The organism is Methylobacterium sp. J-090, from assembly GCF_022829345.1.
Taxonomy (GTDB): domain Bacteria; phylum Pseudomonadota; class Alphaproteobacteria; order Rhizobiales; family Beijerinckiaceae; genus Methylobacterium.
Map to the genome: position 1 here is coordinate 227,872 of NZ_JAKSXV010000098.1, position 113,642 is coordinate 341,513.

Here is a 113,642-nt window from a genome sequence, read left to right on the forward strand (position 1 = left end):
TCGTAGAAGCCGCGCTTGTTCTTGCGCCCGAGCCGGCCCTCGCCCTCCACCAGGGTCGTGAGGAGCGCCTTCTGCGCCGGATCGATGGCGCCGGTACCGAGCTGCGCCTCCGTCGCCTTGACGATCTTCAACGCGAGGTCGACCGCGACCTCGTCGGTGAGAGACAGCGGCCCAACCGGCATGCCGGCTTGACGCCCGGCATTCTCGATCATCGCCGCCGGGATGCCCTCGTTGAGCATGGTGTGACCTTCGAGCAGGTAGGCTCCGACACAGCGGTTGGCGAAGAACCCGCGCGCGTCGTTGACAACGATGGGGGTCTTCTTGATGGCACGGACGAAGTCGAGGGCGGTGGCGAGTGCCGTGTCGCCGGTCTGGTCGCCCTTGATGATCTCGACGAGCATCATCTTCTCCACGGGAGAGAAGAAGTGGATGCCGACGAAATTCTCCGGGCGGCTTGAGGTCTTGGCGAGGCCGGTGATGGGGAGCGTCGAGGTGTTGGAGGCGAAGATCGCGTCCGGGCGGATTGCGGCCTCGACCTTGCCGATGACCTCGGCCTTCACCGCCGGGTCCTCGAACACCGCTTCGATGACGAGATCGCAGTCGGAGAGGGCGGCGTAGTCCGCACTCGTGGCGATGCGGGCCAGGAGCGCGTCGCGGTCGGCGGTCTTGGCGCGGCCCTTGTTGATCTGGTCGGTGACGAGCTTGTGGGCGTAGGCCTTGCCCTTCTCGGCCGCTTCCACGGACTGGTCGACGAGCACCACGTCGAGGCCGGCATTGGCCGAGACGTAGGCGACGCCCGCGCCCATGAAGCCGGCGCCGACGACGCCGACGCGGCGCACGGAGGTCGGCGCCACGCCCTTCGGCCGGCGCGCGCCCTTGTTCAGCTCGCCCATGGACAGGAACAGGGTGCGGATCATCGCCGCCGCTTCCGTCGAGCGCAGTATCATGGCGAAGTACCGGCTCTCGACCCGGAGGGCGAGGTCCATGGGGAGCTGCAATCCCTCGTAGACCGCGCCCAGGATCGCCTTGGCGGCGGGGTAGTTGTCATGGGTCTCGCGGCGGTAGATGGCGTTGGCCGGCGGCCAGGTCATCATGCCGGCGGGCGAATAGACCTTGCCCGACGGGGCCTTGAACTTCGGCACGTCCCAGGGCGCCACGGCCGAGCCGCCGCCGAGGATCCAGGCCTTGGCCTTGGCGACGATCTCATCCTTCGGGGCCACCTCGTGCACGAGGCCCATGTTCTTCGCCATGAGGGGCCGGATCTGCTCGCCCTTGAACAGCATCTGAAGGGCGTCGCCCGTCTGCATCAGGCGGGGCACGCGCTGGGTGCCGCCGGCGCCCGGGAATAGGCCGACCTTGATCTCGGGCAGGCCGACGCGGGTCTTGGGGTCATCCGACAGCACCCGATGGTGACACGAGAGGGCGAGCTCGAAGGCACCGCCGAGGCAGATGCCGTTCACGGCCGCAGCGAAGGGCTTGCCGCAGGTCTCGAGCTTGCGGAACAGCAGCGTCAGCTTGCGCGATTCCTCAAAGAAGTGGCGCATGGCCTCCTCCTCGCCGCGCTCGGCCTTCAGCGCCTCGAAGGCGCGGCCGAGGCCCTGGAGCATGGTGAGGTCGGCGCCGCCGGAGAAATTGTCCTTACCCGAGGTGATGACGCAGCCCTTGACGGCGGGGTCGGCCACTACCGCGTCGATGACCGCGTGCAGTTCGTCCATCACCGCGTTGGTGAAGACGTTCATGGAGCGCCCCGGCATGTCCCAGGTCGCCAGCGCGATCCCATCGGCATCGGTCTCGAGGCGGAAATTGATGAGATCCATCGCTGATCCTCGGGTTGGCGGAGCGGGCCCATGATGGGGCGCCCTTAATGGGATGTAAGTTTTATCTGTGCAGCCTTGTCGGCGAGCGTACAGATTGAGCGCCTAGGGAAACACGATGCTCGGACAGATCGGCTGTCGAGGCTGCCGCGAGGGCGCCGAACTCGACTTCACTTTCACCATGGCGTTCCAGCCGATCCTCGACATCGTGACGGAGCGCGTCTGGGGTTACGAGGCCCTGGTCCGCGGCACGGGCGGCGAATCCGCCGGCTCCATCCTCGACCGCGTGACGCCCGAAACCGTGTACCGCTTCGATCAGGCCGCGCGGGTCAAGGCGATCGAGCTGGCCGGTCGCCTGTTCCCGACGGACGACCGGACCAAGCTGTCCATCAACTTCATGCCGAACGCGGTCTACGAGCCGGCGGCCTGCATCCGCTCGTCCCTTGAGGCGGCGCGCCGGGCCGGCTTCGCGCACGACCGCATCATGTTCGAGTTCACGGAGAACGAGAAGTTCCGCGACACGGCGCATGTCACGCGCATCGTCGCCGAGTACCGCAAGCAGGGCTTCCTCACGGCGCTCGACGATTTCGGCGCGGGCTTCGCCGGTCTGAGCCTGCTGGCGAACTTCCAGCCGGACCTCATCAAGATCGACATGGACCTGCTGCGCGGCATCGACGCCGACCACCGCCGGCAGACCATCGTCGGCGGCCTCATCGGGATCGCGCGAAACCTCGGCCTTGCGGTGATCGCCGAGGGAATCGAGACGGAAGCCGAGTTCGCGACCCTGCGCGGCCTCGGCGCGACGCTGTTCCAGGGCTACCACTTCGCTCGGCCACATCTCGAACATCTCCCGGCCGTGGCCGGCTTCCCGGCGCACGCCGCGTTCGCCCAGGCTCTGGTCGCCTGATCCACCCCTCCGGATCGGAAAGACCCGATCCGGGCGGCCGAAGCGGTGCAGGATCTCGAACACGGGCGAGGCCGGCACGGGGGCGGACGCGTCCTAGCGCGCCGGCATCGGCATCGGGGGGGCACCAGCCTTGCTGTCCCCGGCCTGGGCGATGGCGAGCATGTTGAGGAGCTTCGTCACCGAGGCCTGCGAGATCGCCGTGACGCTGGAGGCCGGGTCGGCATTGACCGCCTGGAACTTCTGGTAGGTCTTGTCGTCGTAGATGCCGCTGAGGTGCTTGAGCTCGTCGAGGGTGAACTTTTCCGCGTAGGCCTTCGACAGGCCGTCGATCATCACCTCGCGCTGCTTGTCGAACTCGGCCCGCACCTCCTTGCGCACGGCCTCGGCCTTGTCCTCGGGCATCGACGCGACGGTCTTCTCAAGGGCGCCGGTGAAGCCGGTCTCGAGGTTCTTGATCAGGGTCTTCTGCACGAGGTCCTTCGCGACGCCAACACGGTCGGAGGCGTCGTCCGCGCGGGCCGTGAGCGGCAGGCACAGGGCGGTAGTCAGGCACAGTGTGGCGAGCAGGCGCGTCATCGTGGCGTTTCTCCCGGTTCTTATGGGCTGAGCCCCATCGCGAAAACGCGACGGGCGCCGCCGTCTACCAGTGTTTCGAAGGGTTTGTCGCCCCGTGGCCCCGTCTCAAACCCGCTCGATGATCGTCGCCGTGCCCATGCCCGCGCCGATGCAGAGGGTGACGAGGGCGCGCTCCTTGCCGGTTCGCTCCAGCTCGTCGAGGACAGTCCCGAGGATCATCGCTCCGGTGGCGCCGAGCGGATGGCCCATGGCGATGGCGCCGCCGCAGACGTTGACCCGGGCCGGGTCGAGGTTGAACGCCTGCTGGAAGCGCAGGACCACGGCGGCGAAGGCCTCGTTGACCTCGAACAGGTCGATGTCCGACAGGCTGAGCCCCGAGCGCGCCAGCACCTTGCGGGTGACGTCGACGGGCCCCGTGAGCATCAGGGCCGGGTCGGAGCCGATATTGGCGAACGCCTGGATGCGCGCGCGCGGCTTCAGCCCGGCGGCGGTGCCGGCCTCCCGCGACCCGATGAGCACGGCGGCGGCACCGTCGACGATGCCCGACGAGTTGCCGGCATGGTGGACGTGATCCACGGTCTCGACATCCGGGTGGGCGTCGATGGCCACGGCATCGAAGCCGCCCATCTGGCCCATCTGGACGAAGGACGCCTTGAGCTGGCCGAGGGACTGCATGTCGGTCGCGGGCCGCATGTGCTCGTCGGTGGCCAGCAGCGTGATCCCGTTGATGTCGCGCACGGGCACCACGGCGTCGCTGAACCGCCCCTCGGCCCATGCGGCGGCGGAACGCTTCTGCGACTCGACGGCGTAGGCGTCGCAATCGGCGCGGGAGAACCCGTACTTCGTGGCGATGAGGTCGGCCGAAACCCCTTGCGGCATGAACCACGACTTGATGGCGATGGCCGGGTCCACGGGCCAGGCCCCGCCCGAGGCGCCGAGGCCGACGCGGCTCATGGATTCGACGCCGCCGCCGATGGTCATGTCGTGCTGGCCGGCCATGACCTGGGCGGCCGCGAAGTTCACCGCGTCGAGGCCGGAGGCGCAGAACCGGTTGATCTGCACACCGGGGACGTGGGTGCCGTAATCGGCCACCAGGGCGGCGGCCCGGGCGATGTCGCCGCCGGCCTCGCCGATGGGATCGACGCAGCCGAGGATCACGTCGTCGACCCGCCTGGTGTCGAGACCGTTGCGGTCCTTGAGGGCGCGAAGCGCCACCTCCGCCAGCCGCAGGGCCGTCACCTCGTGCAGCGACCCGTCGGGCTTGCCGCGACCGCGCGGGGTGCGGACATGATCGTAGATGTAGGCCTCGGGCATTTCTCTTCTCCGGATTCCCAGACCTTCGCGAAAGGCCGGGCGGCAGAACGACACGAACCCCGTGCGGGTCCGTCGATACGATCCCATGCCTGGCCGATCCGGCGCGGGCCGCCCTCGGGGGAGGGGAACTCCGCGCGCACTCGGCCCTTGGCGGCGTCCGGTCTAAAACGCCTCGGCGGCAAGCGCCATGGTCGTCTCCGAACCGGCCTTGATCCGCACCAAGCGCATCGCCGTCTCGGGCAGCAGACGCTCCATGTAGAACCGCCCGACGACGAGCTTGTCGGCCATGCGGTCGGACGCGGCCTCGGCCTTCTTCGCCAGCGCCGCCTTGGCGATACGCGCCCACATGTAGCCCATGGCGACGAGGCCGAGGAGATGCATATAGTCGGTGGCGCCGGCGCCCGCGTTATCGGGCTTCGAGAAGGCGTTCTGCATGAACCACATCGTGGCGCCCTGGAGATCGTTCAGTCCGGCCTGGAGCGGCCCGGTGAACGGCTTCATCGCGTCGTCTTCGCCATGGTCCTTAAGGAAGCTCTGGACCTCCGCGAGGAAGCCCATCATCGCGCGGCCGCCGTCCTTCGGCAGCTTGCGGCCGATGAGGTCCATGGCCTGGATGCCGTTGGCGCCCTCGTAGATCATGGCGATGCGGGCATCGCGCACGAACTGCGACATGCCCCATTCCTCGATGTAGCCGTGGCCACCGAAGAGCTGCTGGGCCTCCACCGCGTTGGCGAAGCCCCGGTCGGTGAGGACGCCCTTCACCACCGGGGTCATCAGGCCCATGTGGTCCTCGGCCCGCTGCCGTTCGGCCGCATCCTCGGAGCGGTGGCCGATATCGGCCTGAAGGGCGGTCCACAGCACCAGGGCGCGGCCGGCCTCGTTGAAGGCGCGGATGCCCATGAGGGTGCGGCGCACGTCCGGGTGGACGATGATCGGATCGGCCACCTTGTCGGGGGCCTTGGCGCCGGTGAGCGACCGGCCCTGGAGCCGGTCCTTGGCGTAGGCCAAGGCGTTCTGATAGGCGACCTCGGACTGGCCGAGGCCCTGGACGCCCACCGCGAGGCGTGCCTCGTTCATCATCACGAACATGGCGGCGAGGCCGCGATTCTCCTGTCCGACGAGCCAGCCCGTGGCGCCGTCGTAGTTCATGACGCAGGTAGAATTGCCGTGGATGCCCATCTTGTGCTCGAGGGAGCCGCAGGACACCCCATTACGAGCCCCCACCGACCCGTCCGCATTCACGAGGAACTTCGGCACCACAAAGAGCGAAATACCTTTGGTGCCCGCCGGAGCACCCTCGATGCGGGCGATGACGAGGTGGACGATGTTCTCGGAGAGGTCGTGCTCGCCCGCCGAGATGAAGATCTTGGTGCCGGTGAGGCTGTAGGAGCCGTCACCGTTGGGCACCGCCTTGGTCTTGAGCAGACCCAGATCCGTGCCGCAATGCGGCTCGGTGAGGTTCATGGTCCCGGTCCAGGCGCCCTTGACCATCTTCGGCAGGTAAGTGGTCTTCTGTTCGTCCGAGCCGTGGACGAGGAGCGCCGCCATCGCGCCCTGGGTCAGGCCCGGATACATGCCGAGCGCCAGGTTGGCGCCCGAGACGAACTCGGAGATCGCCGTGTTCAAGGTGTGGGGCAGGCCCTGGCCGCCGAATTCCTCCGGCACCGACAACCCCATCCAGCCGCCCCTCGCGTAGGTGTCGTAGCCGGCCTTGAAGCCCTTCGGCGTGGCGACGCTGCCGTCCGCTCCACGGGTGCAGCCCTCGCGATCGCCGACGGCGTTGAGGGGAGCCAGGACTTCCTCGGCGAGCTTGGCGCCCTCGGTCAGCACGGCCTCGACCACGTCGGGCGACGCATCGGCGAAGCCCCGGAGATTGCTGTAGCGTTGAAACCCGAGCACGTCGTTCAGCAGAAACAGAACGTCCTCGACCGGCGCCTTGTAGCTCGGCATTTCTCAGCGTCCTTCCCACGGCCGGGCGGCCCTCGCGCTCCTATCCGGATCACGGCACCGCTCCTTGGATGGTTCATATCTAAACTATCTCGGCCGAACCGAAAAGGGGGCGCCGGTGCGAAACCGGATGCCGCTGGTGCCAGAACCGAAAATCGGAATTTTTGTCCGGTTAACCTGCTCTTTACCAAGAAAGTTAAAGGTCGGGTCAGACGATCCGACATCGACCCGAGCCGTCGTCTGCTGGGGTTCGGCGCCGTGCATCGAGACCGGACCTCGCCCAATCAGGTTTGACGATGACCCGCTCCGCCCCCATCGACCTCGACGGCTTCGATCCGGACATCCTCGATGCCGCGCGCGACGTGGCCCGGCGGGCCGGCGTTCCCGTCGAGACCTGGATCGCCTCCATCGTCACCCCGGACGAAGTCACCGAACCGCCCCGAAAGACCCCGTCGAGCACGTCCCGCAAGGCCCCTGCGAACACGGCGCGCGAGACGTCGTCCGGGGCGAAGGCGCAGCCACAGCCGAAGATCCCTGATGCGGCGCCGGCGGTCGCGGCCGAGGAAGCCCGTCCGGCCCCAGAACCCGCGCGCGCGACGGCGCCGGCGACCGCGATGCCGGACCCGATGGCGCAGGCCCTCGCGCAGATGATGCAACGCCTCGATGCCATCGACGACAGAATCGCCGGGGAGCACACGGCCGCGCAGGCCGCGGCCGCCCGCACCCTCGCCGAACTCGAGCGGCGGATGGCCGAACTCGGCGAGCAGATCACAGCGCCCCGACCCATCGGGCGCCGGGGCCGTTCGGCCGCCGTCGAAGTCCGTGACGCCGTAAGCGAGATCCGTCAGCGCCAGCGCGAACTCGACGCGCATGCGGCGCCCGCCGCGACGGTCATCGGCGATCTGCGCAGCGAGACCAGCCGCCTGCGCGCCTCCCTCGACGGTCTGGCCACGGGCCGCGAGGTCGGTGCCCTGGAGCAGGCGATGCACGCCCTCGCCACGGGCGTCGAGGGCTCCCCGGCCCAGGCCGATCTCTCCGCCGTGACGGCCCCCCTCGACCGAATTCGTGCCGAGGTCGATCGCCTGTGCGGCGACACAGCGCGGGAGGTCCAGGTCCGGCTCGCCGCCGATCTGGAAAGCCTCGGCGCGCGGGTCGATGCCGTCCTGCGCAGCGGCCCCGAGGCCTTCGCCGATCGCGAGGCGCTCGACGGTCTGTTTCGCGAATTGCAGGACATCCGCGGAGCCATCGCCGGTTTGGCGGCGCCAGAGCGCATCGAAATCCTGACCTCCGGCGTCGCCGCGATCAGCGCCGAGATTGCGCGCCTCCAGACCGGGGCCGGCGCCCAGGCGAATCTGGCGTCCCTGCGTCCGCTGCTGGAGGACATCCGGGCGAGCCTGGATCGCCCCGCCCAGGCCGGCCTCGAAGCCCGGATCGACGCCATGGCGGCCAAGCTCGACGCCCTGCGCGACGGCTCCGCCGTGCCGGATGGTCCTGATTCGGCCGCCATCATCCATCGGATCGATGCCCTGTCCGAGAAGGTGGACCGCGTCCACATCAATCCCGTGGGCGACCTCATCGAGCGCCTGGAAGGCCTCGGTGCGACCCTGCGCCGGCCGATGGTGCCGGACGGCGATCTCGCCGCCATCCACGGCATGCTGCACGACCTGTCCGTCAAGGTCGATCGCATGGGCACGTCAGACACCGTGTCCGCCGAGGGGCTCGACGCCCTCGAGCATCAGGTCCTGGCGCTCGCCGCCCGCATCGACACCCGCGACGCCGACCCGGCCCTCGTCGGTCTCGAGCGCACCATGGGCGATCTCCTCGCCCAGGTCTCCGCCCTGCGGGAGGAAGCGCCCCTCGCCGAGCGGGCCGCCCGTCACGCCATGGCCGAGACCGTGGGCGGGGCTGACCTCGGCCGACTCCAGGCCGGCCTCGCCGACTTGCGCGATCAGCAGGCGGCTTCCGAGAAGCGCCTGCAATCGACCCTGACCGGGGTCCATACGGTCCTCGAGCGCATCGCCGGGCGGTTCGTCTCGACGGAGACCGTGACCGGGCCGCCCGAGATGCGGGCGGCGACGGAACGCGCCCTCGGCGCAGCCGGGATGCCGCTGGCCGACCCTTCGCTCAACCCCTCGCCCAAGCCCGCGATCAAGCCGGCGATCAAGGCGGCCGGCCGCCGCGCCGGACCGCAGGTCGAGCGGCCGCGCCCCGACGCCGCCCTCGGCGACCTTCCCTTGGAGCCCGGCGCCCGGCGCCCCGGCCGCGAGCCGCTTCGGGACGACGCGGATACCCACGCCTCCGCGGCTCTCGACGGCGACATCAAGACGAGCTTCATCGCCGCCGCCCGGCGCGCGGCCCAGGTGGCGCAGGCGGAAGCCACCGGCAACGCGTCGAGCCTGAACGGGCGTCATCCCGACACGGCGCCCGTCCGTGGCGAGGCCCCCGCATCGGGGCTGGCGGCCGGCCGGCTCGCCCGCCTGCGCGCCGAACTCGACCGCCGCCGCAAGCCCCTGCTGCTGGGGCTCGCCGCCATCATCCTGGCGCTCGGCGCCCTTCAGGCCATCGGCACGAGCCGTCCGGTCAACGAGACCGTCGCGGTGACCGCGCCGGAGACCTCCAGGGCAGACCAGCCGGCGACCGCCTCGTCCCCGCCCGATCCGGTCACGACCCAGTCCCTCGCCGAGTCGGCCGGCGCCCGGGACGAGGCCGCCAAACCCGCGGCTGGCAAGCTCGAGACCACCAAAACCGAGCCCTCAAAGGCCGAGACCACGAAGGTCGGCGCCGTCCGAGGGGTCCCGCAGGTCTCCGAGATGGCCGGCCTTTCGGGGGATCTCGCCGCCGTACCCGAGACGCTCGCCCCCTTACGTCAGGCAGCCCTGGAAGGAGATGGCGCGGCCATCTACGACCTCGCTGCCCGCTCCGCCGATGGACGCGGCGTGGCGCGGGACCTGTCCCTGTCGCGCAAGCTCTACGACAGGCTCGCGCAGGCCGGCTACGCGCCGGCCCAGTACAAGCTCGGCGGCATCCACGAGAAAGGCCTCGGCGTCCCCCGCGACCTAGGCCAGGCCAAGCTGTGGTACGGACGCGCGGCCGAGCAGGGCAACGCCCGCGCCATGCACAATCTCGCGGTGATCCACGCCGAGAATCCCATGGCGTCGGGCAAACCGGACTACGCCGCGGCCGGGCAGTGGTTTCGGCGTGCGGCCGAGTACGGCCTGCGCGACAGCCAGTACAATCTCGCGGTGCTCTACGCCCGCGGCCTCGGCGTGCAACAGGACCTCGTGCAATCCTACCTGTGGTTCTCGGCTGCGGGCGCACAGGGTGATGCCGATGCCGCCAAGAAGCGCGACGACGTCGCCGCCAAGCTCGAGCCGAAGGATCTCGCCACGGCGCGCGGCCTTGTCGCCGCATTCAGGGCCAAGGCTCCCGATCCGGCCCATAACGAGCCGCCGGCACCCCCTACCGCCCCTCGGACCATGAGCCTGCTGGGTGCGACGCCGCCGGTCCCGACCACGGCACCGCCCCGTCGAGGCTGAAACCGCGAAGTCGACTCTCGACCCGGGGCGGGCTTGCCGCGCTGCGGGTATGTGCCGCCTTTCCCCGGACGCGCCGAGGCGTTTGATAGGGAGCGATTCCTTCCTGACGGCGTGGGCCGGCAGGAACGTGAATCCAGGGACGAGCGGAGAGCCGATGGCGCGCGTGACGACGGTACCGCCGGCGGCCCTGATTCTCGGGATCGCCGGCCTGATCCCGTTCCTCGGCTTCGCCTTCCTGTCGGTCAGCGGCGGTGATGCGGGCCTGAGCACCATCGGGTTGAGCCCCCGCACCGTGCTCTCGACCTACGGCGCGGTGGTCGCCTCTTTCCTCGGCGGCATTCGCTGGGGAGCGGCCGCAGCGCGCGGCGGTGGCGGGGCCGACTACGCCATCGCCATCGTGCCCTCGCTCCTGGCCTGGGCGGCCCTCGCGGTCCCGGCCCCCTGGGACCTGCGGATGCTCGGCTGCCTCGTCCTGGCCTGGGGCTTCATCGACCAGGACCTGCCTCGCCGCGGCCTCGTGCCCGTGTGGCTCGGGCGGCTGCGGCTGGTGCTGTCGGCGGTGGCGGGCACCTCCCTCCTCGTCGCGGCCTGAAGGCAGGCAGGCCACCGACGAAGGCCGCTAATCCTTCGCCAGCATCGCCCGACCGATGGCGAAGACGCGCCCGTCCCCCAGGAGGTGCGCGGTGAAGCCCGCCGGAAACAGCGGCTCGAACACCGGGTGGCGCACGTTGAGCCCACCCGCATAGGCACCGAAGGCCGGCATGATGAGGCGGCGGCCATCGGTAACGAAGCAGCGGCGGCGCACGGCGCGGCCCCGCATGGCGACCTTGCCGCAGGGATGCAGGTGGCCGGAGACCTCGCCCTCGACGGCATCCGGGCTCGGTTCGTGCCGCAGGGTCAGGCCGCCCAGGGTCAGGGTCTCGGCATAGCGTCCGCCCACCCCTTCGGTGACGGCATGATCGTGGTTGCCCGCGATCCAGACCCAGTCGCGTCCTTCCTGAAGCGCCGCCACCATGGCCCGATCGCCGGGCTCCATCCGGTCGGGCCCGCGCGCATCGTGAAACGAATCACCGAGCGCGACCACGCGGGCCGGATCGAGGCGGGCCACCACCTCGTGCAGGCAGGCCAGGGTCTCGCGGGTATCGTAGGGCGGCAGGAACTGGCCCGAGCGCGCGGCAAAGGCCGAGCCTTTCTCCAGATGGAGATCGGATACGACGAGGGTGCGATGCGCGGCCAGCCACAGGCCGCCGCATAGGTCGAGGGTGAGGTGTTCACCGGCGAGCGTCAGTCCGGGCGCCCTGGTCGTCTTCTCAAGTCTCGCGCCGAGGGCCAAAACCGCATCCTCATTCTTGAAGGGGGGCGTTCCACCGCGCTCCGTCACCCAAGCGCCTCTTCGAGAAGCTGCGCCTCGGCCTCGGCCAGGATCTCGTCCGCGCCCTCGCCGTAGACCTTCTCCCGCCCGATCTCGAGCATCACGGAGACGGACAGGGGCGAGACGCGGTCGAGGGCCTTGTGGACGATGTGTCCCTGGATGCGCCTCAACATCACACCGAGGCGCCTCACGTCGAGGAGTCCGGTTGCCGCATCCTGGCGCGCGGCGCGCAGGAGCAGGTGGTCGGGCTGGTGCTTGCGCAGGACGTCGTAGACGAGGTCCGTCGACATGGTGACCTGGCGCCCGGTCTTCGCCTGCCCCGGATAGCGCCGCTCGATGAGCCCGGCGATGACGGCGCATTGCCGGAAGGTGCGCTTCATCATCGCCGATTCGTCGAGCCAGGCTTCGAGGTCGTCGCCGAGCATGTCCTCGGCGAACAGGCCCTCCAGGAAGTCGGGCTCCAGGGCGATGCGCGCGGAGAGATCGCGGGTCATCCAGATGGCGATGCCGTAATCGTTGGCGGCAAAGCCCAGCGGCCGCATGCGCGCGCGCTCCAGGCGGCGGGTGAGGAGCATGCCCAGAGTCTGGTGGGCGAGGCGGCCCTCGAACGGGAAGGCCGTGAGGTAGTACCGACCCGACCGTGGAAACGTCTCGACCAGCAGGCCCGTGGCGCCCGGCAGCACCGAGCGCGACCTTTGCTGTACGAGGTAGTCCGAAACCTGGCTCGGCAGGCGGTCCCACTCGAACGGATCGGCGATCAGCGCCCGCACCCGCGCGGCGAGGAAAGTCGAGATCGGAAACTTGGCGCCGGCATAGGAGGGTATCGCCGGATCGGTGCCGGGACCGGCACGGGTGGCCAGCGCCTCGTCCTCGGAGAGGCCCTCGAAGCGCAGGACCTCGCCGGCGAACAGGAAGGTGTCGCCGGGGGTGAGGGTATCGGCGAAATCCTCCTCGATCTCCCCGAGCACCCGCCCGCCCCGGGGCAGCACCGCGCCCGGCCGCGCCCGGTTCGCCCGGGCGAGGCGGACCTTCACCTTGGCCGACTCGACGATGGTGCCGACATTCATCCGGTATTGCTGCGCGGTGCGGGCATCGCGCACCCGCCACAACCCGTCGGGGCCGCGTAGGATCTTGGCGAAGCGCTCGTAGGCGCGAAGGGCGTAGCCGCCCGTGGCGACGTAATCCACCACCGCCTCGAAATCCTCCCAGCTCAGGGTGGCGTAGGGGGCGGCCGAGACGATCTCGTCGTAGAGCTCCCGCGGATCGAACGCGTCGGCACAGGCCATGCCGAGGATGTGCTGGGCCAGCACGTCGGGGGCGCCGAGGCGCGCGTCGGGCGTGTCCTGGGCGGCGGCCTCGACGGCATCGAGGGCGGCCTGGCATTCGAGGATCTCGAAGCGGTTGGCCGGCACGAGGTAGGCTTTCGAGGGCTCGTCCATGCGGTGGTTGGCGCGGCCGATGCGCTGCATGATCCGGCTCGCGCCCTTCGGCGCGCCGATGTTGACCACGAGGTCAACGTCACCCCAGTCGATGCCGAGGTCGAGGGTGGCCGTGCAGACGATGGCCCGCAATTGCCCCGCCGCCATGGCCGCCTCCACGCGTCGGCGCTGGGTGGCGTCCAGCGACCCGTGGTGCAGGGCGATGGGGTAGGAGGCCTCGTTGATCCGCCACAGTTCCTGAAAGGTGTATTCCGCCTGAAGCCGGGTGTTGACGAAGACCAGCACAGTGCGGTGGCGCCCGATGAGATCGTAGATCGCCGGCATCGCCTGCCAGGCGGTGTGGCCAGCGAGCGGCAGGGTGAGACCGGTGTCGAGCATGTGGAGGTCTGGCGCGGCGCCTCCCTGAACGACGACGAGGTCGGCCATGGGAGCCTCGAACCCTCCCCCCTCCGCGGGGGAGGGTGGTCGCGGAGCGACCGGGAGAGGGGTTGCGCCGGCCCCTCCGGAAAAGGCGGTGCTCCCCTCATGCGGGACTTCGTCCCGGCCCGACCCGCTTCGCGGGCCACCCTCTCCCGCAGAGGGGAGAGGGATCGGTGTTTCATCCTCCCTGGTTTGCGGCACGAGGTACCGGCGCAGATCGTCCGGCTCGCGCACCGTCGCCGACAGGCCGATGGCGGTGAGCCCGGGACTAAGGCGGTGCAGCCGCGCGAGTGCCAGGGACAGGAGGTCGCCGCGCTTCGACGTGACCAGGGCGTGAAGCTCGTCGAGCACGACGCAGGACAAGTTGGCGAAAAGTTCGGACGCCTCGCGGTGCGCGATGAGCAGGGCGAGCTGTTCGGGCGTGGTGAGCAGGATGTCGGGCGGGCGCTCGATCTGCCGGGTCCGCTTGTGGGAGGGCGTGTCGCCCGTGCGGGTCTCCACGCGGATCGGCAGCCCCATCTCGGCGATGGGCGCCTCGAGGTTGCGGGCAATGTCGACGGCCAGCGCCTTCAGGGGCGAGATGTAGAGGGTGTGCAACCCACGCGACTTCTGGGCGGGCGGGCGCTCCGCGAGGGCGGTCAGGCTCGGCAGGAAGCCCGCCAGCGTCTTGCCCGCGCCCGTGGGGGCCACCAGCAGGGCGGAGCGGCCCGCCCGGACGATGACGAGCAGGTCGAGCTGGTGCGGCCGGGGCGTCCAGCCGCGCGCGGAAAACCACGCCGCGAACCGTTCGGGCAGGGCGTGGTCCGGGGGAGGCGGGCTCAGGCGAGGGCCATCAGGAAGCGGTCGATGAGTTCCAGGGCCCGCTCCGACATGGCGCCGGGATAGCGCACGAAGACGTGGCAGCCGCCGGGATAGATCGCCGTGTGGCCGCCGTTGCCCGCCGCCGCCCAGCGCGACGACATGTAGAGGGTGTCGTCGAGGAGCGGATCGTGGGTGCCGACGGTGAACAGGGCGGGGGGCAACCCGGCAAGATCGGCGTAGAGTGGAGAAACGTCCGGGCGGCGGCGATCGATTCCATCGCGAACATAGTCGTTGGCGAAGGTGGTGAGATCCTTGGTGTTCACCACGAGGCGCTCGTCGCCCCAGTTGCGCACGCTCGGGGTCAAGCCGAGGTCGAAGAACCCGGCATTGAGGTTGGCGCCCCGGAACGCGCGCGGCAAGCTGTGCCGGTCGCGCAGGCGCAGGAGCGTCATCACGGCGAGATGGGCACCCGCCGATTCGCCCCCGATGGTGAGGGCGGTGACGCCGAGCTCCGCCCGGCCCGGTCCGGCGAGCCACAGGGCGGCGGCCTCGCAATCTTCGAGGGCGGCCGGATAGGGATGCTCGGGGGCGAGGCGGTACTCGACGGAGAGGCAGACGAAGCCGCAGGTGTCGGCAATGCGCTCCAGCCAGGGGTCCTGCTCGTCGGCCGCCCCCCACACCCAGCCGCCGCGATGGATGTGAAGATAGGCACCACGCGCCTTCGGCCATTTCTTCGCGTCGGGCCGGATCATCCTGAGCGCCAGGGGACCACCGGGGCCGTTGATGGTCACGGTCTCGGCGCGCGCGCTGCGCGGCATGGCGGGCGAGGCCTTGGTGCCCAGGCGGCGGCGCTCGCGCACCTCTGCGATGGGAATCGACCACGGATCGGACTGGGCCGCATGCGCCGCGATGATCTCGGCGTTGAGCCGCTTGGTGTCCGGATCGATCGTCGCCGGGTCGAACAGGGCGTGGTCGATCATGGGTCGCTTCGTTTCATGACAAAAACAGATCGTCCCAACTTGGACCGCGCGGCGCGCATTGCCACCTGCGCTGTCGGCAGCAACCCGCCTAACGCCCGAGCGCCGATCCGGTTTCGACGGGGTGTGCTGATTCGGTCACGCTTCCGCCAGCTTCGGCGGGTTCAGAGAGACCACAGGCCGCGCGCCGCAAGGACCCTTTTCCGATGAGCATCGACAACGACCCGCGCCGCTCGCAGCCATTCCCCGGCCAGCCCTATGCCGGCGCCTTCCCGCAAGCGGAGCGCCGCTCGACCCTGCGTCGTTTCCTCGGTGGGTCGCCGGCGGCGGTGTTCGCCAAGCTGCTCTTCCTGTCGATCCTCGTCGGCGCCGTGATGGCGATGCTCGGGGTCACGCCGGGGCTGCTGTTCTGGCACGCCTACGACGCCGTGCGCGCCCTGGTCGATCTCGGCCTCGACACGTTTCACGATTTCGGCCGCTGGATCCTCGCGGGCGCCGTGGTGGTGGTGCCCCTGTGGCTGCTGTCGCGCTTCTTCGTCGTCTCGAAGTAGGGCGCAACGAGAAAGGGCCGGTGTCTCCACCGGCCCTTCCGCAGCTCGATTTCGCTCGACGCGATCAGCGCACCACGATGACCTTCGCGCCGACCTTGGCGCGGGTGTAGAGATCGCTGACGTCCTCGTTGGTCATGCGGATGCAGCCCGAGGACACGGCGGTGCCTATGGTCTCCGGCTCGTTGGAGCCGTGGATGCGGTAGATCGAGTTGCCGAGGTACATGGCGCGGGCGCCCAGCGGGTTCTCGATGCCGCCCTTCATGAAGCGCGGCAGGTCGGGACGGCGACGCAGCATCTCCGAGGGCGGACGCCAATCGGGCCATTCGCGCTTCATCGTAATGGTCTGCACGCCGCCCCAGGTGAAGCCCGGACGACCGACGCCGACGCCGTAGCGCAGGGCCTGCCCGTCACCGAGCACGTAGTACAGCCGACGCTCGGCGGTGGAGACCACGATGGTGCCGGGCGCGTAGTTGCCGGCATAGGCCACCTGCTCGCGCTGGATCGCCGACATCTGCGGCACGGCCGAGGCCATGGGGTCCGCCGGCGAGAGCGAGGCATTGGAGGTCGGGACGGCGACGGCGGCCACCGGCTCGGCCTGGGGCCGCACCCGCAGCACCAGGGCATTGTCGAGGGGCTGGCGGGTGAGGGGATCGATCTCGTAGGCGGCAGCGGGCGAGGCCCACGCGCCAAGCGCGCAGGCGAGCCCGGTGAGGGCGGGGGCGAAACGGCGCATCGGGGCCTCTCGAGGGCAGTCGGAATCTACGGTGGGCAGCTCGACGCACGGTACCGCGCGAGGCATGCCCAAGACGTAAACGCTGGGGTTCCAAAGCCAAGCTCTATCCGCGGTGCAGCATCGGTTGCCGCGACGTCGTGACTCCGTGGCCACACTGTGGCGCCTTGGCCGTAAGACCGTCTGGTTCAGGCCGCAGGCTCAGGCGTCGTCGAGGCCGAGATCGATGATCGGCGCGCTGTGGGTGATCCAGCCGCAGGAGATGAGATCGACGCCGGACGCCGCCACGGCGCCCACGGTCTCGCGGGTGATTCGGCCCGAGGCCTCGCTGAGGGCGCGCCCATCGATCATCCGCACGGCCTCGCGCAGCTGATCCGGGTTCATGTTGTCGAGGAGCACGGCGTCGGCGCCGACGGACAGCGCTTCCTCCAGTTGAGCGAGGGTATCGACCTCGCACTCGATCTTGACGAGGTGGCCCGCATAGGCCCGCGCCCGGGTGATGGCCGGGACGATGCCGCCGGCCACCGCCACGTGGTTGTCCTTGATGAGCACGGCGTCGTCGAGACCGAAGCGGTGATTCGAGCCGCCGCCCGCCCGAACGGCGTGCTTCTCAAGGGCGCGCAGGCCCGGCGTGGTCTTGCGGGTGCAGACGATGCGGGCCTTGCCGTGGGGTCGCGCCGCTTCGACGAGGCCCGCTGTGGCGGTAGCGACGCCGGACATCCGGCACAGGAGGTTCAGGGCGACGCGCTCGGCGGTGATGATGGCGCGGGCCGGGCCCGAGAGGCGGATCACCACGTCGCCCGGCCCCACGCGGGCGCCGTCGCCCCGCACGACCGTCACCGCCACGGCGGGGTCGATGAGCCCGAAGGCGATCACGGCCGCGTCGATGCCGGAGATCACCCCGTCCTGGCGGGCGGCGATGACGGCACTCATGGTCAGGGAGGCCGGCACGATGGCGTCGGTGGTGATGTCGCCGGCCCGGCCGAGATCCTCCAGCAGGGCCGCCCGGACGATGGGCTCGATCATCAGGCGCGGCAGGGGGACGAGGTGGAGATCGTCGGTCATGGCAGCCCTCCCGGGCGGTTCTGGCGGCGGGACGGATCAGGCGAGGACGGGCGCGTTGGTCTCGGCAGCCGCCAAGGCTTGAGCCAGTGTCGTCTCCGTATGGCGGGGTGCCACCTGATCGAGGCAGTCACTGCGCCAATGGGCGCCCCGGCTCTCCCGGCGCGACAGGGCCGAGGTGGCGACCACGAGCCCGACGAGGGCCGCGTCGCAGCCGGCCCGGGCGGCGGGGGCGAGGCGACGGACCGCTCCGGCGAGGCCGTCGGCGTCCCGCACGACACCGACACGCGTCTCCATGATGGTGCGAATTGCGGAAAGATCCGTCGCCGGTTGCGTCGGCTCGGGTTCGCGCTGGGCGGGTCCCGGTACCGGCACGGCCGTGATGGCCTCGGCGATCCAGGGCGCGAACGCCATGGCCTCGAGGAGCGAGTTGCTGGCGAGGCGGTTGGCGCCGTGCAGGCCGGTGGAGGCGACCTCGCCGCAGGCGAACAGGCCCGGCACGGTGCCGGCCCCGGCCGCATCTACCTTCACGCCGCCCATGTGGTAGTGGGCCGCCGGCCGCACGGGAATCGGCTGACGCTGCGGATCGATGCCGGCCGTTGCGCACAGGCCCGCCACCGTGGGGAAGCGCGCGGGCATCCGGGCGCCGAGGGCGCCCCGGCAATCGAGGAAGACGCCGGCACCCCGGCCCTGCGCCTGGAAGATCGCCCGGGCGACGACGTCGCGCGGCGCCAGATCCCCACCGGCGATGCCGGCCATGATCGGAGTCCCCTCGGCATCGACGAGCCGCGCGCCCTCGCCGCGCAGGGCTTCGGTGGCGAGCGGCATCGGATCGACGCCGACCGCGATGGCGGTGGGGTGGAACTGCACGAACTCCATGTCGCGCAACGTGGCCCCCGCCCGGGCCGCCAGGGCGAGGCCGGCCCCGGTGGCCCCGCGCGGGTTGGTGGTGGAGGCGTAGAGCGCACCGATGCCGCCGGTGGCGAGCACCACGGCACGGGCCGGCAGGCGCAGGCGCGTGCCGGCCCGCTCGCACACCACGCCCGCGATCGCCCCGTGGGCATCGCGCATGAGGCTGCGGGCGTGCGCCACCACCACGTCGATGGACGGCGTGGCGGCCACGGCCCGCACCAGGGTCTCCAGCACGAGGCGACCGGTGGAATCGCCGCCCGCCCGCACAATGCGGCGGCGGGAATGGGCGGCCTCGAGGCCGAGGGCGAGGCCACCGGCCGCATCCCGGTCGAAGGGCGCGCCGAGCGCGACGAGCCAGTCGATGAGGCCGGGGCCGGCCGCCGCGACGCGCTCGGCGACATCCCGTTCCGTCAGGCCGGCGCCCGCCGCGAGGGTGTCGGCGGCATGGAGGGTGGGGACATCGTCCTCGCCCATGGCGGCGGCGATGCCGCCCTGCGCCCAGCCCGTGGCGGTGCCGAGCCCGAGGGGGCTCGCCGTGACGAGGGTGACAGGGCGGGGCGCGAGGCGGAGCGCCGTTGCGAGGCCGGCGACGCCGGCCCCGATGACGACGACGCGGTCGGCGCGCGCGAAGGAGAAGGGCGCGTGCGCGTTCATCGCGGCCGCACCGCGAGCATGCGCTCCACCGCCAGGCGCGCGCGGTCGGCCAACTCGGGCTCCACAGTGACCTCGTGGGTCAGGGTCTCCAGGGCGTGGCGGATGTTCTTCAGGCTCATGCGCTTCATGTGCGGGCACAGGTTGCACGGCTTGATGAACTCGATGTCGGGGTTCGCCGCCGCGATGTTGTCGCCCATGGAGCACTCGGTCACGAGCACCACCTGCCGAGGGCGTTTCTCGGTCACGAAGTTCATCATCATCGCGGTCGAACCGGAGAAATCCGATTCGGCCACCACGTCGGGCGGGCATTCCGGGTGGGCGATGACGGTGACGCCGGGGTAGCTCTCGCGCACAGCGTGGATGTCGGCCGGCGTGAACTGCTCGTGGACCTCGCAATGGCCGGCCCAGGTCAGGATCTCAATCTCCGGCACGAGGGCCTGGACGTTCTGGGCCAGGAACTCGTCGGGAATCATCAGGACGCGGGGCGCGTTGAGCGAGCGCACCACGTCGACGGCATTGCCCGAGGTGCAGCACAGGTCCGACTCGGCCTTCACGGCGGCCGAAGTGTTGACGTAGGTCACGATGGGCACGCCGGGATACTTCTCCCGCAAGCCCCGCACGTCGGCGGCGGTGATCGAATCGGCGAGCGAGCAGCCGGCGCGCATGTCCGGGATCAGCACGGTCTTGCCCGGGTTCAGGAGCTTGGCAGTCTCGGCCATGAAGTGCACGCCGGCGAGCACGATCACGTCGGCATCAACCGTCACGGCTTCGCGGGCGAGCGCCAGGCTGTCACCGACGATGTCGGCCACCGTGTGGAAGATCTCGGGCGCCTGGTAATTGTGCGCCAGGATGACGGCGTTGCGCGTCTTCTTCAGCTCCAGGATCGCCGCCACGTCGTCGGCCAGCGCCGGCCATTCGATGGCGGGCACGTGCCGGCTGACCCGCGCGTAGATGTCGGGCAGGGGCAGGCCGGGATACGCCGAGGGCGCCGGGGATATCGGGAAACTAGTGGCCGCCATGGATGCGTCCTCACTTATGCTCAAAGTGAGCATTGTGCCGACTAACGTAGGGGTCCCGTGCCCCGTTGTCCAGATATGCTGGACTTGAGCATAACGGTTTTGCGACGCACTTCTTTATGGTGCGATGCGATTGTCAGACCGGCCGTTTGGCCGGTCTCAGGCGGAAACCCGGGGCCGGGCGTTCGAGCAGGACTTCCCGGCGGAACCGCACGAGGCGTGCCGGCCGGCCGGTGGCGCCGCTGGTGACGCCGTCGGTCTCCTCGACCAGTCCCTGCTGCGCCACGAGCCGGCGGAAGTTCTGCTTGTGCAGGTTGGTGCCCGACAGGGCCTCCACCGTCCTCTGAAGCTGGAACAGGGTGAAGGTCGGCGGCATCAGCTCGAACACCACGGGGCGGTACTTGATCTTGCCGCGCAGGCGCCCGATGGCGGTGGCGAGCACCCGGCGGTGATCGAACGCCATCGGCTGGCCCGTCACCGCGATGTCGGCCGGGCTGGCCGCCCCCGACTGGCCCCGCGCCTCGGGGATGAGGCCGGCCTCGAACAGCAGCTCGTATCGCTCCAGCACGCGCTCCTCGTTCCAGGCACCGTCGCACAGGCCGAAGGTGAGGCTCAGGCGATCCTCGCGCCGGCGCTTCAGCTTCGCATCACCGGTCTCGCCCGCCCAGGCCAGGAGCTTCCGCTCGATCTCGGACAGCGCCGCCGGTCGGCCCTCGCGAAAATCCTCCCAGGGCAGGTAGCGGTACCAGTTGCGCCAGGAGGCCTCGGCGAGGCCGGCGGGCCGGACCTCGCGCACCAGGGCGAGGTAGGCCACGGAGAGGGAGTGGAGCCCATGGGCTTCGTCGCCCTGCCGGTCGCGGTCGCCGAAGGTGTAGAGTTGCTCGACGTAGCCGAGTCGCTGATGGGTCTGGCGCTCCACCCAGGCGCGCAGGCCCCGCTCCAGGGTCGGGTGCTCCGGCACGAGGGGGCCGGCGGGCAGGCCGACGGAGCGGCCGGCGGCCTGGCCGTCGACCTGGACCGTCAGGGCACGCGGTTCCCCGTCCGTGGCCGCCACGATGACGGCGACGAGCCCGACGGCGGACGGGTTGGGAAGCGCGTCGCTGTCGCGCCCCTGCGTGTCCTTCACCGTCGTCACCGTATTCGCCCCTCGGTCTCGCACCCCATGCTCATGGCATATCGCGTCGCCTTGATGAACGGCCAAACGGCGCGGCCGATGGCTCAGGCCGGCTCACGCCGGGGCAGGGGCCGGGCGGGGTTGCCCACGACCGTGTCGCCCTCGGCGACGTCCCGCGTCACGACGCTGCCGGCCCCGATGATGGCGTGATCGCCCACCGTCACGCCCGGCAGGATCAGGGCGCCGCCGCCGATCCAGACGTTGCGGCCGATGTGAATGAGTCTGGCGAATTCGAGACCGGCTTCCCGGGACGCGGCATCGCGGGGATGGTCGGCCGTGAGGATCTGCACGCCGGGACCGATCTGCGTCCGCGCACCGATATGGACGGGGGCGCAATCGAGGATGACGCAGCCGAAATTGAGGAAGACGTGGTCCTCGAGGGTGATGTGCTGGCCGTAATCGCAGTGGAAGGGCGGCCGGACGACGGCGCCCTCGCCGACGGCGGCGAAGATCTCGCGCAGCAGATCGCGTCGGTCGGCGGGCGACAGGCCGAGCGCCGCATTGTAGCGCACCATCCACGCCTTGCAGGCGTGGGCATCGGCCTGAATCTCGGGATCGTCGGGGTGGTAGAGATCTCCGGCGAGCATCTTCTGTTTTGGCGTGCGTTCCATCTGGGTTCGATCCTCTCCCCTTGGGCCGGTCAACGCTCTCCCGTCGGCCAAGCTCCCATCCGTGTGCCTTTGCGGTCCGGGCCCGCACCCGTAAGACGGTGCGGATAGGGGCGATCGGGGAGAACGACGTGATCGGACGGGATGACGCGCAGGCGCGAACGGCGCCGGTGGATCTGCGCCTCTACGGCATCCTCGATACGGGCGTCTGCGGAACCGATCCGGCACACCTCGCCGCCATGGCAGCCGCGGCGGCGCGGGGCGGCTGCACCCTGCTCCAGTACCGCGAAAAGACGATCGCCGATGCCCGCGCCGCCCTGGCACGTATTCGGGCGATCCACGAGGCGCTTAAGGGTAGCGGCGTGCCGCTCCTCGTCAACGACCGGGTTGACCTTGCCCTGGCAGGGGGGGTCGAGGGCGTGCATCTCGGCCAGTCCGATCTGCATCCCTCCGATGCGCGGCGCCTCCTCGGGCGCGCGGCCATCGTCGGCCTGACCCTGAAGACCGGTGCGCAGGCCGACGAGCTCTACCGTCTACCGGTGGACTACGGCTGCATCGGCGGCGTGTTCGCCACCACCAGCAAGGACAATCCCGACCCACCGGTGGGCCTCGACGGCCTCGGCCGCATCCTATTCCGGGGCCGCCTCGCGCGCGGTCAGGGCTTCCCCATCGGCGCCATTGCGGGCATCGATTCGAGCAATACCGCCGCCGTCATCGGTGCCGGGGCGGACGGGGTCGCGGTCATCTCGGCCCTGTTCGCCGGGGAGGATGCAGAGGCGCGGGCGCGCGACCTGCGCCACCGGGTGGATTCGGCCCTCGCCGGGCGCGGCGTCACCCGATAGACTGATCTGAACCGTGAGACACGCCATGACCCCCATTGCCGTCACCATCGCGGGCTCGGATTCGGGCGGGGGCGCCGGCATCCAGGCGGATCTGAAGACCTTCGCGGCCCTGCGCGTCTACGGCGCCAGCGTCGTCACGGCGCTCACGGCCCAGAACACCCTGGGCGTTCAGGGCATCCACGACGTGCCGGCGGACTTCGTTGCGGCGCAGATCGACAGCGTGTTCAGTGACCTCGGCGTGACGGCCGTGAAGATCGGGATGCTATCCCAGGTCGCCACCATCGAGGCCGTGGCGGCGGGCCTGCGCCGGCACGCGCGCGGCATTCCCGTGGTGCTCGATCCGGTGATGGTCGCGACGAGCGGCGACCGGCTCATCTCGGAGGATGCCGTCGAGGCCCTGCGCCGCCTGCTCCTGCCGCTCGCCGACCTCGTCACGCCCAACCTGCCCGAGACCGGGACGCTCATCGGCGCCGAAGCTCCGGCGAGCGAGAACGAGGCGGTGGCCCAGGCCCGCCGGCTCCTGGTCCTCGGCGCCCGGGCGGTGCTGGTGAAGGGCGGCCACGGGCAGGGTGACGAGAGCGTCGATCACCTCCTCTGCGCCGACGGGACGCTGCGCCGGTTCGCGGCCCCCCGGGTCGCCACCCGCAACACCCACGGCACCGGCTGCACCCTGTCGGCGGCGGTGGCAGCGGGCCTCGCCCGGGGACTCCCCCTCGTCGAGGCGGTGGCGGCGGCCAAGCGCTACCTCACGGCGGCCCTGCAGGCCGCGGATTCCGTGCCGGTCGGTCGCGGCCACGGACCGGTCCACCATTTCCACGCGCTCTGGACGTGACACGGCCACCTCCCAGAACCACGCTCCGGCTTGCGCACCTCTGAGAATTGCGTTTGAAGTACCGCACGTTCGTTCGATGTACGGAACGATGCGGCGGATGACAGGGACCATGGACGATCAGGCAACGATCCCCGAGCGGCGGCAGCGGGACATCCTGACGGGAGCCCAGGTGCTCTCGGGGCAGCTCGGCAAGACGATCCAGCGGCTGCGCAAGGCCTACAACCTCTCGCTCTCGGAGCTCGCCGAACAGTCGGGGGTCGCCAAGTCGATCATCTCCCAGATCGAGCGCAACGAGACGAACCCGACGCTCGCCACCATCTGGCGCCTGAGCCAGGCCCTCGACGTCTCCATCGAGCGGGTGCTGGCCACGAGCGACGAAGAGCCCTTCATCGAGAAGACCTCGCGGGCCGACACGCCGATCCTCGTCTCCGACGACGGCAAGGTGCGGCTCGCCATCGTCGGCTGGATCAAGACCGTCGAGTGGCTGCAATGGTACGAGGTGACGGCCGATCCGGGCGGCATCCTCGATTCCGACCCGCATCAGCGCGGTTCGGTGGAATCCCTGACGGTGACGGCCGGCCAGCTCGAAGTCGAGGTCGCCGGTACCGTCCAGCGCGCCCGCACGGGCGAGACCCTGCGCTACCGCTGCGACCGGCCTCACACGGTGCGCTGCATCGGCCCGGAATCGGCCAAGGCGATCATGGTGGTGATCATGAAGGCCGCCGTAATGGAATGAGGCTGTCCAGCGCCTGCCAGGGAAAGCGGGCGTCCCGGCCGCGAAGAACGATCTGGAGTCCGTTAAACGCGGCCACTCGATCAAGCATTTTGGTGCGAGACGTGACGTTCCAGTTCCAGGCGAAACGGAGGAACGCCCAGTCCAGTCGCTCGACGCACCCCAGGGCAGCATCCTGCCGCACTCGGCCCCATTGGCTCAAGCTTCGACGCACGATCCGGTAGATCGCCAAGCTTCGGGGTACATCGAGGTAGACGACGGTGTCAGCGCGGCTCAAACGCGATTCGATCGTTCCAGTGTAATTCCCGTCGATCACCCAGGCCGGCCGCGAAACGATATCCTCTACGGCATGGGCGAACTCCGCATCCGGAACGCGGACCCAGCCGGGTCGCCAGAACGCTTGGTCGAGATGGAACACCGGTAACCCATTGGCCTCCCCGATCCGGCGGGCCAACGTCGATTTTCCGCTACCCGGCGGCCCGAAGACGAGGATGCGCTGCATAGACCGGCAGTGCCTTGGCTTTGCGGCGCCTCAACGCCCGGAATTCACCCACACCACCATCTCGCCGAGGACGCGGGCCAGGGCCGCGTCGAGCCCGACGGCGGCGGAGCCGACATCGACCTTCGCCACGGGGATGCGCGCCGTGAACACCCGCGCGGACACGACCTTGCCGGTGCCTTCGGCGACGATCTTGGCCGATAGGTCGACCACCGCCTCGCTGGAGCCGGCGGCGATGTCGAAGGCGCGGATCTCCGAGATCAGCTGGAAATCCGAGACGATCTTGTCGCCCGGCCGGCTCACGGATTTCAGGCGGCCGGAATTTTCCAGGCTCTGGATCAGGCGGGTCTGGATCAGGCGCGGCAGGCGGTCGGCCCATTGTGCGCCGCCGAGGAAGGACAGGGCGCCGCCGGGCTCGCGCACGATGATGCGGTCCGCCTCGAACGGCTGGATGCCAACGGGTTCGGCCACGGTGACGGAGCGCGCGGACGCGCTCGTCCGGCCGGTGGGCGGCAGGGCGGCGAGGTCGAAGGTGAGGGGCACGGCGCCGCCGCAGCCCCCGAGGGCGGCGGCGAGCAGGCTCACGCCGAGGGCGAGGGCCGGTGTGGATTGGGTCATACGCGATCCGGACTTCGCAGCGTGACAGGCTGCGGACCGTAAACTACGGCAAAGCTCGTTTCGTGCCGTGCGCCGGGACACGCTCATCCCGGCCGAGCTGCATTCAGCGGCCACCGTTGTATTCCGGCAACGACGGCTTGCCGCCGAAGATCACCTGGCTCGGGTCGCGCTCGAGGTTCTTCACCGTGCGGTTGAGGGTGTTGAGGGTGCGCTGCCCGTCGGTGGACAGGGCCTCGACCTCGCGCCGACCGGTCCCGCTCAGGCGGTTGAAGCTCGTGGCGATGTTCGAGGTCCGCTTGTCGAGGTTCTCGCTGAGGGTCCGGAACGCCTTGCCGGCGTCGCGCACGGAGATGGCGGCCTCGCGCACTTCGGTGAAGGTGCTGGTGCCGGCCGAGCCGGAAGCCGAGCCCAAAAAGCCCTCGGCGCCCTTCAGCACGGCATCGACGCGGTCGGCCGAGGCGTTGAGCTTGGCCATCATTCCGCGCGCGTCCTTGAGGGCGCCCTCGATGTCCGGGCTGCCGGCGGCCAGCGCCGCCGAGAAACGGTCGGCGTTGTCGATGACCCGGTTGAGCTTCTGCCCGTCGATGGCCTTCACGAGGCCGCTCACCGCCGGGCCGGCATCCGCGAGGGTCTTCGAGAACGCCTCGACGTTGGCGAGGGTGCGGGTGATGGCGCCCTCATTGCCGGCCACAACCTTGTCGAGGCGCTGGAGCACGTCGTCGGCGCGCTGGGCGATCTGCTTGGCCGCCGCCATCATGTCCTGGATGTCGGAGTAATCCGCGAAGATCGTCGGCATCTGATCGCCCGTGCCGGTGCCGAGGACCGGCGCGTCGGCGTTGCCGCCGGACAGCGAGATGGTGGAGACGCCCGTCAGCATCGCCGAATCGAGCCGGGCGCGGGTGTCGGCGCGCAGGGGCGTGGTGCGGTCGACCTCGACCACGGCGACGACCCGGCGCGGGTCCTGCGGCAGCAGGCGCACATCCGTCACCTCACCGACCTTGATGCCGTTGAACGCCACCGTCGAGCCCTTGGCCAACCCCCCGACGCTGCCGGAGAAGACGATCCGCACCGCCTGCCGGACCTGGCTGCGCGAGCCGCCCTGCAGCCAGAACACGAAGCCGAAGGCGGCGACCAGCACGGCGAGGGTGAAGGCGCCGATCAGGGCGTAGTTCGCACGAGTCTCCATGGGATCAGCGAATGCCCGGGTTCGTGGCGGATGTGCCGTGCGTCACCGCACGGTGGATGGGATCAGGCCGCGGCATGGCGCAGGCCGTTCGAGACCACGGCGCGGCCGCGCTTGCCGTGGAAGTAGGAGCGCAGCCAGGGATGGTCGCTTTCCAGCATCTCTTCAATGGTGCCCTGCGCGATGATCTGGCCGTCGCCCAGAGCCGCGATGCGATCGCAGGCGGTGTAGAGGCTGTCGAGGTCGTGGGTGACCATGAACACGGTCAGCCCCAGGGTCTGCTTCAGGGTGGCGACGAGTTCGTCGAACTCGCCGGCGCCGATGGGATCGAGGCCCGAGGTCGGCTCGTCGAGGAACAGGATCTCGGGGTCGAGCGCCAGGGAACGGGCCAGGGCCGCGCGCTTGATCATGCCGCCGGAGAGTTCGGACGGCAGCTTGTCGGCGGCGTCCGGCTTGAGGCCGACCATCTCGATCTTGAGGCGCGCGAACTCGTCGAGCAGGCGCTCGGACAGGTTGAGGTGCTCGCGCATGGGCATCTGGATGTTCTGCTTGACGGTGAGCGCCGAGAACAGCGCACCCTGCTGGAACAGTACGCCCCACCGCTGCTCGATCTGCCGGCGCCGGGCCACGGTGAGGCCGTCCACGTCCTCGCCGAACACGGTGATGCTGCCGGAGCGCTTCGGCACGAGGCCGAGGATGGTCCGGGTCAGCACCGACTTGCCCTGTCCCGAAGGACCGACGAAGCCTAAAATCTCGCCCCGGCGGATGTCGAGGTCGAGGCCCTTCATCACGATCTTCGAGCCGAAGCCGACCACGAGGTCGCGGACACGGATGATCGCATCCGGCGCGGCGTCGGGCCTGTGTTCACGGGTCGGCCGCTCGGCCTGGGCGAGTTCGGTCTGCACGGGGTCAGAAATCGATTGCCGCGAAGAAGACAGCGAAGAGTCCATCGAGCACGATGACCATGAAGATTGACTTCACGACTGAGGCCGTGACGTGGCGACCCAGCGATTCGGCCGAGCCCTCTACGGCGAAACCCTCGATGGTCGCGATGATCCCGATGATGAGCGCCATGAACGGCGCCTTGATGAGCCCCACGGCGACGTGGTGGAACGACACCGCCACCTGAAGCCGCGCGAGGAACGCCTCCGTGGTCATCCCGCCGTAGAGGGCCGCCGTGAGGCCGCCGCCGGCGAGCGCCGCGAGGGAAGCGAGGAAGGCGAGGATCGGCAGCCCGACGACGAGGGCAAGGATGCGCGGGACGATGAGGATCTCGATGGGATCGAGGCCCATGACCCGCAGGGCGTCGACCTCCTCGCGCATGCGCATCGAGCCGATCTCCGCCGTGAAGGCCGACCCGGAGCGGCCCGCCACCATGATCGAGGTGAGGAGGACCCCGAGCTCGCGCAGGATGAGGAGACCGATGAGATTCACGACGAAGCTCTGCGCGCCGAAGCGCTGGAGCTGGAAGATGCCCTGCTGGGCGACGATGCCGCCGACGAGGAACGAGATGAGGACGATGATCGGCACGCCCCGGAAGGCGACCTGATCGAGCTGGTTGACGAACGCCGTGCCGCGGAATGTCCCCGGCCGCGTCGCTACGCGGATGCAGGCGGTGACGACCTCCCCGAAGAAGGCGAGGCCAGTGACGAGGTCCGAGCGGGCGCCGACCACGCGCACGCCGAAATCGTGCAGGAACCCGATCATCCGGCCGCGCGGCGCCGGACCGGGCTCGGCCGCGGGCAGCTTGACCTCGGCGAGCAGGATGCGATGCTCGGGGCTGGCGCCCGCATAGGCGAGACGGCCGCCCGCGGCCTCGATCTCCGCCCGGGTCCGCTCCAGCACCCAGGCGCCGAGGGTATCGAGGCGGGTCACGCCCGTGAGATCGACGACGATGGAGCCCCGCTCGGCATCGCGAAAGATCGCGGCGGCGGCGGCCTCGACGGCGTTGCCCTGGTCGACGGTCCATCGCCCGCGCAGGGCGATGCGTCCGCCGGTGAGGGCGGAGGCGTCGGCGGCGTCCGGGTTCGACAGGGCATCAGCGGTCGGCACGACACGCCACTCCGTTCCACACGTCCCCCGTTCCTCACAGGTTAGGGTTACGCAATCGTATCCGGGTGCTGACGGACAAAGGCGGCGCTGTGAAGACGCCCGTCACGCGCGAGGCGCGCGGCGCGTGCCGTCAGGCACAGGCCGAGCACGGCGAGCGGGGCCATCAGACCGAAGGCGAGGGGGCCGCCGCCCTGGCCGTAGGCGAGCCCGCTCATGAGGGTCGCGCAAGCGGACGCGAGGGCGTTGGTGGCACTCAGCGTTCCCTGTGCCCGGCCGCGGGCGCCCTCGGGGGCGAAGCGCGACACCGCCGCCATGGCGCCGAGCTGCGTCGCGCCGAAGCTGAACCCGTGCAGGGTCTGGAGGCAGACGACGGCGCCGAGGGAATCGCCATAGAATACCATACCGACGGCCCGCACGGCACCGGCCGCCGCGCCGAGGCCGAGGAGGCGGAACGGCGTGCGCCAAGCTTCCCGGCACAGGCCGATGCCGGCGAACAGGACGATCTCGGCCAGCACCCCGATGGCCCACAGGGCGCCGATCCAGGGGGCCGAAAAACCGTGAATGCTCCAGTGGATGGAGGCGAAAGCGTAGAGCGCCGCGTGGCTCGCCTGGATCGCCGCGCCGGCCGCGATGGTGAGCCAAAGGATAGGGGGCAGGGGGATGCGGGCCGCCTTCGTGGTTGGGACGGATGCGACGGGGAGTTCCAGGCGGACACCGGCGCAGACGGACGCGGCGACGAGGGCGAGGGCCGTAGTGAGGAGCGGCACGGCGAGATGCTCGCCGAGAACACCGAGCGCCGCCCCGCCGGCGAGGTTCGCGGCCAGGAACGCGATGGAGCCGGCCATCCGGATGCGGGCGTAGTCGAGGCGGGCGCTGCGGCGCACGGCGGCGAGCGTCAGGTAGTCGATGCTCGGCACCAGGGGCGCCCCCGCGGCGGCGTTGAGGGCGATGAGGAGCGCCAGCACCGGCCAGCCCAGCGCCGCGCCCGCCGGCATCAGGGCGTAGGTGGCGGCCAGGGCGAGGCTTCCGGCGACCAGGAGGGCGCGCGCGCCGACGCCCCGGTCGATGAGGCCGACCAGCGGTGCGGTGGCGACGATCTTGACCGCGATGGGCAGCGCCAGGAGCGCCCCGATGATCCCGGCTTCGAGCCCCAGGGCGTTCAGCCACACCGGCATGAACGGCATGGCGATGCCGATCTCGACGAAGACCACGGCGTAGAGGCTGGCGAGCCGGAACGGGCTCGGCTCGGGTGGAAAGGCGGCGTGGGACACGTCGATCGGGGGGCGCGAGACATTGCGGAGAGGCCGAACCCGTAAAGCCCGCGTTAAAACCATGGTGTCAATGATCCGGGATGCGCGCGGTCGCCCCTTGTGGCGAGCGCGGCAACCCGAGGACCCGGATCTTCATGTCGCGTTCCCGCTCGCTGACGTCCATCGACGTTTCGGAATACGATCGCATCGAGACGGCGATGTCCGAGAGCGCACGGGGGCGCTGGTTCCTCGACGAGTACGCCCGGCGCACGCGGGGCGAGGATACGCAGACCGTGCTGGGCGCCATCGCCCGCCTCGAAACCGTCGTCACCAGCGAGCGCGACGGCTCCCACGTCGGGCGCATGCGCGGCGACCTCATGGACATGGCGGGCGCCATCGCCCGCACCAAGGCCGAGATCGCCGCCCTCGGCACGCCCGACCACGAGACCAGCCGCCTCGGCGGTGCCTCCATGGCCCTCGACGCCATCGTACGCTCCACGGAGCGGGCGACCTCCGACATCCTGGGCGCGGCCGAGGACGTGCAGGAGACCGCCTGGACCCTGCGCGAGTCCGGCTCCGACGCCGCCCTGTGCGATGCCCTCGATCAGCGCGCCACGGAGATCTACACGGCCTGCTCGTTCCAGGATCTCACGGCCCAGCGCACGGCGCGCATCATCCACACCCTGCGCTACCTCGAGGAGCGCGTCGCCTCGATGATGGCGATCTGGGGCGACAGCCTCGACACCGTGCCGCCCGCCCCCGGCGAGTCCGCCTCGGCCGAACCCGTCGACCTGTCCCAGAGCGACGTCGATCGCTTCATCGACGCCGCCGCCCCCGTCGCGGCAGCGATGGCGTCCCTCGACCTCGACGATGCGGCGTTGGATTTTCGGGAGACCGAATTGGAGTCCCCAACCGCTCCGGAGGTCGTTTCGGAGGCTGCCCCATCGCCGTCTTCCCCCGAGGAGGCTCGCGCCGAAACGCCGGCGGCGTCGGATGCGCCGATTCCGGTCCAGGAGGCCGCCGCCGAGCCGGACGCCGTCCCGAATCAGGACGTCAATCCCAAGAAGGACATCGCCGCCGCCTTCGCCGACATCGATGCTCTCTCGGAAGACGAGAAACTCGCCTTGTTCTCGTGAGGGTGCGGCGTCGCGGCTCGGAGTTTTCTGTCGAAGCCCCAGGTTCGCCGTGCGGAAGAACCCATTAGGAGAGCGATCATGGCTCTCCATCTCCTGAAGCTGAGCGTCGGTCCCGCGACGATCGCGGACCTCGAGGCGCGCATCGCCCAGAACCGGGCCGAGGCCCTGGCCCAGGGACGTGACACCACGCCCTCGCACGTCACCCGCATGGTGCCGACGCGGATGCGGGAGATCGTCGGCGGCGGGTCGATCTACTGGGTGATCAAGGGCACGCTCATCTGCCGCCAGACCATCGCGGCCATCACGCCGTTCACGGGCACCGACGGAATCGGCCGCTGCCGCCTCGTGCTCGATCCCGTGGTGGTTCCGGTCTCGCCGCGCCCGTGCCGTCCTTTCCAGGGCTGGCGCTACCTGAAGGCCGAGGACGCCCCGGCAGACCTCGACGGCGCGACCGCCGGCGACTTGGCGGAGATGCCCGAATCCCTGCGCCGCGAACTCGCCGGCCTCGGACTCATCTGATCCGCCACCGCGCAGGCTCCCCCTCGTCGGGTGGGGGGAGCCTCGACCCCGGGCTCACGCTCCCTCGAAGCGGCCGCTGGCATGGGCCAGCATCGTGTAGACCTTTCCGGTCTCCGAGGTGAGGTAGGCGTCGGCGCGCTTGGAATCGCGGTCGTTTCGGGAGACGTCCGCCATCAGGCGCTCGAACTCGGCGACGTAGCGGTCCACCGTGCGGCGGAAATCGGCATCCCCCGCGTAGCGGCGACGCACCTCCTCGAAGGTCTGCCGACCCTGCGCCGTGTAGATGCGGCGATCGAACAGGTTCGGCTCGCCCCGGCGGTAGCGCTCCCACAGGTCCACGGCCGTGCGGTGGTCGATCATCTTGGCGATATCGGCCGAGATGGTCTCCAGGGCCGTGCGCCCGCGCTCGGCCGTCGCCTTGTCCGTCGGGTTCTTCGCCTCGGCCGCTCCCTTCGCGACGGGGGCGGTGGCGGCCTGCGGTCCGGCCTCGGCGTTCTCGCCGTCGTCGTCGAGGGACGCGCGGGTCAGGAGGTCGGAGAGCCAGCCGCGGTCTCCGGCCTTTCCACCGGTGGCCTGCGCGCGCTGGGCCTCACCCGTGCGGGCGGCCACGTTGGCCGGACGCCCGGCCGGAGCCGGCACGATGGTCATCGACTGGGTCGCCTTCGGTGCCGCCGGGGCGGGAGCCCGGACCGGGGCCTTGGCCGACGGCGCGGGAACCGATGGCGCGGGCGTCGGCTGGACCGGAGCCGCCTGGGCCGGGCTCGGCGGGGTCGCGGGCGGGCGGGCGACATCGACGCTGCGGTCGGTGCGGGCGACCAGGGTCGTCAACTCGCCGAGCGCCTTGATCTGGTCGGAGACGACCCGGCGCATCTCACCGGTGGCGTCCTGGGTCTCGCGCGGCAGGTCGAGGACGCCGCGCTGGATCTCGGCGCGGGTGGCGTCGAGTTCGCGACGGATCTCGGTCGCCATCTCGCGCAGGCCCGTGACGGATTCACCGAACCGGCCCGAGGCGGTCTCGAACACCGCCATCATCTGGCGCGACGCCTCGTCGATGGCCACGCGCACGGCCTGTGCCGTCCGCTCGCCCTGGGTGTCGGCGCCCGAGCGCAGGCCTTCGAACGCCTCGACCACGCGGGCGCCGGCGCCCTGTGCGGTCTCGGCCAAGCCGCTGCCGATGGTGCGGGCGCGCTCCTCGGCCGCGCGCAGGGTCTTCTCGATCATCACGTCGAAGCGCGCGGTCTCGGCCTCCAGGGAGCCCGAGCGCTCGTCGATCCGGGCGAGCACTCCCTCGATGGCGCCGCCCCGTGCCGCCAGGACTTCGGAGAGGCGGACCTCGGCCGTCTCCAGGGAGCCGGCGGCTCCCGTCAGGGCCGCCGCATGGGTCTGCCCGAGGTCGCCCAAGGTTCGACCGCTGGCATCGAGGGAGGCAGCGAGTTCGGCCGCCTCGCGCAGGGCCCCCTGCGCGACCGCCTTGAGCTGCCCGACCTGCTCGGCGACGCCACGGCTCGCCCGCTCGGTCTCGCTGGCAATGGAGCCCAGGGCTTCCCGCACCTGCTCGATGCGGGCGGCGAGGCCCGTCTCGATGCTGCCGAGGTTGTCGCCCGCGCCTGCCAGGAGTTCGGTGAGCGCCGCGTTGGCGCTCTCGACGCGCTGGAGCACACCGCCGACATCGTGGCGCAGGGCGTCGTTGGCCTGAGTGAGAGTGGCGATGGCGCGCGAGGCGCCGCCGTCGATGGCCGCCAGCAGGGATTCAGCGGAGGCCTGCGAGCGGGCCTCGAGATCGGCCGTGCGCTGGCGGATCGCCTCGACCAGGGGCGCGCCGGTCTCGGCGAACGCCCGCTCGATGGCGTGGCCACGCTCGGTCAGGGCCTCGACCAACTCGGCGGCCGGACCGTCGACCACGGCGCGCAGGCGCTCGGACTGCGTGGCGATGGCCGTGACGACGTCCGAACCGCGTCCGTCGAGGGTCTCGACGAGGCTGCCGCCGCGCTCCTCGATGGCGCGGGTGATGGTCTCCGCGCTGTCGGCGAGACGCTGGGCCAGGGACTGGCCGCGCGCCTCGACCAAAGCAGCCAACGCCGTGGAGCGGCGGTCGAACGCCTCCGTCATCGCCGAATTGCGGCCGTCGATGAGGCTGGCCACGGCTTCGTTGCGCTGGTCAAGCGCGGAGGCGAGGGCGGCGGCATGGGCCTCGGCGAGGGCCGCATGACGGCCGACGCGCTCGTCGAAGGCCGACAGCATCGCCGCGCTGCGCTCGTCGACCAGGGTCGCGTAGGCGTCCTGGCGGTCGTCGAAGGCCGCAGCCAGGGCATCGCCGCGCGAGGCGACGAGGGAAGCGAACACCTTCATCCGGCTGTCGATGCGGCTGGTGAAGGCCTCGCTGCGGGCATCGACGGCCTGGGTGAGGGCGGCGCCTTCCGCCTCGATGGTCCGGGCGAGACCGGCCGCGCGGCCTGAGATGAGGGCGTCGAGGGCGCCGAGGCGCTCGTCGAACACCGTAGCGAGGGCCTGCGTCTTCGCATCGACCTGATGGGTGAGGGCACCGGACCGGCTGTCCACGATCCCGTCGAGGCGGGCCAGCCCCTCGTCGAACAGCGAGGCGAGGGTGCGGGTGCGCTCCTCGACGCGGTCCGTGAGGGAGCCGGCGCTGTCGCCGACGAGCCCGTCGAGGACCCTGAGACGCTCGTCGAACAGGGCAACGAGGGCGTGGGTGCGGGCGTCGACCCGGTCGGTCAGCGTCTCGGCACGGCTGTCGACGAGTCCGTCAAGGGCCGTCAGCATCTCGTCGAACAGGACGCGCAGGCCCTGGGTCCGGTTGTCCACCGATTCGGCGAGGCGCGTGCCGCGTCCTTCGACGAGGCTGTCGAGGGCCTGGAGGCGCTCGTCGAACAGGGTCGTCAGGGCGCGGGTGCGCGCGTCGACCCGGTCGGTCAGGGCGTCGGTCCGGCTGTCCATGAGCCCATCGACGGCGGCGAGCATCGCATCGAACTGGGCGCGCAACCCCTCGGTCCCGCTCTCCATGGACCGGGCGAGGCCGGCGCCGCGTCCCTCGACGAGGTCGTCGAGGTGCTTCAGGCGCTCGTCGAACAGGCTCGACAGGGCCTGAGTCCGCGTGTCGATGGCATCGGTGACCTGGGCGCCGCGCCCCTCGACGATCTGGCCGAGGAGGCCGATGCGGTGATCGAACATGGCGGCGAGGCTGCGGGCGCGGCCATCCACGGTCTCCGCAAAGCCGCCGCTGCGGCGCTCGACGAGGTTGTCGAGGTCACCGATCCGGGTGTCGAACAGGGTGGAGAGGGCCTGGATACGCTCTTCGACAGCCGCGGCGAAGCCGCCGCCATCCCCGTTCACCAGGGCCTGGAGTTGGCCGATGCGGGCATCGAACGCCGTGACGAGGGCCCGGATCTGTGTCTCCACGGCATCGTGGAGACCCGAGCCGTGCTGGTCCACGACCGCGTCGAGGCGACCGATGCGCGCGTCGAACAGGGCCGCGAGGGCTTGCGCGCGGGTATCGAGGGCCAGGCCGATCTGCTGGCTGCGACCGTCCACGAGATCGGACAATCCGCCGAGATGCTCGTCGAACAGGCTCGCGAGGGCGCGGGTGCGCTCCTCGAGGGCTCGGCCGATCTGCGAACCGTGCCCGTCCACCAGGGCGTCGAGGCTGCCGAGACGCTCGTCCAACAGGGCCGCCATGGCGTTCGTCCGCGCGTCGATGGCGTCGGTGACCTGGGCGCCGCGTCCCTCCACGACCTGCCCAAGGAGGCCGATGCGGTGGTCGAACAGGGCGGCGAGGGTGCGGGCACCACCATCCACGGCCTCGGCGAGGCCGCCGCTGCGGCGCTCGACGAGGCTGTCGAGTTCACCGATGCGGGCGTCGAATAGGGTGGAGAGGGCCCGGATGCGATCATCGATGGCCGTGGCGAAGCCGCCGCCGTCCTGATTCACCAGGGCATCGAGCCGCCCGATCCGGTCGTCGAAGGTCGTGGCCAGGGCGTGGGTGCGTGCCTCGACGGCCTCGGCGAGACCCGTGCCGCGCTGCTCGACGACCTCGTCGAACTGGCCGATGCGCTCGTCGAACAAGGCTGCCAGCGCCCGGGTGCGGGCATCGACGGCGCCGACGGCGCTGCCGAGACTCGCCTCGATGGTCTCGACGAAGCGGCGGCCGCGCAGGTCGAGGTTATCCTGGAGCGGCGCGAGCCGGTCCTCGAAGCTGGTGCCGAGGGTCTGCGCGTGGGTGTCGAGCAGCGCGCGGATCTCACCCGTGCGGTCGTCGAGGAGCTGATGGACCGTGCGGACGCCCTCGTCGAGGAGCGAACTGATGTCCGAGGTCCGCCCGTCGAGGGTGCGGCCGAGGCGGCCTTCGCCCTCGCCCAGCAGACGATCGGCCTCGGCCACGACTTCGCGCAGGCGGGCCAGGATGGTCTCGCCGCGGGTTTCCAGCAGGGTGCCCAGGGCGTTGCTGCCGGAGTCGAGCAGCCGGGCGAGCTCGGTGATCCGGCTACCCAGAGCCCCGAACACGGCACGGCCCTTCTCGTCGAGCTCGTTGCCCATGGCGGCGGTGCGCTCGTCGATGAGGCGGCCGAGATGGTCGGCGCGCTCGGAGAAGGCGTCGCGGATGCCCTGCGCCTGCTGCGACAGGGCCGTGTTGGCCCCGCCCGTGCGCTCGACGATCATATCCACGAGTTCGCGGGTGCGGGCGGCGAGATCCTCGTCCACGGCGCGGGTACGGCTCTCGATGAGGCGGATCGCCTCCATGGCCTGGGTGCCGAAGGTCTCGTCGATGAGGCGGCTGCGCTCCTCGAGGGTGGCGCCGATCGCCTCCAGGCGGGACAGGATTCCGGTATCGAAGCGCGCGGCGCCCTCGTCGAGGCGCAGGGCGAGGTCGCGGGTCTGGCCGTCGAGGCGGTCGGTGATCTCCGCCGCGCGGGCGCCCAGCGCATCGCCGAGGCTGAGGCTGCGGGTGGCGATGTCCTGCGCCATGGTGTCGGCGCGGGCATCAAGGACCTGGACGAGGTCGCGTCCGCCCTCGGTCATGATCCGGGCCATCTCGGCCGTGCGCAGGATCAGGGCTTCGTTCAGCGCCGTGGCGCGCGAGCCGAGCTGGCCATCGATATGGGTGACGAGGTTCGAGAAGGTCTCGCCGATCTCGGCGGTGCGCTTCGCGCCGCGCTCCTCGAGGGCGCCGAGCTGGGTCTCGAGGGCCTCGCGGGCCTCGCGGGTGCGCGCGCCGATGGTCTCCGCCACGGCCTGGCCGCGCACGGTGATGATCCGGTCCATCTCCTCGAGCTGGCCGCCCACGGTCTCGGTGAGGGCGGTGGTGTCGCGGGCGATACGCTCGGCGATGATGTCGCCCCTCGCGATGGTGTCCTGAAGCGCGGCGAGGCGATCGGTGAACACGGTCTCGATGGCGTCGGCCCGGGTCCGGGTGGTCTCGCTGAAACGCTCGCCGGACGCGCCGAGGGCGTCGCTAACCCGGGCGCCCTGCGCCGTGATGGCCAGCACGATGTCGCGGCCCGCCGTGGCCAGCTGCGAATGCGCCTCCTGAGTATGGGCGGCGATGAGATCGCCGAGGGTGCGGCCGTGGTTGCCGAGGGCCGCCTCGGCGTCGCGGACGCGGGCACCGAGGTCGCCGCCAATCCCCTGCGCCGCGCGGTCGATGATGCCCGCCGCCTCGCCGGCGCGCACGGACAGCTCGGCGTTGATCTCTTCGAGAGTCCGGCGCAGGGCCGCGACGGAGGCCTCGGTGCGGTCGGCGACATCGCCGCCGACGCCGTCGGCGAGTTGGCGGAGCAGAGCGGCGGCCTGCTCGGTGCGGCTCGACAGCTCGCTCGCGGTGGCGGCGAGACGGCGCTCGAAGATCTCGACAGCCTCGACGGTGCGGGCTTCGAGTTCGCCCGTCGCGCCGGCCGACGAGCGGCGCAGGGACTGAGCGGCCTCGGCCGCGCAGGCACCAAGGGCGACGGTGATCTCCTCGGCGCTGCGACGCAGGGTCTCCGTCGCCTCCAGGGTCCGGGCGCCGAACTGGCCATCAAGGGTCGCGGCGGTGGCCTCGAGGGTCGAGACCGTCTGCCTGGTGCGGGCTTCGAGCGCATGGCCGAGATCGGACAGGAGCCGGTCGACCTGCGCCGTCGCCTCGCGGGTCCGCTCGGCGATGAGGCCACCGACGCGGTCGCCGGTGACCGCGAGGGCGCTTTCGAGGCCGCTGCCCCGGACGGTGACGGTCTCGTGCAGCTGGCCGGCCAGGGCCTCGATGCGCGACGCCAGGGCGCCGCCGCTGCTGTCGATGCCGCTGGTGATGTCGGCGACGGAGCGAGCGAGCCCCTGGCGCACGGCCTCCGCACGGGAATCCAGGGTCTCGATGAGACCGCTCGCCGTCAGGGCGAACCCGGCCTGAGCGTCGCGGCCACGGGCCTCGATGAGGTCGGCGATGCCGCCGCCCTGGACCGTGATGGTCTCGTGAAGGCGACCGGTCACGGTCTCGATGCGGTCGGCCAGGGCGCCGCCGTTGCGATCGACGAGGGTGGCCGCTTCCTCGACGGAGCGCATGAGGTTCTCGCGCAGAGCGTCGGCCCGTGTGCCGAAATCCTCGATGACGCCGCTGGCGGCCCGGGCGAGCTGCTCCTCGGCCTCGCGGCCGCGTGCCACGATGGCGTCGGAGACGCCGCCGCCGACGGTGGCGATGTCCTGGGTCAGGGTCGAGCCCGTGGCGGCGAAATGCGCGCGCAGGGCGTCGCCGGTCTCGGCGAAGCGGGCGGTGATCTCGCCGCCTGTGGTCGAGAACTGGGCCGTCAGCTCGCCGCCCCGCGCCAGGAAGGCGTTCTCGAGACCGCGGGCGGAGTCCTCGAAGGTCTTGCGGACCGCGCTGCCCTCGCGGTTGAGGGTCTCGATCACCTCGGCGCCGGTCTGGGCGAGGGTGCGGGCGACGTCGCCGGCATTGGCAGCGAGGGTGGTGGTGAGGAGGCCCCCGGTGCGCTCGAAGGCCTGGGTGACCTCCTCGGCGCGGCTCTCCAGGGACTGGGTGAGAGCCGTTCCGACCTCCGACAGGCTGCCGCGCACGCCCTCGCTGGTCGCGGCGAGGCGCTGCACGAGGTCGTCGCCCCGGTCCGTCACCAGGCCGACGACGCGGTCGCCCGCCTCGGCGAGGGCCGCCGTAATGGCGTCGCCCCGGTCGCCCAGCGCCGTGGTGATGGCTTGTCCGCGCGCGTCGAGGGCGCCGGTGACGCGCTCGCCCGCGTCCGTCACCGCCGCGACGATGCGCTCGGCGGCACCGTCGAGCTCCTGCGTCAGGTTCTGGTGCGAACCCGTAATGGCCCCCCTCACGCGCTCGGCGTTCGCGACGATGGATTCGCGCTGGGCGACGAGTTCGTCGACGAGGGAGCGGATGCGGATCTCGTTCTCCGAATAGGCCCGCTCCAGGGTGGCGATCTCGCCGCGCACCAGGGTCTCGAGCTCACCGGCACGGGCGAGCGCCCGCTCGACGCCGTCGCCGACGGCGGCGACTTCGCGGCGAACGGTCTGCGACATGGTCAGCACGGCGTCGGTGGAGAAGTTCTCGGGCTCGGCGAGGCGAATGGCGACTTCGCCCACGGCACGCGCCACGAGGCGCATCTCCTGGGCGCGCACGGCCAGCATCGCCATGATGAAGAACAGCACGACGGGGCCGAGGAGGGCCGTGGCCGCCACCGCCGATTGCAGGGCCGTGAGCCCGTGCGCGTAGGTCTTCAGGTCCCCGCCGGACTGGCTCCAGGCCAACCCCAGCAGGCAGGCGAACCACACCGCCGAGACCACGGCCGCGACGAGGTAGGGCAGGGGTGACGGGCGCACCCGCAGAGTCTGCTGCAGGATGCCGATGTTCTGGCGATCGTCGTTGGCCACCAGCGAGCGGTCGGGCGGCAGCAATCCACCTTCGCGGCGGGGGCGGGTGCGGTCCGGCGGCGGCAGGTCGGAGGCCAAGGGCTCGTCGAGGCGGGGCGGCAGGGTTCGGCCGCTCGGATCGAGGAGCGGATCACCGTCGCCGACATCGGGAAGGCGCGGTTCGACGCGGGATTCGGAGGTGTCGGGCGTGAGCATGTCGAGGTTGAGAGCCTGCTCGATCGCGGACAGAGCTGCCTCCGCCGGATCCTTGAGCTTCTTTTCCGTGGCCATGCAACGCCTCGTCACGCGCGATCTCCCGCATCGGCCGCGCCCGGCGAAGGAGATCATTTTACCAATTTACCAAACGAACTTTAGACATCGCCGCGGAGGCCGGATACCCGACCCGGCGCGTCCGCCGCAAAAACCTTAACGGAATGGTTACCAAGGCCGAGGCCCGGTGCTCCGCCGTCGGCTTTATCCATGGGCCCGCAATGCTTAAACGCAAACCAAGGGCGGCGCCGCGCCTGTGGATAGGGCCGCCCGGACATAGCCTCCCGATCCCCACTGAAAAGCACCCGTGACACCTCTCGACCAGACACCCCTCGACCACGACCACCTCGCCCGACAGACCTTCGGCGACGCGGAGCTCGCCCGCGACCTCCTGATGCTGTTCGCCGGTCAGTGCCAGCGCCTCCTGTCGGAAATCCTCGATCCGTCTCGGCCCATGGCGGAGCGGGCGGACCTCGCCCATACCCTGAAGGGCTCGGCCCTCGGTGTCGGCGCCGGGCGCGTGGCGGCGGCGAGCGCCGCCGTGGAAGACGCCCTGCGCGCCGGCCGCGATCCGGGGACCGCTCCCCTGGCGGAGGCCGTCGCGGCGGCACTTCAGGCAATCCCGAACGGGTGACCGGAGCGAACCCGTCGCAGTGGTTGGAATGGAACGGCGCGGCGTGTCCCGCGTAAGCGCAAGGTTGTCGGCCCAAGCGCAGGAATGTCCGTCGCGCGGCGGCGAGCGCTTGCATTCCGGGGCCTGCCCCTTCAAGGCAGACCTCGCGCCGCACAACCGGCCACACACGCGTTGTACGAGCCCGGAGCCCCTGATGCCCAAGATCACCTACGTCGACCATACCGGCACGGCCAGGACCGTGGAGGGCGACGTAGGATCGACCGTGATGGAAGCGGCGATCCGCAACAACGTGCCGGGGATCGACGCCGAATGCGGGGGCGCCTGCGCCTGCGCCACCTGTCACGTCTACGTCGATGACGCCTGGGCCGCCATCGTCGGCCCGGCCGAGGACATGGAGCAGGACATGCTCGACTTCGCCTCCGACGTGCGCACGACCTCCCGCCTGTGCTGCCAGATCCGGATCAAGCCGGAACTCGACGGCCTCACGGTGACGACGCCGGCCCGCCAAGGTTGAGGACAGGGTCGACAGAACGCGTTCCGAGGGCCTCGCAGAGGCGCAGGAGATAGCCGTCGGGGTCCTGCACCAGGACCTGACGGAGACCGATCTCGACGCTGCCGGCCCGGTACCAGGCATCGTGGACGCCGCGGAACAGCGGCGAGCCCCCGGCCGCGAGGCCCACCAGCACTGGTTCGAGGGTCGCGACGGTGATCTGCAGGTTGAGGCCCCGGCCCAGCGGCGGCTCCAGGGCGCCCACGGACCAGTTGCCGTTGACGCGGTTGAGCATCACCTGGACGCCGTCCCGCTCCAGGTAGGCGAAGCCCGCCTCCGGCCGGGCATAGGCGACGACGAAGCCGAGGCCGCCGCACCAGAATTTCAGGCTCCGCTCCAGATCGAACACGTCGAGTTCCGGCACGAGGCCGGCGAAGCCGCCCTCGGGGAGACGGTCCGTCGTCATCGCACCAGTTCACGCATGGCGGAATCGATGCCCTCGATGGTGAGGGGATACATCCGCCCGCCGACGATCCGGCGGATCATGGCGATGGACTGGGCGTAGCCCCAGTGATCGGCGGGGATGGGGTTCAGCCACACCGCCTTCGAGAACCGCTCCAGCAGGCGTCCGAGCCAGACCTCGCCGGATTCCGCGTTCCAGTGCTCCACGGAGCCGCCCGGCGTCGCGATCTCGTAAGGGCTCATGGAGGCGTCACCGACGATCACCACCCGGTAATCCGACGGATAGGTCCGCAGCACCTCCAGCAGGGACACGGTCTCGTCGCGGCGGCGGCGATTGTCCTTCCACACGGCCTCGTAGGGACAGTTGTGGAAGTAATAGTGTTCCACGTGCTTGAACTCGGACCGGGCCGCCGAGAACAGCTCTTCGGCGAGCCCGATATGCCAGTCCATCGACCCGCCCACATCGAGGAAGAGCAGTACCTTGACGGTGTTGCGGCGCTCGGGCCGCAGCTTCACGTCGAGGTAGCCCTTCGCCGCCGTTTCCCGGATCGTGCCGTCGAGGTCGAGTTCCTCGGCTGCCCCCGTGCGGGCGAAACGGCGCAGGCGCCGCAGGGCCACCCGCATGTTGCGGGTGCCGAGCTCGACGCCGTCGTCGAGATCCCGGAACTCGCGCTTGTCCCACACCTTCACCGCGCGGAAGTTGCGGTTGCCGTCCTGGCCGATGCGGATGCCTTCCGGGTTGTAGCCGTAGGCGCCGAACGGCGAGGTACCGCCGGTGCCGATCCATTTCGAGCCGCCCTCGTGGCGCGCCTTCTGCTCGGCGAGGCGCTGTTTCAGGGTCTCGAACAGCGTGTCCCAGCCGAGCGCCTTCAGCTCCGCCTTCTCGTCGTCGGTGAGGTATTTTTCCGCGATGCGGCGCAGCCATTCCTCCGGGATCGCGGAGGGGTCCGTCGCCTCGCCCACGGTCTCCAGCCCCTTGAAGACGGTGCCGAACACCCGGTCGAACCGGTCGAGGTGGCGCTCGTCCTTCACCAGGGCCGTGCGGGCCAGCAGGTAGAATTCCTCCACGCGCTTGTCGGCGAGGTCGCGATGGAGGGCCTCCAGCAGGGTCAGAAACTCCCGTAGGGTGACGGGAACCTTTGCCTCGCGCAGGGCGGTGAAGAACTGGAGTAGCATGGACCGACAACGCGGCACGACGCGGTCCGGGTCAAGGGACCGGATCACGGCCCTGGGCGCAGGAATACCCCTGGGAATGGCCGGACGATCCGACATGGTCTGGGCATAACCCGCGATTTCTGTTGATATCCCCGCTAAGACCCTTGGGACCAGTGGGGACGGTGTCATCGAAATCGAACAATTGGCCCGCAGGCTCTTCGACAAGTTCAGACGCGATGTCGGAGCGACCGATCGACGACGCAATCGAGGGTGACCGGCATGGCACTCGTCCTTCGCTCTTTGAGCGACTTCAAACGGTTCCTGGCCAAGCCCGGCGCGACGATCCGGGTCGTGCGCAACACCTTCATCGACCGACAGGGGGCGACCTTTCAGGAAGCCTACCGGCGAAAGGGGATGTACGCACCCCGCACGGTCCAGGCCCTCTCGAAGAAGGCGGCGGTGTTCGGGGTTCAGGGCCATCCGACGACGGTCTGGCTCTACTGGGACCGCGGCACCCGCAAGTGGCGCTTTGCCGATGACACCGTCGCGATCCCCCTCGACACCGGCCTCGGTCCGCCGGACGAGATCGTCTACCGCTGCAGCGTCTCCGGCGACACGGACGCGCAGGAGACGCTGACCGGGGCGGAGCCCGACCCGAGGCCGACCACGCGCGAAGCTTTCGCGGGCCGGCCGATCCTGTCGGACCAAGGCCAAGGGCGCCTGCTCTGACGGTTCAGAACCGCGCCGTCAGGAACACCCGCACGTTGCGGCCCGGCAGCAGGATCTCGTCCTTCTTGAACGAGGCCGAGTTGCGGATCTGGTCGTTCAGCAGGTTGCGGCCCTGGAGGCCGAGGGTCACTTCGGTGGCGCCGTACAGCACGGGGTCGAGGGGCTTGGTGTAGCTGACCTCGGTGCGCAGGTCGTCGAAACCGGGGGTCACCGTCTCGATGGGGGCGACCTCCGTGTGGGCGAAGGCGTGGAGCAGGTTCACCCGGGCGAACCAGCCGTCGGCGCGCACGAACAGGCCGCCGCCGACGCGGTGGGGCGGGATGCGCGGCACGAAAGTGCCGTCGTCGAACTGGGCGCGGATTAAGTCGTACTGGGCGTCGAGGCCGGCCCAGCCGTTGCCCACGGGCAGGAGATCGAGCTGCGCGCCGATCTCGGCCCCATAGAACGTGGCGTTGCGCTGCGCGTAGACGATCTGCTGCAATTCGTCGTCGCTGCCGCAGGACGCGAAATCGTCGCCGCACCGGAGGCCAGTGTCGCGCTTGTAGATGAAGCCGGTGTAGCGGGTGTAGTAGCCGGTGGCGTCGAGGCGCAGCGGCCCCTCGGCTCGGCGGATGCTGGCCTCGATGGTGCGGGCCCGCTCCTTCTTGAGGGCGGCGTTGCCGATCTCGAAGGTCTCCGTCGCATCGTGGGCGCCGCGCGAATACAGCTCGAAGGCGGTCGGCGCGCGCTCGACGAAGCTGCCGTTCAGGCTGGCGACGAACCCGTTGGGGAGATCCTGAAGGGCGCCGAAGCTGAGGCTCTTCGGGGCGAACCGGCGGCGGCGGCCGTAGGAGAGTGGGTCCTCGCCCTCGACCGGCAGGAAGTCGCCGGGAAACAGCGTCGCGGTGCCGGTGGAGCGGTCCCCCTCGATGCGGCCGGCGGCCTGGACGCGCAGGCCGTTGCCCATTGCCAGCTCCTCGAAGAGGTACGCGGCGTTGCTGCGCGAATCCGTCGGCGCCAGCAGACCACCCGCCTCGCCGGCGGTGCCGAGGGTGCGGCGGCCGGCCTGCAGGCCGAGGGCACCCGTCAGCGTGCCGAGGGCCGTGAAGACCGGCACGTGCTGGAATTCGACGCGGGCCTCCGCCTCGCGGTTCTTGAACGTGGCGCGGATGCCGTCCTGCCCATCCCCACCGATCCCGGTCTCGTCGTGACGATAGACCGAGCCGCCGACCCAGAACCGGATCGCCGCGATGGGCCCGTCGAGGGGGCGGAATTCGCCGCGGGCCAGCAGGCGATCCTGGCGCGGGTCGAGGCGGGTGCGGTTCTCCGCCGCCGAGCCGCCGGGAATCTGATAGAGCGCGTCGTAGTGGCTGTAGGACAGGCCGACGAAGCCCCGGTCGCCGATGAACGATATGCCGACGGCGCCACCCTGGGACTCGTTGGCGGAGTTGCGCTGAATCCCGAGGGGGGTGGCGTAACTGTCGGACGCTGTCTTGAATCCGTCGGCATGGACCGCGACGTTGCCCGCGCCCGCATCCACCGTCACGGCGCCGAGGCGGCCGTTGTCCACGGTGGAATACCCCGTGGTGGCGGAGCCCGAGATGCCCCGCTCGGGGATGAAGGTCGGCACGCGGTTGTTCTCGGCGCTCACCACGCCGCCGATGGCCTGGGAACCGAAACGCAGGGAGGCCGGCCCCCGGATCACCTCGATGCGGTTGGCGACCAGCGGGTTGATGGGGACGCCGTGGTCCTCGCCGAGCTCCGACACGTCCTGGATGCCGACGCCGTTCTCCTGGATGCGGACCCGGCTGTTGTCGAGGCCGCGGATGATCGGACGGCTCGCGGCGCCGGGCGCGTAGGTCGAGGCCGAGATGCCCGGCCGGTCGGCGAGGGCGTCGCCGAGGGTGCGCGGCTGCTCACGGGCGATCTGGTCGGCGGTGACCACGGTGACGGGCGAGAAGGTGTTGACGACGACGGGTAGGATGCCGGTGGCCGGGGCGCTCGCCACGCCGCTTCCGCGCAACGGCACGATGGGACTCGGCGACGTGACGCTGAGTTCGGAGAGCGTCGCCTCCGCCTGCTGCGCCCGCGCATCCCCGGACATCAGTCCGGCCCCGGCCAGGATCGTTCCCGCCAGCAGACCCTTCGACAAACCGGCGTGCATCGTCGAACCTCACACAACAAACGTTATAATGTTTCATTAAGCAGATGTGATAATGTAACAAGTCCTTTCGTAGCTCGGGTCGCTCGATGGTGCGGCCCTGTTGCGCAGGCGCATCGGTTCGGCTCTCGCCGAGCGGGACTTGCCGATGCGGCCTCCCATGCCGAATTCTCGATGCAATGGTATCCGTCCCCCTCCTGGCGATCCTGCGCGGGCTCGCAATCCTCGTCTTGCTCGGCTTCCTCCTCCCCCTCGGGACCCACGCGCTGTGGTGGCTCGCCCGCGCGGAGGTGGCCCCGAGCTGGTCGAGCACCGGCCTCCTGGCGCGGCCGAAGGCCGACGATCCGGCCCTCGTCCGGGTGTATGCGGCGCGGGTCGGGCGCTGGCGCGGGATCGTCGCCCATCACAGCTGGATCGTGATCAAGGCCGCCGGCGCCACCCGCTACACACGCTACGACGTCGTCGGATGGGGCCTGCCCGTGCGGACGGATGGCTGGGCAGCGGACGGCCTGTGGTTCGGCAATCCGCCCGAGACCATCCTGGCCCTCGACGGGGCCTCGGCCGAGGCGGCGATCCCGGCGGTACGGTCGGCGGTGGCGGATTATCCGCACCGGGCGCTGGGCTCCTACACGGTCTGGCCGGGGCCGAACTCTAACACCTTCGCGGCCCATGTGATGGCCCGCATTCCCGGCATCGCCACGACCCTGCCGCCCACCGCCCTGGGCAAGGACTGGACGCCGCCCGGACGGTTCGTGGAGCGCACACCGAGCGGCACCGGTCTGCGCCTCGGTTTCGGCGGCTATGCTGGTTTGACCCTCGGCTGGGTCGAGGGCATCGAGGTCAATCTTCTGGGTCTGGTCGCCGGGATCGACCTGCGCCGGCCGGCGGTGAAGCTGCCCGGCTGGGGCCGCATCGGCATGACGGGGATCGCCGCATGAATCCGACGATCCGCTCCGCAGACGCTGCGGATCACGATGCCGTCTGGGCCATCCTCGAACCGACGATCCGCGCCGGCGAGACCTACACGCTGCCCCGCGACGGCACCCGCGCGGACATGCTTGCCTACTGGTTCACCCCCGGCAACCGCGTCTTCGTCGCCGCGAGCGAGGGCGCGGTGCGGGGCACCTACCTGCTGCGGGCGAACCAGCCCGGCGGCGGTGGCCATGTGGCCAATGCCGGGTTCATGACCCACCCGGATGCGGGTGGGCGCGGCATCGCCCAGGCCATGGGCCGGCACGCCCTGGAGACCGCCCGGCAGGCAGGGTTTTCGGCGATGCAGTTCAACTTCGTCGTATCCACCAACACCCGCGCCGTCGCCCTCTGGGAGCATCTCGGATTCAAGGTGGTCGGACGCCTGCCCGGGGCCTTTCGCCATCCGCTCCACGGCTTCGTCGACGCCCTGGTGATGTACCGGACCCTGTGACGCGCGTGCGGTGCGGAACCGCCGGTGCCTCGCGGACATTGCGCCTCCATGCCTGATCCGAACCCCGACCGCATCGGCCCGTCGCCGAGCCCAGATGTCTCGCGCGCTGCGGGCGGCCTGCGGGTCACCGTCGATCTCAACCGCTGTCAGGCTTATGCTCAGTGCTGCTACGCGGCACCGCACCATTTCGCCCTGCACGGCGCCGAGGCGCTCCACTACGATCCGGCGCCGACGGCAGCGGCGCGCGACGACATCGAGCGCGCCCGCGTCGCGTGTCCTGTCCAGGCGATCCGTGTCGAAGACGCGGGGCGGCAACGCGCGTGACTATGGAACATCTCGTTGTCGTCGGCGCGTCCCTGGCGGGCCTGCGGGGCGCCGAAGCCGCCCGGAAGGCCGGCTTCCAGGGCCGCCTCACCCTTATCGGCGCAGAACCGCACCGGCCGTACGATCGGCCGCCCCTGTCGAAGCTGGTCCTGACCGGCGGCGTCGCGCCCGGGGCCACCACCCTGCCGAACCTCGAGCCCCTCGACGCGGAATGGCGCCTCGGCTCGGCCGCCGCAGGCCTCGACCGGTCCGACCGGGCCGTCATTCTGGAGAGCGGCGACCGCGTCGCCTACGACCGCCTCCTCATCGCCACCGGCGCGCGGGCACGGCCCTGGCCGGACACGGTGCAGAACCGGTTCGGAGGCGTCCACACCCTGCGGAGTCGCGATGACGCGGCGGCCCTGCGGGGGGCGCTTGCGGCCGGGCCCGGCCGGGTGCTCGTCATCGGTGGCGGCTTCATCGGCTGCGAGGTGGCCGCCGCCTGCCGCGACCTCGATCTGCCCGTCACCCTGGTGGAGAGCGGCGCGACGGTGCTGGAACGGGTGCTCGGCAGCCATCTCGGCTCCGTCGTCGCGGCCCTGCACGCGGTGCGCGGCGTCGATCTGCGCTTGGGCGCGAAGGTCGAGGCCCTCGAGGATGACGACAGCGGGCACGTGGTGCGCGCCCGCCTCGCGGATGGTCGCACGATCGAGACGACGTGCGTGGTCGTCGCCCTCGGCGCGGTCCGCAACACCGAATGGCTCTCGGGCTCCGGCCTCGCCTTCGACGAGGGCGGCGTCGACTGCGATGCGGACGGCTACGTGCTCGACACGGATGGGCGGTCCGACCGGACCATCGCCGCCGCCGGCGACGTGGCGCGCTTTCCCCATCCCATCTACGACGGACGTCGCGTCGCCCTAGAGCATTGGGGTCACGCCGTGGCGCAGGGCGCGCATGCCGGGCGCCTGCTCGCGGGACAGGCCAGCAGCCCGGCCTATGCCGAGGTGCCGGCCTTCTGGTCGTCGCAGGGTGGAGTCACCCTCAAGATGGCGGGCCTGACCGAGGGCGCCGACGGCCTCGTCATCGCCCAGGGCGATCCGAAGACCGGGCGGTTCCTCGCCCTCTACGGCCGTGCCGGACGCTGCATCGCCGCCGTCTCGTTCGACTCCGTGCGCTGGCTGCCGGCCTATGCCGAGATGGTGGCGGCGGGCGCACCGTTCCCGCCGATCCACGGCGCCGTGGACCAGGGCCGCCTGAGGGTGCTGCCGCCCGGGTTTCCGAAAGAGGACGAGCGATGAGCGACGCGACCCTGTTCGAGCAGGTCAAGGACGAGGCCAACCGCGTCGATCCCTATCCACTCTTCGCCCGTCTGCGCGAGACGCCCGTGTCGCGCCAGTCCGACGGCACCTACGTGGCCGCGACGCACGCGGCGATCAGCAGCCTTCTGCACGACCCGCGGATCAGTTCCGAGACCCTGCCGCCGGCCGACCGGCCCAAGACCGGCAACCCGATCTCCGACTGGATCGTCAAGCCGATCCGCGACCGGATCACCGATACCCACCGGCCGTTCATCTTCCGCGACCCGCCCGATCACGACACCCTGCGCAAGGCCGTGATGCACGAGTTCACGCAGAAGCGCGTCCAAGTGCTGCGCGAGCGCTCGCACGTCCTCGTGGACGAGATCCTGGATAGGCACGCGGCGGCCAGGAGCTTCGATATCGTCGACGACCTCGCCTACCCGCTTCCCGTGACCATCATCTGCGAGCTGCTCGGCATTCCGACCGAGGACGAGCCGCAATTCCACGGCTGGGCAACGCAGCTCGCCACCGCCCTCGAACCCGACACCATGGCGGACACCGAGAAGCGGTCCGAGAACAGCCGGACCTTCGAGACCATCTCCACGTACATGACCGGTCTCATCAAGGAGAAGCGCCGGCACCCCAAGGACGACATGCTGTCTGGCCTGGCCGTGAACGGCGTGCCGGGCATCCCGCGCATGGGCGATTACGACCTCATCGCCACCTCGATCCTGATGCTGGTGGCCGGCCACGAGACCACCGTGAACCTCATCGCCAACGCCATGCTGGCATTGATGCGCAATCCGGCGGAGTTGGCACGTCTGCGCGACGATCCGGCCCGGGCGCCGCGCCTCATTGAAGAGGTGCAGCGCTACGATCCCCCGGTCCAGTTCCGAACCCGCCGGGCGCTAGCGGATATCCCCATGGGTGACGTCACGATCCCGGAGGGCGCTGACGTGATCCTGCTCCTGGCCTCCGGCAACCGCGACCCGGCGGTGTTCAACGACGCCGACCGCTTCGACCCCGACCGGGGCGGCATCCGCCATCTCGGCTTCGGCGGCGGGCTGCATTATTGCGTCGGCGCGCCGCTCGCCCGGTTCGAGGCGGAGGCGGCGCTGACCGCGCTCGCCCGGCGCCTCGACGACCCGCGTCTCCAGGCCGATCCGCCGCCCTATCGGCCGGGCTCGGCCCTGCGCGGTCCCAAACACCTGCGCCTGTCCATCGGCGGCATCCGCAAGGCCTGATCCATCCGGCTTGAGGCGTTCCGGCCACACCGGGACGCAAAGTCACCGACCCGTGCGGGAATCCCCAGGACGCGGGCGACCCTGCCTTGCGGCCATCGCATTTGACGGTGAGGCAGCGCGCACGAGGGTCGTGTCCACGACCCCGACGTGTTCGGGATTTGCCAAACGATGCCGCGTCCGCTCCTGACGACCGTCGCCATCCTCGCGCTCACCGCCGGCCTCGGTGCCTGCGCCTCGTCGCGACTCGACGGTCCGGCGAGCGGCCGTGGCCCCGGTCCCCAGGCGGCCCTCGACACATCGGTGCCGGCGATGCCGTCGGCCCCCATCACCTCGGCGCCCCTGGCACCGCCGCCGGGCGCCGCCGCCACCCCCGTGGACGCGCCCCTCGGGGCCAATGTCGCCGTCGCCCCCGCGACTCCGGTCATCGCCCCCGAGCCGAGCGCGGCGGCGATCGCGCCACCGGCCCCGCCGCCCGTCGTGGTGGCCACGGGCCGGTCCTCCGTGGTCGGCGCCTGGACGGCCAAGGACGCAACGGGCGCGAGCTGCAGGGTCTCCCTGTCGAGCGCGCCGGCCCTCGACCTGTACAAGGCCAGTGCCGCCGCCTGCCCGAACAAGGACCTCGCCAAGGTCACGGCCTGGGATTATCGCGACGGCGAAGTCTACCTCTACCAGCCCGGCGGCACCGTCACGGCCCGGCTGCGCCAGGGTGGCGGCGCCCTCGACGGCGCGCTGTCGAAGTCCGGCGCCTCCCTGGCGATGGTGCGCTGAGGGGCGGGACCGGTAGGACCTCCTTGGCCCAGGATGGCTAAGGGTTCACCCGCAGGCCGAGGAGCCAGGTGTTGGAGGTAAAGCTCGCCGTGGCGATCGAACTCTCCACTTGTTGGTAGATGTAGCTGCCACGCAAGGAGAGCCACCGGTTGAAGCGATAGTCGAGGCGTGCCGTCGCGGAGAAACCGCGCTCCGAGATGTTCACCCGGTCGTAGTCGCTCGCCACGTAGGTGATCCCGCCGATGAGCGAGAGGTTGCGCAGCAGATCGTGCTGGACTTCCAGGGTGACGGCCTGGGTCCGAACGCCGCCGGAGCCCGTCACGGCGGTCTCGACGACGCCCGCCGTGGCGTTGAGGCGGACGGTGGTCAGCGGGCTCGCCGTCCAGATGAGGGACGCGTTCATCACCGGCGCCGTGAGATCGCGCAGGGTCGGATCGTTGTAGGTGCGGTGCTGCAGGCCGGCCGAGACCTCGCCGGAGACGAAGCGGGTCAGCGCGATGGTGGCGCCCGCCGAGAGGGTCAGTCCGTCGGAGTCGCGCCGCGTGCCGGATGTGTCGACGCGTCTATCGTAGACGCGCGTATCGGCGAGGACATCGACGAAGGGCGTGAGGCTGGGCGAGACCTCGTAGCCGGCCCGCAATTGCAGCCCGTACTGGTTCAGGTTGCGGTCGCTTTGAGTGATCACGGTTCCGTCGCCGAGACGTGCATCCTCGAATTGCGAGCGATCGAGGAGGCCGCGCAGGGAGAGCTGCAGACGGTTGAACACCTCCGTGACGCCCACCGTGGTGCCGTAGCTCATGACGAGCGGGCGCGTCGCCGACCCGACGTTGAGGTCGGGTGTGCCGGTGCGCTGGGTATCGATGAGGAAACGGCCCTCGACATCGATGCGCGTGTCTCGATTGGCGTCGATCCTGAGGCGCGTCGCGCCGAGGCCGTTGGGCCGGCTCGCCGCTTGGTTGTCGGGGTAGTCGAGATAGGCCCCGCGCAACTCGCCGCTGAGCTCGCTCGCCGACCAGTCGCTGCGGAAGGTCAGATCCGCTTCCGTGCGCAGGGCCACCGAAGGCTTGGCCGCCAGACGGGTGATCTGCTCCGGATTGGTGTCGTAGCCGATGCTCTGCTGGAAGCTCGGCAGGAAGGTGAAGGTCCCGAGCTTGATTCCGAGCGGCGCGTAGGCCTGATCCACGGCGAGGGGCTGGCGCAGGCTCCCGCCGAACAGGAACCCCGGCGTCTGGATGCCGGCGAGGGGCAGCAGGGTCGGCAGGGGGACGCCGACCACGGCGGTGCGGACCACCGGGGTCAGCCGCAGGTCGGTGGGCGAGGACTGCGTGATCTGACGCGTAACCCGGGTGGTGGCTGTGCCGAAGCGGCGTGCCGGCGCCGCGCGCCGTCGCAGGATGGGACCGAGTGCACGGTTGTTGGGGCCGGACGAGGCGCGGAATGCAGTGGACGCACGGGTCGGGCTCGGGAGCCCGGCACCCGATTCTCCGCTGGGCGTATCGCCGCTCGCGGGCAGGCCCGCTCCGGTATCCACGGCGCCGTCCCGGGTGGGACGCAACGGCGGGGTGTCGCCGCTCGTCGCATCGGCGAGGGGATCGGCCTGGGTGGTGGTCCCGAAACTCGGGGCCTGACTGCGCTGGGTCTGCGACGGGCCGAGGCCTTGGCCTGGAAACTGGCCTTGAACCTGTGATTGCACCTGCGCCGCCGCCGTGTCCGGCAGGAGAAGGGCGGCCGTCAGGGCGAGGCCGCCGAGGCTCCGATTCCGCCACTCACCCGTCGGCCGCACACGCATCACGGACCTGTTGTCCTTCGCAAGGGAGGCGCGGCGCCCCGGGGCGCCCCCGAGGGGCGCTGGACACCCCGGACTCGGGGAACAAGCCGCCGGGCAAGCGGCGGATCATGGTTAAGATCGGTACAACCGGCAGGGTTAATGCGCCGTCAACGGACGCGCGGGCGGCCCCCGCCGGGGTCGCCGTGCGACCACATTCCCACGCCATAGGCGCACCATCGCCCGCGCCATGGGCGCGTCAGACGAGTTCGAGCAGGCGCGGAATCACACGAGGAGACGGGGCGGAATGGCTCGAGCGAACACGGCCCTGGACGGCGCGGCACGCGACACGGCCTCCGATCCGACACCGGCCGTCGCCTCGGCCCTGCGCACCATCGGAACCGAGCGCGACGGCCTCGCCTGCCTCATGGAGGCCATCGGCAGCGGTGTGGGGGGGAACGACCTCGGAGAAGCCTTCACGGCGGCGGTGGCGCATCTCAGCCGCGCCCGGGGCCGTGCGATCCTCACGGGCATGGGCAAGTCCGGCCATATCGGCCGCAAGATCGCCGCCACCTTCGCGTCCACCGGGACCCCGGCCCTCTACGTCCACCCGGCGGAGGCGAGCCACGGCGACCTCGGCATGATCCAGCCCGAGGACGTGGTGGTGGCGCTGTCCTGGTCGGGCGAGACCACGGAACTCGCCGACATCATCGGCTATGCCCGCCGCTACCGGGTCGGCCTCATCGCCATCACGGCCAATCCGGGCTCGACCCTGGGACGCGAGGCCGATGTCTGCCTGACCCTACCGAAGGCCCGCGAGGCCTGCCCCAACGGCCTCGCCCCCACCACCTCGACGGCCATGCAGCTGGCGCTGGGCGACGCCCTGGCCGTCGCGCTCCTCGAAGCGCGCGGTTTCTCGGCTCGGGAATTTGGGATCTACCATCCGGGCGGGCGCCTCGGCGCGTCGCTCCGTCAGGTCCGCGAGGTGATGCATACGGGCGAGCGCCTGCCCGTGGTCGCGCGCGGCACGCCCATGCGGGCGGCCATCCGCGAGATCGACGCCAAGGGCTTCGGCTCCGTGCTGGTGGTGGAGGCGGACGGGCGCCTCGCCGGCATCGTCACCGACGGGGATCTCCGCCGCAACGTCTTCCGCAGCGACCTCGACAGCCTCGCCGTCGAGGCCCTGATGAGCGGCACGCCCCGCACGGTGGTGCCGGAAACACTGCTGGCGAAGGCCCTGGAGATCCAGGAATCCATGAAGATCACCACCCTGGTGGTGATCGAGGACGGCCGCCCCGTGGGCCTCGTCCACTACCACGACCTCCTGCGCGCCGGCGTCGCCTGAGGTCATACCCAATCCGCTTGATCCCTCCGGGATGACGGATTCGGGCTGCGCTCAGGCGCCATGCCGTCTCAGGGGCGCCCGAGCCAGCGCCCGATCCGCGCCGTGAGCGGACCGCGCCCGGCCCGGCGCCGGGCAATGTCCCGTTCGACGTCGAGGGCCTCGAGTCCGTCGAAATCCGCCGCCCGGCGCACCAGTTCCGCCGCCACCCCCTCGGGATCGGGCACGGACCAGCCGAAGTGGAACCCTTCGTCCGGGCCGGATTGGCTGCCGGCGGGATGGTAGTAGCGTCCCCGCGTGCCATTGAGGCCGTCGAGAAGAGGAAAGTTCGCGTTGAGGTGCGGCGCCCAGTTCAGGCCGAGGATGCGCCGGCCGGGCGCGGCGAAGGCCGCCGTGTGGAAGGCGGACCCCGTCGTGCCCATCACCACCCGGCGTTCCGAGAACAGGCGCACGAGGTCCGGCAGTTCGAGAGTCTCCGGATAGACGATGTCGACACCGCGCCGGGCAAGGGCGGCTTCGAGGTCCGGTTCGTTGCGCAGGCGCGAGATGCCAGAGGCGAGGCGCGTCTTCGACAGGTAGGCCGGTCGCGCAACGCCATCGACCGCCACGCCCGACCAGAACGGGCGCCCGATGGTCCGCACGAGGTCGGCATGGACCGCGTGGGCGAACGCCTGCTCTACGAGGCTCGGCTCCGGCAGGACGAGGTACGGAATGCGGGTGGGTCGATCGAACCGCACCACGTCGTCGGGCGTCAGGCCGAAACCCGCGAGGATCGGCGCCAGGAAGGGTAGGGCGGTGGGGTCCGCATCACCCTGGTAGAGCAGGCGCGGCGGCGGGCCGTGCCAATCGAGGAGGGGCCACAGGCGCCCGAGCGTGCCGACGAGGAAATGCCCGTAATGGGTCGCCAGCGGCCCGAGATAGAGGTGCGGGATTGCTTCGGCACGCGCCACCGGGCCTTCACCGGCGACATCCGGAGAGTTGCCGTCCAGATGCGTGCCGTCGGAGTGCGTGCCGTCCGGCGCGGCCGGGGTCCGGGGCGCGGTGCCGATCGCGGGTCGGTAGACCGCGTCGGTCACGACGCGAAGGGCCGGCGGAGCGGCGATGCGGTCGGTCCGCCCCCACACCACCCGGCAGCGTTCCAGAAGATCGGTCACGACACGCCTCGTTCCCCGGACAGGTTCCATCCCGTTGCGGGCGGGATGACGCGCAGGGACCCCGGCCGCTCGCCTTCCGGCGGCGCGAAGGCGGTCGTATAGTCCGGGCATGCCGCCCGCGCCATCCCGTTCCCCCGCCCCGGTCCGCCGCCTCGATCCGATCCTCGTCGATCGCATCGCGGCCGGCGAGGTGGTGGAGCGCCCGGCCTCCGCCGTGAAGGAGCTCGTGGAGAACGCCATCGATGCCGGCGCGCGGAGCATCGAGATCACCGTCGAGGGCGGAGGCCGTCGCCTGATCCGCGTCGTCGACGACGGCGCCGGCATGGACGCCGACGACCTCGCCCTCGCGGTGGAGCGCCACGCCACCTCGAAGCTGCCGGGCGGCGACCTCACCCGGATCGACACCCTCGGCTTTCGCGGCGAGGCCCTGCCGTCCATCGGCGCCGTGGCGCGGCTGACCCTGACGAGCCGCACGGCGGAGGGCGAGACCGGCCACAGCCTCACGGTGGATGCCGGAATCCGGGGCGCGGTGCGCCCGGCCCCGAGCCCGCGCGGCACCCGCATCGAGGTCGCCGACCTGTTCTCGGCCACACCGGCCCGCCTCAAGTTCCTCAAGTCTGACCGGGCCGAGACGGCGGCCATCGCCGATGGCCTCCGGCGCCTCGCCGTGGCAGAGCCCGGCATCCGCCTCGTGCTGCGCTCCGAGGGCGGCAATCCCCTGGTGTTTCCGGCCGAGAGCGAGGGCGGCGCGGCCGCGCTGCTCCGACGTCTGACGGCGGTGCTCGGGCCTGATTTCGGCGCCAACGCGACGCCCCTCGACATGGCGCGGGAAGGCTTCGCCCTGTCGGGCCATGTCGGCTTGCCGAGCTATCACCGCGGCAACGCCAACCAAATCCATTTCACGGTGAACGGGCGCCCGGTGCGCGACCGCCTCCTGCTCGGCGCCGTGCGCGGCGCCTACGCGGACACCATGAGCTCGGATCGCCACCCCGTGCTCGCCCTGTCGATCACCTGCGATCCGGCCTTCGTCGACGTCAACGTCCACCCGGCCAAGACGGAGGTGCGATTCCGCGACGCGTCCCTCGTGCGCGGGCTCATCGTCAGCGCGATCCACGAGGCCCTGCGCCGGGCCGGCGCTCGCACAGCGACCACCACCGCCGCCCGGACCCTGGAGGCCCTGCGGGCGGAGATTTTGCCCCCAGGGGGCCAAGCCGCTTTCGCGATGGCGGATGGGGGCCGCCCGATGCAGGCCCACACAGGGTGGGGAGGGCGGCCTTCAACGACGGCGCCCCTGCCGCGCGGCCTGCCCTCGTTTGGCGCGCCGGGGCGTTTCCCCACGGTACGGAACGGCTTCGACGAGGCGCCCCAGGCCGCCTTCACCCACGATTTCGCTCCGCCCGGCGCTGATTTTCGTGATGCTGCCGACCTGCGCCCGGCGAGCGACACCCGCGACGACGACACCGAGGCGGCCGGCGAGCATCCCCTCGGGGCGGCACGGGCCCAGCTCCACGAAACCTACATCGTCGCCCAGACCCGGGACGGACTCGTCCTCGTCGACCAGCACGCGGCGCACGAGCGCCTCGTCTACGAGCGCCTGAAACGGGAGCGCGCGGCGGGCGGCATCGCCCGCCAGGGCCTGCTGATCCCCGACGTGGTCGAGATGGCCCCGGACGATGCCGCGCGCCTCCTCGACGCCGCGGCGGATCTCGATCGCCTCGGGCTCAGCCTCGAAGCCTTCGGCCCCGGCGCAGTGCTGGTCCGCGAGGTACCCGCGGCGCTGGCCGGCGCGTCGACCCGCACCCTCGTCATCGACATCCTCGACGCTCTGGCGGGCAGTGGACTGGAAGAGGGCGGCCTCGACGGCACCGAGTCGGGCGGCGGCCCCCTGAGCCGGCGCCTCGACGCGATCCTGTCGCGGATGAGCTGCCACGGCTCGATCCGCGCCGGCCGGCGCCTGCGCCCGGAGGAAATGAACGCGCTCCTGCGCGAGATGGAGGCGACGCCCCTGTCGGGCACGTGCAACCACGGCCGCCCGACCTTCGTCGCCCTGAAGCTCGCCGATATCGAGCGGCTGTTCGGACGGCGCTGAACGCTCAGCCCGTGAAGCGAACGAAGGCCACGGCGGTGTCGCCGTAGACCCGGCGCTCCAGCTCCGAAAAGCCCGGCGGCGGCGCGACGGTGACGCTCGCCGTCTCCTCCACCACCACCAGGGCGCCGGGCACGAGCCAGCCGCCGGAGGCCGCCGAGGCGAGGGCCGCCGGGGCGAGGTCGCGTCCGTAGGGGGGATCGCAGAAGACGAGGCCGAAGGTGCCGCTAGTGCCGACCGGCCCGAGGCGGGTGGCGTCGCGGCGGAACAGGCGCGTCCGCCCCTCGGCCCCGAACGCCTCGATGTTCTCGCGAATCAGGCCGCGCGCCTCGCCCCCCTCGTCGACGAGGAGCGCGTAGGCGGCGCCGCGCGACAGGGCCTCGAAGCTGAGGGCGCCCGTGCCGGCGAAGAGATCGAGGACGCGGGCACCCACGACCGCGTCGTCATAGGCGTGCGCAAGGACGTTGAACACGGCCTCGCGCAGGCGGTCGGAGGTCGGGCGGATCGCGTCGGTCTTCGGGGTGGCGAGCCGGCGACCGCGCTGGTCGCCGCCGACGATCCTCACCGGCCGCCGCGCGGCGGACGGCCCGCGCCACCGCCGGGCTTGTTGAAGCCACCCGAAGGCTTGCCAAACCCGCCGCCGGGCTTGCCACCCGCGCCGCTCCGACCGCCGAACCCACCGGGCTTACCGCCGGCGACGCGGCCCGCAGCGCCAGCCTTGAAACCACCCGGCTTACCGCCACCACCGCCGGGCTTGCTGAACCCGCCGGGCTTGCCGAACCCGCCGGGCTTGCCGCCGGCCTTGAAGCCACCGGGCTTGTCGCCGGGGCGGAAACCGCCGCGATCGGCGCCGGAGCGCTCGGCCCCGATGTCGCGATCCCCGCCGCCCGAGCGCTCGGCACCCTTGAAGCCGCCCGCCTTGAAGCCACCGGGCTTGCCCCCGCCGGCGCGGAAGCCGCCGGAACGATCGTCGCCGCCGCGGAACCCGCCGGGCTTGTCGCCCCGGAACCCGGACGGCTTGTCGCCCCGGGGCTCCCCACGGTTGAATGCGGGCCGCTCGGCGCGGTCGTTAAAACCGCCACCGTCGTGGGGCTTGAAGCTGCGCGGACGCTCATCGCCCCCGCGGGGGGGGCCGCGCCGCTCGGCACCGTCCGGCTTCGAGAAGGCGCGCGGCGTCCCCTGGCCACGCGGCGCGTCGTCCCGGCGCGGAGGCCGGGTGTCGTTGTCGAAGCGGCGCTGCGGGCGCGCGGCCTCGCTCGGGCGCGCGGCAGCGTCGTTCTGGCGCGCCGCGCGGGCATCCGACTGGCGGACTGTGCGCACCGGACGCTCGGGCGCGCCCGTCTCGTCGCGGCGGGCGCCGCGGTCCCGGCGATGCGGCTCGGGCGCCGGCTCCTGCGGGCTCGCCTTCAGGCGCTCCACGAGCACGCGGCGGTCGCCGGTGCCGATGGAGCCGACGCGCTCGCGGCCGCGTGCGGCGGCGGCCTCGCGCTCGACCTTGGGGTCGGCACCCCGGCGCGGAATCTTCACCCGGCGCGGACCGTCCTCCTGGGGGGCGTCTTCCTCGGCGCGCCAGACGGAGCGGCGCGGGCCGGCGCTGTTGCCGCCGGTGGGGACCCGGGCGGGCGCCGTCGGCTTGTACATGGGGCGGTCGCCGCCCCGCGAAGGACCCCGCTCGGCCCCGCGCGCGGGCCGCGCATCGCCGTCGTTGACATCGCGGCGGTCGCGCTGCTGCGCCGCCGAGGCGCTGCGAGCCGGCTGCTTGGCCTGCTGCTTCGGCGAGCCGAACGGCGCGATGGGCTCGCGCACGGGGCTCTCGAAATCGACGCCCGCCTGGTCGGACAGGCCGGGTCCGAGCTGTTCCTTTAAGACCTTGGTGCGGATTTCCTCCGTCAGGCCGGCCTCGAGATCGCCGAGCTGGAACGGCCCGAACGACAGGCGGATCAGCCGGTTCACGGCAAGGCCCAGATGCTCGAGGATGCGCTTGACCTCGCGGTTCTTGCCCTCGCGCAGGCCGAGGGTCAGCCAGAGGTTGTCGCCCGACGACCGGTCGAGAACCGCGTCGACGGGGCCGTAATCCATCCCGTCGATGGTGACACCCTTGCGCAGCTTGTCGAGCTCGGCTTGGCTGGTGTCGCCGTGCGCCCGTACGCGGTAGCGGCGCAGCCAGCCCGTATCCGGGTGGGCGATGACCTTGGCGAGGCCGCCGTCGTTGGTCAGCAGCAGCAGACCTTCGGTGTTGATGTCGAGGCGGCCGATGGCCACGACCCGGGGCAGGTCCTCGGGCAGGGCCTCGAACACCGTTTGGCGCCCCTCGGGGTCGCGGGCCGTGGTCACGAGGCCGCGCGGCTTGTGGTAGATCCACAGGCGGGTGCGCTCGCGCTCGGGCAGGGGCTCGCCGTCGACGGTGATCTCGTCCTCCGCCGTGACGTTGATGGCCGGCGAGGTCAGGATCTTACCATTGAGGGTCACGCGACCCTGCTCGATCATCACCTCGACGTCGCGGCGCGAGGCGATGCCGGCCCGTGCGATGGCCTTGGCGATCCGATCGCCCTCGTGCGCCGACGTGTCCTTGTCCGCTTCGCCGGCCTCGGATGGCGCCCGCTCCGCGACGGGTCTGGCCGGGGCAACGGCCTTGCGCCTCAGGGGCGCGTCACCCCCGCGCGACGGCATCGCGGCCTTGCGGACCCTGGGCTGCTCCTCGGCCGAAGGACCCGGCACACCGGCATCGGTGGCGGGGGTCCAGGGGGCGGGCGCGTCGGCCTGATTCGAAACGGAGGGGGCGGCGGGCGCGTCGTCGGACCCGCCCGTCTTGTCGTCGTTGTTGTCGCTCATGCCTGCCCCATAACAGAGCGGGGGCGCCGTTGCGAGATATCCCGCGCCAAAGCAAGCGTGAAGCAGCGCATGGCACCCGAGACATCGGGCAAGCGGGACACGAAAAAGGCAGCCCCGAGGCTGCCTTTCCGAACAGTCTGCCGACGTCCCACAGGGTACGGCGCGTCAGTGATCTGTCAGGGATGCGAGGATCAGAGCTTGCTCTTCACCGTGTCGGCGGCGCTCTTCACGCCGTCCTTAGCATCGCCCACCGTCTTCTGGGCGTCGCCCTTCAGCTCTTGCGCCTTGCCTTCGGCCTTGAGCTTGTCGTTGTCGGTGGCGTTGCCGATGCCCTGCTTGATGTTGCCGACGGCCTCGTTGGCGACGCCCTTGATCTTGTCGGTGGTGCTGCTCATCGTGAGATCCTCGTGTGAGACGGGCGGCCTCGGCCGCGTTGGAGATGAAACGGTCACGCCGCGCAGGTGGTTCCCCATCCTGCCTCCCGGAACGGCACGCTGGTGCGCCGGGAGGCAGCGATTGTCCGAAAGATGGTGATGCGATTAGGACGGGGCGATGCCGACGCGCGCCCCGCCTCACACCACCGACGATCCCCTGAGCCTCGCCTTCGATGAAGCGCGCCGCGCGGCCCTGGCCGGTGAGGTCCCCGTGGGTGCGGTGGTGGTGCGGGACGGCCGGGTGATCGCGGCGGCCCACAACCGGCCCCGCGCCCTGAAGGACCCGACGGCGCATGCCGAGATTCTCGCGATCCGCGCGGCCTGTGGGATCCTGGGCGACGAACGCCTGACCGGCTGCGACCTCTACGTCACCCTGGAGCCGTGCCCCATGTGCGCGGGCGCCATCGCGTTCGCCCGCATCCGTCGCCTGTACTTCGGTGCCTACGACCCCAAGGGTGGCGGGGTCGAGCATGGCCCCCGAGTGTTCAACCAGCCGACCTGCCACCACGCCCCGGAGGTCTATGGCGGCTTTCGCGAGGCGGAGGCTGCCGGGCTGCTGCGCGCCTTCTTCGCGGAACGCCGCGAGCCGTAGGACTCAGCTTCCGCCGCCGCCCCCGCCGCCGGTGTTGCCGATGGGCTTCGTGTTCTGCTCGGCATTGCCGCTGGCGCCGGAATTGTTGGAGCGGGTCTCGGCGCCCGTAGCGCCGGGGGCCACCGAGCCGATGGAGCCGGGGCCGCTGTTGTCGATACCGCCCGGCTTCACCACGGGCGTGTCCGGTGTCCCGGGCGTCGTGATCCGGGGCGGTCCGGGCTGCCGAATTTCGGCGGGGCCGCTACTCTGAGCGAGGGCAGGCGCCGCGAGGGTGGCGGTCGCCAGAACGAAAACGGCCGAGGTCAGGATGCGCTGCATGAAAGACGTCCTCTTGCGGTGAACCAAACTTCCGTGACGGGTCAACGGGTTGGAGGCTCCCAGGTTGCGGGTCCGGCCCGAGGACGCGCGTCATGCCGCCGCCAGCGGCTTCGACACATCCTCCAGGGACTTGCCCTCCGCCGCGGTGCCCCAGATCCCTCCGACGATGGCCGCCACCGCCATCAGGGTGGCGCCGATGGCGTAGCCGATGAGGACGTTGTCGCGGGACCCCGTCTCCACCAGCGCCCCGAAGAGGAGGGGCCCCGAGACGCCGCCGATGCCGGTGCCCAGCGCGTAGAACACCGCGATGGCGAGCGCCCGGATCTCGAGGGGGAAAGTCTCCGCCACGGTGAGGTAGGCGGCGCTCGCGGCGGCGGACGCGAAGAAGAACACCACCATCCAGGCCGCCGTCTGTCCGACGGGGCCGAACACCTCGATCTTGAACAGGTAGCCGGTGATTGTGAGCAGCACCGCCGAGATGCCGTAGGTGAAGGCGATCATCTGGCGTCGGCCCCAGGTGTCGAACAGGCGCCCCAGCAGCAGCGGCCCGAGGAAGGAGCCGAGGGCGAAGGGCAGCAGGTACCAGCCGACATGGTCGCCCGGCACGCCGTAGAAGCGCTGCAGCACGAGGGCGTAGGTGAAGAACAGGGCGTTGTAGAAGAACGCCTGCGCCACCATCAGAGCGAGACCGACGAGGGTCTGCTTGCGGTGGCCGCCCAGCATGGTGCCGAACACTTCCCCCAGGGGCGTGTGGCTGCGAGTCTTCAGTTTCATGCGCTTCTTCGGATCGACGGGCGGCAGGGTCAGCCCCTCGTCGGTGAAGCGCTTCTCGATGCCGGTGACGACCCGGTCGGCCTCCGCAACGTAGCCGTGGGTGGCGAGCCAGCGCGGGCTCTCGGGAATCCAGGTCCGCAGGATCAGGATGACGAGGCCGATGCCGCCGCCAACGAAGAAGGCGATGCGCCAGCCCCAGGCCGGGTCGATCATGCCCGGACGCAGCACCGCGATGGACAGGAACGAACCGAGGGCCGCGCCGATCCAGAACGAACCGTTGATGACGAGATCGGTCCAGCCGCGCACGCGGGCGGGCACGAGTTCCTGGATCGTCGAGTTGATCGCGGTGTACTCGCCGCCGATGCCCGCGCCGGTGAGGAAGCGGAAGAGGCAGAAGCTCCAGATATTCCACGACAGCCCGGTGGAGGCGGTGGCCGCGAGGTAGAGCGCCAGGGTGATGAAGAACAGTTTCTTGCGCCCGATGCGGTCGGTGAGCCAGCCGAAGCCCAGGGCACCGACGACGGCGCCAACCAAGTAGGAACTTGCTGCCAAGCCGATGTCGAATTCCGTGAAACTCATGGGCGCGGCGCGGAGCGCCCCGACGAGGGAGCCGGCCAGGGTCACTTCGAGGCCGTCGAGGACCCAGGTGATGCCCAGCGCCACGATGACGAGGACGTGGAAGCGGCCCCAGGGCAGGCGATCGAGACGGGCGGCGATGTCGGTGTCGATGACGGTGCCCATGGGCACGCGCTCCGGCGTGGGGCCGGACGCGGTCTCTGCCTTGGTCGCCATCGACACCTCGTTAAGCGTATTGGGGGACAGGTGTGGGCAATCCGCCGAAGTCACCAACGGTTCCGCCAAGCTTTCATCGCTCTCCGGGTGAAATGGCATCCTCTTTCCGGATGCACTTTCCCCATGACATCCCGTGCCGGCCTCGCCGCCCTGCTTGCCCCCTTCGTTCTCGTCTGTTCCGCCCGGTCCTTCGGCGCGGAAGGCCCGGCCCGGTCCGGCTTCGAATGGTGGCGGCTGCGCCCCACCGACGTGAGCACGACGGGATCGACGGGCGCGGGGCCGCGCGAGCCGCGGGTCGGCGGGAACGCGCCTACCGAAGCGCCCGGGGAGCGACGGGCCGTCCGGGTGGTCTATCCGGGGCTTGTCCCGGGGCGGTGAGGCCCGGATGGACCGCCCGCGCGGCGCGGGTCGAGGGCCTCTCCCAGGGCATCGCCCAGGACGTTGAGGGCCAGCAGCGTCGCCACGAGGAAGGCCGCCGGGACGGCGAGCATCCAGGGGGCGGATTCGATGGCGCGCGCGCCTTCCGCGATGAGGGCGCCCCAACTCGTCTCCGGCTCCTGTACGCCGAGGCCGAGGAACGAGAGGAAGCTTTCCAGCAAAATCACCTTTGGGACCAACAAGGTCGCGGCGACGGCCACGGGCCCGAGGGTGTTGGGCACGATGTGCCGGGCGAGGATCCGCGAGGCGGACAGGCCGAGCGCCTCGGCGGCGCGGACGAAGTCGCGACGGCGCAGGGACAGGGTCTGGGCCCGGACCATGCGGGCCATGTCGAGCCATTCGACGGTGCCGATGGCCACCAGGATGAGGCCGAGGCCGGCGGGGAAGAACACCAGCAGCATGATCACGAAGAACACGAACGGCAGGGCGTAGAGCACGTCGACGACCCGCATCATGACGGCGTCGATGCGCCCACCGGCGTAGCCGGCCGCCGCCCCGTAGACGAGGCCGATGAGGAGGGCGACTCCGGTGGCGACGAGGCCGATGGCGAGGGAGACCCGGCCGGCGACGAGGCTGCGGGTGAGGAGGTCGCGCCCGAGGCTGTCGGTACCGAGGAGAAAGTGTCGCCGCAGCACGGGTGCGGCGACGACGAGGCCGCGTCCGTCCTCCGACCGGTCGAGGATCGTCGCCGGGCCGAACAGGTCGGAGCGGGGCAGGTAGGTCAGCACGCGCGGGTCGATGGGCCTCGGCGCGTGAAGTGTCACGCGCGCCGTTCCGTCCCGGATCGTGACGGCCGCCACCGTCACACGCATGCGGAACGCGAGCCGGTCCAGGGCCGGCCGCACCGTCTCGGGGCGCGGATGGGCGGCGAGGCCCGGCGCGGTGCCGACGAGGTCGGGGTAGATCCGCCCCGGCGCATGGCCGGTGAGGGCCGGACCGACGAGGCAGGCGAGCGCCATCGCCGCGAGGAATCCGAGGGCGGCCATGGCGGTCCGGTGGCGGACGAGGCGCAGGGCCACGCGCCTCATCGGGCGATCCGCAGGCGCGGGTCGAGCAGCGCGCAGGCGACGTCGGCGGCGAGGTTGAGGATTACGACGAACACGCCCACCAGCACCACGGTGCCCATCACCAGGGTGTAGTCGCGGTTGAGCGCGCCATCGACGAAGTAGCGGCCGAGGCCGGGCAGGCCGAACAGGGTCTCGACCACCACCGAGCCGGTGAGCAGGGCGGCGGCGGTGGAGCCGAGGATCGCCACGACGGGCAGCAGGGCGCCGCGCAGGGCGTGGCGGGCGATGCGGTGGGCCGGCAGACCCATGGCGCGCTGGGTGCGGATGTGGGGCAGGGCGAGGGTTTCGCGCAAGGACGCCCGGGTGAGGCGCGCGAGGATGCCGGCCTGGGGCAGGGCGAGGGTCAGGACCGGCAGGACGAGGTGGCGCGGCGCACCGCCCTCCCAGCCGCCGATGGGGAGCCAGCCGAGCGCGAGGCCGAACACGATCTGGAGCAGGGGCGCCACCACGAAGGTCGGCACCGCGAGTCCGAGGCCGGCACCGAATCCGACCAGCCGGTCGAGGCCCCCTCCCGGCCGGAACGCCGCTCCGGCGCCAAGGCCGATGCCAAGACCCAGCGCCAGCACGAAGGCGAGGCCGCCGACCGTCATGGAGACGGGCAGGCCGCGCGCCAGGAGCTCGGCGACGCCGAGGTCGCGAAACGAGAAGGATGGCCCGAAATCGCCCCGCGCCAGGGCACCGAGATAGCGCAGGTACTGCACCGCCAGGGACTGATCGAGGCCGTAGGTCTTTCGCAACGCCGCCATGACGGCGGGCGCCAGGGGGCGTTCCAGATCGAACGGCCCGCCGGGGGCGAGGCGAATCAGAAAGAAGCTCACCGTCACCACGGCGAACAGGGTCGGCACCGCCTGGAGCAGCCGGCGCAGGACGAAGCCGATCACGCCTCCAGCCTCAGGAAGCGCGTCGGCGCGGCGTTGCGGAGATTCGCGTGATAGCCCGAGAGGCGCGGGCTGATCAGGGCCTTGGAGCGGGTGTGCATCACCGGAATCCACGGCAGGTCCGTGACCACGATGGTCTCGGCCCGGAACAGCAGATCGGCCCGGCGGGCGAGGTCGGTCTCCGCGGCGGCGTCCCGCATGAGGGCGTCGTAATCCGGGTTGGCGTAGTGGCCGGGGTTCAGGGTGTCGTTGCCGCCCTGGAGCAGGAACAGGAAGTTCTGCGGGTCGGAATAGTCGGCGACCCAGGAAATTCGCGCCACCCCGAAGGGTCGGCCGTCGCGCAGGTACGCGAAATGAGTCTTGGCGTCGGTGTAGGTGAAGCGCGTCTCCACGCCGATGCCGCGCCACATCTCGGCCAGGGCCACCGCTGTGTTGCGGTTGTTGTCGCTGGAATTGAAGCGGTACTCGATGGCGAGGGGCCTATCCCCCGGCCCGAAGCCGGCCGCTCGCAGGAGCGCGCGGGCCTCGTCCTCCCGGTCGATGGGCAGGGCGTCGCGGCCGGCGAGTTCCGGCGGCGTCCGGTAGTGGTCGAGGCCGGGCGGGCACAGGGAATAGGCCGGGTCCATGGTCTCGCCCCAGAGGCGCTGCGCCAGGAACTCGCGGTCGATGACCAGCGACAGGGCGCGGCGCACCCGGACATCGTCGAAGGGGCGGCGGCGGGTATCGAGGGCCAGGGCGTAGAGTCCCAGCGACGGCCCGAGCACGACCTGGCTGCCGAACCGTGCCCTGAGGGAGGCCATCTGGTCGCCGGGCAGATCGGCCAGCGAGTCGATCTCGCCACCGGCGTAGCGGCGCACGGCGCTGGCGAGGTCGGGTGTCGGCAGGAACGCGACGCCGGGGATCGTGACGTCCGCCGCCGCGTGGAAATGCGGATTGCGGGCCAGGGTGACGCGGTCGTTCGGCACCACGTCGCGCAGGGCGTAGGCGCCGTTGGAGACGAGGTTTCCGGGCCGGGTGAAGGCTTCGCCCCAGCGCCGGACGCTGTCCGGGTGGACCGGCAGGGCGGTGGAATGGGTCAGGAGTTCGAGGAAGTACGGGGTCGGCCGCTCCAGGGTGATCACGAGGGTGTCGGGGGAGGGCGCCGCGACCCCGATCGTGTCGGGCGCGGCGTCGCCCGAATTGACCGCGACGGCGTTGCGGATCGGGGCCAGCACCGCGGCGTATTTCGCGCCCAGCGCCGGATCGAGGATGCGGGACAGGCTGAAGACGAAATCGGCGGCCAGAACCGGATCGCCGTTCGACCAGCGCGCGGCCTCGCGCAGGGTGAAGGTGTAGGTCAGGCCATCGTCGGAGACGGTCCAGGCCTCCGCGCATCCGGGGATGATGCGGCCGTGATTGTCGTAGGTGAGCAGGCCCTCGTAGAGATCGCGCAGGATGTGCGCCTCGGCCACCGTCGAGGATTTGTGCGGATCGAGGGTCCCGGGATCGGCGTCGTTGCCGCGCCGGTAGAGGTCGGCGGGCGCGGCCTCGGCCGGGCGGACGAGGGCCGCGGCGGCGAGGCCCGCGAGGCAGTGGCGGCGGTGCGGGGCCGGTGTCATGCCGCCTTTGCGGGGACACGGCGGGTGTGAGCGCGTCCCTGCCCCCTGTGGGGAGGGATCGAGGGTGGGGGTGATTGGGCGACCCTCAGCCGTCGACGGGTCACCCGACCTTCCTCGCCTCCTCCGCCTCCCCACAAGGGGGAGGCGGGGGGCCGCGGAGACAGCGCGATCACCGGAAACCCATGTCAGGCGCCGGTCTGCGCCGAAAACCCCGCCGCCTCGATGCCGGCGACGGCGCAGAGTTCGTCGTTGTCCGAGGTGTCGCCGGAGATGCCGACCGCACCGATCACGGCGGCGCCGTCGCGGATGAGGACGCCGCCCGGCACCGGCACCAGGGCGGCCGGGCCGACGACGTGGCTCACGGCGGCGATGAAGGTCGGATCGTCCGCGGCGCGCTTGGCGATGGCGCGCGAGCCCAGCCCCAGAGCCAGCGCGCCGTTGGCCTTGCCCATGGCGATCTCGGCCCGGCGCAGGGACGTGCCGTCCTCGGCCGCCAGGGCCTTGAGGGCGCCGCGCGCATCGAACACCACCACGACCAGGGGTTTCAGGCCGTGCCCGCGACCGGCCTCCAGGGCCTTGGCGACGAGGGTCTGGGCAGCGGCAAGGCTAAGGTCGGTCATGAGGACGCTCGCGAGACGATCAGGTTTTCGGAAGGAGGCGGGTGACGTGGCCCATCTTGCGGCCGGGGCGGGCCTCGCCCTTGCCGTAGAGGTGCAGGTGCGCGCTGGACTGGGCGAGGAGGCCGGCCCAGTCCGACACCTCGTCGCCGATGAGGTTGTGCATCTCGACACCCATGCCGCCGACGCGGGCGGGGTCGCCGAGCGGCCAGCCGCAGACGGCGCGGACGTGCTGGGCGAATTGCGAGGTGATGGCCCCCTCGATGGTCCAGTGGCCGGAATTGTGGACGCGCGGGGCGATCTCGTTGACCACGACCCGGGCCGGGCCGTCGGCCTGCGGCACCAGGAACATCTCGACGGCGAGCACGCCGACATAGTCCAGCGCCTCCGCGATGCGCCGGGCCATGCCTATGGCGGCGGCCTCGGTCTGGGGGGCGATGCCGGGGGCGGGCACGCGGGTGACGGCGAGGATGTGGTCGCGGTGCTCGTTGGCGCAGGGCTCGTAGGCGGCGAACGCCCCGTCGGGGCCGCGGGCGGCCACCACGGACACTTCGGTCTCGAACGGCACGAACCCCTCGAGGATGCAGGGCGCGCCGTCGAATTCCGCCAGGATCGCGGCGGCGTCGACGTCGCCCTCCGCCCGGATCATGCGCTGGCCCTTGCCGTCGTAGCCGAAGCGCCGGGTCTTCAGGATCGCGGGCCGGCCGATCCCGTCGAGCGCCCGCACCAGATCCTCGGGCGTGTCGACGGCCCGGTACGGCGCGGTCTCGATGCCGAGCCCGTTGAGGAAGGTCTTCTCCGCGAGCCGGTCCTGCGTGGTGGCCAGCGCCCCGGCATTGGGGCGCAGGGGCGCCTTGGCGGCGAGCGCCTCGGCCGCGGCGGCGGGAATGTTCTCGAACTCGTAGGTCACGACATCGACGCTGGCGGCGAACCGCGTCAGGGCTTCGACGTCGTCGTAGGCCGCCACCGTCCGCGTGGCGCAGACGTCGAAGGCCGGGCTGTCGTCGTCGGGGGCGAAGACGTGGACCTTCAGGCCGTAATTGGCGGCGGCGAGGGCGATCATGCGGCCGAGCTGACCGCCGCCGACGATGCCGAGGGTCGAGCCGGGCTGAACGTTTCGTGTGGCGGTCGCGGCGGATGGTGCGGTCACGGCGGATTTCACGATCAAGAAGGGTCGCTCTGCGGGTGTTCGGCGACGCTCGCGGTCTGCGCGGCGCGCCAGGCTTCGAGGCGGGCGGCCAGGCCCGGATCGGTGAGCGCCAGGATGGCGGCGGCGAGGAGCGCCGCGTTGACGGCGCCGGCCCGGCCGATGGCGAGGGTGCCGACGGGAATGCCGGCCGGCATCTGCACGATGGAGAGCAGGCTGTCCTGGCCGGACAGGGCCTTCGATTCGACGGGCACGCCGAGGACGGGGAGGGGGGTCATGGCGGCGGTCATGCCGGGCAGGTGCGCGGCTCCGCCGGCCCCGGCGATCACCACCTGGAAACCCTCGGCCTTCGCGCCCTTGGCGAAGGCGACGAGGCGATCGGGCGTGCGATGGGCCGAGACGATGCGGTCGGTGTGGGCGACGCCGAGGGCGTCGAGGGTCTCGGCGGCATGGCGCATGGTCGCCCAGTCGGACTGGCTGCCCATGATGATCGCGACCGGATTGGCTCCCGCCATCGTCGTCCCATCCCTATGGATTCAGGGGGCGGGGGCCTGCGGCACCCCAATCCAGCCGCATACGCGCGCCGTGGCTGGGCCGCAAGACGGCCGCCGGCCGGGGCGGGAATCCGGGGCGGGCCATCCCCTGCGGATTGCGGGCCGTGCGGGCGACCGGCGGAGGGCGGTACCGGTGGAGGATCGGATCGATCCCGGACGAAAAGACCGACGGGATGTCGAGCGGTCTCCTTGCATCCTGGCATCCTGGCATCCTTGCAGCCTCGACGCCGGATGTCCGGAGGAACGTCCTGTGGCAGAATCGGCGCGGACGCGGACGGTGTTCGTCCGTCGGCAGCGCGAGGGAGGAGCCGCTATGGTAGCCAAGGCCATGATCTGCCTCTGGTACGACAGGGAGGCGGAGGCAGCCGCCCGCTTCTACGCCGACACGTTTCCGGACAGTGCGATGGGGGCGGTCCACCTGGCGCCGGCCGATTACCCGTCCGGAAAGGCGGGTGACGTGCTGACAGTCACGTTCACGGTCGCCGGCATCCCGTGTCTCGGCCTGAACGGCGGGCCCGCCTTCCGGCACAACGAGGCCTTCTCGTTCCAGATCGCGACGGAGGATCAGGCGGAGACGGACCGTCTGTGGAACGCGATCGTCGACAACGGTGGACAGGAAAGCGCGTGCGGCTGGTGCAAGGACCGCTGGGGCATCTCGTGGCAGATCACGCCACGGGTTCTCACCGCCGCGTTGGCCGCCGGTGGCGAGGAGGCGAAGCGCGCCTTCACCGCCATGATGGGCATGCGCAAGATCGACGTTGCGGCCATCGAGGCGGCCCGGCGTGGATGACGATGCGACGGCGGGCGCGGCGCGCGGCCCGAACGTCCGCCCGGGGCCGGAGCTCAGGGGTTCGAGGGGCTTGGGGGACGCTCGCCCCCATCCCGACCGAGCGCGAGCGGACCGCCGCCCTCAGGCGATGATGTCCGGCGTGATCTGGTCCTCGATGTAGGAAATCCGGTCGCGCAGGGCGAGCTTGCGCCGCTTCAGGCGCTGGATCTGGAGCTGGTCGCCGGCCACGCTCAGCTCCAGGGCGTCGATGGCGCCGTCGAGGTCGCGGTGCTCCTGCTTGAGCCGCTCCAGTTCCTCGGCGGACGCCGTCGGTTCGTCGTCGTTCAACTCACTCGCCATCGCACCTGATGTCCCGGGACGCCCTGGCCGCGACCATGCGGCACCGGTCCGCCCTCGGCAAGAACCCCCGAATGGGCGTGCACATCGAAGGCTCGCACAAAGTTCCGTCAAGCATGGCCGTCGATAGGCTTCGACAGCCGGCTCATCGTGTGCCAGTCTCCCGCCCGTCGAAACGAGACAGGAGAAGACACTCATGTCACTGCAGACGCACCTCACCCAGCTCGCCCGGAAGCACGAAGCCCTCGAGCGGGAGATCCACGACGCCACCCACCGACCCTCGGCGAACGATCTGCGCATCGCAGAACTCAAGAGAAAGAAACTCCTTCTCAAGGACGAGATGAACCGGCTTCGAAGCGACACCGATTCGGTTCACTGAGCCGCCTGGACCCAACGTTTGTTTCTCTTAGCGTTCGCCGCCGCCGCTGGTCTCCAGGGCGGCGGTTCTCGTTTGGGCAGGGCCTTCTCCGGGGCGGGGTCTTCCGGGACAGAGTCTCCCGGGACAAGCCCTTCGCCGCGCGCGAAAAGCGCGTAAGCTCCGGCCCAAACCGGCGGTTACGACCGGTCCGACGACCGGAGGAACGATGGACGAGACAGCCACTTCGCGGCCCGGCCCCACCGGCGAGATGCCCTACGCCGCCCTGCACGCGGCTTCCCTCGCCGACCCCGAAGCGTTCTGGCTCGACGCCGCGAGGGCCCTCGACTGGACGCGTCCGCCCGCGCGCGCCTTCGATGCAACGGCCGGCGCCTACGGAAGCTGGTTTCCCGATGCCACGCTGAATGCCTGCCACAACATGGTCGACCGGCACGTCGCGGCCGGGCGGGGCGCGCAGGCGGCGATCCGCTACGATTCGCCCGTCACCGGTACCCGGCGCACCATCACGTACGCGGCCCTGCTCGACGCGGTGGCGACGCTCGCCGGACTCCTCGCCGATCTCGGGGTCGGCCACGGCGACCGGGTGGTGATCTACATGCCGATGGTGCCCGAAGCCCTGTTCGGCATGCTCGCCTGCGCCCGGCTCGGGGCCGTCCACTCCGTGGTGTTCGGAGGCTTCGCCGCCAACGAACTGAGCCTGCGCATCGACGACGCCGCGCCGAAGGTCGTTCTCGCCGCCTCGTGCGGGATCGAGCCGAACCGTGTCGTCGCCTACAAGCCGCTGCTCGATGCCGCCCTCGCGGCGTCCTCGCACAAGCCCGAGGCCTGCCTCATCCTCCAGCGCCCGCAAGGGGAGGCGTCCCTTGTGGCGGGGCGCGACCGGGACTGGGCCGAGGCCGTGGCGCAGGCGAAGGCGGCGGGCCGCCGGGCCGCGTGCACGCCCGTGGCGGCCACCGACCCGCTCTACATCCTCTACACCTCAGGCACGACGGGCAAGCCGAAGGGCGTGGTGCGGGACACCGGCGGGTATTGCGTGGCCTTGGCCTGGACGATGCCCAACCTCTACGGCGTCGCGCCCGGCGAGACCTACTTCTGCGCCTCCGACATCGGCTGGGTGGTGGGGCATTCCTACATCGTCTACGGCCCGCTGCTCCACGGCTGCACCACCATCCTGTACGAGGGCAAGCCCGTCGGCACGCCCGATGCCGGCGCCCTGTGGCGGGTGGTCTCCGAGTACGGCGCCGTCTGCCTGTTCACCGCGCCGACGGCCTTGCGCGCCATCAAGAAGGACGATCCGCGCGCCGAGCGGGTGGCGGATTACGACCTCTCCGGCTTCCGCAGCCTGTTCCTCGCCGGCGAGCGGGCCGACCCCGATTCCGTCGCCTGGGCCGAACGGGCGCTCGGCCGCCCGGTCATCGACCATTGGTGGCAGACGGAGACGGGCTGGGCCATCGCCGGCAATCCCCTCGGCCTCGGCCTCCTGCCGGTCAAGCACGGCAGCGCCTGCGTGCCGATGCCGGGCTACGACCTCGCGGTCCTCGACGAGGCCGGCCGCCGCGTGCCCGCCGACACCATGGGCACCATCGCCCTGCGCCTGCCCCTGCCGCCCGGGTGCCTGCCGACCCTGTGGGGCTCGGACGCGCGCTTCCGCGCCAGCTACCTCACCACCTATCCCGGCTGGTACGACACCTCGGATGCGGGCGTGGTCGATGCGGACGGCTACGTCACGGTGCTGGGGCGCACGGACGACATCATCAACGTCGCCGGCCACCGCCTGTCCACGGGCGGGATGGAGGCGGTGCTGGCCGGGCACCCCGACGTGGCCGAATGCGCCGTCATCGGCATCCGCGATCCCCTGAAGGGCGAACAGCCCTGCGGCTTCGTGGTGCTGAAATCCGGCGTCGATCGCGACACCGGCGCCATCGAAGCCGAACTCGTCGCCCGGGTGCGCGAGCGCATCGGCCCCGTCGCGGCGTTCAAGCTGGCGCTCACCGTGGCGCGGCTGCCGAAAACCCGCTCCGGCAAGATCCTGCGCGGGACCATGAAGCGGATCGCCGACGGGGAGCCCTGGACCACGCCGCCGACCATCGACGATGCGGGCGTGCTCGACGAGATCGGCGCGAGCCTGAAGGCGCGGGGTCTGACGCCCTAGCCGGGGGGCGCCGGTTCGGCCAAAAGGGCGGACATCGCCCGGGAGAGCCACCCATGACCGTCCGCCTGTTCGAGCCCCTGCGCCTCGACGACCTCGAACTCGAGAACCGCATCATCGTGGCGCCCATGTGCCAGTACTCGGCCCATGCGGGCCAGGCCGGCGACTGGCACCTCATGCACCTCGCCCAGATGGCCCAATCCGGGGCCGGTCTCCTCACCCTGGAGGCGACGGCGGTTTCGCCCGAGGCGCGGATCTCGCCGACCGACCTCGGGCTCTATTCCGACGCGACGGAGCTGGCCCTCGGCCGCGTCCTCGACGCCGTCCGGGCGCATGCCCCCATCCCCATCGCGATCCAGATCAACCATGCCGGACGCAAGGCCTCGAGCCGCGCCCCCTGGGACGGCGGCGCGCAGATCCCGCCCGACGCCCCCGACGGCTGGCGCACGGAAGCGCCCTCGGCGGTCGCCCACGGCACCGACGAGGTCCCGCCCCACGCCCTCGATTCGGAGGGGCTGAAGCGCATCCGCGACGGCTTCGTGGCGACGGCCCGCCGGGCGCTCCGGCTCGGCATCGACGGGTTCGAGCTGCACGGGGCGCACGGCTACCTCCTGCACCAGTTCCTGTCGCCGCTCTCCAACCAGCGCACGGACCAGTACGGCGGCGACCTCGCCAACCGCATGCGCTTCCCGCTCGAATGCTTCGAGGCCGTGCGCGACGCCGTGCCGGCGGGAAAACCCGTCTGGATGCGCGTCTCGGCCACCGACTGGGTCGAGGACGGCTGGACCCTCAACGAGACCGTGGAACTCGCCCACGCCCTCAAGCGCCGGGGCTCGGCCGCCATCCACGTCTCCACGGGCGGCCTCTCGACGGCGCAGCAGATCCCGCTCTCGGCCGGCTATCAGGTGCCGTTCGCCGAACGCATCAAGGCCGAGACCGGGCTGACCACCATCGCGGTCGGCCTCATCACGGAAGCCGCCCACGCCGAATCGATCCTCGCCGAGAACAAGGCCGACGCCATCTCGCTCGCCCGCGCGCTACTCTACGATCCGCGCTGGCCCTGGCACGCGGCGGCGGAACTCGGGGGCAAGGTGCGGGCGCCCAAGCAGTATTGGCGCTCCCAGCCGCGCCAATACAAAGACCTGTTTCTCGAGACCCGACACGGACAGCGCTGAGCATGGACGACGACATCACCACCTTCTCGGTCCAGCGCGTCCGCTACGACGAGGAGAACGGGATCTGCCTCGTCTCCGGCGCCGACGACGAGGAGGAGCCGGCCGGCTACTTCATCATCCAGATCGAGAAGGGCGACCCCGACGGCCCCCTCATCGAGATCTTCGGCGAGGACCTGACCCAGGCCGACGGCGTGGTGGCGCTGGAGATCGGCCTGCGGTCCCTGCACTTCACCTTCGACCCGAAAAGCCTCATCGGCGCGGAGATGCCGATGGTGCGGATCGAGTCGCAGACGGAGATTCCCGAGCGGGCCCGCACGCGGCTGGCCGTGGCCTTCGGGAAGCGCGCCAAACGGGCGTGAGGCCCATCGGTGCTCCGCCTTCCTCCAGGCTACGGCATTCACACATCTCGCGGGCAGCGCAGGTCCCCTCTCCTGAAAGGAGAGGGAGCCCGTCACGACCGTTCGAAGCGCCGTGCTTCTTTGTTCGAGCGCCGAGAAAGCGCATCTGCGATCGCCCTGCCTGGATGGAGAGGAAGCCCCGGTGCGCCTCCCGCCCGCATCTGGATGCCTGCCGCTGCACAGAATCGGCCCATTCGCAGTTGTGTGAATCCGGTAGCCTTCCAGGAGCGGGAACCCGAGTTGACCGCTCCTCAAATGAATCTCGTCGGCCGAACGAGGGGGGACATCGGGCCCGTCGATCGGGCGCATCCCCGGGCTCCCGGCGATGCGCCCGGTCGTCTTACGCCGCGCGCACGGTGGCGAGGAAGCGGGCCACCTCGGCGTCGAGATGCTCGGACTGGCGGGAGAGTTCGGAGGCCGCACCGAGAACCTGGGCCGCCGCGGCGCCGGTCTCCTCCGCGGCCTGGGCGACGCCGGCCACGTTGCTCGTCACCTCGCCGGTGCCCGTCGCCGCCTGGGCGACGTTGCGAACGATCTCCTGCGTCGCCGCCCCCTGCTCCTCGACGGCCGCCGCGATCGCCGTGGCCGTCCCGCTGATATCCTGGATGCGGGTGGTGATCCCGCCGATCGCCGAGACCGCCTGGCCCGTCGCTGCCTGGATGCGGCCGATCTGGCCGCCGATCTCGTCGGTCGCCCTGGCCGTCTGGTTCGCGAGTTCCTTGACCTCGGCCGCCACCACGGCGAATCCGCGGCCCGCTTCACCCGCGCGGGCGGCCTCGATGGTGGCGTTGAGGGCGAGGAGATTGGTCTGGCTGGCGATCGTCGAGATCAGACCCACCACGTCGCCGATCCGGCTCGCGGCCTGGGCCAGTTCCTGGACGAGGACCGCCGTCGCGCCCGCCTCGGTCACCGCGGCCTGCGCCATCTGCGCCGAACCGCTGACCTGACGGCCGATCTCCTGGACGGAAACTCCGAGTTCCTCCGCGGCGGCCGCGACCGTGTTGACGTTCACCGCGGCTTCCTCGGCGGCGGCCGCGACGGTGGTGGATTGCGAGGCGGTCTCCGCCGCCGTCGACGTCATGGTCTGCGCCGTCGCCTGCAGCTCGGTCGCCGAGGACGAGACCATGCCGATGATGCCGCCGACGGCCTGCTCGAAACGATCCGCCATCTGCCGCATGCCGGCCTTGCGCTGCTCCTCGGCGGCGAGGCGGGCCTGCGCCGTCTCGCTCTCGAGTTGCTGCGTCCGGATCATGTTGTCCTTGAACACCTGAACCGCCTGCGCCATGGCGCCGATTTCGTCCGCCCGCGCCCGGTGGGGAACGACGGTCGCGGTATCGCCGGTCGCCAGGCCGCTCATCGCCCCGGTCATCGCCGTGATCGGACGGGAAATCCGCACGAGGCCGATCAGCATCGCCCCGAGGGCGACCAGGGCCGTCAGGATGATCGACACCATCGCCATGAACGAGGCGGAGTCGACGGTGGAAACGCTCGCATCCGCATCCCGCTGCGCGCCCTTCCGATTCAGGTCGACGTTGCGGCCGAGCATCTCGCCGGCCTCCGAATAGGTCTTGAGCAGATCGGGGCCGACGAGCTCCGCCAGGGCCTCGGCCTGGCGGCCGGTCTCCATCAGGCCGACGAGGTGCCGGCTCGACTGATCGTAGTGGCTCCAGAGTTCGGCGAAGCGTCCATACAGGGCTTGCTCCTCCGGCGAGGAGATCAGGGGTTCGTAGCGCTTGCGCGCCTCCGCCATGACGACGGTCGCGGCCTCGTAGAAGCGCCGGTTCTCGGCCAGCTTCTCGGGGTTCGTCGAGGTGGTGACGAGGCGATACTGCCTCAGGCGCAGCTGGCTGGCGGCGGCATTGATCTCGTTGACCGTCGCGACGGACGGCAGCCAGTTCGCCGCCACCTCGTTCACGCCCTGCCGGATCGTGGCGAGTTTCGAGATCGAGAGGATGCCCTGGCCCGCAACGATGAGCGCGACGCCCCCGAAGAGGGCGGCGAGGGTGGCTTTGAGGGTGATGCGCATGAGACGATTCGGCGCGTGAGGTACCAGACGAGCTGCCGCGCACAGGTCGTCCAGGTCAGTGACGCGCCAATTGTTTCCTGAAGTTATTATTTTGGCGTTAATGTTCTATCTTTGCGATCTCTCGAAAACACATCTGTAGATCAATATTCGGTCATGTGTTATTTATAAATCGAATCGAATTTTATCCTATTTATTCAGATGTACTATCCGGTTCAGGGCTCGGATTGAGGAGGCTTGCATTTGATATTCGCTGAATAAAACCGCACCGGAAGCCATTCACAAATCGTGGGATTGTGTCAAATCAGAACTCCCATTGCCATTCATGACATGAGTTTGGCGTAAAACACCGAATCGCGTAGTCAGATCATAGATCGTCATCGAATTAATCTGGTCTTCAGTCGACGAATTCCGATCGCAGCAGATTCGGGAATCGTGGGATTCGTCGGAAGCCGGGATCCGCAATGTTGCCGGACGAGGCGCGCGTGACGAAGACCTTCGAACGATAGGCCATTGCCGAACGCGTTCCACCGCGCTGCGGAAACGCCGCGCCGATACTCATCCTGGGTGCGTCGACGACTTTTGCAACCCGTGATGGATCTCCGGCAAAAGCCTTTTTCTGCTTCCCGAGATATCGTCCTGTCACCTTTGTGCATCAGCCAGGATCGTGCGCGCGGGCTAGCGTGCGCGATGCCTCAGACTTTCCGCACGCGGCGTCGTCGCGCATATCGGCACGCCCACGCGACGGTCCTGGGCCTCGTCCTCTTTGCGGCGACGCTCGCGGGAGCCGCCCGGGCCGAGCCCGGGCACGATCGGGGGAAGGGTGGCGAACCGGACAAGGTCGATTCCGAGAACCTGTTCGGGTTCACGGAGGGGACCGACACCGGCAAGGCGGGCGAGCAGGAGGTGGTCGTCGACACCATCGGCCGCTTCAGCAAGCGGCGCGGTGGCCCGGGGGCCTCGGGATACGGCGCCGCCGAGCCCATCGTCAGCTACCAGGTCGATCCCACCGACAATTTCAGCATCGAGCCCGGCCTGCAATTCGACGCGCGGCGCGATCGCAACGTCGCGGGCGTGCCCGACAAAGCGTTCGCCACCGTCAACGGCGGCTCCCTCGAAATGAAGTATCAGGTCCTCAAGCGCACGGACGACCACCCCTTCGGCCTCGCCCTGCAGGCGGAGCCCCTGTATTCGCGGGTGACGCCCATCGAGGGGCGGGGTGCCGACGTGTTCAGCATGGACACGCGCCTGATGGCGGATGCGCGCCTGATTCCGGACAGGCTGTGGGTCGGCGCGAACCTGATCTACGATCCGTCGGTGGCGCGCCTCAAGGGTTCGGGCGAGGTCGATCGATCCTCCACCCTCGCCCTGTCGGGGACGCTGATGGCCCGGATGACGGAGACGTTGTTCCTCGGGCCGGAGATCCGGGCCATGCGCGCCTATGACGGTGCGTTCCTCAACCGGTTCCTCGGGCATGCCGTGTTCCTCGGACCGGTGCTGCACTACCAGGTCTCGGAGAAGGGTTTCCTCACGATCGCCTACGCGGCCCAGGTCATCGGCCACGACCGCGACCCCGCGTTCACCGACCGGGCGCTCAGCCTGACCCAGTTCGCCCGCCACAACCTGCGGGTCCGCTTCGGCATCGAGTTCTGAGCGGAGTGCCCCGCGAGGCGAGCTCGGCCGCTGGAGCATCGTCCCGAACGGTGGTTGCCGGCTTTCGGGACGATGCGCTAGGCGAGGCTCGACGGCGCCTGCCACGCCACACCGGCATGTTCGCGGATGTCGCCGTCTTGGGCGCCGGTATCCGCGTCGGTGGTCCAGTCGCTCGGCTCGGCCACGTCGATCACCTCGTCGTCGGGATAGGCGGCGGCGAGGAACAGGCGGGCCTCGCCCTCGGCGGCCGCACGGACGGTCACGAGCGGCCTGACGCCCTCGGCGGCGCGGATGTTGGCGATGAAGAGCTTCGTCATGTCGGTGTCCTCGGGCGTCGGTGACAGGGCGCCGGCGGGACAACGCGCGGGCGCGTCGGGCGTCCCATCGCGGACTGCTACGCGGAACCGGCCGTCGTCCCGGGGCCAACCGCGAGGCGCAGGAAGCTCACGGCGCTGGCGACGGCCGCGAAGACGCCGCCGAGCCCGAGGGCGAGGGCCGGCCCATGGGCCTCCGTGATGACGAAGCAGGCGGCCACGAGGGCCGCGCCCATGGTCTGGCCGAGGAGGCGGGCGGTGGCGACGATGCCGCTCGCGCCCCCCGAGCGTGCCGCCGGCGCGCTCGTCATGATGGCGCGCAGGTTCGGGGCCTGGAAGAAGCCGAAGCCGGCGCCGCAGATCGCCATGCGCCAGCCGATATCCACGACGCTCGGGCTCGCCGGCAGGCTCGCCAGCAATCCCATGCCGACCGCGAGGGCGGCGAGGCCGATGCCGCCGAGCAGCCCCGGCGGGTAGCGGTCCGAGAGGCGTCCGGCCAGCGGCGCCATCGCGGCGACCACGACGGGCCACGGCGTCATCAGGAAGCCGGTCTCGACCTGACTGCGCCCGAGGGTGTGCTGGAACAGGAAGGGCAGGGAGACGAAGGCGAGGCCCTGGGCCGCGAAGGAGCACACCGACGTCAGGGCCGAGAGGGCGAAGAGCGGTCGCCGGAGCAGATCGGCGGCGAGCATCGGCGCCGGGTGGCCCGCCTGCCGGCGCAGGAGCAGGGTGAAGCAGGCGAGCGACCCGGCGATCTCCGCCAGGATGTGCCAGAGCGGCGCCTCGTGGGCGGCCTCGCCGAGCCCGAGCACGAGGAGGGCGAAGGCGGCGGCGTTCAGGAACGCGCCCGGCACGTCGAACCGGTGGCCGGAGCGTCCGGTGTCCGGCAGCGCGGTCCAGGCCAGGGCCAGGGCGCCGAGGCCGATGGGCACGTTGACGGCGAAGAGCCACGGCCACGGCGCCGCGACGAGGATCAGGGACGCCACGGTCGGACCAACGGCGAAGCCGACGCCGACCACGAAGGCGTTGAGCCCGACGCCGCGCCCGAGCCGGTCGGCGGGATAGATGAAGCGGATGAGCGCGATGTTCACGGCCATCAGGGCGCTCGCGCCGACGCCCTGGAGCACGCGGGCCGCCACCAGGGTGGGCAGGGACCAGGCGAGGGCGCAGACGAGGGAGGCCGCCGTGAACAGGATGAAGCCGGCGATGTAGATCCGCTGCTGCCCGACGATCTCCCCCAGGGCCGCGATCGGCAGCAGGGTCGCCACCACGGCGAGCTGATAGGCGTTGACGATCCACACCGAGGCGCCCGGATCGACGCCGAGATCGGCCGCGATGGTCGGCAGGGCGGTGTTGGCGATGGCGGTGTCGAGGGTGGCGAGCGCCACGCCGGTGAGCACCGCCACCATCGCCCGGCCGCGCCGGCCCGGCGGCAATCCATCCCGGCGCGGAAGATCCGGCATTGGAGTCGAAGGGGACATGGGGGATGGGCTCGCAGCGGCGACAGCGTGTTGAATGCGTCCGCCGCGGACCGTTGGCAAGCGCGGCGCCGGACGGCGAACGAACACGGGCCCGGGCGCGTTGCCCGTCCATACCAACGCTCGAAGTACGGACTTTTCATGCGCGCGACCCTTGTCCTCACCGCCTCCCTGATCCTGTCGCTGACGGGCGCCGCCTTCGCGCAGAACCCGGCGGCCGGCGGCACCATGAACAATCCCGGCAGCGTGAAGAGCAACGGCGAGAAGGCCGACGATCGGACCACGGGCTCCGCCCCCGACACGAACCCAAATCCCGGCGGCCGGCCGTCCGACCACAACGGCACGGCCGACACCCTCGGCAAGGCCGACAGCAAGTCCGGTGCGCCCGCGGCACCGCGCCCGTAGCGCGTTCGCCGGGTTTCCCGACCGCGCAACGGTGGACATCGATCCCGCCGGGCCCGCGACGCGACGGGGTCGCCCACAGGCGAACCAGATCGCCGCTCTTGAGCGTCGGTGCGAACTCTGGCCAGCTCCTTGCGCTTCGTCCAGCTCCTTGCGCTTCGTGAGGACGAGCGGCGGCGGGTCCGCCGTCCGGACGAACGTGCCGCGCAATCTCTGGGGGTTCGGGCCGATGACGGGCGACGTGACGGACATGCATCAACCGGTGAGGGCCGGCATCGCCGCGTTCGTCGGGACGATGATCGAATGGTATGATTTCTTCATCTACGGAACGGCGGCCGCGCTCGTCTTCGGTCGACTGTTCTTCCCGCAGGTCGACAGCTTCTACGGGACGCTCGCCGCGTTCGGCACCTTCGCCGTCGGGTTCCTGGCGCGTCCCCTGGGTGGTGCGATCTTCGGCCATCTCGGCGACCGCGTCGGCCGGAAGAAATCCCTCATCATCACCCTCGTCATGATGGGCGTGTCGACGATCCTCATCGGCCTCCTGCCGACGCATGCCATGGTGGGCATCTGGGCGCCGATCCTGCTGGTGACGCTCCGGTTCGTCCAGGGCATCGCGGTCGGCGGCGAATGGGGCGGCGCCGTCCTGCTCGCCGGCGAGCACGCCCGCACCGAGGACCGCCGGACGTTCATGGCGTCCTTCGCCCAGCTCGGAAGCCCGGCCGGGCTGATCCTGTCCATGGTCATGTTCAAGTTCGTCACCCTCCTGCCCGAGGCCGAGCTGCTCAGTTGGGGGTGGCGCGTGCCGTTCCTGTTCAGCGCCGTCATGCTGGTGGTCGGGTTCGCCATTCGCATGGGCGTGAAGGAATCTCCGGACTTCATCGCCGCCCAGCGGCAGCGCCTCGCCAGCCTCAAGCAGGATCAGGCCCCGCTCCGGGAGATCTTCGCGACTTCCAAGGGGCTCCTGATCGCGGCGATCTGCAGCAACGTTCTCGGCATTTCCGGGTTCTACTTCACCAACACGTTCATGATTTCCTACACGACGAGCTACCTCGGGCTCGCGCGGGGCACGATCATCGACTGCCTGCTGATCGTCTCGATCATGCAGTTCGTCATCACGCCGCTCTCGGCCTACATCGCCGAGCGGACCTCGGTGATCCGGTTCCTCGTCTGCACCGCCGCGTATTCCATCGTCGCACCCTACGCCATGTTCATGCTCGTCGAGCAGCGCGACCTCGTCAGCGTCACCCTCGGGATCGGCATCGCCGTGGCCGGCCTCGGCGCGTATTACGCGGTCATCGCCGGCTACGTCAGCGCGTCCTTCCCCACGCGGTACCGCTACACCGGGATCTCCATGGCCTATCAGCTCAGCGGTGCGATCTTCGGCGGACTGACCCCCCTGCTCGGCACCATGCTGGCCCAGAACGCCAACGGGAACTGGATGCCGCTGGCGATCCTGTTCAGCCTCATCTCGACCATCTCCCTCGTGTCCGTCCTGGCGCTGCACGCCCTGCGCAACCGGACGGACGCGCTTCCCCAAGCCGCCTGAGGGTCGCCGGATGAGAACCTACTTCCATCGGGATCAATCCCTGCACGAACCCCGCACCTACTTCTCGCGGGGTGCCATGCGGACGCCGCAGGAGCTTCCGACCCGCACCGGCGCTCTCCTCGACGCCGCGCGCAGCCTCGGCTTCGACGTGGCGGAGCCGGAGGATCGGGGGCTCGCCCCGATCGCGGCGGTGCATTCGCCCGACTACCTCGCCTTCCTCCAGTCGGCCCATGCGGACTGGATCGCCGAAGGCGAGGATTGGGGCGACGAGGTGATGTCCAACATCTTCGTGCAGACCGCCAATCCCACGGGCATCCTGGCGAAGGCGGCCTGCCACATCGCCGACGGAAGTGCGCCGATCGGAGAGCACACCTACCGGGCCGCGTACGCCTCGGCCCAGTGCGCCATCGCGGGGGCCGACGCCATCCTGGGAGGCGCGCGGGAGGCCTACGCGTTGTGCCGGCCGCCGGGGCACCATGCCCGCCGCTCCGCCGCCGGCGGCTTCTGCTTCCTCAACAACGCCGCCGTCGCGGCCGCGCGGATGGCCGGGCGCTTCCCGCGCGTCGCGGTCCTCGACACGGACATGCATCACGGCCAGGGCATCCAGGAGATCTTCTACGACCGAAGCGACGTCTACTACGTCTCGATTCACGGAGATCCGACGAACTTCTATCCCGTCGTGGCGGGATACGCCGACGAGATCGGTCGCGGCGACGGCCTCGGCTTCAACCTGAACCTGCCCATGCCGCACGGATCGCCGGAAGACGTGTTCTTCGAGACGCTCGACACCGCACGCGCGGCCCTCGACCGGTACGCCCCGGATGTGCTGGTCCTGTCGCTCGGCTTCGACATCTACGCCCACGATCCGCAGGCGAAGGTGGCCGTCAGCGAGGCCGGGTTCGAGCGCCTGGGCCGTGCGGTCGCATCGATCGGTCTGCCGACCCTCATCGTCCAGGAAGGCGGCTACGCCATCGACAGCCTGGGCGCGCTGTCGCGGCGGTTCTTCTCCGGGTTCGGCGCCGGCCGGTGAGGGCCGCGGCGGGGACACCGTCCCGGGCGGCGGGCTCCGCCTCGATCACGTCGTTCGTCCGTGCTCCCGAGCCGAGACGGTCTCCGGCGCGAACGGACGCCGGCACGGTCATGCCGCCGCCCATGACCCGTCCGTCCCGTTCAACCCCACCCTTCACAACGGGGTGTCCGGACCGGGCCGCGAACGCGTCGGGGTAAGGCCACCAAGCCCGTTCGCTTGACGGACGGTGACGGGCCGCGTTGGCTGCCGACCCGACGAGAAGGATTCCCATGCGCACGATTGCCCTACTCGCTCTCGCCATCCTCGTGGCCCTGGCGCCGATCGAGGCCCTGTCCGCGCCGGACGAGGCCGTGCTCGCGGCAGCCAGGGCCCAGGACGGCCCGTATCGCGAGACGCTCAAGGGGTTGGTCGATGTCGATACCGGCACCGGCGATGTGCCCGGCCTTTCCAAGGTCGAGGCGATCCTGACGGCGCGTCTCGAAGCCTCGGGCTTCGCGGTGAGCGCCCGGACCGCCCCCGCCTTCGGCGGCAACACCCTGATCGGCACGCGCTCCGGCAAGGGCACGCGCAGAATCATGCTGCTCGTGCACTACGACACCGTGTTCGGCACGGGCGACGCCGCCAAGCGCCCCTATACCGAGCGCGAGGGCCGTGCCTACGGGCCGGGAGTCGCCGACGCGAAGGGCGGCGTCGCGATGATTCTCCACGTCCTGGCCGGCCTGGAGGCCCTGCGCTTCGACGGCTACGGCACCCTCACGGTGGTGTTCAATCCGGATGAGGAGCGCGGCTCGCGCGGGTCCCGCGACGCGATCGCCAAGGTCGCCCGCGAGCAGGACGTGGTCCTGTCCTTCGAGCCGTCCTTCGCCGAGGCCGGTGTCGACGCCGTCACCGTCGCCACCAAGGGCATCAACTACGCGAGCCTCGCCGTCAAAGGCCGCGCCTCCCATGCCGGCGGTGCGCCGGAAGCCGGCCGCAATGCGGTGGTCGAACTCGCGCATCAGATCCTTCAGCTTCAGGACCTCGGCGACCCGGCGAAGGGGACCAGCCTGCATTGGACCGTGATGCACGGCGGGACCAAGCCGAACATCATCCCCGACGACGCCAAGGCGGAGGGCGACATGCGCTACTTCCTGCCGAGCGAGTACGACCGGGTGCTGACGCAGGCGCGGAGGATCGTCGGCGCGCATCGCGTTCCCGACACGCAGGTGACCTTCGATCTCGCGAAGGGCCGCCCGCCGCTGCCGCACAACCCGGCCACGCAGGCCCTCGGCGACCGCGCGCACGCGATCTACGCCGAACTCGGCGCCGACCTCACCCTCGCCGAAATCGGCGGCGGCACGGATGCGGGCTACGCCTTCCAGCCCGACAGCCCGGCAAAGCCGGCGATCCTCGAATCCCTCGGCATCGTCGGAGGCCACTATCACAGCGCCGACGAATTCGCGGTCCTCGCGAGCATCACGCCGCGGCTCTACCTCGCGACCCGCCTCGTGATGGAGGTGTCGAAGGAGACGGGGCGCTGATCGACGGGGGCCGCGATGTTCAGCGAGCGGCGCTCGCGGCATCGGCCCGTGGCACTGCGTTCGCCGGCGCGCCGACGGACCCCGCCGGCGCGGCTCCGGGCCTGTTGCGGATGGCGGAGGCGATGAGAACGTAGAAGAGGGGCGTGACGAACACCGCCAGCACGGTCGCGGTGATCATGCCGCCGAGCACGCCGGTGCCGATGGCGCGCTGGCTGTTCATGCTGGCCCCCGTGGCGATTGCGAGCGGCACGACGCCGAGGATGAAGGCGAATGAGGTCATCACGATGGGCCGGAAGCGCAGGGCGCAGGCCGCCAGCGCGGCCTCGCGCACCGAGCGGCCCTGCGCCACGAGATCCTTGGCGACCTCGATGATCAGGATGGCGTTCTTCGCCGTCAGGCCGATCACCGTGATCAGGCCGACCTTGAAGTAGACGTCGTTCGGCATGTCGCGCATCAGCATGGCGAAGACCGCGCCGACCACGCCCGTCGGCACTACCAGCAGCACGGCGAGCGGGATCGACCAGCTCTCGTAGAGCGCCGCGAGGCAGAGGAAGACGCAGAACAGCGACAGGGCGAGCAGATAGACCGCCTGGCTCCCCGAGAGCTTCTCCTGCAGGGACTGGCCGGTCCAGGCGTAGTCGAAACCGGCCGGCAGTTGCCCGGCCAACCGCTCCATCTCCGCCATGGCGTCGCCGCTGGCATAGCCCGGGGCCGCCGTGCCGCCGAACTTGATGCTGGGGTAGCCGTTGAAGCCCACCACCTGGGCCGGGCCCATGGTCCATTGCAGCCGCGCGAAGGATTGCAGCGGCACCATCTGGCCCCGGGCATTGCGCACGTTCAGGTCGAGCAGATCCTCGGCCTTCATCCGCCGCCCGGCCTCGGCCTGCACGATCACCCGCTGCATGCGGGCCTGATTCGGGAAGTCGTTGACGTAGGCCGAGCCGAGGCTCGTCGAGAGCGTGTCGTTGATCTCCGCGAAGGTGACGCCGAGCGCGTTCGCCTTCTCGCGGTCGATCAGGAGTTCGACCTGCGGCGCCGTCGGCAGGCCCTCGACGTAGACGCCCTGCAGGGCAGGGCTCTGCGCGGCGGCGGAGAGAAGCCGGTCGCGGGCCGCCGCCAGGGCGGCGTAGCCCTGCTGGCCCTTGTCCTGCAGGCGGAAGCTGAAGCCGCTGGAATTGCCGAGGGAGTCGATGGCCGGCGGGGCGAGACTCATGGCGACGGCGTCGGGCAGGCCGGCCAGCATGGCGTTGGCGCGGGCGCTGATGGCGTCGGCGCCGTCGGACGGCCCGCGTTCCGGCCACGGCTTCAACCCGACGAAGTTCAGCGCCGCGTTCTGGCCCTGGCCCGAGAAGCCGAAGCCGAGCAGGACGGTCTGGTTGTCGACGCCGGGCTCGCGGGCGAAATGCGCCTCGATCCGCCTGGCGACGTCGAGGGTGCGCTCGGCCGAGGATTCCGGCGGCGTCTGCACATCGACGATGATGAAGCCCTGGTCCTCGACGGGCAGGAAGCTCGACGGCATGCGGGCGTAGCCCCACCCCAACGCCGCGATGAGCGCGGCGTAGACGGCGAGGGCGCGCACGGGCCGGTTCAGCATCGCGCTCACCCCGGACCGGTAGGCCTCCGTTCCGGCGGCGAAGCGACGGTTGAACCAGCCGAACATGCCACCCTTGGCGTGGCCGTGGCCGGCCGCGACGGGCTTGAGCAGGGTCGCGCACAGGGCCGGCGTCAGCGACAGCGCCAGGAAGGCCGAGAACGCGATGGAGGTCGCCATGCTGACGGCGAACTGGCGGTAGATCACCCCGACGGAGCCGGGGAAGAACGCCATCGGCACGAACACCGCGACCAGCACCAGGGTGATGCCCACGATGGCGCCGGTGATCTGCCCCATGGCCTTGGCGGTGGCGGCGCGCGGGGACAGGCCCTCCTCGGCCATGATCCGCTCGACGTTCTCCACCACCACGATGGCGTCGTCGACGAGGATGCCGATGGCCAGCACCATGCCGAACATGGTCAGCACGTTGATGGAGAACCCGGCGAGCAGCAGGGCGCCGCAGGTGCCGAGCAGGGCCACCGGCACCACGATGGTCGGGATGATCGTGTAGCGGATGTTCTGGAGGAACAGGAACATCACCGCGAAGACCAGCGCCATCGCCTCGGCGAGGGTCATCAGCACCTGCCGGATCGAGACCTCGACAAAGGGGGTGGTGTCGTAGGGGATACTGATCCTCACGTTGGCGGGCAGGGTCTTGCCGAGCTGGGCGATCTTAGCCCGCACGCCCGTGGCGGCGGCGAGGGCATTGCCGCCGGGCGCGAGCTGGATGCCGATGCCGGCGGCGGGACGCCCGTCGAGGCGGGTCTGCATGGCGTAGGACTGGCCGGCGAGCTCGACCTCCGCGACATCGCGCAGGCGCACCAGCGAGCCGTCCATGTTGGCGCGCAGGACGATCTCGCCGAACTCGCGCGGCGTCGTCAGCTGTCCCTTCACCAGGACGTTCGCCGCGATGCGCTGGCCCTGCCTGGCCGGCTGCGCCCCGACGATGCCGGAGGCGATCTGGGCGTTCTGCGCGCCCACCGCCGCCGTGACGTCGGCCGCCGTCAGGTTGAGGCCGACGAGCTTGACCGGATCGATCCAGATCCGCAGGGCCTTCTCGGACGAGAACAGGGTGGCGCGCCCGACCCCCGGCACGCGCCGCAATTCACCGAGCACGCGCCGGGCGGCGAGGTCGCCGAGATCCATCTCGCTCATGGCGCCGTCGCGGGAACTCAGGGTGACGAACTGCAGGAAGCTCGTGCTGGCTTCCTCGACGATGACGCCCTGCTGGGTCACCGCCCGCGGCAGGCGCGCCTCGATGCGCTTGATCCGGTTCTGGACCGCGACGGTGGCCTTGGAGGCATCCGAGCCCGGCGCGAACGAGGCCATGATCTGGGCCTGGCCCGAGGTGTCGCTGGTACTCTCGAAGTACATGAGCCCCGGGATGCCGTTGAGCTCCTCCTCGATGATGCGGGTGACGCCGTCATAGAGCCGCTCGGGCGGGGCGCCCGGATAGGTCGCCGTGACCTGGATCGTGACGGGGGCCACGTCAGGGTATTGCGACACCGGCAGGACGAAGACCGAAATCGCCCCCACCAGCATGATGAACAGGGAGATCGCCCAGGCGAAGATCGGGCGGTCGATGAAGAACCGGGTCATGGGACTGCGCCTGCGCGAGCGGGGCCGGGACGATGATGAAGCGTCGGGCTTGATCAGTGCGGGTCGGGGACGGCGGCCGTCTTGCCGCCCGTCCAGGCGACCGGATTGACGGCCATGCCGGGCTGGATCTTCTGGAAGCCCTCGACGACGACGGTCTCGCCGGCCTTGAGCCCCTCCTCGACGATCCAGCCCGCATCCGTGAGGGCCCCGGTACGCAGCGGCCGCAGGGCGGTCTTGCCGTCCGCGACGACGTAGGCCTGGGCCTCGCCGGCGCTCGAGCGCTGGATGGCCTGAGCCGGGACGATGACGGCGTCGGCGCTCAGGCCCTGCGCCACCCGCACCCGGACATAGGTGCCCGGCAGCAGGGCGGCCTTCGGGTTGGGCAGGGTCGCGCGCAGGCTGAGCTGCCCGGTGCCGGGATCGACGCTGACATCCGTGAACAGGAGGCGGCCCGCATCCGGGTAGAGGCTCCTGTCCGGCTGCACGAGCATGACCTCCACGGTCTCCCGGTTCGCGGCGAGCGGATTCGGGTCGGAGGCCGAAGCGTTGAAGTCGGCGAAGATCGGATCGATCTGCTGGACCACGGCGAGCTTCGTCGCATCGCCCTGGCCGACGAGGGCGCCCTCGGTGACCAGCGCCCGGCCGATGCGGCCGGCGATGGGCGCGCGCACGGTGGCGTAGTCGAGGTCGATCCGGGCCCGGGCGAGTTGCGCCGTCGCGCTCGCCACGTCGGCCTCGGCCTGGCGCAGGGTGGCGACGGCGATGTCGCTCTGGGCCGTGCTCGCCGCCTGCCGCTCGACCAGGGTCCCGGTGCGCTCGGATTGGCGCTGAGCCTGCACCCGCGTCGCCTCGGCCCGGGCGAGGGCCGCCGCCTTGGCGTCGACCTCGGCCCGGTAGACGGCGGGATCGATCCGGAAGAGGACGTCGCCCTTGTGCACGAGGCTGCCCTCCTCGAAGGCGCGCTCCCGGATGATGCCGGAGACCTGGGCGCGGACCTCGGCGACGCGGGTCGAGGCGAGGCGTCCGGGCAAGTCGAGCATGCGCGGGACGGTGATCGCCGCGACGGTCACGGTGGAGACGTCCAGGGGAGGCGTCTCGGCCGCGGGCGCGGCGGGGCCGTTCGCCGCCGGCTTGCAGCCGAACAGCGCCAGGATCACGAGGCCGGGCGTGATGAGGGGGAGGGCGGGCCAGCGCCAGCGTTCACGCGCACTCATGGGTCGACGGGTCCTTGGGGCGAGGGAGGAAGGTGCAGGCGGCGGTCAGCGGGCGAGGGTCATCGCCACGAGGCGCGCGCGTAGGCCAGCGAGGTCGGGCATCGGTCCGCCGTCGTCGCGCAGGAGGCCGGCGAGCCAGACCCCGTCGGCCGCGAGCCGTACGATCTCCAGGGTTGGATCGTCGTCGGTGGCGCGATGCCGCTCGACGAACTTCGCGAACCACGCCGCCGTGACCCGGCGCAGGCTCGGTTCGGTGAGGGACGAGATGTACAGGGCGGTCCACTGGCTGCTCTGGTTCAGCATCAGGTCGTCGAGGGTCACGGTGACGTAGGCCCGCGTGAATCGGCCCCACGGCTGCGGGTCCGTGGCCATGGCCGCCTCGATATCGGCGTCGAGCTTCTCCAGGAGCTCGGCGACGACGGCGTCGATGAGGGCCTGCTTGCTGGCGAAGTGGTGGAACAGCCCGCCCTTGGTCACACCGGCGGCCTCGCAGACGGCCTGCACCGTGACCGCGGCGAGACCCTGTTCCAGGGCCAGCCTGGCGGCGCAGTCGAGGAGGGTGCGGCGGACGAGCTCGGGCTGCTTCCTGCGGCGGGACGCGGTGGCCATGCTCAGTGCCCCGTCGCGCGCGAGAACGCCTGCATCACCACGACGCCGCCGACGATCATGGCGATGCCGACGAGGGCCGCCAGGTCGAGGGACTGCCGGAAAACCGTCGCGCCGATCAGGGCGGTCAGGACGATGCCGACGCCGCTCCAGAGCGCGTAGACGACGCCGAGGGGCATGACCTTCAGGGCGTGCGTCATCAGGTAGAAGGCCCCGGCGTAGAACACCGCCATGGCCAGCGTCGGAGCGACCTTCGTGAACTGCTCGGACTTCTGCAGGAAGGTCGTGCCGGCGACCTCGCACAGGATGGCGACGGCGAGGGCGGCGTAGGCGGCGGTCTGGCTCGGCATGATTCCACCGTTCAATCGATGACCCTTTAGATACCGACTGTTTGGTATCTTTCAAGGGGACGCATCGGATCGGACGCTGTTTTCGGCGAAGGCCCCGTTTTTCGGGGGAGAAGCCCGTGCGGCGCGGGGCCGAACGGGCTAGGGCCCGCGCGACGGTGCGTCGGAAAGCCCGGCCGGCGGGTGCTTCAGCACCTCGGCGACCTCGTCCCGCGATTTGCCCCGGACCCGGTATCCCATCGCCTCGAACCGCTCGACGAGCGAGGGGCTCTCGGCGGCGGAACAGGCGGCCCATTCCGCCATCATGGCGTTCAGGGCGGCGATGCGGTCGCCGGAAGCCGCGTCGGGCGTCGGCTCGGAAGCCGGATCGGGAACCGTCTCGGGATCGGTCATGGCGGGTTTCTCTTCACCGTTCAGAACACGTGCCGCAGGAGGAAGAACAGGATCCCCGCCAGGGTGATCGCGGCCGGCAGGGTCAGCACCCAGGCCAGCGCCATGTTGCGGACGGTCGACATCTGCAGGCCCGAGCCGTTGGCCGCCATGGTCCCGGCGACGCCGCTCGACAGGATGTGCGTGGTCGAGACCGGAAGCCCGTAGAGTTCGGCCAGCCCGATCGTGCCGGCCGCCACCATCTCGGCCGAGGCGCCCTGCGCGTAGGTGAGATGGGTCCTGCCGATCTTCTCGCCGACGGTGACCACGATGCGCTTCCAACCGACCATGGTGCCGAGCCCGAGCGCGAGGGCGACGCAGACCTTCACCCAGGTCGGGATGTAGCGGGTGCCGTCGTTGAGCAGCCCGGAATAGGTTTTCAGCGTCGCGGTCTCGGCTTCGGAGAAGCTGGCGCCGTTCTTCGGCAGCAGACGGATCGCATCGGCCGCCAGGTACATGTCGTTGCGCAGGTTGGAGGTCTGGGCGGCCGGGACCTGCTTGATCGCGCCGTAATTCTTCACGTTCGCGGCGATGTCGGTCGAGAGGGCCGCGAGGGCCCCGTACACGGCGGGCTGGTTCAGGTCCTTCGAACGCAGGGCCTCCGACACCCGCTTGCGCGCCGAGGCCGCATCGGGCTGCGGGCTGCTCCCGGCATGGCCGGCGAACACCGCGCTCGCGTTCTGCGAGGTCTGAATGAAGGCCGGGGTGGTGTCGTCCGCCATGGTGCGGTTGAGGGCGTACGCCGTGGGAGCCGCGCCGATGAGGATGAGCATGATCAGCCCCATGCCCTTCTGCCCGTCATTCCCGCCATGGAAGAACGAGACGAGGGTGCAGGTCAGGATCAGCAGGCCGCGAATCCAGAGGGGCGGCGGCGCCTCGCCCTCGGGCGCCTCGTAGAGATCCTTGCGCCGCACCGTGAATTTCAGCGTCAGGAGAAGCAGGGCGGCGGCGAAGAAGCCGCAGAGGGGGCTGAACAGCAGGGCCTTGAACACGCCGAGCGCCTGGGCCCAGTCCACACCGGAGGTCGCGGCGCCCTCGGGCGCCATCAACTGGTTGGCGAGGCCGACGCCGATGACCGAGCCGATGAGGGCGTGCGAGGAGGAGTTCGGCAGCCCCAAGGCCCAGGTGCCGAGATTCCAGATGATGGCGGCGATCAGCAGCGCGGAGATCATCGCGTACCCGGCGCCGGAACCGACCTGGAGAATCAGTTCCACCGGCAGCAGCGTGACGATGGCGTAAGCCACGGCGCCCGAGGACAGCAGGACGCCGAGGAAGTTGAACGCCCCGGACCAGATCACCGCCACGAGGGGCGGCATCGCGTGCGTGTAGATGACGGTCGCCACCGCGTTCGCCGTATCGTGAAAGCCGTTCACGAACTCGAAGGCCAGGGCGATGAGCAGGGCGAGGCCGAGAAGGACGAAGGCGCCGACGGCCAGGGGCTCCTGGTGTACGGCGTTCATGTCGGCGACGAGGCTGACGACAGCGTAGGTCAGCCCTCCGACGAGGACCAGCAGGAAGGCGATGATGCCGCCCGGATGGATGCGGTGATCCATCCGCGGTCCGGGCCGCGACGCAGCTCCCAGTGCCAGATCGGGTGACGTCGTGGCGGCGTCGGACATGGGCGTTCCCGGGTCTCGGTGCGACAATCGTCCGTGCGCTATCCTTGATCCGATACAATCATGTGACAGGCTGCCGCAATCCGTCGCCCGTCCTGGATTAGAAGTGCCGCCCCCGACGTGCGGGACGGAGGCACCCGGCGCCCTCGTCGGGCTGCGCGCCGGATGTCGTCAAGGCGTCAGACTGGATCGGCATAGGGGCGACTCCCGCATCGAGGCTGCTGCCATGCCCTGGTCGTCCCGTTCGAGCCTGACCCGGCGTCCGTTCCTGGCCGGTGCCGCCGCCAGCCTCGTGGGAGCCGGCGCGGGCGTGTTCCGCCCCGGCCTCAGCCGGGCCTCCGATCGCCCCGTCCTGACCCATGGCCTGCAATCCGGCGACGTCGACGCGACCTCCGCCGTCGTCTGGGCGCGGGCCGACCGACCCTGCCGCGCGATGATCGAATGGGCGACCACGGACCGCTTCACCGCAATCCGCGGCGGCGTCTTCGCCGATGCCCTTCCGGTGAGCGACGGGACCGTGAGGGTCGCCCTGACGGACCTGCCGCCGGGCCAGGACGTGTTCTACCGGGTGCGCCTCCAGGACCTCGCCGCGCCGACGATCCTGGGGGAGCCGCAGGTCGGACGCTTCCGCACCGCGCCGTCCGACCGTCGCTCGGTCTCGTTCTGCTGGTCCGGCGACACGGCCGGGCAGGGCTGGGGCATCGACGAGGCCCGCGGCGGGATGACGATCTACGCGGCCATGCTGCGCAACCGGCCGGACTTCTTCCTGCATTCCGGCGACACGATCTACGCCGATGGCCCGATCACGCCCGAGGTGCGGCTGCCCGACGGGACCATGTGGCGCAACCGCGTCACCGAGGCCGTGTCGAAGCCGGCCGAGACCCTCGACGACTTCCGGGGCCGCTATCGCTACAACCTCACCGACGCCAACGTGCTCGCCATGAACGGCGAGGTCCCGATCTTCGCGCAATGGGACGACCACGAGGTCACCAACAACTGGTGGCCGGGCGAGCCGCTGACCCGTGCGGAGCATCTGCGCAAGAAGTACCGCGACCGGAACGTGCTGGCCCTGCAGGTGCGCGCATCGCGCGCCTTCCACGATTACATGCCGATGCGCTTCGAACCGTCGGAGCCCGGTCGCGTCTACCGCCGGATCGCGCACGGCCCGCTCGTCGACGTGTTCATGCTCGACATGCGCTCCTATCGCGGGCCGAACGGCGAGAACCGGGAGACGGATTATGGGCCGGACGCCCATTTCCTCGGGCCGACGCAGGTGGCCTGGCTCAAGCGCGAACTCGCCGCGTCGCGCGCGACGTGGAAGGTGATCGCCGCCGACATGCCGCTCGGCCTCGTCGTCCCCTACGATTCGGACCGGGCGTTCGGCTCGGAAGCCATCGCACAGGGAGACGGACCACCGCTCGGGCGCGAACTCGAGATCGCCGATCTCCTGCGCTTCCTGCGGGATGCCAAGGTCCGCAACACGGTCTGGCTGACGGCCGACGTACACTACGCGGCCGCGCATCATTACGATCCGAACCGGGCGCGCTTCCAGGAGTTCGAGCCGTTCTGGGAGTTCGTCGCCGGGCCGCTGCATGCCGGGACCTTCGGCCCGAATGCCCTCGACGACACCTTCGGCCCGGAAGTCCGCTTCGCGAAGGCGCCACCGAAGGGTCAGTCGAACCTCTCGCCGGCGGCCGGCTACCAGTTCTTCGGCCATGTCGCCGTCGACGGCGGCACCGAGCAGATGACCGTCACCCTCAAGGATGCCACCGACACCGCCCTGTGGTCCGTCACCCTCGACCCCGCGCGAGCCTGAGCAGGAGTGGTCCCCGGTTCTGCGTCGAAGCCCTGCGACACACCGAGGCGCGAAACCTGACGAAGCGTCGGCTCGCCGGCGCGGCGATCCTTGTGCCCGCGCATGGGCCAGCCCTCGGGGATGATCCGGCGCTTCGGCTCGCGGGAGGTGGTCAGCAGAAACCCGGGCCTGCCGTAGGGCGCCCGGAGGTCAGCCGGGTCCGGCCGCGCTGGAGAACGCCGACGCCGTCCTTCGGCGCCCTTGCGCCGGGCCCCGATGTGCGTCAGAGAGTCGCCCTCTTCACCGCTCAGGGCTCTGCATGCCGATCGAGATCGAGCGCAAGTTCCTCGCCCACCCGGCCGTGCTCGAGCATTGCCGGTTCGGTGTCGCCATCGTGCAGGGGTATCTGTTCACGGATTCGGAGAGCACGGTGCGGGTTCGCCGCATGGGCGAGCGCTACTTCCTCGCCTGGAAGGGCAAGCGCCGGGGCGCGTCCCGCATCGAGCTGGAGCAGGAGGTCGCGCCTGAGACCGGGGCCGCGATGCTCGCCACGGTCACGACCGGCCTGCGGATCGAGAAGGTCCGTCATCGGATCGAGGCGCACGGGCATGTCTGGGAGGTGGACCTGTTCGCCGGCGCGCTGAGCGGCCTGATCCTGGCCGAGGTCGAACTCGGTCGCGAGGACGAGACGGTGGTTCTGCCCGCCTGGATCGGCCGGGAGGTCACGTCGGACGAGCGCTACCGCAACTCGCGGCTGGCGACGCGGACCGCAAGGTCACTTCCGATCGCCGCCTGAGTTCCGCCGGGCGTCGTGACGCCATAGGCGGCGCGCCGACGACCCGGCCGTCGAGGTGGGCGCGCGCCGATCATCCATGCCGATCATCCATGCATGGCCCACGCGTTCGACCCGCGCGGAGGAACCGGCGAGCGATGGCGGTCTTGAAGGAAGCGAGCCCGCCTCGCGCGTGTCCCGCACGGCCTCTTCGAGGCCGCCACGCGGGATCGTCGGGCGGGCCTGACGTCCATTACCCGCAGGGCAGCGTTCGGGACGCCACCGTCTTGGAGGCCCTCGGCACATCGAGGCATTGGAACTGAACAGGCGCTGGGCGGGCGATCCCGACCCTTTCCGAAACCACGAGGAACCGATCATGGCGAACACGAACTCCACCACGGGACAGCGGCTTCACGAGACCCAGAACGACACGAAGTCCAACGCGAAGAAGGTCTCCACCGACGCGCTCAACGCCCGTCTCTCCGACGGGATCGACCTGGCTCTGGCGGTCAAGCAGGCACACTGGAACCTGAAGGGCCCGCAATTCATCGGCATCCACCTGATGCTGGACGGGTTCCGCGACGAACTCGACGACTACAACGACAAGGTGGCCGAGCGGATCACGCAGCTCGGCGGCACGGCGCGCGGCACGGCGACCGCGGTGGCCGCGGCCTCGCAGCTGGCGCCCTATCCCCTCGACGCCTACGCCATCGCCGACCACGTCGCGGCGCTGATCGACCGGTACGCCGTCTATGCGAACGCGGTCCGCCAGAATATCGACGACACCGACGAGGCGGGCGATGCCGGCACGGCGGACCTCTTCACCGAGGTCTCGCGCGGCGTCGACAAGCAGCTCTGGTTCCTCGAAGCCCACGTCCAGGAGCCGACCGGCGGCTTGCGCGACGGCGACCACACCGGGAAGCGCTGAGCGAGGATCGGACATCCGATCAGGAAGGGAGGTGCCGTGCTCCGGCACCTCCCTTCCGAATGAGACCGGCCGCCGCACGGGGATCTGACAGAACCCGCCCGCGGCGGCCGGGTGTCCGAGCGGAGGAGCGGGCGATGTCGAAGCTGACCGCCAAGGAGCGCGAGGCACTCCCAAACCGGGATTTCGCCTTGCCGGACGAGAAGCGCTTCCCGATCGAAGACGCGGCGCATGCCCGCAACGCCAAGGCCCGGGCCGCGCAAGCGGAGAAAGCCGGAAACCTGTCGACGTCCGACAAGGCGAAGGTCGATGCCAGGGCCGACAGGGTTCTGGACAAGAACTGATCCGGTTCGCGGCGCTCCCTTCCCCAGCGAATAATAAATCGCATGCCGGTCCGCCGCGGCCCGTTGCGCATGTCGACTCCCCGTGCACGGGACCCACGGCTGCCTGAGGTCGTCCCATATGGGGGGCGTCTCGTCTCCCCTTACGGTCAGGCGACCTTCACCAGCCCCTGATCGGCGACGACCCGAGACGCACCGGCGACCCCGGACAGTGAGAACGGCAAGGCATTCTCGAGCCCCCCTCCGCGAACGGCCTCATCCCGGTCCGGCATTCCCAAGAACGCGTTCACGGACAATTGAATAGAGCACAATTCGGAACAGGGGGCGGCAAGCGTGGTTCATGTTGGAATTGAACCAGACTGGAGTCCCTGCCGTGCAAGCGCCCGTCCGCTACAGCCCCGGTGTCGAAGACGTGAAGTCCGACGAGGGCCAGACCATCGCGCAGCTGAACGAGACGTTCGACACGATCCTGGAGACCGTCGCGAAGGATTCCGGCCATGCGGTGCGCTCCGTGCACGCCAAGTCACACGGTATTCTGGAAGGCATTCTCACGATCGATTCCGACCTTCCGCCGGAATTGGCCCAGGGTCTGTTCGCCAAGCCCGGCGCGCACAAGGTTTACTTGCGGATGTCGACCAATGCCGGCGACATCCTGCCGGATGCCGTCTCCCTGCCGCGCGGCCTCGCCCTGAAGGTCCTCGATGTGCCGGGCGAGCGCCTGCCCGACGCCGAGGGGACGACGCAGAACTTCATCATGGTCAACGGCAAGGTCTTCCAGGCGAAGACCACCGAGAAATTCCTCGGCAGCCTCAAGCTGCTGGCCGCCACCACCGACCGCGCCGAGGCCCTCAAGGTCGCGGCCTCGACCGTGCTGCGCGGCGTCAACAAGGCGCTGACGGCGGTGGGGATCGAGAGCACGACGCTCGGATCGCTCGGCGGCGCGCCGAACGTCGATCCACTGGGGGAGACCTACTACAGCGTCACCCCGTTCCGGTACGGGGACCACATCGCCAAGTTCTCCGTCGCGCCCGTCGCACCGGCTCTGACGGCCCTGACCGGCAGGGAGATCGACGCCTCCGGCCGTCCGAACGCGATCCGCGAGACGGTCCAGTCGGAGATGAAGGGCATCGAGGGCGTCTGGGAGTTCCGGGTGCAGCTCTGCCGCGACCTCGAACGCCAGCCGGTCGAGGACCCGACCGTGGAATGGAACGAGGACGAGGCGCCGTTCCAGCGGGTGGGCCTCATCGTCGCCCGGCCCCAGGACAGCTGGGACGCCGCCCAGGTGCAGACCGTCGACGAGGAGATGCGTTTCAGCATCTGGACCGGGCTCGCGGCGCACCGGCCGCTGGGCAACATCAACCGCGCCCGCAACGCGCCCTACAAGCATTCGGCCGAATTCCGCCAACGGTTCAACGGCTGTCCGATCCACGAGCCCGGTGCCGGGACCTGAGGGCGGCACGATCCCGGCCGCGATCTAAAGGTCCGGGGACCGGCGGGCATCCGCAGGCTCGGCGAGGCGCTCCACAGCGGCCCGTCGAAGATCGCGATGCCCATCGACGACGTCATCGCGGAGAGCGACGCGTGGGCTCGTGCGGCTCCGTCTCGCCGGTCGGCATGGCCACGGTGCCGCAGGCGGCGGGGCGCGGCAACGAACCGTCTCGGATCGCGTTGAGGCCCGCATTCCAACGGAAACACGCGGTCATGATCCTCCTCACCCTTCTCATCGCCGCCAACCTCACCCTCGCGGGGACCTTCTCGCTCGCCGCGGTGGCGATGGACTGACGAAGCCGACCTTTCTTCGCCCGGAGCCATCGCGCGTGCTGAAGCCTTTTCCCCGCACCGGCGGGGCCGTCGAACGCCGGGACGGATACCTCCCCCTGGAAGCCTATGCCGCCCTCGGTGAAGGGCGCTCGGTGGCGCTCTCGGGGGCCGACGGGTCCATCGACTGGTGGTGTTGCCCGAACCTCGATTCCCCGCCGCTGTTCGACCGCCTGCTGTCTCCGCACGGGGGCGGCTACTTCGCCGTGACCCCGGATGTGCCCTTCACGGTCGAGATCGGATATCGCGACGGCAGCAACGTGCACGAGACCGTCTTCACCACCGCGGCGGGCAAGGCGCGGCTGACCGAGAGCCTCAACAGCGGTCCCGCCGGTCGCCTGCCTTGGGCGGAGCTCGCCCGTCGCATCGAAGGGCTGGAGGGCCGTATCCGCTTCCGGATCGAACTGGTGTTCGGAACGCGGGGGGACACGGCCGGCCCCTTCCTGTCCGCGAACGCGAGCGGCCACGCCTTCCACGTCGCCGGCCTGATGGGACTCTTCCGTCACAGCGACGGCGTCCGCGTCGACGCCGAGGACGACCACGCGATCACGGCGCATGTCGAGGTGACCGCCGGTCGGAGCGAACTCGTCGCCATCGTCGCCGGCGAGCACGAGCCCTTGGTCGTCGCGCCGGTGGCGGATATCGACCGACGCATCGAGGTCTCCTGCGATGCCTGGCGCAATTGGACCGAACGCCTCGGCTACAGGGGCCGATACCGTGGGCCGGTCGAGCGCAGCGCCCTGGCGTTGAAGCTCCTGCTCTACTCGCCCACCGGGGCCATCGCGGCGGCGGCGACCACGTCGCTGCCCGAAGGCATCGGCGGCGAGAAGAACTATGACTACCGCTACGCCTGGGTTCGCGACGCCGGTTACGTCATCAAGGCTTTCCTCCGCCTCGGGGCCCACGCCGAGGCCAGCGCGGCGTTGACCTGGCTCCTGCGCCGCCTCGAGGAGCGGGGCGCCCACGTCCTCTACACCCTGGACGGCGAGATCGTGTCCGGGGAAGAGGAACTCGACCTTCCCGGCTATCGCAACTCCCGCCCGGTCAGGACCGGTAACGCCGCCTCCGGACAGCATCAGCACGGGATCTACGGCGACATCTTCGAGACGGCGGCGCGCTTCGTCACCGGCGGCGGCATGCTCGATCTGCGCAGCGGCGCGCTGCTGGCGCGCCTCGCCGACGAATGCGCCGAGAAGTGGAAGCTGAAGGATGCCGGGATCTGGGAGCTGCCCGAGCCGCAACATTACACGGGATCGAAGATCAGCTGCTGGCAGGCGCTCAGCCGGGCCGTCGAGATGGCCGAGAACGGGCATCTGCCCGGCGCCTGCAAGGACCGTTGGGCCCGCGCCCGGGACCGCATCGCGGACTGGATCCAGGCGCAGTGCTGGTCGGAGGCGAAGCAGGCCTATGTCATGCATCCGGGATCCGACAAGCTCGACGCCTCGCTGGCGCTCGCGGTTCGCTTCCGGTTCGGCGATCCCGACCGCCTCGCCGCGACCTGCGCGGCCATCGACAGGGAGCTCGGCCGCGGCCCCTACCATTACCGCTACACCGGGGTCGACGCCGAGGAGGGGTGCTTCCTGGCCTGTACCTTCTGGCTGGTCGAGGCGATGGCCCTGCTCGACCGGAAGGACGAGGCGGCACGAAAGTTCGAGGCGCTGATCGCGGTGCTCGACCGCAACTCCGGCACCTATTCCGAGATGGCCGACCCGATCTCGGGCGCCTTCCTCGGCAACCTGCCCCAGGGACTGACCCATCTCGCGCTGATCCAGGCGGCCGCCACGTTGTCGGGCCAGGAACTGTGAGACCGGTCCGAGCGGTCTCCGACCCGGGCGGCGGATCGGGCTTCGCGGACGCGCTGCGGAAGGCGGGTCGGGGCGCCCGCCTTCCGCAGCGGATCGCCTAGGCGGTTCCGTTGCCGCCGGTGGCGCCGTAGACTTCGCCCGTGACGAAGCTCGCCTCCTGGGAGGCCAGGAAGACGTAGACCGGCGCGAGCTCGACCGGCTGTCCTGGCCGGCCCAGCGGCACCTCGGAACCGAACGTCTCGACCGCCTCCTGCGGCTGGCCGCCCGACGGCTGCAGCGCGGTCCAGAACGGCCCGGGCGCCACCGCATTCACGCGGATGCCCTTCGCGATCGCCTGCTTCGCCAGCGCCTTCGAGAACGCGATGATGCCGGCCTTGGTGGTCGCGTAATCGACCAGGATCTTGGGCGGGTTGTAGGCGACGACGGACGCCGTGTTGATGATGGACGCACCGGCCGGAAGCAGGGGCATCGCCGCCTTGGTGATCCAGAACATCGCGTAGAGGTTGGTCTTCAGCGTCAGGTCGAACTGCTCGTCCGTGATGTCGCCGATGTCCGTCTGATTCGTCTGCTTGCCGGCGTTGTTTACGAGGATGTCGAGACCGCCGAGTTCGACCACGGCCTTGTGGACGAGCGTCTCGCAGAACGCCTTGTCGGTGATGTCGCCCGGCAGCAGGACCGCCTTGCGGCCTTCCGCCTCGATGAGCCTTGCGACCTCATGCGCGTCGGGCATCTCGGCCTCGACGAAGCTCAGGGCGACGTCGGCCCCCTCGCGGGCGAACGCGATGGCGGCGGCGCGGCCGATGCCGCTGTCGGCACCGGTCACCAGGGCCTTCCGGCCCGCCAGGCGACCATATCCCCTGTAGCTGGTCTCGCCGTGATCGGGCTTCGGGTCCATCGCCCCGGCAAGGCCGGGCGCCGCCTGCGGCTGACGCCTGAACGGGGGCTGCGGGTACTGGGTGCGGGGGTCCTGCATCGTCAGGCGATGGTCGGCCGCGTCCGTCATGTGTCTTGTCCTCGGGTTCGGCATCAGGTCCGGGCGGCGGCGGCGCCTCCATCGAGGATGCGGCGATGCCCGGTGCCTATCGCAACGTCTCTCCCACCCGGGGGGTTCGAACGGTCGTCCGCTCAAGGCCGACCGTTGCGGCGAAGCGACAGGGATCCCCGAAAGGCCGTGCGGGGCCACGCCGTCCCGGCGCCGCCGTATTGTCCGACGAGGATCGCCGCATCGGCAAAGGGGTGCGGGCGCGCACCTCGCCGGCCGCGAATCGATGATGGAAACGCGCCGTCAAGGTTGACGGAACCTTCGCTTAACCCGACCGGCTTAGACAGACGAACCTGAAGACGCCGCGCGAGCCACCCGCATCGGACCGCGCCGGCCGCAGGTACCGTCCGAGGAGAACAGGACCATGGTCACGATCGCGCGCTCCCGCGTGCTTAGCCTCGCGGCGGCGCTCTGCGCCGCGCTCAGCGTCGCAGCCTGCAGCAACGATAAGGATCTCGCCGACGCCTCCGGCTTCGGCGCAGGGGGCGCCTACGGTGCGGGCGCCAACACGCCCGGCAGCGCCCAGGACTTCGTAGTCAATATCGGCGACCGGGTGTTCTTCGAATCCGACTCGACGGACCTGACGCCCACGGCGACGGCGACCCTCGACAAGCAGGCGAGCTGGCTGCAGCGCTACCCGCGCTACACCTTCCTCATCGAGGGGCATGCCGACGAGCGCGGCACCCGCGAGTACAACTTCTCCCTCGGCGCCCGCCGCGCCCAGGCGGTGAACGATTATCTCGCTTCGCGCGGCATCGCCTCGGGCCGCATCCGCACGGTGTCCTACGGCAAGGAGCGGCCCGTGGCCGTGTGCAACGACATCTCGTGCTGGTCGCAGAACCGCCGCGCCGTCACCGTCCTTGACCGCGGCGCCGGCTCCTGATCCACCGGACGGGTTCGGCACGAACGCCGGGCCCACCGGAGGAGCCTTCCTTTTGCCGCGATGCGGGACACCTGTTATGGGGCGGAAGGCCGCTGCGGCGGCCTTCTCGGGATACGTTCACCGGTGCCGATCGCCATGCTCCGTCGCCTCCTCCTCACCACCTGCCTGATGGTCGCAACCCTGGCGCCGGCGGCGGCCCAGGACGGGTCCGATTTCGTCGTGCGGCTCAACCGGCTCGAGAACCAGTCGCGCCAGCAGGCGGGGCAGATCGAGACGCTGCAGTACGAGAATCGCCAACTCAAGGAGCAGTTGCGGAAGTTCCAGGAGGATGTCGAGTTCCGCCTGCAGGAGGCGAAGGGCGGCCGCGGCGCGGCCTCCCCGAGCGGCAACCCGGCGCCGCAGAAACCGGCGAAACGCAGCGACGCCTTCGATCCCGACCAGAATCCCGGCCGGCCGGGTGCGCCGATGCAACTCGGCACCACGACCCCGACGCCCCCCGTGGCCGAAGCGCCCCGCGCCCGCACGGTGCCGCCGACGGTGGTCGAGGCCGACGACGAGGAGACCGGCCTGTCGGCCCCCGGCTTCGGCGGCCCCGTCGATCTGACGCCGCCGTCGCGCGTGCCGACCACGGGCGCCATCGCAGCCCCGACCCGCCCCGGCATCGCGGCCACCGCCACGGGCGACGCCCGCGCCGATTACGAATCGGCCTACGCCTACATTCTCCAGCGCCAGTACGAGCAAGCCGAGATGGGCCTGCGCCAGTTCATCCAGTCCCACCCGCGCGACGGTCTCGTGCCGGCGGCGACCTACTGGCTCGGCGAGAGCTACCTCCAGCGCAACCGCAACCGGGAAGCCGCCGAGCAGTTCCTGAAGGTGTCGACGGATTACGCCCGCTCGCCCCAGGCGCCGGACGCGATGCTGAAGCTCGGCACCTCCCTCAACGCCTTGGGCGCCCGCGAGCAGGCCTGCGCGACGCTCGCCGAACTCGAGCGCAAGTTCCCCGGCGCCGCGCCCTCCGTGCGCCAGGGCGTGACCCGAGAGCAGAAGCGCGCCCGCTGCGCGGCGTGACCGCACCGGAACTCGACCCCGCCGCCATCGAGGCGGCGCTCATCCCCTACGTCGCCCCCGCGCTGTCCCATGGCGGCGTGGTGCTGGCCGTCTCGGGCGGACCCGATTCGACGGCCCTGATGCGCGCCGCCTCACGGGCCGGGCCGACGGTCCCCCTCCACGTCGTCACCGTCGATCATCGCCTGCGCACCGCCTCGGTTACCGAGGCCGGGACGGTGGCCGCGATGGCTCGGCATCTCGGCCTGCGGCATGACATCCTCCCTTGGACCGGCGCGAAGCCGGCGAACGGCCTCCAGGCGGCGGCCCGCGCGGTCCGCTACGCGCTGCTGGGACGCTATGCGGAAGACGTTGGCGCCCAGTGGGTGCTGACCGGGCACACCCGCGACGATCAGGCCGAAACCGTCTTGATGCGCCTGCTCGCGGGCAGCGGCCCGGCGGGCCTGGCCGGCATGCGGACCGAGCGCGCCCTCGTCGGCGGCGTCCGCCTCGGACGGCCGTTCCTCGGGCTGCCGAAGGCCGGCCTCGTCGCCTATTGCGCGGCGCAGGGACTTGTCCCCATCCAAGATCCGACGAATCTCAGCCCGCGCTTCGCACGCGCCCGCCTGCGCCGCCTGCTGCCGGATCTCGCCGAGGAAGGCCTGACCGACGCCCGCCTGTGCCGCCTCGCCGCGCGCTGCGCCCGCGACGACGATGCCCTCGGGCAGGCGGCGGCGGCGGCCTACGCCGCGGCGCGCCGCGCGGCCGACGATCCGATCCTGATCCGCCTCGACGGCCCGACCCTGGCTGCCGTGCCGGACGCGATCCTCATCCGCGTCGTCGCCAGGGCGCTGGGTGAGGCGGCGTGTCCCGGCGCCGCCGCCCCGCGCCTGGAGAAGATCGAGGCGCTGGTCCTCACCGCCCTGCGCCCGGCGCTCGATACCCGCACGCCCCTGCGCCGGACGCTCGGCGGATGTCTCGTCTCCCTGACGCGGGGGCGGGGCCTGACCCTGGCCCCAGCCCCCGCCCGTACCGGACGCGCCCCGCGCGGGGACGGCCTTGCCGCAGGCGCGCGCGATTTACTTGGCAAGGGAGACGGGGCTGCCTACATTGGCCCGGAGTGTCCGGACTGATAACCGCCCATTCGCGCCGCGGGCCCGGATGCCCCCCAGGGATTGATCGATGAACCCGAACTTCCGCAATTTCGCCTTGTGGGTCGTCATCTTCCTGCTCGTGCTCGCCCTCGTGACCCTGTTCCAGAATCCGGGACATCGCGGTGGCGGCTCCGAGATCGCCTACAGCCAGCTCCTGAACGATGCCGATGCCGGCAAGATTCAGACGGTGGTGATCTCCGGGCAGGACGTGAGCGGCACCTATGTCGGCGGCGGCAACTTCTCCTCCTACGCACCGAACGATCCGGGCCTGGTCTCCAAGCTCCAGAGCAAGGGTGTCCAGATCACCGCCCGTCCGCCTTCGGACAACACGCCGTGGTTCATCCAGCTCCTCGTCAGCTGGCTGCCGATCCTCGTGTTCATCGGCGCGTGGATCTTCCTCAGCCGCCAGATGCAGTCGGGTGCCGGGCGCGCCATGGGCTTCGGGAAGTCGAAGGCCAAGCTCCTCACCGAGGCCTCGGGCCGCGTGAGCTTCGACGACGTCGCCGGCGTCGAGGAAGCCAAGGAGGACCTGCAGGAGATCGTGGAGTTCCTGCGCGATCCGCAGAAGTTCCAGCGCCTCGGCGGCCGCATTCCGCGCGGCGTGCTCCTCGTCGGCCCCCCCGGCACGGGTAAGACCCTCATCGCCCGGGCCGTGGCCGGTGAGGCCAACGTGCCGTTCTTCACGATTTCCGGATCGGACTTCGTCGAGATGTTCGTCGGCGTCGGCGCGAGCCGCGTCCGCGACATGTTCGAGCAGGCCAAGAAGAACGCCCCCTGCATCATCTTCATCGACGAGATCGACGCGGTCGGCCGCCATCGCGGCGCCGGCTTAGGGGGCGGCAACGACGAGCGCGAGCAGACCCTCAATCAGCTTCTCGTCGAGATGGACGGCTTCGAGGCCAACGAGGGCGTGATCATCATCGCGGCCACCAACCGGCCCGACGTGCTCGACCCCGCGCTGCTGCGTCCGGGCCGGTTCGATCGCCAGATCATGGTGCCGAACCCGGACGTCGTCGGCCGCGAGCGCATCCTGCGCGTCCACGTCCGCAAGGTGCCCCTGGCGCCGGACGTCGACCTCAAGGTGATCGCGCGCGGTACCCCCGGCTTCTCGGGCGCCGACCTGATGAACCTCGTCAACGAATCCGCCCTGCTCGCGGCGCGGCGCGGAAAGCGCATCGTCACGATGCACGAGTTCGAGGACGCCAAGGACAAGGTGATGATGGGCGCCGAGCGGCGCACCCTGGTCATGACCGAGGACGAGAAGCGCCTCACCGCCTACCACGAGGGCGGCCACGCCATCGTCGCCTTCAACGTGCCGGCCACCGATCCCGTCCACAAGGCGACGATCATTCCGCGCGGCCGGGCGCTGGGCATGGTCATGCAGCTGCCCGAGCGCGACAAGCTCTCGATGAGCTTCGAGCAGATGACCTCGCGCCTCGCCATCATGATGGGCGGCCGCATCGCCGAGGAGATGACCTTCGGCGCCGACAAGGTGACGTCCGGCGCCCAGTCCGACATCGAGCAGGCTACGCGTCTGGCCCGCATGATGGTGACCCGCTGGGGCTTCAGCCCCGAGCTCGGCACCGTCGCGTACGGCGAGAACAACGACGAGGTCTTCCTCGGCATGTCCATGGGCCGTCAGCAGACGGTGTCCGAGGCGACCGCCCAGAAGATCGACGCCGAGGTCCGCCGCCTCGTCGAGACCGGCCTGCAGGAGGCCCGCCGCATCCTCGGCGAGCACAAGCACGATCTGGAAGCCCTGGCCCAGGGGCTGCTCGAGTACGAGACCCTGTCGGGTGACGAGATCCGCAATCTCATCGCCGGCAAACCGCCGGTGCGGGATTCCGGTGACGGTCCGTCGAACACGGTGCGGGGCTCGTCGGTCCCGTCCGCCGGACGCGGGCGACCGCGCGAGACCGATGGTGGCCTGGAGCCGCAGCCCCAGGCCTGACGATCCCTCAGAACCAAGGCGACGATTCCGTGAGCCCGCCCCCCGGCGGGCTCACGCATATCCGGGATCCGTTAACCGCCTCGGACTTTTCGGACAGCCATGGATCGGGCCGCCCGCCGTTCTCAACCGGGCCTTCAGGGTCGCGGCACCAAGCTCCGCTCGACCGGCGTCCAGCAGGATGCCTTCGTGAGATGGGCCAGGACCGCCCTGCATCAGACAATTGCCATCGCATCAGCTCAAGGACGGATCGCGAAACCCATGTCGCGCAAGTATTTCGGAACCGACGGCATCCGCGGCCGTGCCAACGGCGTCATCACGCCGGAGCTCGCCCTGAAGGTCGGGCAGGCAGCGGGCCTCATCTTCCAGCGCGGCGACCACCGCCACCGCGTGGTCATCGGCAAGGACACCCGCCTGTCCGGCTACATGATCGAGACGGCCCTCATCGCCGGCTTCACCTCCGTCGGCATGGACGTGCTCCAGCTCGGGCCGATGCCGACGCCGGCGGTGGCCATGCTCACCCGCTCCATGCGGGCCGATATCGGCGTCATGATCTCGGCCTCGCACAACCCGTTCGAGGATAACGGCATCAAGCTGTTCGGACCGGATGGGTTCAAGCTCAGCGACGAAGTCGAGCGCGAGATCGAGGCTCTCATCGACGGCGAGCTGCACAAGCGCCTCTCCGGTTCGCGCGACCTCGGCCGGGCCAAGCGCATCGAGAGCGTGCATGCCCGCTACATCGAGTTCGCCAAGCGCTCGCTCCCGCGCAACGTCACCCTCGACGGCCTGCGCATCGTGGTCGATTGCGCCAACGGCGCGGCCTATCGCGTCGCGCCCGAGACCCTGTGGGAGCTCGGCGCCGAGGTGATCGCCATCGGCGTCGAGCCGGACGGCTTCAACATCAACAAGGATGTCGGCTCGACGGCGCCGGCGGCGCTCGCCGCCAAGGTTCGCGAGTTGCGCGCCGACATCGGCATCGCCCTCGACGGCGACGCCGACCGCGTCCTCATCGTCGACGAGAAGGGCCAGTCCGTCGACGGCGACCAGCTCATGGCCGTCGTCGCCCGCTCATGGCAGGAGGACGACCGCCTGACCCAGCCGGGGCTGGTGGCGACGATCATGTCCAACCTCGGCCTCGAGCGCTACCTCGGGGGCATCGGCCTGTCGCTCGCCCGCACGGCGGTGGGTGACCGCTACGTCCTCGAGCACATGCGCGAGCACGGCTACAACCTCGGCGGCGAGCAATCCGGCCACATCATCATGTCGGACTACGCCACCACCGGCGACGGCCTCGTCGCCGCCCTCCAGCTCCTCAGCGTGGTCAAGCGCTCGGACCGGCCCGTGAGCGAGGTGTGCCACTGCTTCGACCCGCTGCCGCAGATCCTGCGCAACGTCCGCTACCGCGCCGGCGAACCGCTGCGGGCGGATGCCGTCGTCACCGCCATCGCGCAGGCGCGCGAACGCCTCGGCAATGGCGGCCGCCTCGTGATCCGCGCGTCGGGCACCGAGCCGGTGATCCGCGTGATGGCCGAGGGCGACGACCGCACTCTGGTGTCGGACGTGGTCGATACGGTGGTGGATGCCGTGGCCAAGGCCGCCGCCTGATCGACCTTCGGATATCCGGCGGTTTTCCGGCGTCGCACGGCGCCGGCCGGTCCTGGGAGGCAGGGCGCTTACCGACGATGACGGGGGCGCCTCCGTCCCGCCCTCTCGAGCAGAGGGGAGGCGGCGGCCGGGCGCGCGCTCATCGACAGCCGGACGATTGCCCGTTTCCGACGGAGGAAAACCCCGGCGCCGCCCGGTCCTCCGTGTCGAGGAAAGCTCAGCCGCCGGTCATCGGCGGGAAGAACGCGATCTCGGTGGCGCCGGCCAGGGACGCGTCGGGCTTGGCGTGGACACGATCGATCGCCACCCGCACCACGCCGTCGCCCTCGAACGCGTAGGCGTATTCCTCGCCCCGGCCACGCAGCCAGCGCAGGAGATCCGCGACGGTGGCGAGGCCTGCGGGCAGATCCACCACCTCGTCGGCCTTGCCGACGCGCTCGCGCACCCAGGCGAAATAGACGAGTTTCATGTGACGGTCTCTCAGCGCGGGTCGTCGATGACGTGCTTGATGCCCGCCCGCATGTAGTCCCAGCCGGTGTAGAGCGTGAGCGCCGCGGCGATCCACAGCAGATAGGTCCCGGTCTGAACGGTTCCGGGCAGGATCGTCTCGCCGGCGGGACCCGCCACGAGGAAGCCGATGGCGACGAGCTGCAGGGTGGTCTTCCACTTGGCGACCCGGCTCACGGGCACGCCCACCTTCAGCTCGGCCAGATACTCGCGCAGGCCCGAGACGAGGATCTCGCGGCACAGGATCACGATGGCGGCCCACAGGGTCCAGCCGTGGATGGTGGTGTCGGCGGCGAGCATGAGGAGGCAGGCGGCCACCAGCAGCTTGTCGGCGATGGGATCGAGCATGCGGCCGAGCGCCGAGGACTGGTCGTAGGTCCGCGCCACGTAGCCGTCGAGGTAATCGGTGATGGCGGCCAGGATGTAGACGCCGAGGGCCGCGAAGCGGGCGGTGTGCTCGACGGGCCAGTACAGCAGGGCGACGACGATGGGCACGGCGACGAGCCGCCCGTAGGTCAGGCAGTTCGCGAGCGTCCAGGCCGGCGAACGGCGGCGGGTGAGGGTCGGCTCCATCGGCGCGGTGAAACCATGGGGCGGGGTGGGGGTCAACCGCTGGGTCTCGCTCATGATGGGACGGCGCCCTCAGGCCTGGGCGTGGAAGAAGTCGTAGACGGCGCGCGCCGTGGCGGCGTTGACGCCGGGCGTCTTCGCCAGATCCTCGACGGCCGCCCGCTGGATCGCCTTCACGGTGCCGAAATGGTGCAGGAGCGCACGCTTGCGCGTCGGGCCGATGCCGGCGATCTCGTCGAGCGGGTTGGTGAGCATCTCGCGCTTGCGCTTGGCCCGGTGGGTGCCGATGGCGAAGCGATGCGCCTCGTCGCGCAGACGCTGGACGAAGTACAGGGTGGGATCGCGCGGCGGCAGCTTGAACGGCGGGCGGCCCGGCACGAAGAAGGTCTCGCGGCCGGCGTCGCGGTCGCGCCCCTTGGCGATGCCGACGAGGGCGACGTCGGTGACGCCCATCTCCTCGAGGGCCGTGCGGGCGGCGTCGAGCTGGCCCTTGCCGCCGTCGATGAGGACGAGGTCGGGCCAGGCCGGCAGGGTCTCGGTATCGACCTCCGGCGGTGGTACCATTCCGATCTCGCCCGCCTCCTCCGCCGCGACCGCCGCCTGGGCGGGGGTGCGCGGGTTCTCCTTCACGAGGCGCTTGAAGCGCCGCTGCAGCACCTCGCGCATCATCCCGTAATCGTCGCCCGGGGTCAGCTCCTCGGACTTGATGTTGAAGGTGCGGTAATGGGTCTTGGCGAAGCCCGTCGGCCCGGCGACGATCATGCCGCCCACCGCGTTCGTGCCCATGATGTGCGAGTTGTCGTAGACCTCGATCCGGCGCGGCGCGGCCGGCAGCCCGAACGACTGCCCCAGCGCCACCAGCAGCTTGCCCTGCGAGGCGGTGTCGGCGAGGCGCCGGCCCAAGGCCTCCTTGGCGTTGCGCTGGGCGTACTCGACGAGGTTCTTGCGCTCGCCGCGCTGGGGCAGGTGGATGTCGACCCGGTACTCCGTGCGGCTGGAGAGCGCGGCGGCGAGCAGTTCGGCGTCCTCGATGACGTGGGAGACGAGGACGAGGCGCGGGGCCGGCTTGTCGTCGTAGAACTGGCCCATGAACGAGGCCAGCACCTCGTCGGCCGTCATGGTGCGGTCGGCTTTGGGGAAGTAGGCCCGGTTGCCCCAGTTCTGGAAGTTGCGGAAGAAGAACACCTCGATGCAGAACTGCCCGGCCTGCTCGTCGAGGGCGAACACGTCCGCCTCCTCGACCCCTTGCGTGTTGACCCCTTGCGTCCCCTGGATCGCCGACAGGGCCGAGATCCGGTCGCGAAAGCGCGCCGCACGCTCGAACTCCATCACCTCTGAGGCCGCCTGCATCTCCTCGCGCATGCGGTCCTTCACGGCGTTGGACTTGCCGGCGAGGAACGCCTTGGCGTTGTCGGCGAGCGTTTGGTACTCGGGCAGGGCGATCTCGCCCGTGCACGGGCCGGCGCAGCGCTTGATCTGGTAGAGCAGGCACGGCCGGGTGCGGTTCTCGTAGTAGCTGTCCGTGCAGGTCCGCAGGAGGAACGCGCGCTGGAGGGCGTTGACCGTGCGGTTGACCGCCCAGACGTTGGCGAAGGGCCCGTAATAGCTGCCCTTGCGGCGACGCGCGCCGCGATGCTTGACGATCTGCGGCGCTTCGGAATCGGCCGTGACCAGGATGTAGGGGAACGACTTGTCGTCCCGCATCAGCACGTTGAAGCGCGGCTTCAACTGCTTGATGAGGTTGGCCTCGAGCAGCAGGGCCTCGGTCTCGGTGGCGGTGGTGACGAACTCCATCGCCGCCGTCTGCGAGATCATCCGGGCGATGCGATTGGAATGCGCCTGGCCCCGGGCGTAGGAGCCGACCCGGGCCTTCAGGTTCTTGGCCTTGCCGACGTAGAGCACGTCGCCCTTGTGGTCGAACATCCGGTAGACGCCCGGGCCCGACGGCAGGGTGGTCCAGAACCGGCGGATGATCTCCGTGCCGGCCTTGACTGCGCCTTCCTCGAAATCGAAATCGATCTCGGGGGCATCGTCGGCCTGTTCGAGGGACCCGTCGGCGTCCTCGCGCTCATCGAAGGTATCCGGAGGCAGGTCTTTCGCGGGCTGGCGGCTCATGGGTAGGATTTAAGCCGCGAGACCGGGCGGGGGAAGGGGTTCGGCGCCCGATCCCACCACCTCGCGAAGCACACCTCACGTGCCCGACCACGCCCCCTGGGGACGAGGATCACGGCGATCCCAGCCCCTGCGCGGTCTTGGCCGCCCGAACCAGCTGGACGAACTCGGCGCGGTAACCGAACGGGTCCTCGCCCTTGGCCGCGGACGCCATCCGCGCCACGTCGTCGAGGCGGAGCGTTCCGGTATACGGGCAGCCCTTGAGCAATTCGCCGAAGGCGGCGACGGACGTGGCGAACCGCGCTTCCTGCGGGGCATCCTCGAACCGGGCATTCTCGCGGGTGCGATCGATGGGCGTGGTCATCAGCGAACTCGCCTCGGCCTCCGGCAGCTCGTAGCGGATCCCCACATGAGCGTACTCGCCCGCCACTCCGGATGATGCGTCCGCCGGCACTGTGCCGTAGCGCAGATCCGGGTTCAGGCGCGGGCCGCCCACGGGCACGATGTCGTAGAGGGCCGTGACGCTCCGGCCGGAGCCGACGTCGCCGGCATCGACCTTGTCGTTGGAAAAGTCCTCCCGGGCCAGCAGACGGCTCTCGTAAAGGAGGATCGAAGCGGGCGATTTCGCTGGCGAGCCACGCGCGGCGGTAGAGGTCGCGCCCGTCCGGCGGAGCCGCCAGGCCGACCAGGACCGTGAGACCGTTCTTCAGAGTGGCGAGGGTGGCGCGCCGACGATGGTGATCGCGGCAGGCGTTGACGACGATGCCGTACAGCCACGTGGTGAAGCGCGCCTTGGCCTTGAAGCCGGCGAGCTTGGTCGCGAGCGTGCAGCAGACGTCCTGCGCGATGTCGTCCGCGTCATGGCTCGATCCCGTCAGACGCCACGCGATCCCGTGGATGCGATCGGAGTGCCGCCGCAACAGCGTCTCGAAGGCGGCGCGTTCGCCCGACCCCGCCGCGACCGCGAGGGCATCCGGTTCGGTCAAACGATGCCGCCGAGCTTCGCCCGGGAAGGCCGCGTCGGCATCGCATCCTCCCGCTTCGCGTGCGGCGACATGGTGGAGCATCCCCGGTCTCGCGTCTCGGCCTCTTCATAGGGTGAGACGCGCGGGATCGGAGTTTCCTTGGACGTGTCTCCGATCGAAATCCGACGCGGACGGGCATCGGGGCCTTGCGCGGCCCCCCGAGGGGGCGATCAGTCGAACAGCGCGTCGATGTCGCCCTGATCGACGTGGCCGTCGTCCCCGGCGAGCTTCGGACCGTTGAGGAGCGAACTCTCGTCCTCGATGTCGATCTTGCCGCCGCTGACGCCCAGGATCTCGCTGAACGTGTCGAGGCCGCCCCAGGCGTCGATCATCCGGTCGAGGTGCTCCTCGATGAACTTGAGCACGCCGACGATCTTGTTGATGCGCTGGCCGGTGAGGTCCTGGAAGTTGCAGGCCTCGAAGGCGATGACCACGCGCTCGAGGATGGCGTCGATGTTCTCGCGGCCCGCCATGGTGGTGGTCATGGCGCGCAGCATGCTCGCGTTGGTCTCGATTTCCTCGATGGCCCCCAGGATAGTGCTCGTGGCCTGCTCGGTGGAATCGACCACGGCGTCGAGTTCGCCCGCCACCCGGCGCATGCCCTTGCCGGTGTTCTCCGAGCGGTAGAGGGTGGCGATCTCCTGCTTGGTGCGGGTGATGGCATCCTTCATGATGTCGAGCTCGGAGCGCATGGCGAAGGCCTCGCTCAGCTCGCGCCGGCACGCCTCGACGGTCTCGACGGTGCTGGTCTGGGTGACGCGCCGCAGGTCCTGGATCGCCGACAGGATTTCTTCGAGACGGGCGTTGTTCAGGGTCACGGCCTCGGAGGACACGGCCGCCTCCGGAACCGGTGCGCTCGCGGCGAGGCCGAGGCTGTCTTCGATGCGGTAGCGTTTGGTGGTCATCGGTGAGATCAAGCCCGCCAGAGGTCAGCGGTGAGACCATCCGCCAAACTGGTTGCCATTTCTTGAATGCCGCAACGATTGGGCAACCTTTACCGCGCGTTCACGCTGAATCCGCACGGCCCCCGTCGCGGCCCGGTTTCGTGAAGGATTCACCACGTTCCTTCACCGGACGCGGACCCTCCGACGACGATCCTCGCCCGGACGAGACCCCAACGGGTCGCAGGTGTCGGGAGAAGAGATCATGCGGTTCGAATGGTGCGTGGCCATGGCCGGCCTCGCGATGGTGCTGGGCGGCGGGGCCGCCCAGGCGCAGGCGGGTCCGGGCCGTTACGGCGGCGGATTCATCGAGTTCCTGATGAGCGATGCCCCCCCGTCGGGTCCGGTGCGGGCGCTCGGCCGCCCCGACGGTGCCGCGCCGCGCCGCCTCTCGTCGGGGGACCGCGTCCCCGAGGCGATGCCGCAGGCCCCCGCCGACGTCGCGCCCACCCGGATGCGCCTCGCGGCCCTGCCGCAGGCGGACGAGCGGGTGCCGGTCGCGACCTCTGCGAGGCCCGGGGCGGAGACCATCGCCCGCACGCCCGACCCGCGCTTCGCGCGCCAGGTCGTAGACTACGACGGCGGCCGGCGGCCTGGCACCATCGTGGTCGATACGCCGACGAAGTTCCTCTACCTCGTCCAGCCCGGCGGCAAGGCGATCCGCTACGGCATCGGCGTCGGGCGGCCGGGCTTCGCCTGGTCTGGCCTCAAGTCCATCAGCCAGAAGCGCGAATGGCCGGATTGGACCCCGCCCTCCGAGATGATCCGGCGGCGTCCCGACCTGCCGCGCCACATGGCCGGCGGCCCCGGCAATCCCTTGGGAGCGCGCGCCCTCTACCTCGGCTCGTCGCTCTACCGCATCCACGGCACCAACGAGCCGCATACCATCGGCCAGTCGGTCTCGTCGGGCTGCATCCGGATGATGAACGAGGACGTCATCGACCTCTACGAACGCACCCCCGTGGGCACGCGCGTCGAAGTGCTCTGAAACGAAGAAGGACCGGTTCCGCAGGGCGCGGAGCCGGTCCTTCGCATTCCAATTCCGCCCGGCCGTCCGAGGACGGCCGGGCCTTGAGATCACACCCAATCGTCGTCGCCGCCGCCGCCGAGGTCGCCGCCGAAATCATCGCCCGGATCGCCGCCGAACGACGCATCCTGGAAATCGTTGCCGCCACCGAGCGCCGATCCGAGGTCGGAATCCCCGCCCGCCGCCGCACCCGCCGCCGGAAGTCCCGCCGCAGCGGCGCTTCCGAGGGACGAGTGACCGCCCGCGAAGGCGTTCGACAGGGCGCTGCCCAGCAGCATGCCGCCCGCCGCACCGGCCGCCATCGGCAGGGCGGTCGCCATGAAGCCGCCTCCGCGCGCCGGCGCCTGCTGCTGGCCACCCCACGGGCCGCCCTGCTGCGGGCCGCCATAGCCCGGCTGCTGGCCGTAACCGGGCTGCTGCTGACCGTAGCCCGGCTGGGGCTGGCCCTGGTTGCCCCAGGCCTGACCCGCCGGACGCTGCGGCTCCTGGCGCTGGGACCCGCCGCCGAAGATGCTCGACAGGAAGCCGCCGCCGCCCTGAGGCTGCTGCTGACCGGCCTGCTTCGCTTGCTCGAGCTGCTGGTTCAGGCTCTTGATCGCCTCTTCCTGCACGTAGATGAGCTGCGCCATCGCGTAGGGCGCGTAGGGCTGGGCGCGCAGCTTCTCGGCAATGAAGCGCTCGGCCTCCAGATCGCGGGGCTGGCTCGCGGCCTGCTCCAGACGCTGGAAAATACCACCGATGACGTCGCGTTCTTCGCTGTTCATGGAGTCGTCCTCCTCAAGCCAAGCCGGCGGCGCCGTCACCGCCCGGGCGGTTCACAGATGGGGGATGCCATCGGCTTTTGTCAGGGGCTCAACGCAAACTCCGCGGTTCGGGATGCATCGATTCGTCCCGGGCCGTCACCGGAACGCGAAAAAGCCCGGCCTTCCGGCCGGGCTTCTCGTAAGGTCGTGGAGCCGGTGGCGCCCGGTGAGGGGCGCCGGCCGGGTCCTAGTACGAGCCGAACTTGTAGTTCAGGCCGGCGCGGACGACGGCGAACTCGGTGTCGCGGACCTGACGGCCACCGCTGGCCAGGACGACGCCCGGGCTGTTGGTGAAGATGGT

Annotated in this window: 98 protein-coding genes and 2 pseudogenes (1 of these 100 running past the window's edge); 44 read left to right on the plus strand and 56 right to left on the minus strand. The window is 70.5% G+C overall.

Translation table 11 applies throughout. The features are described 5' to 3' along the window. On the minus strand, window positions 1-1,817 hold the 5' portion of the coding sequence (locus MKK49_RS20600; protein WP_244031708.1) for a 3-hydroxyacyl-CoA dehydrogenase NAD-binding domain-containing protein. The gene continues 388 nt to the left of window position 1, outside the view; only the first 1,817 of its 2,205 coding nucleotides appear in the window; the start codon lies at window positions 1,815-1,817; its stop codon lies beyond the left edge, outside the window. 115 nt (window positions 1,818-1,932) lie between these two features. Here MKK49_RS20600 and MKK49_RS20605 point away from each other — a divergent pair, with 115 nt between their 5' ends. Continuing rightward, window positions 1,933-2,721 (plus strand): EAL domain-containing protein, encoded by a 789-nt coding sequence (locus MKK49_RS20605; protein WP_244031710.1) that lies wholly within the window; start codon window positions 1,933-1,935, stop codon window positions 2,719-2,721. Window positions 2,722-2,814: 93 nt separating this feature from the next. Here MKK49_RS20605 and MKK49_RS20610 read toward each other — a convergent pair whose 3' ends face one another. The 3 genes from MKK49_RS20610 to MKK49_RS20620 all read right to left on the minus strand — a co-directional run bounded on the left by MKK49_RS20610 (window position 2,815) and on the right by MKK49_RS20620 (window position 6,561). Beyond that, complete coding sequence (locus MKK49_RS20610; RefSeq protein ID WP_244031711.1) at window positions 2,815-3,297, minus strand: hypothetical protein; 483 nt, start codon at window positions 3,295-3,297, stop codon at window positions 2,815-2,817. 105 nt (window positions 3,298-3,402) lie between these two features. Continuing rightward, on the minus strand, window positions 3,403-4,611 hold the full coding sequence (locus MKK49_RS20615; RefSeq protein WP_244031712.1) for an acetyl-CoA C-acetyltransferase: 1,209 nt from the start codon (window positions 4,609-4,611) through the stop codon (window positions 3,403-3,405). Window positions 4,612-4,773: 162 nt separating this feature from the next. Beyond that, a complete protein-coding gene (locus MKK49_RS20620; protein ID WP_244031713.1) occupies window positions 4,774-6,561 on the minus strand; it encodes an acyl-CoA dehydrogenase C-terminal domain-containing protein in 1,788 nt (595 codons plus the stop codon). Between the two features lie 293 nt (window positions 6,562-6,854). Here MKK49_RS20620 and MKK49_RS20625 point away from each other — a divergent pair, with 293 nt between their 5' ends. Both MKK49_RS20625 and MKK49_RS20630 read left to right on the plus strand, forming a co-directional pair. Continuing rightward, the gene (locus tag MKK49_RS20625) at window positions 6,855-10,094 is read left to right on the plus strand and encodes a tetratricopeptide repeat protein (protein WP_244031714.1); all 3,240 of its coding nucleotides are present in this window, start codon (window positions 6,855-6,857) and stop codon (window positions 10,092-10,094) included. 154 nt (window positions 10,095-10,248) lie between these two features. Beyond that, window positions 10,249-10,686, plus strand: a complete 438-nt coding sequence (locus MKK49_RS20630; RefSeq protein ID WP_244031715.1) for a DUF3429 domain-containing protein — start codon at window positions 10,249-10,251, stop codon at window positions 10,684-10,686. A 27-nt stretch (window positions 10,687-10,713) separates the two neighbouring features. On the opposite strand, the gene pdeM is transcribed toward MKK49_RS20630, so the two are convergent. Genes pdeM through MKK49_RS20645 form a run of 3 tightly spaced genes read right to left on the minus strand, consistent with a single transcriptional unit; the run spans window position 10,714 to window position 15,106 of the window. Then, on the minus strand, window positions 10,714-11,427 hold the full coding sequence (pdeM, locus tag MKK49_RS20635) for a ligase-associated DNA damage response endonuclease PdeM (protein ID WP_244031716.1): 714 nt from the start codon (window positions 11,425-11,427) through the stop codon (window positions 10,714-10,716). A 44-nt stretch (window positions 11,428-11,471) separates the two neighbouring features. Continuing rightward, on the minus strand, window positions 11,472-14,147 hold the full coding sequence (locus MKK49_RS20640; protein WP_244031838.1) for a ligase-associated DNA damage response DEXH box helicase: 2,676 nt from the start codon (window positions 14,145-14,147) through the stop codon (window positions 11,472-11,474). After that, entirely contained in the window at window positions 14,144-15,106 is a 963-nt protein-coding gene (locus MKK49_RS20645; RefSeq protein ID WP_244031718.1) for an alpha/beta hydrolase, read from the minus strand. Before MKK49_RS20645 ends, MKK49_RS20640 begins: the two co-directional genes overlap by 4 nt. A 203-nt stretch (window positions 15,107-15,309) precedes the next feature. Here MKK49_RS20645 and MKK49_RS20650 point away from each other — a divergent pair, with 203 nt between their 5' ends. Beyond that, window positions 15,310-15,654 (plus strand): DUF6460 domain-containing protein, encoded by a 345-nt coding sequence (locus MKK49_RS20650; RefSeq protein ID WP_244031720.1) that lies wholly within the window; start codon window positions 15,310-15,312, stop codon window positions 15,652-15,654. 64 nt (window positions 15,655-15,718) lie between these two features. On the opposite strand, the gene MKK49_RS20655 is transcribed toward MKK49_RS20650, so the two are convergent. The 6 genes from MKK49_RS20655 to MKK49_RS20680 all read right to left on the minus strand — a co-directional run bounded on the left by MKK49_RS20655 (window position 15,719) and on the right by MKK49_RS20680 (window position 21,813). Next, window positions 15,719-16,387 (minus strand): L,D-transpeptidase, encoded by a 669-nt coding sequence (locus MKK49_RS20655; protein ID WP_244031721.1) that lies wholly within the window; start codon window positions 16,385-16,387, stop codon window positions 15,719-15,721. A gap of 198 nt (window positions 16,388-16,585) precedes the next feature. Beyond that, window positions 16,586-17,449: a carboxylating nicotinate-nucleotide diphosphorylase gene (gene nadC, locus MKK49_RS20660; protein WP_244031723.1), complete on the minus strand. Its 864-nt coding sequence runs from the start codon at window positions 17,447-17,449 to the stop codon at window positions 16,586-16,588. A 36-nt stretch (window positions 17,450-17,485) separates the two neighbouring features. After that, window positions 17,486-19,012: an L-aspartate oxidase gene (locus tag MKK49_RS20665; protein WP_244031725.1), complete on the minus strand. Its 1,527-nt coding sequence runs from the start codon at window positions 19,010-19,012 to the stop codon at window positions 17,486-17,488. Next, on the minus strand, window positions 19,009-20,031 hold the full coding sequence (nadA, locus tag MKK49_RS20670; protein WP_244031727.1) for a quinolinate synthase NadA: 1,023 nt from the start codon (window positions 20,029-20,031) through the stop codon (window positions 19,009-19,011). The genes MKK49_RS20665 and nadA overlap by 4 nt, the downstream gene beginning before the upstream one ends. A gap of 133 nt (window positions 20,032-20,164) precedes the next feature. Continuing rightward, on the minus strand, window positions 20,165-21,163 hold the full coding sequence (locus MKK49_RS20675) for an NUDIX hydrolase (protein ID WP_244031729.1): 999 nt from the start codon (window positions 21,161-21,163) through the stop codon (window positions 20,165-20,167). An 83-nt stretch (window positions 21,164-21,246) separates the two neighbouring features. Next, window positions 21,247-21,813, minus strand: a complete 567-nt coding sequence (locus MKK49_RS20680; protein ID WP_244031730.1) for a sugar O-acetyltransferase — start codon at window positions 21,811-21,813, stop codon at window positions 21,247-21,249. A 128-nt stretch (window positions 21,814-21,941) separates the two neighbouring features. Here MKK49_RS20680 and thiE point away from each other — a divergent pair, with 128 nt between their 5' ends. From thiE to MKK49_RS20695, 3 genes are all read left to right on the plus strand, one after another. Then, window positions 21,942-22,652, plus strand: a complete 711-nt coding sequence (thiE, locus tag MKK49_RS20685) for a thiamine phosphate synthase (RefSeq protein ID WP_244031732.1) — start codon at window positions 21,942-21,944, stop codon at window positions 22,650-22,652. Window positions 22,653-22,677: 25 nt separating this feature from the next. Continuing rightward, a complete protein-coding gene (thiD, locus tag MKK49_RS20690; RefSeq protein WP_244031734.1) occupies window positions 22,678-23,484 on the plus strand; it encodes a bifunctional hydroxymethylpyrimidine kinase/phosphomethylpyrimidine kinase in 807 nt (268 codons plus the stop codon). Window positions 23,485-23,593: 109 nt separating this feature from the next. Continuing rightward, complete coding sequence (locus tag MKK49_RS20695; RefSeq protein WP_244031735.1) at window positions 23,594-24,220, plus strand: helix-turn-helix domain-containing protein; 627 nt, start codon at window positions 23,594-23,596, stop codon at window positions 24,218-24,220. Here the strand turns inward: MKK49_RS20695 and MKK49_RS20700 are convergent. The 6 genes from MKK49_RS20700 to MKK49_RS20725 all read right to left on the minus strand — a co-directional run bounded on the left by MKK49_RS20700 (window position 24,195) and on the right by MKK49_RS20725 (window position 29,840). Then, entirely contained in the window at window positions 24,195-24,719 is a 525-nt protein-coding gene (locus tag MKK49_RS20700) for an AAA family ATPase (RefSeq protein WP_244031736.1), read from the minus strand. The genes MKK49_RS20695 and MKK49_RS20700 overlap by 26 nt on opposite strands. Before the next feature lie 30 nt (window positions 24,720-24,749). After that, window positions 24,750-25,334: an ABC-type transport auxiliary lipoprotein family protein gene (locus tag MKK49_RS20705; RefSeq protein ID WP_244031737.1), complete on the minus strand. Its 585-nt coding sequence runs from the start codon at window positions 25,332-25,334 to the stop codon at window positions 24,750-24,752. A 103-nt stretch (window positions 25,335-25,437) separates the two neighbouring features. Beyond that, complete coding sequence (locus MKK49_RS20710) at window positions 25,438-26,520, minus strand: MlaD family protein (protein ID WP_244031738.1); 1,083 nt, start codon at window positions 26,518-26,520, stop codon at window positions 25,438-25,440. Window positions 26,521-26,582: 62 nt separating this feature from the next. Further along, window positions 26,583-27,305, minus strand: coding sequence for an ABC transporter ATP-binding protein (locus tag MKK49_RS20715; RefSeq protein WP_279595683.1), 723 nt, complete (start codon window positions 27,303-27,305; stop codon window positions 26,583-26,585). 121 nt (window positions 27,306-27,426) lie between these two features. After that, complete coding sequence (locus MKK49_RS20720; RefSeq protein ID WP_244031739.1) at window positions 27,427-28,569, minus strand: ABC transporter permease; 1,143 nt, start codon at window positions 28,567-28,569, stop codon at window positions 27,427-27,429. A 47-nt stretch (window positions 28,570-28,616) separates the two neighbouring features. Then, window positions 28,617-29,840 (minus strand): MFS transporter, encoded by a 1,224-nt coding sequence (locus MKK49_RS20725; protein WP_244031740.1) that lies wholly within the window; start codon window positions 29,838-29,840, stop codon window positions 28,617-28,619. Between the two features lie 134 nt (window positions 29,841-29,974). Between MKK49_RS20725 and MKK49_RS20730 the strand changes: the two genes are divergently transcribed. Further along, a complete protein-coding gene (locus MKK49_RS20730; RefSeq protein WP_244031742.1) occupies window positions 29,975-30,955 on the plus strand; it encodes a hypothetical protein in 981 nt (326 codons plus the stop codon). A 78-nt stretch (window positions 30,956-31,033) separates the two neighbouring features. Beyond that, entirely contained in the window at window positions 31,034-31,474 is a 441-nt protein-coding gene (locus tag MKK49_RS20735; RefSeq protein ID WP_244031743.1) for a DUF1489 family protein, read from the plus strand. 54 nt (window positions 31,475-31,528) lie between these two features. Here the strand turns inward: MKK49_RS20735 and MKK49_RS20740 are convergent, their stop codons facing one another. Beyond that, window positions 31,529-39,619: a hypothetical protein gene (locus MKK49_RS20740; RefSeq protein WP_244031744.1), complete on the minus strand. Its 8,091-nt coding sequence runs from the start codon at window positions 39,617-39,619 to the stop codon at window positions 31,529-31,531. 286 nt (window positions 39,620-39,905) lie between these two features. Between MKK49_RS20740 and MKK49_RS20745 the strand changes: the two genes are divergently transcribed. Together MKK49_RS20745 and MKK49_RS20750 are read left to right on the plus strand one after the other, a co-directional pair. Further along, window positions 39,906-40,232 carry an Hpt domain-containing protein gene (locus MKK49_RS20745; RefSeq protein ID WP_244031745.1) on the plus strand — a complete coding sequence of 109 codons (327 nt, stop codon included), beginning with the start codon at window positions 39,906-39,908 and terminating at the stop codon, window positions 40,230-40,232. 193 nt (window positions 40,233-40,425) lie between these two features. Continuing rightward, complete coding sequence (locus MKK49_RS20750; RefSeq protein ID WP_244031746.1) at window positions 40,426-40,746, plus strand: 2Fe-2S iron-sulfur cluster-binding protein; 321 nt, start codon at window positions 40,426-40,428, stop codon at window positions 40,744-40,746. On the opposite strand, the gene MKK49_RS20755 is transcribed toward MKK49_RS20750, so the two are convergent. After that, window positions 40,715-41,188, minus strand: a complete 474-nt coding sequence (locus MKK49_RS20755) for a bleomycin resistance protein (protein WP_244031747.1) — start codon at window positions 41,186-41,188, stop codon at window positions 40,715-40,717. The two genes, MKK49_RS20750 and MKK49_RS20755, sit on opposite strands and share 32 nt — an antisense overlap. Next, window positions 41,185-42,360, minus strand: coding sequence for a vWA domain-containing protein (locus tag MKK49_RS20760; protein ID WP_244031748.1), 1,176 nt, complete (start codon window positions 42,358-42,360; stop codon window positions 41,185-41,187). The genes MKK49_RS20755 and MKK49_RS20760 overlap by 4 nt, the downstream gene beginning before the upstream one ends. Window positions 42,361-42,618: 258 nt before the next feature. On the opposite strand from MKK49_RS20760, the gene MKK49_RS20765 reads away from it, so the two are divergent. After that, window positions 42,619-43,068 carry a hypothetical protein gene (locus MKK49_RS20765; protein ID WP_244031750.1) on the plus strand — a complete coding sequence of 150 codons (450 nt, stop codon included), beginning with the start codon at window positions 42,619-42,621 and terminating at the stop codon, window positions 43,066-43,068. 4 nt (window positions 43,069-43,072) lie between these two features. On the opposite strand, the gene MKK49_RS20770 is transcribed toward MKK49_RS20765, so the two are convergent. Beyond that, a complete protein-coding gene (locus tag MKK49_RS20770; RefSeq protein ID WP_409565113.1) occupies window positions 43,073-45,211 on the minus strand; it encodes a TonB-dependent receptor in 2,139 nt (712 codons plus the stop codon). Between the two features lie 176 nt (window positions 45,212-45,387). Between MKK49_RS20770 and MKK49_RS20775 the strand changes: the two genes are divergently transcribed. From MKK49_RS20775 to MKK49_RS20800, 6 genes are all read left to right on the plus strand, one after another. After that, complete coding sequence (locus MKK49_RS20775; protein ID WP_244031752.1) at window positions 45,388-46,146, plus strand: DUF3750 domain-containing protein; 759 nt, start codon at window positions 45,388-45,390, stop codon at window positions 46,144-46,146. Then, on the plus strand, window positions 46,143-46,631 hold the full coding sequence (locus MKK49_RS20780; protein ID WP_244031753.1) for a GNAT family N-acetyltransferase: 489 nt from the start codon (window positions 46,143-46,145) through the stop codon (window positions 46,629-46,631). Before MKK49_RS20775 ends, MKK49_RS20780 begins: the two co-directional genes overlap by 4 nt. Window positions 46,632-46,748: 117 nt before the next feature. Beyond that, the gene (locus MKK49_RS20785) at window positions 46,749-46,955 is read left to right on the plus strand and encodes a ferredoxin (protein WP_244031841.1); all 207 of its coding nucleotides are present in this window, start codon (window positions 46,749-46,751) and stop codon (window positions 46,953-46,955) included. A gap of 2 nt (window positions 46,956-46,957) precedes the next feature. Further along, window positions 46,958-48,232, plus strand: a complete 1,275-nt coding sequence (locus tag MKK49_RS20790; RefSeq protein ID WP_244031754.1) for an NAD(P)/FAD-dependent oxidoreductase — start codon at window positions 46,958-46,960, stop codon at window positions 48,230-48,232. Continuing rightward, a complete protein-coding gene (locus MKK49_RS20795) occupies window positions 48,229-49,476 on the plus strand; it encodes a cytochrome P450 (RefSeq protein WP_244031755.1) in 1,248 nt (415 codons plus the stop codon). Before MKK49_RS20790 ends, MKK49_RS20795 begins: the two co-directional genes overlap by 4 nt. Before the next feature lie 168 nt (window positions 49,477-49,644). Further along, entirely contained in the window at window positions 49,645-50,244 is a 600-nt protein-coding gene (locus MKK49_RS20800; RefSeq protein ID WP_244031756.1) for an AprI/Inh family metalloprotease inhibitor, read from the plus strand. 37 nt (window positions 50,245-50,281) lie between these two features. On the opposite strand, the gene MKK49_RS20805 is transcribed toward MKK49_RS20800, so the two are convergent. Next, window positions 50,282-52,033: an outer membrane beta-barrel protein gene (locus MKK49_RS20805; protein WP_244031757.1), complete on the minus strand. Its 1,752-nt coding sequence runs from the start codon at window positions 52,031-52,033 to the stop codon at window positions 50,282-50,284. Between the two features lie 283 nt (window positions 52,034-52,316). Between MKK49_RS20805 and MKK49_RS20810 the strand changes: the two genes are divergently transcribed. Beyond that, the gene (locus MKK49_RS20810) at window positions 52,317-53,354 is read left to right on the plus strand and encodes an SIS domain-containing protein (RefSeq protein WP_244031758.1); all 1,038 of its coding nucleotides are present in this window, start codon (window positions 52,317-52,319) and stop codon (window positions 53,352-53,354) included. A 68-nt stretch (window positions 53,355-53,422) separates the two neighbouring features. On the opposite strand, the gene MKK49_RS20815 is transcribed toward MKK49_RS20810, so the two are convergent. Continuing rightward, on the minus strand, window positions 53,423-54,505 hold the full coding sequence (locus tag MKK49_RS20815; RefSeq protein WP_244031760.1) for a glycosyltransferase family 61 protein: 1,083 nt from the start codon (window positions 54,503-54,505) through the stop codon (window positions 53,423-53,425). Between the two features lie 109 nt (window positions 54,506-54,614). Here MKK49_RS20815 and mutL point away from each other — a divergent pair, with 109 nt between their 5' ends. Beyond that, entirely contained in the window at window positions 54,615-56,594 is a 1,980-nt protein-coding gene (gene mutL / locus MKK49_RS20820; protein ID WP_244031762.1) for a DNA mismatch repair endonuclease MutL, read from the plus strand. Between the two features lie 4 nt (window positions 56,595-56,598). Here mutL and rsmD read toward each other — a convergent pair whose 3' ends face one another. The 3 genes from rsmD to MKK49_RS20835 form a co-directional block, all read right to left on the minus strand. Continuing rightward, complete coding sequence (gene rsmD, locus MKK49_RS20825) at window positions 56,599-57,156, minus strand: 16S rRNA (guanine(966)-N(2))-methyltransferase RsmD (RefSeq protein WP_244031764.1); 558 nt, start codon at window positions 57,154-57,156, stop codon at window positions 56,599-56,601. Beyond that, on the minus strand, window positions 57,153-59,423 hold the full coding sequence (locus MKK49_RS20830; RefSeq protein ID WP_244031765.1) for a pseudouridine synthase: 2,271 nt from the start codon (window positions 59,421-59,423) through the stop codon (window positions 57,153-57,155). The genes rsmD and MKK49_RS20830 overlap by 4 nt, the downstream gene beginning before the upstream one ends. A 191-nt stretch (window positions 59,424-59,614) precedes the next feature. Further along, window positions 59,615-59,818: a CsbD family protein gene (locus MKK49_RS20835; protein ID WP_244031766.1), complete on the minus strand. Its 204-nt coding sequence runs from the start codon at window positions 59,816-59,818 to the stop codon at window positions 59,615-59,617. 157 nt (window positions 59,819-59,975) lie between these two features. Between MKK49_RS20835 and MKK49_RS20840 the strand changes: the two genes are divergently transcribed. After that, window positions 59,976-60,449 (plus strand): nucleoside deaminase, encoded by a 474-nt coding sequence (locus tag MKK49_RS20840; protein ID WP_244031767.1) that lies wholly within the window; start codon window positions 59,976-59,978, stop codon window positions 60,447-60,449. A 3-nt stretch (window positions 60,450-60,452) separates the two neighbouring features. Here MKK49_RS20840 and MKK49_RS20845 read toward each other — a convergent pair whose 3' ends face one another. From MKK49_RS20845 to purE, 8 genes are all read right to left on the minus strand, one after another. Further along, window positions 60,453-60,767 carry a hypothetical protein gene (locus tag MKK49_RS20845; RefSeq protein ID WP_244031768.1) on the minus strand — a complete coding sequence of 105 codons (315 nt, stop codon included), beginning with the start codon at window positions 60,765-60,767 and terminating at the stop codon, window positions 60,453-60,455. 90 nt (window positions 60,768-60,857) lie between these two features. Further along, complete coding sequence (locus MKK49_RS20850) at window positions 60,858-62,333, minus strand: MFS transporter (RefSeq protein WP_244031769.1); 1,476 nt, start codon at window positions 62,331-62,333, stop codon at window positions 60,858-60,860. Between the two features lie 350 nt (window positions 62,334-62,683). Then, window positions 62,684-63,799: an ABC transporter permease gene (locus MKK49_RS20855; RefSeq protein WP_244031770.1), complete on the minus strand. Its 1,116-nt coding sequence runs from the start codon at window positions 63,797-63,799 to the stop codon at window positions 62,684-62,686. Further along, window positions 63,796-64,719: an ABC transporter permease gene (locus MKK49_RS20860; protein ID WP_244031772.1), complete on the minus strand. Its 924-nt coding sequence runs from the start codon at window positions 64,717-64,719 to the stop codon at window positions 63,796-63,798. The genes MKK49_RS20855 and MKK49_RS20860 overlap by 4 nt, the downstream gene beginning before the upstream one ends. Further along, window positions 64,716-66,314: a peptide ABC transporter substrate-binding protein gene (locus tag MKK49_RS20865; RefSeq protein WP_244031774.1), complete on the minus strand. Its 1,599-nt coding sequence runs from the start codon at window positions 66,312-66,314 to the stop codon at window positions 64,716-64,718. Before MKK49_RS20865 ends, MKK49_RS20860 begins: the two co-directional genes overlap by 4 nt. 185 nt (window positions 66,315-66,499) lie before the next feature. Further along, window positions 66,500-66,934 (minus strand): GlcG/HbpS family heme-binding protein, encoded by a 435-nt coding sequence (locus MKK49_RS20870; RefSeq protein ID WP_244031776.1) that lies wholly within the window; start codon window positions 66,932-66,934, stop codon window positions 66,500-66,502. A 19-nt stretch (window positions 66,935-66,953) separates the two neighbouring features. Beyond that, window positions 66,954-68,081: a 5-(carboxyamino)imidazole ribonucleotide synthase gene (locus MKK49_RS20875; protein ID WP_313899193.1), complete on the minus strand. Its 1,128-nt coding sequence runs from the start codon at window positions 68,079-68,081 to the stop codon at window positions 66,954-66,956. Between the two features lie 14 nt (window positions 68,082-68,095). After that, a complete protein-coding gene (gene purE / locus MKK49_RS20880; RefSeq protein WP_244031778.1) occupies window positions 68,096-68,593 on the minus strand; it encodes a 5-(carboxyamino)imidazole ribonucleotide mutase in 498 nt (165 codons plus the stop codon). 352 nt (window positions 68,594-68,945) lie between these two features. Here purE and MKK49_RS20885 point away from each other — a divergent pair, with 352 nt between their 5' ends. Next, entirely contained in the window at window positions 68,946-69,422 is a 477-nt protein-coding gene (locus tag MKK49_RS20885; protein WP_244031779.1) for a VOC family protein, read from the plus strand. A 120-nt stretch (window positions 69,423-69,542) separates the two neighbouring features. Here MKK49_RS20885 and MKK49_RS20890 read toward each other — a convergent pair whose 3' ends face one another. Further along, the gene (locus MKK49_RS20890) at window positions 69,543-69,761 is read right to left on the minus strand and encodes a YdcH family protein (protein ID WP_244031780.1); all 219 of its coding nucleotides are present in this window, start codon (window positions 69,759-69,761) and stop codon (window positions 69,543-69,545) included. A gap of 193 nt (window positions 69,762-69,954) precedes the next feature. On the opposite strand from MKK49_RS20890, the gene MKK49_RS20895 reads away from it, so the two are divergent. The 4 genes from MKK49_RS20895 to MKK49_RS20910 all read left to right on the plus strand — a co-directional run bounded on the left by MKK49_RS20895 (window position 69,955) and on the right by MKK49_RS20910 (window position 73,817). Continuing rightward, the gene (locus MKK49_RS20895) at window positions 69,955-70,137 is read left to right on the plus strand and encodes a YdcH family protein (RefSeq protein ID WP_244031781.1); all 183 of its coding nucleotides are present in this window, start codon (window positions 69,955-69,957) and stop codon (window positions 70,135-70,137) included. A gap of 205 nt (window positions 70,138-70,342) precedes the next feature. After that, window positions 70,343-72,286, plus strand: coding sequence for a propionyl-CoA synthetase (locus tag MKK49_RS20900; protein ID WP_279595665.1), 1,944 nt, complete (start codon window positions 70,343-70,345; stop codon window positions 72,284-72,286). 53 nt (window positions 72,287-72,339) lie between these two features. After that, window positions 72,340-73,458, plus strand: coding sequence for an NADH:flavin oxidoreductase/NADH oxidase (locus MKK49_RS20905; RefSeq protein WP_244031782.1), 1,119 nt, complete (start codon window positions 72,340-72,342; stop codon window positions 73,456-73,458). A gap of 2 nt (window positions 73,459-73,460) precedes the next feature. After that, window positions 73,461-73,817, plus strand: coding sequence for a hypothetical protein (locus MKK49_RS20910; protein WP_244031783.1), 357 nt, complete (start codon window positions 73,461-73,463; stop codon window positions 73,815-73,817). 379 nt (window positions 73,818-74,196) lie between these two features. On the opposite strand, the gene MKK49_RS20915 is transcribed toward MKK49_RS20910, so the two are convergent. Together MKK49_RS20915 and MKK49_RS20920 are read right to left on the minus strand one after the other, a co-directional pair. Then, window positions 74,197-75,882, minus strand: a complete 1,686-nt coding sequence (locus MKK49_RS20915) for a methyl-accepting chemotaxis protein (RefSeq protein WP_244031785.1) — start codon at window positions 75,880-75,882, stop codon at window positions 74,197-74,199. A 394-nt stretch (window positions 75,883-76,276) separates the two neighbouring features. Beyond that, window positions 76,277-76,441, minus strand: coding sequence for a hypothetical protein (locus MKK49_RS20920; RefSeq protein WP_244031786.1), 165 nt, complete (start codon window positions 76,439-76,441; stop codon window positions 76,277-76,279). Window positions 76,442-76,569: 128 nt separating this feature from the next. Here MKK49_RS20920 and MKK49_RS20925 point away from each other — a divergent pair, with 128 nt between their 5' ends. Continuing rightward, window positions 76,570-77,532, plus strand: a complete 963-nt coding sequence (locus MKK49_RS20925) for a hypothetical protein (protein WP_244031787.1) — start codon at window positions 76,570-76,572, stop codon at window positions 77,530-77,532. A gap of 77 nt (window positions 77,533-77,609) precedes the next feature. On the opposite strand, the gene MKK49_RS20930 is transcribed toward MKK49_RS20925, so the two are convergent. After that, complete coding sequence (locus MKK49_RS20930; protein ID WP_244031788.1) at window positions 77,610-77,849, minus strand: hypothetical protein; 240 nt, start codon at window positions 77,847-77,849, stop codon at window positions 77,610-77,612. 77 nt (window positions 77,850-77,926) lie between these two features. Continuing rightward, window positions 77,927-79,327 (minus strand): MFS transporter, encoded by a 1,401-nt coding sequence (locus tag MKK49_RS20935; protein WP_244031789.1) that lies wholly within the window; start codon window positions 79,325-79,327, stop codon window positions 77,927-77,929. 138 nt (window positions 79,328-79,465) lie between these two features. On the opposite strand from MKK49_RS20935, the gene MKK49_RS20940 reads away from it, so the two are divergent. From MKK49_RS20940 to MKK49_RS20955, 4 genes are all read left to right on the plus strand, one after another. Continuing rightward, complete coding sequence (locus MKK49_RS20940; RefSeq protein ID WP_244031790.1) at window positions 79,466-79,729, plus strand: hypothetical protein; 264 nt, start codon at window positions 79,466-79,468, stop codon at window positions 79,727-79,729. Between the two features lie 196 nt (window positions 79,730-79,925). Continuing rightward, complete coding sequence (locus MKK49_RS20945; RefSeq protein ID WP_244031791.1) at window positions 79,926-81,272, plus strand: MFS transporter; 1,347 nt, start codon at window positions 79,926-79,928, stop codon at window positions 81,270-81,272. Window positions 81,273-81,282: 10 nt separating this feature from the next. Beyond that, on the plus strand, window positions 81,283-82,302 hold the full coding sequence (locus tag MKK49_RS20950; RefSeq protein WP_244031792.1) for a histone deacetylase family protein: 1,020 nt from the start codon (window positions 81,283-81,285) through the stop codon (window positions 82,300-82,302). A gap of 269 nt (window positions 82,303-82,571) precedes the next feature. Beyond that, window positions 82,572-83,822, plus strand: a complete 1,251-nt coding sequence (locus MKK49_RS20955) for a glutamate carboxypeptidase (RefSeq protein WP_244031794.1) — start codon at window positions 82,572-82,574, stop codon at window positions 83,820-83,822. A gap of 19 nt (window positions 83,823-83,841) precedes the next feature. Here the strand turns inward: MKK49_RS20955 and MKK49_RS20960 are convergent, their stop codons facing one another. From MKK49_RS20960 to MKK49_RS20985, 6 genes are all read right to left on the minus strand, one after another. Continuing rightward, window positions 83,842-87,012 carry a multidrug efflux RND transporter permease subunit gene (locus MKK49_RS20960; protein WP_244031796.1) on the minus strand — a complete coding sequence of 1,057 codons (3,171 nt, stop codon included), beginning with the start codon at window positions 87,010-87,012 and terminating at the stop codon, window positions 83,842-83,844. A 53-nt stretch (window positions 87,013-87,065) separates the two neighbouring features. Beyond that, the gene (locus tag MKK49_RS20965; protein ID WP_244031797.1) at window positions 87,066-88,226 is read right to left on the minus strand and encodes an efflux RND transporter periplasmic adaptor subunit; all 1,161 of its coding nucleotides are present in this window, start codon (window positions 88,224-88,226) and stop codon (window positions 87,066-87,068) included. A gap of 45 nt (window positions 88,227-88,271) precedes the next feature. Then, window positions 88,272-88,835 carry a TetR/AcrR family transcriptional regulator gene (locus MKK49_RS20970; RefSeq protein ID WP_244031798.1) on the minus strand — a complete coding sequence of 188 codons (564 nt, stop codon included), beginning with the start codon at window positions 88,833-88,835 and terminating at the stop codon, window positions 88,272-88,274. A gap of 2 nt (window positions 88,836-88,837) precedes the next feature. Then, window positions 88,838-89,182: a DMT family transporter gene (locus MKK49_RS20975; protein WP_244031799.1), complete on the minus strand. Its 345-nt coding sequence runs from the start codon at window positions 89,180-89,182 to the stop codon at window positions 88,838-88,840. Between the two features lie 138 nt (window positions 89,183-89,320). Further along, window positions 89,321-89,572 carry a hypothetical protein gene (locus MKK49_RS20980; RefSeq protein WP_244031800.1) on the minus strand — a complete coding sequence of 84 codons (252 nt, stop codon included), beginning with the start codon at window positions 89,570-89,572 and terminating at the stop codon, window positions 89,321-89,323. 20 nt (window positions 89,573-89,592) lie between these two features. Next, on the minus strand, window positions 89,593-91,227 hold the full coding sequence (locus MKK49_RS20985) for an inorganic phosphate transporter (protein ID WP_244031801.1): 1,635 nt from the start codon (window positions 91,225-91,227) through the stop codon (window positions 89,593-89,595). 223 nt (window positions 91,228-91,450) lie between these two features. Between MKK49_RS20985 and MKK49_RS20990 the strand changes: the two genes are divergently transcribed. The 7 genes from MKK49_RS20990 to MKK49_RS21020 all read left to right on the plus strand — a co-directional run bounded on the left by MKK49_RS20990 (window position 91,451) and on the right by MKK49_RS21020 (window position 98,680). After that, window positions 91,451-93,040, plus strand: coding sequence for an alkaline phosphatase D family protein (locus MKK49_RS20990; protein ID WP_244031803.1), 1,590 nt, complete (start codon window positions 91,451-91,453; stop codon window positions 93,038-93,040). A 298-nt stretch (window positions 93,041-93,338) separates the two neighbouring features. Then, window positions 93,339-93,815, plus strand: coding sequence for a CYTH domain-containing protein (locus MKK49_RS20995; protein ID WP_244031804.1), 477 nt, complete (start codon window positions 93,339-93,341; stop codon window positions 93,813-93,815). 352 nt (window positions 93,816-94,167) lie between these two features. Further along, window positions 94,168-94,719: a DNA starvation/stationary phase protection protein Dps gene (gene dps, locus MKK49_RS21000; protein ID WP_244031806.1), complete on the plus strand. Its 552-nt coding sequence runs from the start codon at window positions 94,168-94,170 to the stop codon at window positions 94,717-94,719. A gap of 134 nt (window positions 94,720-94,853) precedes the next feature. Then, entirely contained in the window at window positions 94,854-95,060 is a 207-nt protein-coding gene (locus MKK49_RS21005; RefSeq protein WP_244031808.1) for a DUF6582 domain-containing protein, read from the plus strand. Between the two features lie 337 nt (window positions 95,061-95,397). Beyond that, on the plus strand, window positions 95,398-96,507 hold the full coding sequence (locus MKK49_RS21010; RefSeq protein WP_244031810.1) for a catalase family protein: 1,110 nt from the start codon (window positions 95,398-95,400) through the stop codon (window positions 96,505-96,507). 131 nt (window positions 96,508-96,638) lie between these two features. Beyond that, window positions 96,639-96,839: a hypothetical protein gene (locus MKK49_RS21015; RefSeq protein ID WP_244031812.1), complete on the plus strand. Its 201-nt coding sequence runs from the start codon at window positions 96,639-96,641 to the stop codon at window positions 96,837-96,839. A gap of 35 nt (window positions 96,840-96,874) precedes the next feature. Next, window positions 96,875-98,680, plus strand: coding sequence for a glycoside hydrolase family 15 protein (locus MKK49_RS21020; RefSeq protein WP_244031814.1), 1,806 nt, complete (start codon window positions 96,875-96,877; stop codon window positions 98,678-98,680). A gap of 97 nt (window positions 98,681-98,777) precedes the next feature. Here MKK49_RS21020 and MKK49_RS21025 read toward each other — a convergent pair whose 3' ends face one another. Then, the gene (locus tag MKK49_RS21025; RefSeq protein ID WP_244031815.1) at window positions 98,778-99,683 is read right to left on the minus strand and encodes an SDR family oxidoreductase; all 906 of its coding nucleotides are present in this window, start codon (window positions 99,681-99,683) and stop codon (window positions 98,778-98,780) included. A gap of 403 nt (window positions 99,684-100,086) precedes the next feature. On the opposite strand from MKK49_RS21025, the gene pal reads away from it, so the two are divergent. The 5 genes from pal to glmM all read left to right on the plus strand — a co-directional run bounded on the left by pal (window position 100,087) and on the right by glmM (window position 106,356). Then, window positions 100,087-100,605, plus strand: a complete 519-nt coding sequence (pal, locus tag MKK49_RS21030; protein WP_244031816.1) for a peptidoglycan-associated lipoprotein Pal — start codon at window positions 100,087-100,089, stop codon at window positions 100,603-100,605. A 135-nt stretch (window positions 100,606-100,740) separates the two neighbouring features. Next, entirely contained in the window at window positions 100,741-101,673 is a 933-nt protein-coding gene (gene ybgF / locus MKK49_RS21035; RefSeq protein WP_244031817.1) for a tol-pal system protein YbgF, read from the plus strand. After that, window positions 101,670-102,782, plus strand: coding sequence for a tRNA lysidine(34) synthetase TilS (tilS, locus tag MKK49_RS21040; RefSeq protein WP_244031818.1), 1,113 nt, complete (start codon window positions 101,670-101,672; stop codon window positions 102,780-102,782). Before ybgF ends, tilS begins: the two co-directional genes overlap by 4 nt. Before the next feature lie 49 nt (window positions 102,783-102,831). Further along, the gene (ftsH, locus tag MKK49_RS21045; RefSeq protein ID WP_244031819.1) at window positions 102,832-104,754 is read left to right on the plus strand and encodes an ATP-dependent zinc metalloprotease FtsH; all 1,923 of its coding nucleotides are present in this window, start codon (window positions 102,832-102,834) and stop codon (window positions 104,752-104,754) included. Between the two features lie 258 nt (window positions 104,755-105,012). After that, the gene (gene glmM / locus MKK49_RS21050; RefSeq protein ID WP_244031821.1) at window positions 105,013-106,356 is read left to right on the plus strand and encodes a phosphoglucosamine mutase; all 1,344 of its coding nucleotides are present in this window, start codon (window positions 105,013-105,015) and stop codon (window positions 106,354-106,356) included. Between the two features lie 217 nt (window positions 106,357-106,573). Here glmM and moaD read toward each other — a convergent pair whose 3' ends face one another. From moaD to MKK49_RS21080, 6 genes and pseudogenes are all read right to left on the minus strand, one after another. Next, entirely contained in the window at window positions 106,574-106,825 is a 252-nt protein-coding gene (moaD, locus tag MKK49_RS21055) for a molybdopterin converting factor subunit 1 (protein ID WP_244031823.1), read from the minus strand. 11 nt (window positions 106,826-106,836) lie between these two features. Beyond that, on the minus strand, window positions 106,837-107,436 hold the full coding sequence (gene pgsA / locus MKK49_RS21060) for a CDP-diacylglycerol--glycerol-3-phosphate 3-phosphatidyltransferase (RefSeq protein WP_244031844.1): 600 nt from the start codon (window positions 107,434-107,436) through the stop codon (window positions 106,837-106,839). A gap of 69 nt (window positions 107,437-107,505) precedes the next feature. After that, window positions 107,506-109,548, minus strand: a complete 2,043-nt coding sequence (gene uvrC, locus MKK49_RS21065; protein ID WP_244031824.1) for an excinuclease ABC subunit UvrC — start codon at window positions 109,546-109,548, stop codon at window positions 107,506-107,508. Window positions 109,549-109,657: 109 nt separating this feature from the next. Next, window positions 109,658-110,155 carry a YfbK domain-containing protein gene (locus MKK49_RS21070; protein WP_313899194.1) on the minus strand — a complete coding sequence of 166 codons (498 nt, stop codon included), beginning with the start codon at window positions 110,153-110,155 and terminating at the stop codon, window positions 109,658-109,660. A gap of 166 nt (window positions 110,156-110,321) precedes the next feature. Next, window positions 110,322-110,612: pseudogene (locus tag MKK49_RS21075) on the minus strand (RNA polymerase sigma factor); the annotation flags it as partial. A gap of 128 nt (window positions 110,613-110,740) precedes the next feature. After that, complete coding sequence (locus MKK49_RS21080; RefSeq protein WP_244031825.1) at window positions 110,741-111,475, minus strand: protein phosphatase CheZ; 735 nt, start codon at window positions 111,473-111,475, stop codon at window positions 110,741-110,743. A 241-nt stretch (window positions 111,476-111,716) separates the two neighbouring features. Between MKK49_RS21080 and MKK49_RS21085 the strand changes: the two genes are divergently transcribed. Continuing rightward, entirely contained in the window at window positions 111,717-112,499 is a 783-nt protein-coding gene (locus MKK49_RS21085; protein WP_244031826.1) for a L,D-transpeptidase, read from the plus strand. Window positions 112,500-112,588: 89 nt separating this feature from the next. On the opposite strand, the gene MKK49_RS21090 is transcribed toward MKK49_RS21085, so the two are convergent. Then, window positions 112,589-113,302 carry a DUF2076 domain-containing protein gene (locus tag MKK49_RS21090; RefSeq protein ID WP_244031827.1) on the minus strand — a complete coding sequence of 238 codons (714 nt, stop codon included), beginning with the start codon at window positions 113,300-113,302 and terminating at the stop codon, window positions 112,589-112,591. 226 nt (window positions 113,303-113,528) lie between these two features. Next, a pseudogene (locus tag MKK49_RS21095) lies at window positions 113,529-113,642 on the minus strand (porin family protein); the annotation flags it as partial.

What these genes read in the sequence shown, in the direction of transcription:
- MKK49_RS20925 (WP_244031787.1), top strand. Translation starts at nt 76,570, where the DNA reads ATGCCTCAGACTTTCCGCACGCGGCGTCGTCGCGCATATCGGCACGCC.
- MKK49_RS20955 (WP_244031794.1), top strand. Translation starts at nt 82,572, where the DNA reads ATGCGCACGATTGCCCTACTCGCTCTCGCCATCCTCGTGGCCCTGGCG.
- MKK49_RS20865 (WP_244031774.1), bottom strand. Translation starts at nt 66,314, where the DNA reads ATGACACCGGCCCCGCACCGCCGCCACTGCCTCGCGGGCCTCGCCGCC.
- MKK49_RS20845 (WP_244031768.1), bottom strand. Translation starts at nt 60,767, where the DNA reads ATGCAGCGCATCCTGACCTCGGCCGTTTTCGTTCTGGCGACCGCCACC.
- MKK49_RS20620 (WP_244031713.1), bottom strand. Translation starts at nt 6,561, where the DNA reads ATGCCGAGCTACAAGGCGCCGGTCGAGGACGTTCTGTTTCTGCTGAAC.
- MKK49_RS20975 (WP_244031799.1), bottom strand. Translation starts at nt 89,182, where the DNA reads ATGCCGAGCCAGACCGCCGCCTACGCCGCCCTCGCCGTCGCCATCCTG.
- MKK49_RS20615 (WP_244031712.1), bottom strand. Translation starts at nt 4,611, where the DNA reads ATGCCCGAGGCCTACATCTACGATCATGTCCGCACCCCGCGCGGTCGC.
- pgsA (WP_244031844.1), bottom strand. Translation starts at nt 107,436, where the DNA reads ATGGAGCCGACCCTCACCCGCCGCCGTTCGCCGGCCTGGACGCTCGCG.
- glmM (WP_244031821.1), top strand. Translation starts at nt 105,013, where the DNA reads ATGTCGCGCAAGTATTTCGGAACCGACGGCATCCGCGGCCGTGCCAAC.
- mutL (WP_244031762.1), top strand. Translation starts at nt 54,615, where the DNA reads ATGCCGCCCGCGCCATCCCGTTCCCCCGCCCCGGTCCGCCGCCTCGAT.
- MKK49_RS20665 (WP_244031725.1), bottom strand. Translation starts at nt 19,012, where the DNA reads ATGAACGCGCACGCGCCCTTCTCCTTCGCGCGCGCCGACCGCGTCGTC.
- MKK49_RS20710 (WP_244031738.1), bottom strand. Translation starts at nt 26,520, where the DNA reads ATGGAGACTCGTGCGAACTACGCCCTGATCGGCGCCTTCACCCTCGCC.
- MKK49_RS20790 (WP_244031754.1), top strand. Translation starts at nt 46,958, where the DNA reads ATGGAACATCTCGTTGTCGTCGGCGCGTCCCTGGCGGGCCTGCGGGGC.
- MKK49_RS20705 (WP_244031737.1), bottom strand. Translation starts at nt 25,334, where the DNA reads ATGACCCAATCCACACCGGCCCTCGCCCTCGGCGTGAGCCTGCTCGCC.
- MKK49_RS20780 (WP_244031753.1), top strand. Translation starts at nt 46,143, where the DNA reads ATGAATCCGACGATCCGCTCCGCAGACGCTGCGGATCACGATGCCGTC.
- MKK49_RS20940 (WP_244031790.1), top strand. Translation starts at nt 79,466, where the DNA reads ATGCGCGCGACCCTTGTCCTCACCGCCTCCCTGATCCTGTCGCTGACG.
- MKK49_RS20810 (WP_244031758.1), top strand. Translation starts at nt 52,317, where the DNA reads ATGGCTCGAGCGAACACGGCCCTGGACGGCGCGGCACGCGACACGGCC.
- MKK49_RS21080 (WP_244031825.1), bottom strand. Translation starts at nt 111,475, where the DNA reads ATGACCACCAAACGCTACCGCATCGAAGACAGCCTCGGCCTCGCCGCG.
- nadC (WP_244031723.1), bottom strand. Translation starts at nt 17,449, where the DNA reads ATGACCGACGATCTCCACCTCGTCCCCCTGCCGCGCCTGATGATCGAG.
- MKK49_RS20740 (WP_244031744.1), bottom strand. Translation starts at nt 39,619, where the DNA reads ATGGCCACGGAAAAGAAGCTCAAGGATCCGGCGGAGGCAGCTCTGTCC.
- MKK49_RS20650 (WP_244031720.1), top strand. Translation starts at nt 15,310, where the DNA reads ATGAGCATCGACAACGACCCGCGCCGCTCGCAGCCATTCCCCGGCCAG.
- MKK49_RS20930 (WP_244031788.1), bottom strand. Translation starts at nt 77,849, where the DNA reads ATGACGAAGCTCTTCATCGCCAACATCCGCGCCGCCGAGGGCGTCAGG.
- MKK49_RS20770 (WP_409565113.1), bottom strand. Translation starts at nt 45,211, where the DNA reads ATGCACGCCGGTTTGTCGAAGGGTCTGCTGGCGGGAACGATCCTGGCC.
- MKK49_RS20830 (WP_244031765.1), bottom strand. Translation starts at nt 59,423, where the DNA reads ATGAGCGACAACAACGACGACAAGACGGGCGGGTCCGACGACGCGCCC.
- MKK49_RS21090 (WP_244031827.1), bottom strand. Translation starts at nt 113,302, where the DNA reads ATGAACAGCGAAGAACGCGACGTCATCGGTGGTATTTTCCAGCGTCTG.
- purE (WP_244031778.1), bottom strand. Translation starts at nt 68,593, where the DNA reads ATGGCGGGAGCCAATCCGGTCGCGATCATCATGGGCAGCCAGTCCGAC.
- MKK49_RS20980 (WP_244031800.1), bottom strand. Translation starts at nt 89,572, where the DNA reads ATGACCGATCCCGAGACGGTTCCCGATCCGGCTTCCGAGCCGACGCCC.
- ybgF (WP_244031817.1), top strand. Translation starts at nt 100,741, where the DNA reads ATGCTCCGTCGCCTCCTCCTCACCACCTGCCTGATGGTCGCAACCCTG.
- MKK49_RS20750 (WP_244031746.1), top strand. Translation starts at nt 40,426, where the DNA reads ATGCCCAAGATCACCTACGTCGACCATACCGGCACGGCCAGGACCGTG.
- MKK49_RS20885 (WP_244031779.1), top strand. Translation starts at nt 68,946, where the DNA reads ATGGTAGCCAAGGCCATGATCTGCCTCTGGTACGACAGGGAGGCGGAG.
- MKK49_RS21005 (WP_244031808.1), top strand. Translation starts at nt 94,854, where the DNA reads ATGTCGAAGCTGACCGCCAAGGAGCGCGAGGCACTCCCAAACCGGGAT.
- MKK49_RS20695 (WP_244031735.1), top strand. Translation starts at nt 23,594, where the DNA reads ATGGACGATCAGGCAACGATCCCCGAGCGGCGGCAGCGGGACATCCTG.
- MKK49_RS20775 (WP_244031752.1), top strand. Translation starts at nt 45,388, where the DNA reads ATGGTATCCGTCCCCCTCCTGGCGATCCTGCGCGGGCTCGCAATCCTC.
- dps (WP_244031806.1), top strand. Translation starts at nt 94,168, where the DNA reads ATGGCGAACACGAACTCCACCACGGGACAGCGGCTTCACGAGACCCAG.
- MKK49_RS20605 (WP_244031710.1), top strand. Translation starts at nt 1,933, where the DNA reads ATGCTCGGACAGATCGGCTGTCGAGGCTGCCGCGAGGGCGCCGAACTC.
- MKK49_RS20915 (WP_244031785.1), bottom strand. Translation starts at nt 75,882, where the DNA reads ATGCGCATCACCCTCAAAGCCACCCTCGCCGCCCTCTTCGGGGGCGTC.
- MKK49_RS20905 (WP_244031782.1), top strand. Translation starts at nt 72,340, where the DNA reads ATGACCGTCCGCCTGTTCGAGCCCCTGCGCCTCGACGACCTCGAACTC.
- MKK49_RS20715 (WP_279595683.1), bottom strand. Translation starts at nt 27,305, where the DNA reads ATGAAGGGCCTCGACCTCGACATCCGCCGGGGCGAGATTTTAGGCTTC.
- MKK49_RS20985 (WP_244031801.1), bottom strand. Translation starts at nt 91,227, where the DNA reads ATGTCCGACGCCGCCACGACGTCACCCGATCTGGCACTGGGAGCTGCG.
- uvrC (WP_244031824.1), bottom strand. Translation starts at nt 109,548, where the DNA reads ATGAGCCGCCAGCCCGCGAAAGACCTGCCTCCGGATACCTTCGATGAG.
- MKK49_RS20890 (WP_244031780.1), bottom strand. Translation starts at nt 69,761, where the DNA reads ATGGCGAGTGAGTTGAACGACGACGAACCGACGGCGTCCGCCGAGGAA.
- MKK49_RS20700 (WP_244031736.1), bottom strand. Translation starts at nt 24,719, where the DNA reads ATGCAGCGCATCCTCGTCTTCGGGCCGCCGGGTAGCGGAAAATCGACG.
- nadA (WP_244031727.1), bottom strand. Translation starts at nt 20,031, where the DNA reads ATGGCGGCCACTAGTTTCCCGATATCCCCGGCGCCCTCGGCGTATCCC.
- MKK49_RS20910 (WP_244031783.1), top strand. Translation starts at nt 73,461, where the DNA reads ATGGACGACGACATCACCACCTTCTCGGTCCAGCGCGTCCGCTACGAC.
- MKK49_RS20920 (WP_244031786.1), bottom strand. Translation starts at nt 76,441, where the DNA reads ATGAGTATCGGCGCGGCGTTTCCGCAGCGCGGTGGAACGCGTTCGGCA.
- MKK49_RS21085 (WP_244031826.1), top strand. Translation starts at nt 111,717, where the DNA reads ATGCGGTTCGAATGGTGCGTGGCCATGGCCGGCCTCGCGATGGTGCTG.
- thiD (WP_244031734.1), top strand. Translation starts at nt 22,678, where the DNA reads ATGACCCCCATTGCCGTCACCATCGCGGGCTCGGATTCGGGCGGGGGC.
- MKK49_RS20935 (WP_244031789.1), bottom strand. Translation starts at nt 79,327, where the DNA reads ATGTCCCCTTCGACTCCAATGCCGGATCTTCCGCGCCGGGATGGATTG.
- MKK49_RS20800 (WP_244031756.1), top strand. Translation starts at nt 49,645, where the DNA reads ATGCCGCGTCCGCTCCTGACGACCGTCGCCATCCTCGCGCTCACCGCC.
- MKK49_RS20730 (WP_244031742.1), top strand. Translation starts at nt 29,975, where the DNA reads ATGTCGCGTTCCCGCTCGCTGACGTCCATCGACGTTTCGGAATACGAT.
- MKK49_RS20760 (WP_244031748.1), bottom strand. Translation starts at nt 42,360, where the DNA reads ATGCTACTCCAGTTCTTCACCGCCCTGCGCGAGGCAAAGGTTCCCGTC.
- MKK49_RS21025 (WP_244031815.1), bottom strand. Translation starts at nt 99,683, where the DNA reads ATGACGGACGCGGCCGACCATCGCCTGACGATGCAGGACCCCCGCACC.
- MKK49_RS20870 (WP_244031776.1), bottom strand. Translation starts at nt 66,934, where the DNA reads ATGACCGACCTTAGCCTTGCCGCTGCCCAGACCCTCGTCGCCAAGGCC.
- MKK49_RS20795 (WP_244031755.1), top strand. Translation starts at nt 48,229, where the DNA reads ATGAGCGACGCGACCCTGTTCGAGCAGGTCAAGGACGAGGCCAACCGC.
- MKK49_RS20645 (WP_244031718.1), bottom strand. Translation starts at nt 15,106, where the DNA reads ATGATCGACCACGCCCTGTTCGACCCGGCGACGATCGATCCGGACACC.
- moaD (WP_244031823.1), bottom strand. Translation starts at nt 106,825, where the DNA reads ATGAAACTCGTCTATTTCGCCTGGGTGCGCGAGCGCGTCGGCAAGGCC.
- MKK49_RS20995 (WP_244031804.1), top strand. Translation starts at nt 93,339, where the DNA reads ATGCCGATCGAGATCGAGCGCAAGTTCCTCGCCCACCCGGCCGTGCTC.
- MKK49_RS20835 (WP_244031766.1), bottom strand. Translation starts at nt 59,818, where the DNA reads ATGAGCAGCACCACCGACAAGATCAAGGGCGTCGCCAACGAGGCCGTC.
- MKK49_RS20680 (WP_244031730.1), bottom strand. Translation starts at nt 21,813, where the DNA reads ATGGAACGCACGCCAAAACAGAAGATGCTCGCCGGAGATCTCTACCAC.
- MKK49_RS20965 (WP_244031797.1), bottom strand. Translation starts at nt 88,226, where the DNA reads ATGAGTGCGCGTGAACGCTGGCGCTGGCCCGCCCTCCCCCTCATCACG.
- MKK49_RS21010 (WP_244031810.1), top strand. Translation starts at nt 95,398, where the DNA reads ATGTTGGAATTGAACCAGACTGGAGTCCCTGCCGTGCAAGCGCCCGTC.
- MKK49_RS20970 (WP_244031798.1), bottom strand. Translation starts at nt 88,835, where the DNA reads ATGGCCACCGCGTCCCGCCGCAGGAAGCAGCCCGAGCTCGTCCGCCGC.
- MKK49_RS20850 (WP_244031769.1), bottom strand. Translation starts at nt 62,333, where the DNA reads ATGGCGACCAAGGCAGAGACCGCGTCCGGCCCCACGCCGGAGCGCGTG.
- MKK49_RS20630 (WP_244031715.1), top strand. Translation starts at nt 10,249, where the DNA reads ATGGCGCGCGTGACGACGGTACCGCCGGCGGCCCTGATTCTCGGGATC.
- MKK49_RS20900 (WP_279595665.1), top strand. Translation starts at nt 70,343, where the DNA reads ATGGACGAGACAGCCACTTCGCGGCCCGGCCCCACCGGCGAGATGCCC.
- MKK49_RS20625 (WP_244031714.1), top strand. Translation starts at nt 6,855, where the DNA reads ATGACCCGCTCCGCCCCCATCGACCTCGACGGCTTCGATCCGGACATC.
- pal (WP_244031816.1), top strand. Translation starts at nt 100,087, where the DNA reads ATGGTCACGATCGCGCGCTCCCGCGTGCTTAGCCTCGCGGCGGCGCTC.
- MKK49_RS20805 (WP_244031757.1), bottom strand. Translation starts at nt 52,033, where the DNA reads ATGCGTGTGCGGCCGACGGGTGAGTGGCGGAATCGGAGCCTCGGCGGC.
- MKK49_RS20765 (WP_244031750.1), top strand. Translation starts at nt 42,619, where the DNA reads ATGGCACTCGTCCTTCGCTCTTTGAGCGACTTCAAACGGTTCCTGGCC.
- MKK49_RS20855 (WP_244031770.1), bottom strand. Translation starts at nt 63,799, where the DNA reads ATGAGGCGCGTGGCCCTGCGCCTCGTCCGCCACCGGACCGCCATGGCC.
- MKK49_RS20610 (WP_244031711.1), bottom strand. Translation starts at nt 3,297, where the DNA reads ATGACGCGCCTGCTCGCCACACTGTGCCTGACTACCGCCCTGTGCCTG.
- MKK49_RS20990 (WP_244031803.1), top strand. Translation starts at nt 91,451, where the DNA reads ATGCCCTGGTCGTCCCGTTCGAGCCTGACCCGGCGTCCGTTCCTGGCC.
- MKK49_RS20755 (WP_244031747.1), bottom strand. Translation starts at nt 41,188, where the DNA reads ATGACGACGGACCGTCTCCCCGAGGGCGGCTTCGCCGGCCTCGTGCCG.
- ftsH (WP_244031819.1), top strand. Translation starts at nt 102,832, where the DNA reads ATGAACCCGAACTTCCGCAATTTCGCCTTGTGGGTCGTCATCTTCCTG.
- MKK49_RS20960 (WP_244031796.1), bottom strand. Translation starts at nt 87,012, where the DNA reads ATGACCCGGTTCTTCATCGACCGCCCGATCTTCGCCTGGGCGATCTCC.
- MKK49_RS20895 (WP_244031781.1), top strand. Translation starts at nt 69,955, where the DNA reads ATGTCACTGCAGACGCACCTCACCCAGCTCGCCCGGAAGCACGAAGCC.
- MKK49_RS20950 (WP_244031792.1), top strand. Translation starts at nt 81,283, where the DNA reads ATGAGAACCTACTTCCATCGGGATCAATCCCTGCACGAACCCCGCACC.
- MKK49_RS20655 (WP_244031721.1), bottom strand. Translation starts at nt 16,387, where the DNA reads ATGCGCCGTTTCGCCCCCGCCCTCACCGGGCTCGCCTGCGCGCTTGGC.
- MKK49_RS20735 (WP_244031743.1), top strand. Translation starts at nt 31,034, where the DNA reads ATGGCTCTCCATCTCCTGAAGCTGAGCGTCGGTCCCGCGACGATCGCG.
- MKK49_RS20840 (WP_244031767.1), top strand. Translation starts at nt 59,976, where the DNA reads ATGCCGACGCGCGCCCCGCCTCACACCACCGACGATCCCCTGAGCCTC.